This is a genomic window from Microbacterium neimengense (assembly GCF_054782995.1).
On the sequence record NZ_BAAGRK010000003.1, the window covers coordinates 166,998 to 280,966 of the forward strand.

103 protein-coding genes and 2 tRNA genes (2 of these 105 cut by a window edge) are annotated in these 113,969 nt (G+C 69.2%); 36 read left to right on the plus strand and 69 right to left on the minus strand.

The window, feature by feature from the left end:
* Both ACYVJS_RS03415 and ACYVJS_RS03420 read left to right on the plus strand, forming a co-directional pair.
* A protein-coding gene (locus tag ACYVJS_RS03415; protein WP_460737789.1) for a DUF58 domain-containing protein crosses the window boundary here: on the plus strand, window positions 1-1,087 show its 3' portion. The gene continues 146 nt to the left of window position 1, outside the view; the window shows 1,087 of its 1,233 coding nt (coding positions 147-1,233); its start codon lies beyond the left edge, outside the window; its stop codon occupies window positions 1,085-1,087.
* Window positions 1,077-3,338 carry a transglutaminase family protein gene (locus ACYVJS_RS03420; RefSeq protein ID WP_460737791.1) on the plus strand — a complete coding sequence of 754 codons (2,262 nt, stop codon included), beginning with the start codon at window positions 1,077-1,079 and terminating at the stop codon, window positions 3,336-3,338. The genes ACYVJS_RS03415 and ACYVJS_RS03420 overlap by 11 nt, the downstream gene beginning before the upstream one ends.
* A 15-nt stretch (window positions 3,339-3,353) precedes the next feature.
* Here ACYVJS_RS03420 and ACYVJS_RS03425 read toward each other — a convergent pair whose 3' ends face one another.
* Together ACYVJS_RS03425 and ACYVJS_RS03430 are read right to left on the minus strand one after the other, a co-directional pair.
* Window positions 3,354-3,758, minus strand: a complete 405-nt coding sequence (locus ACYVJS_RS03425; protein ID WP_460737793.1) for an arsenate reductase ArsC — start codon at window positions 3,756-3,758, stop codon at window positions 3,354-3,356.
* Window positions 3,759-3,776: 18 nt separating this feature from the next.
* The gene (locus ACYVJS_RS03430; protein ID WP_460737795.1) at window positions 3,777-5,099 is read right to left on the minus strand and encodes an NAD(P)-binding domain-containing protein; all 1,323 of its coding nucleotides are present in this window, start codon (window positions 5,097-5,099) and stop codon (window positions 3,777-3,779) included.
* Between the two features lie 87 nt (window positions 5,100-5,186).
* Here ACYVJS_RS03430 and ACYVJS_RS03435 point away from each other — a divergent pair, with 87 nt between their 5' ends.
* On the plus strand, window positions 5,187-5,534 hold the full coding sequence (locus tag ACYVJS_RS03435; protein ID WP_460737797.1) for an ArsR/SmtB family transcription factor: 348 nt from the start codon (window positions 5,187-5,189) through the stop codon (window positions 5,532-5,534).
* A 20-nt stretch (window positions 5,535-5,554) separates the two neighbouring features.
* Window positions 5,555-6,037 carry a GNAT family N-acetyltransferase gene (locus ACYVJS_RS03440; protein ID WP_460739854.1) on the plus strand — a complete coding sequence of 161 codons (483 nt, stop codon included), beginning with the start codon at window positions 5,555-5,557 and terminating at the stop codon, window positions 6,035-6,037.
* A 59-nt stretch (window positions 6,038-6,096) separates the two neighbouring features.
* On the opposite strand, the gene ACYVJS_RS03445 is transcribed toward ACYVJS_RS03440, so the two are convergent.
* Complete coding sequence (locus ACYVJS_RS03445; protein WP_460737799.1) at window positions 6,097-6,708, minus strand: hypothetical protein; 612 nt, start codon at window positions 6,706-6,708, stop codon at window positions 6,097-6,099.
* A 1,059-nt stretch (window positions 6,709-7,767) separates the two neighbouring features.
* Here ACYVJS_RS03445 and ACYVJS_RS03450 point away from each other — a divergent pair.
* Window positions 7,768-8,883 (plus strand): ImmA/IrrE family metallo-endopeptidase, encoded by a 1,116-nt coding sequence (locus ACYVJS_RS03450; protein WP_460737801.1) that lies wholly within the window; start codon window positions 7,768-7,770, stop codon window positions 8,881-8,883.
* On the opposite strand, the gene ACYVJS_RS03455 is transcribed toward ACYVJS_RS03450, so the two are convergent.
* Window positions 8,867-9,661, minus strand: a complete 795-nt coding sequence (locus tag ACYVJS_RS03455) for an alpha-glutamyl/putrescinyl thymine pyrophosphorylase clade 3 protein (protein ID WP_460737803.1) — start codon at window positions 9,659-9,661, stop codon at window positions 8,867-8,869. The two genes, ACYVJS_RS03450 and ACYVJS_RS03455, sit on opposite strands and share 17 nt — an antisense overlap.
* 136 nt (window positions 9,662-9,797) lie before the next feature.
* Window positions 9,798-10,760, minus strand: coding sequence for a thymidylate synthase (locus ACYVJS_RS03460; protein WP_460737805.1), 963 nt, complete (start codon window positions 10,758-10,760; stop codon window positions 9,798-9,800).
* Between the two features lie 108 nt (window positions 10,761-10,868).
* On the opposite strand from ACYVJS_RS03460, the gene ACYVJS_RS03465 reads away from it, so the two are divergent.
* Complete coding sequence (locus ACYVJS_RS03465; protein WP_460737807.1) at window positions 10,869-11,402, plus strand: DEAD/DEAH box helicase family protein; 534 nt, start codon at window positions 10,869-10,871, stop codon at window positions 11,400-11,402.
* Window positions 11,403-11,636: 234 nt separating this feature from the next.
* On the opposite strand, the gene ACYVJS_RS03470 is transcribed toward ACYVJS_RS03465, so the two are convergent.
* The 8 genes from ACYVJS_RS03470 to ACYVJS_RS03505 all read right to left on the minus strand — a co-directional run bounded on the left by ACYVJS_RS03470 (window position 11,637) and on the right by ACYVJS_RS03505 (window position 16,742).
* Window positions 11,637-11,725, minus strand: a tRNA-Ser gene (locus ACYVJS_RS03470).
* A 51-nt stretch (window positions 11,726-11,776) separates the two neighbouring features.
* Entirely contained in the window at window positions 11,777-12,097 is a 321-nt protein-coding gene (locus ACYVJS_RS03475) for a DUF7882 family protein (protein WP_460737809.1), read from the minus strand.
* Window positions 12,098-12,175: 78 nt separating this feature from the next.
* Window positions 12,176-13,123, minus strand: a complete 948-nt coding sequence (locus ACYVJS_RS03480) for a helix-turn-helix transcriptional regulator (RefSeq protein WP_460737811.1) — start codon at window positions 13,121-13,123, stop codon at window positions 12,176-12,178.
* A 262-nt stretch (window positions 13,124-13,385) separates the two neighbouring features.
* Window positions 13,386-13,661 (minus strand): hypothetical protein, encoded by a 276-nt coding sequence (locus ACYVJS_RS03485; RefSeq protein ID WP_460737813.1) that lies wholly within the window; start codon window positions 13,659-13,661, stop codon window positions 13,386-13,388.
* Between the two features lie 130 nt (window positions 13,662-13,791).
* Window positions 13,792-14,568, minus strand: a complete 777-nt coding sequence (locus tag ACYVJS_RS03490) for an SDR family NAD(P)-dependent oxidoreductase (protein WP_460737815.1) — start codon at window positions 14,566-14,568, stop codon at window positions 13,792-13,794.
* A 92-nt stretch (window positions 14,569-14,660) separates the two neighbouring features.
* Window positions 14,661-15,212 (minus strand): TetR/AcrR family transcriptional regulator, encoded by a 552-nt coding sequence (locus tag ACYVJS_RS03495; protein WP_460737817.1) that lies wholly within the window; start codon window positions 15,210-15,212, stop codon window positions 14,661-14,663.
* Between the two features lie 68 nt (window positions 15,213-15,280).
* On the minus strand, window positions 15,281-16,168 hold the full coding sequence (locus tag ACYVJS_RS03500) for an SDR family oxidoreductase (RefSeq protein ID WP_460737819.1): 888 nt from the start codon (window positions 16,166-16,168) through the stop codon (window positions 15,281-15,283).
* Window positions 16,169-16,181: 13 nt separating this feature from the next.
* Window positions 16,182-16,742 carry a Dps family protein gene (locus ACYVJS_RS03505; RefSeq protein ID WP_234074791.1) on the minus strand — a complete coding sequence of 187 codons (561 nt, stop codon included), beginning with the start codon at window positions 16,740-16,742 and terminating at the stop codon, window positions 16,182-16,184.
* Between the two features lie 208 nt (window positions 16,743-16,950).
* On the opposite strand from ACYVJS_RS03505, the gene ACYVJS_RS03510 reads away from it, so the two are divergent.
* Genes ACYVJS_RS03510 through ACYVJS_RS03520 form a run of 3 tightly spaced genes read left to right on the plus strand, consistent with a single transcriptional unit; the run spans window position 16,951 to window position 20,443 of the window.
* A complete protein-coding gene (locus tag ACYVJS_RS03510; protein ID WP_460737822.1) occupies window positions 16,951-18,747 on the plus strand; it encodes a glycoside hydrolase family 15 protein in 1,797 nt (598 codons plus the stop codon).
* Window positions 18,737-19,630, plus strand: coding sequence for an SMP-30/gluconolactonase/LRE family protein (locus tag ACYVJS_RS03515; RefSeq protein ID WP_460737824.1), 894 nt, complete (start codon window positions 18,737-18,739; stop codon window positions 19,628-19,630). The genes ACYVJS_RS03510 and ACYVJS_RS03515 overlap by 11 nt, the downstream gene beginning before the upstream one ends.
* Window positions 19,631-19,642: 12 nt before the next feature.
* A complete protein-coding gene (locus ACYVJS_RS03520) occupies window positions 19,643-20,443 on the plus strand; it encodes an SDR family NAD(P)-dependent oxidoreductase (protein ID WP_460737826.1) in 801 nt (266 codons plus the stop codon).
* 3 nt (window positions 20,444-20,446) lie between these two features.
* On the opposite strand, the gene ACYVJS_RS03525 is transcribed toward ACYVJS_RS03520, so the two are convergent.
* From ACYVJS_RS03525 to ACYVJS_RS03575, 11 genes are all read right to left on the minus strand, one after another.
* Window positions 20,447-20,944: a GNAT family N-acetyltransferase gene (locus ACYVJS_RS03525; protein WP_460737828.1), complete on the minus strand. Its 498-nt coding sequence runs from the start codon at window positions 20,942-20,944 to the stop codon at window positions 20,447-20,449.
* A gap of 99 nt (window positions 20,945-21,043) precedes the next feature.
* Window positions 21,044-24,025: an immunoglobulin-like domain-containing protein gene (locus ACYVJS_RS03530; RefSeq protein WP_460737830.1), complete on the minus strand. Its 2,982-nt coding sequence runs from the start codon at window positions 24,023-24,025 to the stop codon at window positions 21,044-21,046.
* Between the two features lie 145 nt (window positions 24,026-24,170).
* The gene (locus ACYVJS_RS03535; protein WP_344230058.1) at window positions 24,171-25,214 is read right to left on the minus strand and encodes an ABC transporter permease; all 1,044 of its coding nucleotides are present in this window, start codon (window positions 25,212-25,214) and stop codon (window positions 24,171-24,173) included.
* Complete coding sequence (locus ACYVJS_RS03540; protein WP_460737833.1) at window positions 25,211-26,251, minus strand: ABC transporter permease; 1,041 nt, start codon at window positions 26,249-26,251, stop codon at window positions 25,211-25,213. The genes ACYVJS_RS03535 and ACYVJS_RS03540 overlap by 4 nt, the downstream gene beginning before the upstream one ends.
* A complete protein-coding gene (locus ACYVJS_RS03545; RefSeq protein WP_460737835.1) occupies window positions 26,248-27,819 on the minus strand; it encodes a sugar ABC transporter ATP-binding protein in 1,572 nt (523 codons plus the stop codon). The genes ACYVJS_RS03540 and ACYVJS_RS03545 overlap by 4 nt, the downstream gene beginning before the upstream one ends.
* A gap of 117 nt (window positions 27,820-27,936) precedes the next feature.
* A complete protein-coding gene (locus ACYVJS_RS03550) occupies window positions 27,937-28,947 on the minus strand; it encodes an ABC transporter substrate-binding protein (RefSeq protein WP_460737837.1) in 1,011 nt (336 codons plus the stop codon).
* A 185-nt stretch (window positions 28,948-29,132) separates the two neighbouring features.
* Complete coding sequence (locus tag ACYVJS_RS03555; protein WP_460737839.1) at window positions 29,133-30,152, minus strand: LacI family DNA-binding transcriptional regulator; 1,020 nt, start codon at window positions 30,150-30,152, stop codon at window positions 29,133-29,135.
* Window positions 30,140-30,475: a hypothetical protein gene (locus ACYVJS_RS03560; protein WP_460737841.1), complete on the minus strand. Its 336-nt coding sequence runs from the start codon at window positions 30,473-30,475 to the stop codon at window positions 30,140-30,142. The genes ACYVJS_RS03555 and ACYVJS_RS03560 overlap by 13 nt, the downstream gene beginning before the upstream one ends.
* Window positions 30,472-31,554, minus strand: a complete 1,083-nt coding sequence (locus ACYVJS_RS03565) for a COG1470 family protein (RefSeq protein WP_460737843.1) — start codon at window positions 31,552-31,554, stop codon at window positions 30,472-30,474. The genes ACYVJS_RS03560 and ACYVJS_RS03565 overlap by 4 nt, the downstream gene beginning before the upstream one ends.
* Before the next feature lie 80 nt (window positions 31,555-31,634).
* Entirely contained in the window at window positions 31,635-32,240 is a 606-nt protein-coding gene (locus ACYVJS_RS03570) for a hypothetical protein (RefSeq protein ID WP_460737845.1), read from the minus strand.
* Window positions 32,237-32,422: a hypothetical protein gene (locus tag ACYVJS_RS03575; RefSeq protein ID WP_460737847.1), complete on the minus strand. Its 186-nt coding sequence runs from the start codon at window positions 32,420-32,422 to the stop codon at window positions 32,237-32,239. The genes ACYVJS_RS03570 and ACYVJS_RS03575 overlap by 4 nt, the downstream gene beginning before the upstream one ends.
* A gap of 347 nt (window positions 32,423-32,769) precedes the next feature.
* Here ACYVJS_RS03575 and ACYVJS_RS03580 point away from each other — a divergent pair, with 347 nt between their 5' ends.
* A complete protein-coding gene (locus ACYVJS_RS03580) occupies window positions 32,770-34,071 on the plus strand; it encodes a hemolysin family protein (protein WP_460737849.1) in 1,302 nt (433 codons plus the stop codon).
* Between the two features lie 117 nt (window positions 34,072-34,188).
* Window positions 34,189-34,596: a glucose-6-phosphate dehydrogenase gene (locus ACYVJS_RS03585; protein WP_460737851.1), complete on the plus strand. Its 408-nt coding sequence runs from the start codon at window positions 34,189-34,191 to the stop codon at window positions 34,594-34,596.
* Between the two features lie 6 nt (window positions 34,597-34,602).
* Here ACYVJS_RS03585 and ACYVJS_RS03590 read toward each other — a convergent pair whose 3' ends face one another.
* On the minus strand, window positions 34,603-35,532 hold the full coding sequence (locus tag ACYVJS_RS03590) for a diacylglycerol/lipid kinase family protein (RefSeq protein ID WP_460737853.1): 930 nt from the start codon (window positions 35,530-35,532) through the stop codon (window positions 34,603-34,605).
* Between the two features lie 192 nt (window positions 35,533-35,724).
* On the opposite strand from ACYVJS_RS03590, the gene ACYVJS_RS03595 reads away from it, so the two are divergent.
* On the plus strand, window positions 35,725-36,357 hold the full coding sequence (locus ACYVJS_RS03595; RefSeq protein ID WP_137417775.1) for a helix-turn-helix transcriptional regulator: 633 nt from the start codon (window positions 35,725-35,727) through the stop codon (window positions 36,355-36,357).
* 11 nt (window positions 36,358-36,368) lie between these two features.
* On the opposite strand, the gene moaA is transcribed toward ACYVJS_RS03595, so the two are convergent.
* Window positions 36,369-37,427 carry a GTP 3',8-cyclase MoaA gene (gene moaA, locus ACYVJS_RS03600; protein WP_460737855.1) on the minus strand — a complete coding sequence of 353 codons (1,059 nt, stop codon included), beginning with the start codon at window positions 37,425-37,427 and terminating at the stop codon, window positions 36,369-36,371.
* Between the two features lie 208 nt (window positions 37,428-37,635).
* Here moaA and ACYVJS_RS03605 point away from each other — a divergent pair, with 208 nt between their 5' ends.
* The 4 genes from ACYVJS_RS03605 to cydC all read left to right on the plus strand — a co-directional run bounded on the left by ACYVJS_RS03605 (window position 37,636) and on the right by cydC (window position 43,649).
* On the plus strand, window positions 37,636-39,081 hold the full coding sequence (locus ACYVJS_RS03605) for a cytochrome ubiquinol oxidase subunit I (protein ID WP_460737857.1): 1,446 nt from the start codon (window positions 37,636-37,638) through the stop codon (window positions 39,079-39,081).
* Window positions 39,082-39,091: 10 nt separating this feature from the next.
* On the plus strand, window positions 39,092-40,123 hold the full coding sequence (gene cydB, locus ACYVJS_RS03610) for a cytochrome d ubiquinol oxidase subunit II (protein WP_460737859.1): 1,032 nt from the start codon (window positions 39,092-39,094) through the stop codon (window positions 40,121-40,123).
* A 110-nt stretch (window positions 40,124-40,233) separates the two neighbouring features.
* Entirely contained in the window at window positions 40,234-41,937 is a 1,704-nt protein-coding gene (cydD, locus tag ACYVJS_RS03615; RefSeq protein ID WP_460737861.1) for a thiol reductant ABC exporter subunit CydD, read from the plus strand.
* A complete protein-coding gene (gene cydC / locus ACYVJS_RS03620) occupies window positions 41,934-43,649 on the plus strand; it encodes a thiol reductant ABC exporter subunit CydC (RefSeq protein WP_460737863.1) in 1,716 nt (571 codons plus the stop codon). The genes cydD and cydC overlap by 4 nt, the downstream gene beginning before the upstream one ends.
* A 1-nt stretch (window position 43,650) precedes the next feature.
* On the opposite strand, the gene ACYVJS_RS03625 is transcribed toward cydC, so the two are convergent.
* The 5 genes from ACYVJS_RS03625 to ACYVJS_RS03645 are packed head-to-tail and all read right to left on the minus strand — an operon-like array spanning window position 43,651 to window position 47,306.
* Complete coding sequence (locus ACYVJS_RS03625) at window positions 43,651-44,241, minus strand: GNAT family N-acetyltransferase (protein WP_460737865.1); 591 nt, start codon at window positions 44,239-44,241, stop codon at window positions 43,651-43,653.
* 51 nt (window positions 44,242-44,292) lie between these two features.
* The gene (locus ACYVJS_RS03630) at window positions 44,293-45,324 is read right to left on the minus strand and encodes an ABC transporter ATP-binding protein (RefSeq protein ID WP_460737867.1); all 1,032 of its coding nucleotides are present in this window, start codon (window positions 45,322-45,324) and stop codon (window positions 44,293-44,295) included.
* Window positions 45,321-46,124 (minus strand): ABC transporter permease, encoded by an 804-nt coding sequence (locus ACYVJS_RS03635; RefSeq protein ID WP_460737869.1) that lies wholly within the window; start codon window positions 46,122-46,124, stop codon window positions 45,321-45,323. The genes ACYVJS_RS03630 and ACYVJS_RS03635 overlap by 4 nt, the downstream gene beginning before the upstream one ends.
* Entirely contained in the window at window positions 46,121-46,912 is a 792-nt protein-coding gene (gene modA, locus ACYVJS_RS03640) for a molybdate ABC transporter substrate-binding protein (RefSeq protein WP_460737871.1), read from the minus strand. The genes ACYVJS_RS03635 and modA overlap by 4 nt, the downstream gene beginning before the upstream one ends.
* 1 nt (window position 46,913) lies before the next feature.
* The gene (locus ACYVJS_RS03645; RefSeq protein WP_460737873.1) at window positions 46,914-47,306 is read right to left on the minus strand and encodes a TOBE domain-containing protein; all 393 of its coding nucleotides are present in this window, start codon (window positions 47,304-47,306) and stop codon (window positions 46,914-46,916) included.
* A gap of 253 nt (window positions 47,307-47,559) precedes the next feature.
* Here ACYVJS_RS03645 and ACYVJS_RS03650 point away from each other — a divergent pair, with 253 nt between their 5' ends.
* From ACYVJS_RS03650 to ACYVJS_RS03680, 7 genes are all read left to right on the plus strand, one after another.
* Entirely contained in the window at window positions 47,560-47,997 is a 438-nt protein-coding gene (locus ACYVJS_RS03650) for a hypothetical protein (RefSeq protein ID WP_460737875.1), read from the plus strand.
* A gap of 64 nt (window positions 47,998-48,061) precedes the next feature.
* Window positions 48,062-49,153, plus strand: a complete 1,092-nt coding sequence (locus ACYVJS_RS03655; protein ID WP_460737877.1) for a ThiF family adenylyltransferase — start codon at window positions 48,062-48,064, stop codon at window positions 49,151-49,153.
* A gap of 2 nt (window positions 49,154-49,155) precedes the next feature.
* Window positions 49,156-50,385, plus strand: a complete 1,230-nt coding sequence (locus tag ACYVJS_RS03660; protein ID WP_460739855.1) for a molybdopterin molybdotransferase MoeA — start codon at window positions 49,156-49,158, stop codon at window positions 50,383-50,385.
* A complete protein-coding gene (gene moaC / locus ACYVJS_RS03665; protein WP_460737879.1) occupies window positions 50,382-50,858 on the plus strand; it encodes a cyclic pyranopterin monophosphate synthase MoaC in 477 nt (158 codons plus the stop codon). Before ACYVJS_RS03660 ends, moaC begins: the two co-directional genes overlap by 4 nt.
* The gene (gene mobA / locus ACYVJS_RS03670; RefSeq protein WP_460737881.1) at window positions 50,855-51,466 is read left to right on the plus strand and encodes a molybdenum cofactor guanylyltransferase; all 612 of its coding nucleotides are present in this window, start codon (window positions 50,855-50,857) and stop codon (window positions 51,464-51,466) included. Before moaC ends, mobA begins: the two co-directional genes overlap by 4 nt.
* Complete coding sequence (locus ACYVJS_RS03675; RefSeq protein WP_460737883.1) at window positions 51,463-51,723, plus strand: DUF6457 domain-containing protein; 261 nt, start codon at window positions 51,463-51,465, stop codon at window positions 51,721-51,723. The genes mobA and ACYVJS_RS03675 overlap by 4 nt, the downstream gene beginning before the upstream one ends.
* Window positions 51,723-51,956 (plus strand): MoaD/ThiS family protein, encoded by a 234-nt coding sequence (locus ACYVJS_RS03680; protein WP_460737885.1) that lies wholly within the window; start codon window positions 51,723-51,725, stop codon window positions 51,954-51,956. The genes ACYVJS_RS03675 and ACYVJS_RS03680 overlap by 1 nt, the downstream gene beginning before the upstream one ends.
* A 2-nt stretch (window positions 51,957-51,958) precedes the next feature.
* On the opposite strand, the gene ACYVJS_RS03685 is transcribed toward ACYVJS_RS03680, so the two are convergent.
* From ACYVJS_RS03685 to ACYVJS_RS03705, 5 genes are all read right to left on the minus strand, one after another.
* Complete coding sequence (locus ACYVJS_RS03685; RefSeq protein ID WP_460739856.1) at window positions 51,959-52,387, minus strand: molybdenum cofactor biosynthesis protein MoaE; 429 nt, start codon at window positions 52,385-52,387, stop codon at window positions 51,959-51,961.
* The gene (locus tag ACYVJS_RS03690; RefSeq protein ID WP_460737887.1) at window positions 52,384-52,857 is read right to left on the minus strand and encodes a MogA/MoaB family molybdenum cofactor biosynthesis protein; all 474 of its coding nucleotides are present in this window, start codon (window positions 52,855-52,857) and stop codon (window positions 52,384-52,386) included. Before ACYVJS_RS03690 ends, ACYVJS_RS03685 begins: the two co-directional genes overlap by 4 nt.
* A gap of 22 nt (window positions 52,858-52,879) precedes the next feature.
* On the minus strand, window positions 52,880-54,412 hold the full coding sequence (locus ACYVJS_RS03695; RefSeq protein ID WP_460737889.1) for an SDR family oxidoreductase: 1,533 nt from the start codon (window positions 54,410-54,412) through the stop codon (window positions 52,880-52,882).
* Window positions 54,413-54,479: 67 nt separating this feature from the next.
* Complete coding sequence (locus ACYVJS_RS03700; RefSeq protein WP_460737891.1) at window positions 54,480-55,106, minus strand: phosphatase PAP2 family protein; 627 nt, start codon at window positions 55,104-55,106, stop codon at window positions 54,480-54,482.
* 55 nt (window positions 55,107-55,161) lie between these two features.
* Window positions 55,162-56,511, minus strand: coding sequence for a multidrug effflux MFS transporter (locus tag ACYVJS_RS03705; RefSeq protein WP_460737893.1), 1,350 nt, complete (start codon window positions 56,509-56,511; stop codon window positions 55,162-55,164).
* A 214-nt stretch (window positions 56,512-56,725) separates the two neighbouring features.
* Here ACYVJS_RS03705 and ACYVJS_RS03710 point away from each other — a divergent pair, with 214 nt between their 5' ends.
* The 3 genes from ACYVJS_RS03710 to ACYVJS_RS03720 are packed head-to-tail and all read left to right on the plus strand — an operon-like array spanning window position 56,726 to window position 58,536.
* Window positions 56,726-57,430: a DUF3105 domain-containing protein gene (locus ACYVJS_RS03710; protein ID WP_460737895.1), complete on the plus strand. Its 705-nt coding sequence runs from the start codon at window positions 56,726-56,728 to the stop codon at window positions 57,428-57,430.
* 4 nt (window positions 57,431-57,434) lie between these two features.
* Window positions 57,435-58,088 carry a DUF305 domain-containing protein gene (locus ACYVJS_RS03715; RefSeq protein ID WP_460737897.1) on the plus strand — a complete coding sequence of 218 codons (654 nt, stop codon included), beginning with the start codon at window positions 57,435-57,437 and terminating at the stop codon, window positions 58,086-58,088.
* 25 nt (window positions 58,089-58,113) lie between these two features.
* On the plus strand, window positions 58,114-58,536 hold the full coding sequence (locus ACYVJS_RS03720) for a hypothetical protein (RefSeq protein WP_460737899.1): 423 nt from the start codon (window positions 58,114-58,116) through the stop codon (window positions 58,534-58,536).
* Here ACYVJS_RS03720 and ACYVJS_RS03725 read toward each other — a convergent pair.
* The 4 genes from ACYVJS_RS03725 to ACYVJS_RS03740 form a co-directional block, all read right to left on the minus strand.
* Complete coding sequence (locus ACYVJS_RS03725; protein WP_460737901.1) at window positions 58,491-60,956, minus strand: HAD-IC family P-type ATPase; 2,466 nt, start codon at window positions 60,954-60,956, stop codon at window positions 58,491-58,493. The two genes, ACYVJS_RS03720 and ACYVJS_RS03725, sit on opposite strands and share 46 nt — an antisense overlap.
* Before the next feature lie 87 nt (window positions 60,957-61,043).
* The gene (locus ACYVJS_RS03730; RefSeq protein WP_460737903.1) at window positions 61,044-62,018 is read right to left on the minus strand and encodes a carbohydrate ABC transporter permease; all 975 of its coding nucleotides are present in this window, start codon (window positions 62,016-62,018) and stop codon (window positions 61,044-61,046) included.
* Complete coding sequence (locus tag ACYVJS_RS03735; RefSeq protein ID WP_460737905.1) at window positions 62,015-63,349, minus strand: carbohydrate ABC transporter permease; 1,335 nt, start codon at window positions 63,347-63,349, stop codon at window positions 62,015-62,017. Before ACYVJS_RS03735 ends, ACYVJS_RS03730 begins: the two co-directional genes overlap by 4 nt.
* Before the next feature lie 99 nt (window positions 63,350-63,448).
* Window positions 63,449-64,780 (minus strand): ABC transporter substrate-binding protein, encoded by a 1,332-nt coding sequence (locus tag ACYVJS_RS03740; RefSeq protein WP_460737907.1) that lies wholly within the window; start codon window positions 64,778-64,780, stop codon window positions 63,449-63,451.
* A 280-nt stretch (window positions 64,781-65,060) separates the two neighbouring features.
* On the opposite strand from ACYVJS_RS03740, the gene ACYVJS_RS03745 reads away from it, so the two are divergent.
* Complete coding sequence (locus ACYVJS_RS03745) at window positions 65,061-66,092, plus strand: LacI family DNA-binding transcriptional regulator (RefSeq protein ID WP_460737909.1); 1,032 nt, start codon at window positions 65,061-65,063, stop codon at window positions 66,090-66,092.
* Window positions 66,093-66,143: 51 nt separating this feature from the next.
* Here the strand turns inward: ACYVJS_RS03745 and ACYVJS_RS03750 are convergent, their stop codons facing one another.
* The 4 genes from ACYVJS_RS03750 to ACYVJS_RS03765 form a co-directional block, all read right to left on the minus strand.
* The gene (locus ACYVJS_RS03750; protein WP_460737911.1) at window positions 66,144-71,003 is read right to left on the minus strand and encodes an ExeM/NucH family extracellular endonuclease; all 4,860 of its coding nucleotides are present in this window, start codon (window positions 71,001-71,003) and stop codon (window positions 66,144-66,146) included.
* A gap of 183 nt (window positions 71,004-71,186) precedes the next feature.
* Window positions 71,187-71,570 carry a 50S ribosomal protein L7/L12 gene (gene rplL / locus ACYVJS_RS03755; RefSeq protein ID WP_036290173.1) on the minus strand — a complete coding sequence of 128 codons (384 nt, stop codon included), beginning with the start codon at window positions 71,568-71,570 and terminating at the stop codon, window positions 71,187-71,189.
* Between the two features lie 51 nt (window positions 71,571-71,621).
* Window positions 71,622-72,110, minus strand: a complete 489-nt coding sequence (gene rplJ, locus ACYVJS_RS03760; protein ID WP_137417805.1) for a 50S ribosomal protein L10 — start codon at window positions 72,108-72,110, stop codon at window positions 71,622-71,624.
* 313 nt (window positions 72,111-72,423) lie between these two features.
* Window positions 72,424-76,560 (minus strand): 5'-nucleotidase C-terminal domain-containing protein, encoded by a 4,137-nt coding sequence (locus ACYVJS_RS03765; protein ID WP_460737914.1) that lies wholly within the window; start codon window positions 76,558-76,560, stop codon window positions 72,424-72,426.
* Window positions 76,561-76,730: 170 nt separating this feature from the next.
* On the opposite strand from ACYVJS_RS03765, the gene ACYVJS_RS03770 reads away from it, so the two are divergent.
* The 4 genes from ACYVJS_RS03770 (at window position 76,731) to ACYVJS_RS03785 (ending at window position 81,010) form a co-directional block, all read left to right on the plus strand.
* Window positions 76,731-77,384 carry a YqaJ viral recombinase family protein gene (locus ACYVJS_RS03770; protein ID WP_460737916.1) on the plus strand — a complete coding sequence of 218 codons (654 nt, stop codon included), beginning with the start codon at window positions 76,731-76,733 and terminating at the stop codon, window positions 77,382-77,384.
* Between the two features lie 251 nt (window positions 77,385-77,635).
* Complete coding sequence (locus ACYVJS_RS03775; RefSeq protein WP_460737918.1) at window positions 77,636-79,327, plus strand: MDR family MFS transporter; 1,692 nt, start codon at window positions 77,636-77,638, stop codon at window positions 79,325-79,327.
* A gap of 10 nt (window positions 79,328-79,337) precedes the next feature.
* Entirely contained in the window at window positions 79,338-79,808 is a 471-nt protein-coding gene (locus tag ACYVJS_RS03780) for a MarR family winged helix-turn-helix transcriptional regulator (RefSeq protein WP_460737920.1), read from the plus strand.
* Between the two features lie 173 nt (window positions 79,809-79,981).
* Window positions 79,982-81,010 carry an NADP-dependent oxidoreductase gene (locus ACYVJS_RS03785; RefSeq protein WP_460737922.1) on the plus strand — a complete coding sequence of 343 codons (1,029 nt, stop codon included), beginning with the start codon at window positions 79,982-79,984 and terminating at the stop codon, window positions 81,008-81,010.
* Here the strand turns inward: ACYVJS_RS03785 and ACYVJS_RS03790 are convergent.
* Window positions 80,997-81,890 carry a LysR family transcriptional regulator ArgP gene (locus ACYVJS_RS03790; RefSeq protein WP_460737924.1) on the minus strand — a complete coding sequence of 298 codons (894 nt, stop codon included), beginning with the start codon at window positions 81,888-81,890 and terminating at the stop codon, window positions 80,997-80,999. The two genes, ACYVJS_RS03785 and ACYVJS_RS03790, sit on opposite strands and share 14 nt — an antisense overlap.
* 68 nt (window positions 81,891-81,958) lie before the next feature.
* On the opposite strand from ACYVJS_RS03790, the gene ACYVJS_RS03795 reads away from it, so the two are divergent.
* Both ACYVJS_RS03795 and ACYVJS_RS03800 read left to right on the plus strand, forming a co-directional pair.
* Window positions 81,959-82,663 carry a LysE/ArgO family amino acid transporter gene (locus ACYVJS_RS03795; RefSeq protein ID WP_460737926.1) on the plus strand — a complete coding sequence of 235 codons (705 nt, stop codon included), beginning with the start codon at window positions 81,959-81,961 and terminating at the stop codon, window positions 82,661-82,663.
* An 89-nt stretch (window positions 82,664-82,752) separates the two neighbouring features.
* Window positions 82,753-83,028, plus strand: a complete 276-nt coding sequence (locus tag ACYVJS_RS03800) for an acylphosphatase (RefSeq protein WP_460737928.1) — start codon at window positions 82,753-82,755, stop codon at window positions 83,026-83,028.
* 52 nt (window positions 83,029-83,080) lie between these two features.
* Here ACYVJS_RS03800 and rplA read toward each other — a convergent pair whose 3' ends face one another.
* The 10 genes from rplA to ACYVJS_RS03850 form a co-directional block, all read right to left on the minus strand.
* Window positions 83,081-83,773, minus strand: coding sequence for a 50S ribosomal protein L1 (gene rplA / locus ACYVJS_RS03805; protein WP_137417827.1), 693 nt, complete (start codon window positions 83,771-83,773; stop codon window positions 83,081-83,083).
* Between the two features lie 14 nt (window positions 83,774-83,787).
* The gene (rplK, locus tag ACYVJS_RS03810; protein WP_137417828.1) at window positions 83,788-84,219 is read right to left on the minus strand and encodes a 50S ribosomal protein L11; all 432 of its coding nucleotides are present in this window, start codon (window positions 84,217-84,219) and stop codon (window positions 83,788-83,790) included.
* A 199-nt stretch (window positions 84,220-84,418) separates the two neighbouring features.
* Window positions 84,419-86,269 carry an amidase family protein gene (locus ACYVJS_RS03815; protein ID WP_460737931.1) on the minus strand — a complete coding sequence of 617 codons (1,851 nt, stop codon included), beginning with the start codon at window positions 86,267-86,269 and terminating at the stop codon, window positions 84,419-84,421.
* A 53-nt stretch (window positions 86,270-86,322) separates the two neighbouring features.
* Window positions 86,323-87,027 (minus strand): cohesin domain-containing protein, encoded by a 705-nt coding sequence (locus tag ACYVJS_RS03820; RefSeq protein WP_460737933.1) that lies wholly within the window; start codon window positions 87,025-87,027, stop codon window positions 86,323-86,325.
* Between the two features lie 237 nt (window positions 87,028-87,264).
* A complete protein-coding gene (gene nusG, locus ACYVJS_RS03825; RefSeq protein ID WP_460737935.1) occupies window positions 87,265-88,347 on the minus strand; it encodes a transcription termination/antitermination protein NusG in 1,083 nt (360 codons plus the stop codon).
* A 53-nt stretch (window positions 88,348-88,400) separates the two neighbouring features.
* Window positions 88,401-88,667 carry a preprotein translocase subunit SecE gene (gene secE / locus ACYVJS_RS03830; protein WP_137417831.1) on the minus strand — a complete coding sequence of 89 codons (267 nt, stop codon included), beginning with the start codon at window positions 88,665-88,667 and terminating at the stop codon, window positions 88,401-88,403.
* A gap of 45 nt (window positions 88,668-88,712) precedes the next feature.
* Window positions 88,713-88,785 (minus strand) — tRNA-Trp (locus ACYVJS_RS03835).
* 144 nt (window positions 88,786-88,929) lie between these two features.
* Complete coding sequence (locus ACYVJS_RS03840; RefSeq protein ID WP_460737937.1) at window positions 88,930-89,382, minus strand: hypothetical protein; 453 nt, start codon at window positions 89,380-89,382, stop codon at window positions 88,930-88,932.
* Entirely contained in the window at window positions 89,379-90,272 is an 894-nt protein-coding gene (locus tag ACYVJS_RS03845) for a hypothetical protein (protein ID WP_460737939.1), read from the minus strand. The genes ACYVJS_RS03840 and ACYVJS_RS03845 overlap by 4 nt, the downstream gene beginning before the upstream one ends.
* Entirely contained in the window at window positions 90,269-90,709 is a 441-nt protein-coding gene (locus ACYVJS_RS03850; RefSeq protein WP_460737941.1) for a pyridoxamine 5'-phosphate oxidase family protein, read from the minus strand. The genes ACYVJS_RS03845 and ACYVJS_RS03850 overlap by 4 nt, the downstream gene beginning before the upstream one ends.
* 147 nt (window positions 90,710-90,856) lie before the next feature.
* Between ACYVJS_RS03850 and ACYVJS_RS03855 the strand changes: the two genes are divergently transcribed.
* Both ACYVJS_RS03855 and ACYVJS_RS03860 read left to right on the plus strand, forming a co-directional pair.
* Window positions 90,857-92,674 carry an HSP90 family protein gene (locus tag ACYVJS_RS03855; protein WP_460737943.1) on the plus strand — a complete coding sequence of 606 codons (1,818 nt, stop codon included), beginning with the start codon at window positions 90,857-90,859 and terminating at the stop codon, window positions 92,672-92,674.
* Window positions 92,671-95,487 (plus strand): ATP-binding protein, encoded by a 2,817-nt coding sequence (locus tag ACYVJS_RS03860; protein ID WP_460737945.1) that lies wholly within the window; start codon window positions 92,671-92,673, stop codon window positions 95,485-95,487. The genes ACYVJS_RS03855 and ACYVJS_RS03860 overlap by 4 nt, the downstream gene beginning before the upstream one ends.
* 42 nt (window positions 95,488-95,529) lie before the next feature.
* On the opposite strand, the gene ACYVJS_RS03865 is transcribed toward ACYVJS_RS03860, so the two are convergent.
* The 5 genes from ACYVJS_RS03865 to gabT are packed head-to-tail and all read right to left on the minus strand — an operon-like array spanning window position 95,530 to window position 102,104.
* Window positions 95,530-96,897 carry an NAD-dependent succinate-semialdehyde dehydrogenase gene (locus ACYVJS_RS03865; RefSeq protein WP_460737947.1) on the minus strand — a complete coding sequence of 456 codons (1,368 nt, stop codon included), beginning with the start codon at window positions 96,895-96,897 and terminating at the stop codon, window positions 95,530-95,532.
* A gap of 32 nt (window positions 96,898-96,929) precedes the next feature.
* Window positions 96,930-98,477 (minus strand): APC family permease, encoded by a 1,548-nt coding sequence (locus ACYVJS_RS03870; RefSeq protein ID WP_460737949.1) that lies wholly within the window; start codon window positions 98,475-98,477, stop codon window positions 96,930-96,932.
* On the minus strand, window positions 98,474-99,355 hold the full coding sequence (locus ACYVJS_RS03875; protein WP_460737951.1) for a universal stress protein: 882 nt from the start codon (window positions 99,353-99,355) through the stop codon (window positions 98,474-98,476). The genes ACYVJS_RS03870 and ACYVJS_RS03875 overlap by 4 nt, the downstream gene beginning before the upstream one ends.
* Window positions 99,355-100,716 (minus strand): flavin monoamine oxidase family protein, encoded by a 1,362-nt coding sequence (locus ACYVJS_RS03880; protein ID WP_460737953.1) that lies wholly within the window; start codon window positions 100,714-100,716, stop codon window positions 99,355-99,357. The genes ACYVJS_RS03875 and ACYVJS_RS03880 overlap by 1 nt, the downstream gene beginning before the upstream one ends.
* Before the next feature lie 32 nt (window positions 100,717-100,748).
* Window positions 100,749-102,104 carry a 4-aminobutyrate--2-oxoglutarate transaminase gene (gabT, locus tag ACYVJS_RS03885; protein WP_460737955.1) on the minus strand — a complete coding sequence of 452 codons (1,356 nt, stop codon included), beginning with the start codon at window positions 102,102-102,104 and terminating at the stop codon, window positions 100,749-100,751.
* Window positions 102,105-102,189: 85 nt separating this feature from the next.
* Between gabT and ACYVJS_RS03890 the strand changes: the two genes are divergently transcribed.
* Window positions 102,190-103,716: a PucR family transcriptional regulator gene (locus ACYVJS_RS03890; protein WP_460737957.1), complete on the plus strand. Its 1,527-nt coding sequence runs from the start codon at window positions 102,190-102,192 to the stop codon at window positions 103,714-103,716.
* 56 nt (window positions 103,717-103,772) lie between these two features.
* Here the strand turns inward: ACYVJS_RS03890 and ACYVJS_RS03895 are convergent, their stop codons facing one another.
* From ACYVJS_RS03895 to phnE, 9 genes are all read right to left on the minus strand, one after another.
* Entirely contained in the window at window positions 103,773-104,915 is a 1,143-nt protein-coding gene (locus ACYVJS_RS03895) for a LacI family DNA-binding transcriptional regulator (protein WP_460737959.1), read from the minus strand.
* A 38-nt stretch (window positions 104,916-104,953) separates the two neighbouring features.
* Entirely contained in the window at window positions 104,954-106,786 is a 1,833-nt protein-coding gene (locus ACYVJS_RS03900) for a glycoside hydrolase family 3 protein (RefSeq protein ID WP_460737961.1), read from the minus strand.
* A 32-nt stretch (window positions 106,787-106,818) separates the two neighbouring features.
* The gene (locus tag ACYVJS_RS03905; RefSeq protein ID WP_460737963.1) at window positions 106,819-107,673 is read right to left on the minus strand and encodes a carbohydrate ABC transporter permease; all 855 of its coding nucleotides are present in this window, start codon (window positions 107,671-107,673) and stop codon (window positions 106,819-106,821) included.
* 11 nt (window positions 107,674-107,684) lie between these two features.
* Window positions 107,685-108,635 carry a carbohydrate ABC transporter permease gene (locus ACYVJS_RS03910; RefSeq protein ID WP_460737965.1) on the minus strand — a complete coding sequence of 317 codons (951 nt, stop codon included), beginning with the start codon at window positions 108,633-108,635 and terminating at the stop codon, window positions 107,685-107,687.
* A 4-nt stretch (window positions 108,636-108,639) separates the two neighbouring features.
* Window positions 108,640-109,902 (minus strand): extracellular solute-binding protein, encoded by a 1,263-nt coding sequence (locus ACYVJS_RS03915; RefSeq protein WP_460737967.1) that lies wholly within the window; start codon window positions 109,900-109,902, stop codon window positions 108,640-108,642.
* A gap of 100 nt (window positions 109,903-110,002) precedes the next feature.
* Window positions 110,003-110,644 carry a TetR/AcrR family transcriptional regulator gene (locus ACYVJS_RS03920; protein WP_460737969.1) on the minus strand — a complete coding sequence of 214 codons (642 nt, stop codon included), beginning with the start codon at window positions 110,642-110,644 and terminating at the stop codon, window positions 110,003-110,005.
* A 13-nt stretch (window positions 110,645-110,657) separates the two neighbouring features.
* A complete protein-coding gene (locus ACYVJS_RS03925; RefSeq protein WP_460739857.1) occupies window positions 110,658-112,211 on the minus strand; it encodes a glucoamylase family protein in 1,554 nt (517 codons plus the stop codon).
* A 148-nt stretch (window positions 112,212-112,359) separates the two neighbouring features.
* Window positions 112,360-113,217, minus strand: coding sequence for a MurR/RpiR family transcriptional regulator (locus ACYVJS_RS03930; RefSeq protein ID WP_460737971.1), 858 nt, complete (start codon window positions 113,215-113,217; stop codon window positions 112,360-112,362).
* On the minus strand, window positions 113,207-113,969 hold the 3' portion of the coding sequence (phnE, locus tag ACYVJS_RS03935) for a phosphonate ABC transporter, permease protein PhnE (protein ID WP_460737973.1). The gene runs 71 nt beyond the window's last position; the window shows 763 of its 834 coding nt (coding positions 72-834); the start codon falls outside the window, past its right edge; the stop codon is at window positions 113,207-113,209. Before phnE ends, ACYVJS_RS03930 begins: the two co-directional genes overlap by 11 nt.

Genomic DNA, 113,969 nt, shown 5'->3' on the forward strand with positions numbered 1-113,969 from the left:
CGCCGTCTTCGCCGTGCACGGTCGTGCCGACGTCACGCGCACCGTGGTTCCCGCCGTGCCGGATGCGGGCGACGAGGTCGAGGTGACCGTGCGAGTCCGGGCGCGTACGGCGCTTCCCACCTCCGGCGGACGCTGGCACGACTCGATGCCGGACGGCATCGAGGGCGGAGGCCCCGGCACCTTCCCCGCCGTCTCCTCCGGACTCCGTGGTGACGATCGCGAGGTCGTCGTGGGGTATCGAGCCCGAGTGCTGCGTCGCGGCATCCATTGGATCGGCCCTTTCGAGCTCAGTTCGCTCGACCCGTTCGGCATCGCCCGTCGCACGGTCGCGCAGGGCGAGCTGACGCGCCTGGTCGTGACACCCGCGGTCCAGGAACTGCTCTCGCTGGCGGGTGTGGCCGGCGCCTCCGGCGGCAGTCTGTCGCGCGCGACGAACCGTCTCGGGCAGGGCACCGACGATGTGATCGCCCGCCCGTGGGCGCCGGGGGATTCCATGCGGCGCATCCACTGGCGCGCGTCCGCCCACCGCGACGAGCTCATGGTGCGCCAGGAAGAGCAGGAGAGCTCGCCCGAGGCGACGATCGTCTTCGATCGCGCGCTGGGGCGGTTCTCCCCCGAAGCCACCGAGGCCGCCGGCTCCGATCCCGCCTTCGAGGCGGCCGTCGGTGCGGTCGCCTCCGCGCTGGCACGACTCGTCGCCGACGGCTACACCGTCGCGCTCGTCGAACCCGACGGCATCCCGCTGTGCGATCACGTGGAGCCGGCGGACGCGCCGGCGCTCGAGGCGGCGATGCTGATGCTGGCGACGGTGCAGGCGCGGCTGGACGACCGTCTCGGTGCGCTCGCGGGGCTGTTCGCGGGCGAGACGACGGGTCCGCTCGTGCTCGTCACCGGCGCGCTGTCGCAGACGGATGCGGCCATGCTCGCCGCCGTCGGCCACCACAGCGCGTTCCCCGTGCTGCTCAGCACCGCTCCCGCCACGGGGGCGTTCGACGCGGCGACCGGGTGGACGGCGGCCACGCTCGGCCGCGATGTCGCAGACGCGTGGCGCGACGCGATCTCGGAGAGGCTTCCGCATGCCGGCTGAGAAGAGCACCCGCGCGCAGGGGCAGACGGCACTCGCCGTCGGCGTGTTCGTCGCGCTCGTCGCCACGACGCTTCCGGTGATGCGCGTGATCGCCCCCGATGTCTGGGTCGCGGCGGGACTCGGGCTCGCGGCGGTCATCCTCGCCCTGGGCGCGGTGCTGCGCCGCGCCGGCGTGGCGGGGCTCGTGGTCACCGGCGTCGACGTCGTCGTGTGGGCGCTCGCCCTGACAGTCCTCTACTTGCGCGACAGCGCCTGGGGCGGACTCGTGCCCTCCCCCGCGTCGTTCGAGGCGGTCGGCGCGCTGGTCACCTCCGCGGTCCAGGAGATGGCGGTGGGTGCCGCTCCGCTGACAGCCACACCCGCGCTGTCGTTCTTCGTGGTCGCCGCGATCGGCGCGCTCGCCATCGTCCTGGACCATGTCGTCCTCACGACGCGGATGCCGTTGCTCGCCGCCATCGCCCTCGTGGCGGTCGCGGTGGTGCCCACGATCGCGGTGCCGGCTCCGATGGATGTGTTCGCCTTCGTGCTGCTGGCCGCCAGCATCCTGTTCCTGCTCGCGACCGATACGCGTACTCGCCGCGGCAAGACCGGTCCGCGCGGTGCACCCGCCGCCGCGTCCGCCGCAGTCATCGCGGTCGCATCCATCGCGGTGGCCGTGATCGTCACGCCGCTTCTGCCCGCCCCCGACGGCGACGCGGCAGTGAACGGTGCCGGAAGCAGCGGCATCAACCCCACGCTGCGCCTCGGCGACGACCTGCGCCGGCCGAACCCTGTGGAGGTGTTGCGGGTGCGTTCATCGGAGTCCCGAGCGCCGTACCTGCGGGCCGTGACGCTGTCGAGTTTCGCGGGCGAGGTCTGGCGGCCCGACGAACGTGACGCGACGCCGGTGGGCGCAGGACCCGGATTCGGCCCGGTGCGCACCGACCCCGACATCGCTCGCACCAGCGCCGACACGAAGATCGACATCGTGAAGCTGAACACCCCCTACCTGCCCATCCCCTTCCCCGCGACGGCGATCGGCGGGCTCACGGGCGACTGGGGCATCGTGGCCGACAACCGCACGGTCGTCAGTGAGGACGGCGACTCACGCGGTCAGAGCTATGAGGTCATCACCGAGACACCCGCTCCGACGCTGGAGCAGATCCGCGCCGCGACGTCGCGCGGAGCGGATGTCGATCCGGAACTGCGCGAGATCCCGGACGACACGCCTGCGAACGTCTCCGAGCTCGCACGGGCCGTCACCGCCGACACGAGCAATGACTACGACGCTGCTTTCGCCCTGCAGCGGTGGTTCCGCTCCAGCGAGTTCACCTACTCGCTCGACGCACCCGTCCAGGAGGGATTCGACGGGGCGGGCGTCGACGCGATCGGACAGTTCCTCGAGGTGCGCAGCGGATACTGCGTGCACTTCGCCTCCGCCTTCGCCGCCATGACGAGGTCGCTGGGGATGCCGACGCGCATCGTGATCGGCTACCTGCCCGGCACCGCCACGACAGATCGGATCGACGGCGACCTCGTCTACTCGGTCTCGAGCGATCTGCTGCACTCGTGGCCCGAGGTGTACTTCGAGGGCATCGGATGGGTGCCGTTCGAGCCGACCAACAGCCTGGGCGTGCCGACCGTGTTCTCCAGCGGCGTGGGTACATCGCCGGATCAGATCGACTCCGCATCCCCGGAGCCGACCGCCGCAGCGACGCCCACCGCAGCAGCGTCCGAGCGTCCGGACACCCCGGACAGCCCGCAGGCGGGCACCGTCGACGGCAGCGCTGGAACCGGCGCGATCGTTCCGGCCGTGTGGGTGACGGTGGCCGCCATCCTGTTGCTCGCCGCGCCCGCGCTCGCGCACGGGCTGCGAGGTCGTCGCCGCCTGGTCCTCGCCGGCCGGGGCGATGCGAGCGCAGCGTGGCTGTTCGTCGAAGAGGCCGCGATCGATCTCGGGCTGCCGGCCCCCGCGAGCGCGTCGCCGCGCGCTCTGGCCGAGCGTCTCATCGCGGCGGGAGCCCCGGGGGACGATCTGCGGCTGCTCGTGGCGGCCATCGAGCGCGCCAGCTACGCACCCGCATCCGCGTGGCCCAGCGATGACGGAGACGACCTCGCCACGGCGGCCTCGCGCGTGCGGCGAGGGCTGATGGATCAGGCCACGGCACCGCGCCGCATCCTCTCCATGGTCGCGCCGCGCTCTCTCGTCATCCGGCCCGGCACGACAGCGGCCGGGGCGGGCTGGCACGAGCGCGCCCGGACACCGTCGTAGACCGCGAGAACCTTCCTAACCCAGGCTGGCGATGAGTTTCTCGACGCGACCCTTGATGTCGTCGCGGACCTCACGCACGACGTGGACGGGCTGGCCGGCGGGGTCGGTGAGCTGCCAGTCTTCGTAGCGCTTGCCGGGGAAGATCGGGCAGGCGTCTCCGCATCCCATCGTGATGACGACGTCCGCCTGGCGGACCGCATCGGTCGTGAGGATCTGCGGAGTGGCCCCCGAGAGGTCGATGCCCTCTTCGGCCATGACGGCGACGGCGGCGGGATTGATCGCATTGCCGGGTTCGCTTCCGGCCGAGAAGACATCGATGCGGTCGCCGGCGAGGGCCCGGAGGTAGCCTGCGGCCATCTGCGAGCGGCCGGCGTTGTGCACACAGACGAAGAGGACAGCGGGCTTGGTGGAATCAGTCATGATGTTCCTCGGTTCGGGTCAGGAGCGGATGGACGCGGTCGGGATCAACGAGAAGAGCGTGCCAGATGGGGCGCAGCATGCGCCGTCGGCCGACGCGTCGGGCGCGTCGAACAGCCCGGCGCCTCCGCAGACTCCCGTATCGGGCAGAACGAGGTCGACCCGTCTCGCGGCTTCGTGGTCGCCGGCCAACTCCGCGACGACGCTGCGCACCTGCTCGTATCCGGTGAGCGCAAGGAACGTCGGAGCGCGACCGTAGGACTTCGCGCCGACGATGTAGAAGCCCGGCTCGGGGTGGGCGAGGTCGGCGGCGCCGGCGGCCGCCACGGACCCGCAGGAGTGGATGTTGGGGTCCACCTCGGCGGCGATACGAACGGGCGCTTGCAGTACCGGGTCCAACTGCAGGCGCAACTCCGAGAGAAACGACAGATCGGGTCGGAAGCCGGTGAGCACGACGGCCCGATCAGCGGCGAGACGACGACCGTCCTCGGACTCCAGCACGACGCCGTCATCGTCGGCCGCAAGACGTTCGATGCGGAATCCTGTCACGAGCGACACCAGACCGGCATCGACGAACTCCTTCGCGCGGATACCGAGGGCTCCGCGCGCGGGCAGTTCGTCGGCTTCGCCGCCTCCGAACGCGTTGCCGGTGCTGGCGCGGCGCAGCGCCCACGTCACCGTGGTGTCCGGGTCGCGACGAGCCATGCGAGCCAGCGCGAGGACCGCTGTGACCGCCGAGTGCCCGGAGCCGATCACGACCGTGTGTTTCCCCGCGAACTCCTTCCCGTCTCCGAAGTCGGGGATCCGATACGACAGCGAGCCTGCCGCGGCGCGCTCGCCGAGCGCAGGCAGACCGTCGGCGCCCGCGGGGTTGGGCGAGGACCAGGTGCCCGACGCATCGATGACGGCACGTACCTGCACCCGTTCCTCCTCCCCTTGCGCCGACTGGATGTGAATCGTGAACGGCTGGTCGGCACGCCCCGCATCGACGAGTCGATCGCGTCCCGAACGGGAGACTCCCACCACCCGTGCGCCGTAGCGGACCCGTTCCCCGAGTGCCGCCGCGAGCGGAGCGAGGTAGCCGCTGATCCACTGGGCTCCCGTCGGATGGCCTGTCGATGGCACCATCCATCCCGTCGCATCCAGCAGTCGCGCAGCAGCCGCATCGATGAGTTCGGGCCAATCCGAGAAGAGGCGCACGTGGCCCCACTCATGCACCGCCGTGGCGGCCGTGCTGCCCGCTTCCAGCACGACGACCGGCAGCCCGCGCTCAACGAGATGTGCGGCTGCCGCCAGCCCCTGCGGTCCCGCTCCGATGACCGCAACCGGCAGCGTCTCATCCATCCTCGACCCTTCTCACATCGAAACCTGTCGATAGGTAAGAGTCCGGCACAGATCGACAAATGTCAATACGAGGTGCACAATCGAGGGATGCCGAGCTTGTTGCCCCTGGTCACCACCGAAACCGGTGAGTGCTGTTCGCCGACGCCGGGGGATGCGTTGACCGCCGAGGAGGCAGATTCCATCGCCCGGACTTTCAAGGCCCTCGGCGACCCGACACGGGTACGCCTGCTGTCGCTGATCGCAGCATCGCGCGACGGTGAAGCGTGCATCTGCGACCTCACGGAGCCGGTGGGATTGTCCCAGCCGACCGTCTCCCACCACATGAAGCTGCTCGTGGATGCCGGGCTCGCGACACGCGAGCAGCGGGGGCGCTGGGCGTACTTCCGCGTGGTCACCGACGCGCTCGACCGCGCGGCGAGCGCACTACGCCCGTGAGCGGGATCGGCATCCGCGCGATGCAGCCCGCGGATTGGCCAGCCGTCGAAGCGATTTATCGTGAGGGGCTTGCGACGGGCAACGCGAGTTTCGACGCCGAACCACCGACGTGGGAGGCATTCGACGAGGGAAAGCTCGAGGCGGGCCGGCTCGTCGCTGTTAACGCTGGCGGCGGCATCAACGGGTGGGTCGCCGCGTCCGCCGTCTCCCACCGTGCGGTGTACCGCGGCGTCGTCGAGCACTCCGTCTATGTCGCGACGGACGTTCGCGGCGGCGGCGTCGGTCGCGCTCTCTTGAGTGCGCTCCTGGATGCGATGGACGACGCAGGCGTCTGGACGGTGCAGTCGAGCATCTTCCCGGAGAACAGCGCAAGCCTCGCGCTCCACGAGAGGGCCGGCTTCCGTCGCGTCGGATACAGGGAACGCATCGCGCTCATGACCTACGGGCCGCGGGCCGGGCAATGGCGTGACACCGTTCTCGTCGAGCGGCGCCGCGCGCGCTGATCTCAGCCTGTATGCGAGGCGGGTCACTCGATCCGCGTGAGCTACTCCACGAGCTGTCGTCAGCGACGGTCGCCTTGGAGCTGGAAAACCAGCTGGGTCTCGAAGCCGGGTTCTTCGGAGCGCGCGACAGCGAGAATGAAGTTGTCGCCACAAAAGACGGTGGCCTGGCAGTTCTGCCCGTGGGAGAGCCCGTCTCCGATCTTCCCATCCATGACGGCGACCGCGTCGGTGTAATAGATGATGCGTTCGGGGATCGCAACACCGTAGGCGAGGGTGTCGCCGCTCTTGTCGTCGGTATAGGCCACGACGCAGGCCTGGTCGTTGAAGATCGGGTCCGAGATGGGCAGATCTTTGTACGACATGGCCGTCACTGTGTTGTTGTACTGGGCTTGCACCTTCGCCGTCAGGTCGATGTGCGCCTGACACTCGGCGCTGACCATCGGCGGCGCACTGGGCGCTTTGCCCGCACAGCCGGTCAGCGCAGAGATCGCCAGGAGCGCGATGAGCGCAGCCGCAAGTCCGACCCGGCTTGACTGAATGGCCATCGCGCCTTCCACCCTCGGGCGAGAGCTAGCAGTGGCAGCCTGCGGCACAGCCAACACGCCGACATCCGCGAGCGGGGCGGCGGCAACAAAAGTAAGCGCGCGGCGAAGGCGGCGAGGTCGGGTCATGGTGCGGATTCCCCCCAGGAAGGTATGGCACGGGATGAGCTACAGAATTACCCGCCACGGTAACGACGGGTAGTAGCGATCGGCGATGGGGAGGATTCCCCAAACCGTCGCCGATGTACGCCTCGTGCCTGTCGAAGAGTGGGTAACCCGCGCTGAGCCGCGCGGAACCCTACGGCCACCCTGCCGAGCGCCCAGGCAGGTCGGCACCGCGCATATGCGAGAACCCCGCCCGAACTCTCGTTCGGACGGGGTTCTCCGTGGCGGAAGTCACGCAATGGCTTTCAAACCCCGTGTGGGAGACGAAGCGGCTGTTGGAGTGGATCTCGAAGTTTCGGACGCGCTCTTAGTCTGTTCGCGCCCCGAGTGATGAGCTCCTGCGTCTCGATGAGCGTCGTGTAGCGCACACGGGCGAGTCGCCGACGTGGCCCCCAAGCCAAACGCTCAGTCGCGGCACCGCCAGTCGCAAGCCGCGCACGTCCTGCTTTTGATGAAGGCGAAGTGGACGCGGGCTTCTCGTCGGCCTTCCGCAAAGTTGGCGGAGAAGCCAAAGCGTCGAGTTTCGGCGTGTCTCTTGCTGCACTGCGACAAATGCGCACCCAACGCAGGTCGGCCACATACCGCGGCGAAGCACACTACAGCCGGCCCGTGCGGCTAGTCTCATCGAAGTAGCGTTTGAGCGAAGATTCCCAGAGACGGATGAACTATCGCGTGGTCGCAGAGCTGAGGGTGTTGGGGAAGATCGGTGATGCAGTTGAGCTACGCAACGCCGCGGTTGCGGCAGCAGTTCCTCGACCCGCGCGACGGGGACTGGCCCTCACCCGAACACCTCCTCGACATGCGGCAACAGGTCGCTGACATGACAGCGGCAGACTCGCTCCTTGAGGTTCCGCTCGGCGTGCCCCCGCTGGCTAGCGTCAACGTAGCGGGATTTGAGATCGTTGCTGGTACTAATGTCGTTCTACGCTGCCGGGTTGATCATCACTCCTTTCGGGTCACCGCCGGGGGAAAACCCGCATGGTCACAGATCAATCGGCTCATGATCAACGGGTGGCAGGAGGCATGACTGTGACGCTTCAGGTTAGGGAAGACGCACCACGGTGGGCATCAGCCCCCGGCGACACGATTCGCCGCCTTCTTGAGACCAAGGGTCTCTCTACAGACGACCTCGCGGATGCGCTGGGCATCAGCGATCCCGAAGCACGCCGACTCATGCTTGGAGAGATGGTGCTGACGAGCGAACTGGCAGCAGGCCTCGCCCGCGTGCTCGGCTCAACACCAGAGTTCTGGTGCCGCAGAGACGCTCAGTATCGAGAGTCTCTGAACTGGCTGAGGGTCGATGACCTTGTCCGCCGGTCCCCAATTGCAGAGCTGAGACATCGCGGCTGGCTCGCAGACGACCGTGGCACCTGGCAGCACGAGGCGGCAACGCTGCTTGACTACTTTGGCGTCGAAGATGCGCAGCAATGGGCAGACGTCTGGACGTCGAGACTCGCCGATGCGCATTACAGGACCTCGGCCAGCTTTGAGTCGGACGAGCTAGCTGTCGCCGCCTGGTTGCGTCGCGCCGAGGTCGAAGCCGCGCTACGTGAAGTGGCGAACTGGTCGCCTGCGCAGCTACGCGCCAGCATTCCGCAACTTAGGTCGCTGAGCAAGATCGGGGATCCTCAGAAATTTCTGCCCCAGGTCAGCGATCTGCTAGCTCGCGTTGGTGTGGCGTTGGTAGTTGTCCAACCCACGAAAGAGTGTCGTGTCAGCGGCGCCGCCTTCCGTGTGAACGAGCACGCACGAGCGATCGCGCTCTCAGCCCGCTATCTGGCAGAGGACCACCTGTGGTTCACACTGTTTCATGAGATCGGGCATCTTCTGCTTCACGGTTCTGACGGCGAGTTTCTCGATGAGATCGACGTGACGGACGGTTCAGAGTCTGCGACAGAGGGGGAAGCAAATGAGTTTGCGCGTTCCGCGTTGCTTCCCGCTGGTGTCGACGAGCTTCGAAACCTACGCGCAAAGGGACCGACCGCCCGCGAAATCACCCGTTTCGCCGCAAGACATGGGGTTGCCCCCGGAGTAGTAGTCGGTCGTCTTCACTTCGATGGCGTACTCGATTTCAGCCAGCAGAACAAGCTGATCCGCCGTTACAGGTGGAGCGAACAGACTCTCACCCAGAAAACTTGACGTATTTGTCCGGCTGCTTTTGCCAGTTGCATATCGCGTCTTCCAGTACATCAGGGCGAATGCCAGTCAAATCGCCGAACTGAGCAAGCTCTGCTTGCAGTTCTCGACCCGTGCCCTCAGTAGGGTCTCCGCGCAGCAGAAGCGCTGCCCCCCGGCGCGGACCCGTTGCGTTCACAACATATGAGTGGGGCGGCCGCAGCTCGACAAGCCCGAGCTTGCCTAGCATCGTTAGGTAGTCGAACCGGGCCGTGCGTCCAAACCTGATCACAGCATCGAGAGAACGGTAAGCCGAGTCAAAGCTCTCCTCAGGCGTACCGCCGCTGAAGGATGCGAAACGTTCCGCATGATCCCCCCCGGCTGCCAAGACCCAAGTGACGTAACTTGCGATTGCGGCACCCGTCCCGGCATCCTTCCACGCATCTAGACTCTCGTACTTACGGTGGTTGCCGAATCCATGACGTCCTTCGTCACGATGGAAATCGTCCTGGTGCTCGGCAAGCCACAACCGAAAGGCGAATGGGTCAGCGGCAGTGCGCGCCCAAGTCCACCAGCCTGATGGCCCCTCGCCGAACGCGCCATACACGTACCGGATGTAGCGCCACCCCGCATGCCGATGCTTCCCAAAATGGACGAACAGGTAAACCAGCCAGATTGCTTCGTCAAGATCACCGGCCCGAGCGTTGAGGATTGCAGCGCGAATGGGATCAAATCCCGGATCGCGTGGATCGCCAGCCTTCGGATCCAGCGCCCTGCCGCGCAGACGGTCGGTGTACTGCACACGTTGTTCGCTGTCAATCAGCTGCTCAATGAGAGCTTCTCGATGACCCGGCTGCGCTAGTCCCGGAAGCGCTCCATGTCGTGACTCATAGTCAGCGAGGACCCTGTCTAGTCGCAGTGAGTCCTGCTCGTAGTTCCTACGCATCTGGTAACTCTCCTTCCAGGATGTGATCACGATCGCTCAAGTAGAGGTCGTACACCGTCCCCCGCAATTGATCGCGAGCCAGTGTGAGGGCCGCACTATCCTTCCGCCGGTACGCATGGTAGCCCGACAGCAACTGGCCGAGTTCCAGCCAATAGGGCGCCAGCGAATCAGGAGGTTCGAAACCCCGCTGCGCCCGCAACGCGGCCTCCCACTCAATGATGACCTCGACATTTGGCCACGGGTCACCAGGAGGCATCAGCGGCATCGGGTATGGCGTTTGCGCGCCTTCCCGCAGGAACGTCTCGCCCTTGTCTCGGTCTTCTTCATATATATGAAGACTGCCCACAAAGTGCGTGTACGTGCCGACATCTGCCCCAATCGCACGCGCAACCAGCTCCTGGATGAACGTGAAGGAGAAGAGGTCGTGCCTTAGGCCGGTAATGACGTCGTTGGACCTCATGAAGACAATCAAGTCAACACGGCCGCCACGCAGAAGAAACTGAAGAGTACAAGTGCAAGGAACATCTCGTGGATCCGCCTCGAGATCGCGGCGTTCGAAGAGTTCGACCACGGCTTGCCGCGTTGTGGAGCCAGCAGTGAGCTGCTGAACAACTCTTTGAATCTGTGCGTAGTCCCCCGTACCGAAGAGGCGCGGACCATAAACTCCGGTCCCTTCACCAATCAGACCTTTGTACCCCGAAACGTAGAACGAAATATGGTCAAGGCTGTCATCTCCCGTCAGGTACCAAATCGTCTCCGCAAGTGCGCTGAACATGTGAGGGAGGGCCGATGTACGACTTACTCTGGCTCGTGGATTAGAGAGCTGCAGCCGAGCGCCACGAGTCTCCAGCGTCTCGCCGCGTGATGTGGACACCGGCTCACCCGAACTGAGGAGATATTGAACCGATGCGAACAGTAGGTCATCGAGAGTGCTCTCTTCCACGACGAGCGACATCGATCCCCCCGGGTATTGCAGCGCCCCAACCTTCTCGCCAAGCTAGCCCCAGACGGCCTTGGGTGCGAGTCGGCGCGCGGGAATAGCCGTCGTCGGATGAGGAACCCCATGATCGTGGTACTTGAAGGGCCGGACTTCGCAGGGAAGTCCACAGTGGCCGAGGCGTTGGCTCGTCAGTTCGGTGGCAGCATCGTCGCCAACGGCCCCCCGCCGCCCGATGTGATCCTCCGGGATCACTATCTCGACCAGGTGTACGCGGCGGCCTTGGCCGACCATCTCATCATCTTTGATCGCCTGCACGTGGGAGAGCTAATCTATGGGCCGATCTATCGCGGGGCCTCACAGCTCTCAGAGGACGACGTGATGTCCATCGAACATGCGCTGAACGCAGTCGATGCCCTGAAGGTGCACGTCGATGCTTCTGATGACGTTCTACTGGAGCGACTTCACGGCCCAAGAGGCGACGACATGGTTCGTGATGACGACCAGCTTCTGAGCATCGCCCATCAGTACCGAGCGCTGCTCGCTACTGATGGGCTGTTGCCCGACTGGGAGTCCCTTTCGACCGGAGACAGCGCTTCAGTCATCGCTCGAGAAATACAACGGCGGAAGACGATTAGGGACAATCTCGATCGAGGATGATCCGTCCCGAGTCTGCAACTAGAACGCAGGGCTGAGGGACGTCGGAGGCCCGAGGCCACCCTGCTGGTCTTCCAGACCCGTCAGAGCGGTACACATAGTAGAACCCCGCCCAAACCTGCATTCGGGGCGGATCGGTGGCGCGACACGATTCTGGTCGAACGGCGCCGGCTCGACGGAGCGCCGTAACGCGAGAACCCCGCCCAGGCTTTCGCGTGGACGGGGTTCTCGGCTGAGCGGAAGTGACAGGATTTGAACCTGCGAGGCGAGTTACCCCGCCTACATGGATTCCAGCCATGCTCCTTAGGCCGCTCGGACACACTTCCAAGGAGCGATCCTAACACGGGCGGTCGGCGCCGCCTGTGCGCGGGTGTCCCTCACCGCGCGTCGTCAGCAGACTCAGCGCGCTCCGGAAGCAGCACGATCCCGCCCGAGGAGTGTGCCGAGCGGGCGAGCTCCTCGATCCAATCGCGGCTGATCTCGGCGGGCTCCGGGTCGTCGAACACGAAGCGCAACGGGATGGAGGGGGCGAACCACAGCGTGCTGCGCCCGCCCTCCTCGCTCTCCGGATGCGTGAGCGACACCGTGAAGCTCTCGCCGCGGCGGAGCTTGGTCGCGATCACGACTTTCAGGTGCGCGAGGGCGCGATCCTCGATCTCCACCGCCGTCTCATTCGCCCCGTAGAAGATCTGTCCCATGCCGATCACGGTATGCGAGCGCTCTCGCCGGCGCGAGGACTCCACTCCGAGCGCGCATGAAATGTCCCCGACGCGTGCTCAGCGCCGCAACGTGTGCGAGGGCGGCTCGCCGTAGGCCTCGGCGTACAGGTGCGCGAAGCGGCCCGTGTGGGCGAAGCCCCAGCGGGCCGCGATCTCGCGCACGGTACGAGCGCCCGCATCCGCCGCCATCAGATCGGCGTGCGCGCCCTCGAGCCGGATGCGGCGCAGGAAGGCCGATGGCGACATCTCGTACGAGCGCCGGAAGGCGAGTTGGAGACCCCGCACCGAGGTGCCCGCGGCGACGGCGACATCGCCGATCGTGATCGGGTCGGCCACGTGCTCCTCCATGAACGCGATCGCCCGCCGCACGGTGCGCGGCGACGTCTGCGCGCGCGTCCGCGAGTGCTCGCCCAGCAGCGGGAACGTGGTCGCAATGGCGGCGACAAGCTGGTGGGTGAACTGGGCGCGCAGAAGCGGCGAGGTGGCCACGGTCTCGTCGGCGAGCAGGGTCGCCTCGATGAAGCGCAGCGTCTCGGCCACGATCACGTGACGTTCCGCGGTGCCGTTGACCCGATCCGTTCGAAGCCGCGGCGGCTCCTCCCCCAGCATCCCGCGCAGCACCCGGTGGAACGTGTCGGCATCGAGGCTGACCGCCCGCAGCTGCAGCTGGGTGAAACGTGCCGAGAACGCGGTCGCCGGCGGTACGAGGAACGGGATGCGGCCGTCGCCGCTCTCCTGGCCGACCGACCACCGATGACGGCCCGCGACCGCGTGGGCGACGATGAACTGGGGGAACTCCTCCGCGTCCGTGCGGTTCGATCCGCCGAAGCGGAGCGCCGTGGCCATGAGGGTGCTGTCGCTCACGGCAGCCATCTGGTAGCGGAATCCGACCGGCGGGTCGGCCGTCAGAACCATCGAGGTGTTGAAGAGCTCGCTCACCGATTCCTGCGCGCGTTGCGGGTCATCCGTCTGCAGTCCACGGCGGGAGGGTGCTCCCTGGTTCACGCCCCGTCACCTGAAACGACGACCGTGGAATCCAACCTGCCCAACTGCCCTCCTCGCGCGCCGATCACGGCGCATCCCCACCCTGTGCGATCACCCGCCCGCGGGCTCGGTATCGATCCGATCCACGCGGGAAGTATCCGCCACACGCAGCCGCGTGACAGCAACGAGAATCGAGGTCGTTCGTGCACGAACAAAGAGGGTTGACACCGGATACGCGATCTGGCATACGCGCATCCGGTCGCCGGTGGCGAACCGGATCCGATCAGCGCGAGGGGCCCTCGAGAAGCTCCGTCACCCGGTCGAAGTCGAGCGTCTGGGCGATCTCCTCCGCACGGTCGTAGCGGGATCCGGCGAGTACGACGAACACCGCACCGACCACGTCGACGAATCCGACGCAGTCCTCGCCACGCAGGGCCCGATAGCGTTCGGGGGCGATGCGCTCCCACCGCAGCTCATACACATCCGGGGCGTCAGCGGTGACCTCGGCGGCGGTTCCGGCTGCGGGCGTGCGGTTCTCCGGCATCATCTGCAGCGTCATCGTCGCCTCCTGCTCCGTGGGGTTTCCCCTACTGTGCGCTCGGGCGGTGTCAATCGGCTGAGGCTTGACTTATCGTCTGCTGGTCGCCTACGCGTGCACGGGCGCCCGGGACGGGCGCCCGTGCAGCGCCTCAGCCGAGGAAGGGACGCAGGTCGGGATATCCGCTGGTCTGCCAGGCGCCGTCGACGACGACGTTCTCCCCGTTCACGTACGAGGCGTCATCCGACGCGAGAAACAGCGCCACACCGGCGATCTCCTCGGGCTCGGCCGGCCGACCGGCCGGGATGCGCGCCATGTACGCCTCGGGAACACCGGGCATGCTCATGAGGCCCCCGGTGAGCGGGGTCGCCACGAGACCCGGTGAGACCGCATTGACGCGGATGCCGTCGCCGGCGAGCTCGAGCGCCGCGTTCTTCGTGAGCATCACGACACCGGCCTTGGCGGCCGAATACCCCGCGCCGAAGTGCATCGGAACGAGCGAGTTCAAGGATGCGATGTTCACGATCGCGCCCGCCTGGCCCTCGGCGAGGAAGTGCTCGGCGCCGAGCTTCGTGCCGAGAAAAGCGCCGTAGAGGTTCAGTCGGATGTTGAAGTCCCACGTCGCGAGGTCCATGTCGACGATGCGGCCGGGCCGAGATCCCCCCGCGACGTTGTAGACCGCGTCGATGCGACCGAACCGCTCGCGCGCGCCGTCGAAGAGCGCCGTCATCCCACCCTCATCGGTGACATCGGTCGCCAGCCCCGCGACGCTCTCGCCGAAAGTGGCGCCGGCTGCGGCGACTGCTTCGGCGTTGATGTCCGCGACGAAGACCCGAGCGCCCTCATCCACGAGGCGGCGTGTGATCGCCGCCCCGATCCCGGAGACGCCTCCGGTGACGATCGCGACCTTCCCGTCGAAACGTGCCATGACTGCCTTCCCGCGACGACCGGGCGGCGTCGCTGCACGACAGCAGTCTACGCAGACTATCTGACATATGTCTTATAGATCTGCGCGATGATTCAGAGCTGCCACCACTGGGCGGATGCGGCGAGGATGACGGCGACCGCACGGTCGAGGTCCGCCATGTCGGTCCGCAGCCACTGCTCGATCGCCCCCACCGTGCCGGCCGCCGCATAGGCCACGGCGAGCGAGACGGCGGCGGCATCGCCGGCGATCGCCGCAGGCACGATGGCGGGGCGCCGCTGCACCCACTCCTCCAGCCCCTGGCGCAGACTCCGCTCGAGTCCTGCCCGAACCGGAGCGGCGAGCACCGGCTCCATCGCCGAGCGGTAGACCGCGGCCCGCGTGCGGACGTGCTCCAGCAGCATCCGCTCGCCGTCACCGATCGCCGCATCCGTACCCAGCGCAGCGGTCACCTCCTGCAGCTCCGCCTCGAGAGCGTCGGCCGCCAGTTCGGGCACTCCGGCGGCGTGCCGATAGAAGGTGTCGCGGGTGATTCCGGCGGCGCGGCAGAGATCGGTCACACTGATCTGCGACAACGGCATCGCGGACGCCAGCTCGAACACCGCTGCGCGCAGGCGCTCCTGCGTGCGACGCACCCGCGGATCCATCCGCCCATGCTAAGCGCACGCGCGGAAACGGCCGCCCGGCGTCCGGACGGCCGTCTCCCCCGCGAAGGTCAGTGCACCGGCATCCCGCCGGTGACGGCGATCGTCTCGCCGACCACGTAGCTGGACTCCTGGGAGGCGAGGAACACGAACGCCGGAGCGAGCTCGACGGGCTGGCCCGCCCGCCCGATCGGCGTCTGCGAGCCGAACTCCTCGATCTTCTCGTTCGGCACGTAAGCGGGCTGCAGGGGGGTCCAGATGGGGCCGGGAGCCACGCCGTTGACCCGAATCCCGCGCTCGATCAGCTGCTGGGACATCGCACGGGTCCAGTTGGCGATGCCCGCCTTCGAGACCGCGTACTCGGCCAGCGAGGGCGACGGCTGGAATCCCTGCACGCTCGAGGTCGTGATGATCGCCGCGCCGGGCTTCAGGTGAGCGGATGCCGCCTTGGTCAGCCAGAACAGCGGGTAGATGTTCGCTTTCACAACGTGATCGAGCGTGTGCGTCTCGAAGTCGTCGATGCTGTCGACCGTGGGCATCGTGCCGGCGTTGATCACCAGGATGTCGAGGCCCCCGAGCTCCCGGACGGCGCGCTCGACGACATCGACGTTGGTCTGCTCCTGCTGCAGGTCGCCGGGAAGCAGCACGGCCTTGCGGCCCTCCTTCTCGATGAGCGCCGCGACCTCTTCGGCCTGCGGCTGCTCCTCGGGCAGGTAGCTGAGCGCCACATCCGCGCCCTCACGGGCGTAGGCGATGGCGACCGCCCGACCGATGCCGGAGTCGGCGCCGGTCACGAGCGCCTTGCGCCCGGGCAGCCGCCCGAAGCCGATGTAACTGGTCTCGCCGTGATCGGGCGCGGGGTCCATCTCGTGGATGTCTCCCGGCGCGCTCTGCTGCTGGGGCGGGAAAGGCGGACGGGGGAACTGGGTGGTCGGATCCTGGGCGTCGTACATGCTCATCGTGCGAGCCCTCTCAGCGCGCCGCCGGCGCGCGGTTCTCGGCACTGACCATCCACGCGAGCTGCTCGAGGCGCTCGAGCACCGCGTGCAGGATGTCGGCGCTCGTCGGGTCCTCGTCGTCGACCTCGTCGTGCACGTCGCGGCAGGTGCCGATCGTCGCCTCCAGGCGCTCGGTGATGAGGTCGATGACCTCGCTCGTGTCGATCTCGCCCTGCGGGAACTCCGGCAGCGTGGTCGTCTCGGCGACCGTGTCGCTGCGGCCGTCGGGCAGCGCGTGCAGCGCCCGCATCCGCTCCGCGACGGTGTCGCTGAACTCGCGGGCAGCGTCGATCACCTCGTCCAGCTGCAGGTGGGTGTCACGGAAGTTGCGGCCGACGACGTTCCAGTGCGCCTGCTTGCCCTGCAGCGAGAGCTCGATCAGGTCGACGAGCACCTTCTGCAGGTTGTCGCTGAGCTCCTGGGATGCGGTGAACCCGCTCTCCGCGTTCTGCTCCTCGGTGAGCCCGGCTCCGGCTCCGCCCTTCGCGGGGCGGCGGCGGTTTCGCGTCGTGCTCGATGCGTTCGTGGCAGCCATGTCGTCCTCCTTCGTCGTCGAGGACGGGTCGTGCCCGTCGCTCGGTGTCTGACGGGTGCGACGCTAACCCCGGCTCGTGGCGCGCCGCCGGGGGTTGTCCGTCCCGCCACGGGTTGCTAGCACTCGTGCGCGGGACGGCTTTCTAACCCGACCGCGCGCGGCACGCAAGCCTGCCCCGGCCCGGGGGCGGGCCGCCTAACGTGACTGCGTGCCCCGCCCCTTCTCCGACCTTTCGTCCTACGCGGCGATCGGCGACGGTCGCACGGTCGCGCTCGTCGATCGGCGCGGCAGCATCGACTGGCTGCCGGTGCCCAACCTCGACTCCGTGCCGGTGTTCGCACGCATCCTCGATGCCGAGAACGGCGGATGTCTGGAGATCACGCCCGTGGGCGAGTTCGAGGTGCGTCGCCGATACGTCGCGCGCACGAACGTGCTGCAGACCACCTTCATCACTCCGACGGGCACCGCCCGCCTGACGGACGCGATGGTGACGGGTGTCGCCGGGCGACTCCCCTGGGCCGAGCTGGCCAGACGCGTGGAGGGCATCGACGGCGAGGTCTCCTTCACCTGGCGCGTGCAGCCGGGTACGCGCCTGAACACCGCGGCACCCTGGGCAGAGCAGCGTGACGGTGCGACGATCCTCCGCGTCGGCGAGACCTCGCTGGCGGTGGTGGGACAGGACCATGGCGCAGCGAAGACCGTCGACGACGGTGCCGGCCCGCGCGTCGAAGGGTCGTTCACGACCTCGAAGGACTCTCGCCACCTGCTCGTGGTCGTCGCGACCGACGGCGAGCCGCTGCACCTGCCGTTTCCGGAGAACGTCGACCGCAGCATCGACCGCACGATCGAGGGCTGGCGCGCCTGGTCGCGGGAGTTCGGCTACGAAGGTCCCTGGCAGGCGACCGTGCAGCGCAGCGCACTCGCGCTGAAGCTGTTGGTCTACTCCCCCACGGGGGCCATCGCCGCCGCCGCGACCACGTCGCTGCCGGAGAACCCCCGCGGTGGCAAGAACTGGGACTACCGGTTCGCGTGGGTGCGCGATCTCGCCTACACCGCGCACGCGCTCGTGCGCTTCGGCCTCCGCGAGGAGACGCACGCCGCGATCTCGTGGCTGCTGCGCACTATCCGCGACAACGGCCCCGACCTGCACGTGCTGTACACCCTTCGCGGCGCCCTCGCGCAGGACGTCACCGAGCGCGACGCACCGGGCTGGGGCGGGATCGGCCCGGTCGTGACCGGCAACCCGGCGCACGGACAGCTCCAGCTGGGCGTGTACGGCGACCTCTTCGCCATCTGCCGCACCTACGTGGATGCGGGCAACGTTCTGGATGTCGCCACCGGTCGCATGCTCGCCGCCATGGCCGACCGCGCCTGCGACGAATGGCGCAAGCCGGACTCCGGGATGTGGGAGCTTCCCGAGATCCGCCACTACACCTCCTCGAAGATGGGCTGCTGGCAGGCGCTGCGCGATGCGGTGGTGCTCGCCGAGGCGGGCGCCATTCCGGGAAGCGCGCAGCGTTGGGCCTCCGAGCGCGACCGCATCGCGGCGTGGATCGCCGAGCACGGCTGGTCGGAGGAGGTCGGGGCGTACGTCATGCATCCGGGCGCCACGGACGTCGACACCTCGGTCCTCCTGCACGCCGAGAGCGGGTTCGACCGCGGCGAGCGGATGTCGCGGACGATCGACGTGCTCACCGAACGGCTCGGCGCCGGACACCTGCTCTACCGCTACACGGGGATGGATCAAGAGGAGCACACGTTCGTCGCCTCCGCGTTCTGGCGGGCCGGTGCGCTCGCGTGCGTGGGACGACACGAGGAGGCCGTCGCGGCCATGGACGACCTCGTCGCCCGCGCCAACGACGTCGGCGTCTACGCCGAGATGATCTCGGAGCACGACGGCGCATCGTGGGGCAACCTCCCCCAGGCGCTCAGCCACCTCGCCGTCATCGGCGCAGCACTGACGATCCGCGACCTCGTCCCCGCGGAGGAGCTCGATGGGCACTGAACCCCGCCTCTTCCGGCGCCTCGACGCGATCCTCGTCGAGAGTATCTTCTGGGACGACCGCACCGACGAACTCGTCTGGGTCGACATCACGCGCGGCACGGTGCACCGCGCCCGACTGCACGATCCCGAGGACGGCTCCCGCGATACGGTCGTGCAGCTGCCGGCACCGGTGAGCGCCGTGCAGCCCGCCGCATCCGGCGGGTTCATCGCGGCTTTGAAGGATCGCGTCGTCCTGCTGGATGCGGACGGCACGATCGTGCGGACGGTCGCCGTCCTGCCCCACGCGCACCCGGGCATCCGCAGCAACGAGGCCAAGGTCGACCCGTTCGGACGTTTCGTGGTCGGAGCGATGGACCTGACGACCGGCGCACCCGACGCGAGCCTGTACCTCGTCGAACGGACGGGCACCGTTCGGGCGCTCCGCGGCGGTTTCGGCGTCGCCAACGGCTTCGAGTGGTCCGACGATGCGCAGACGATGTACGTCACCGACACGGCCACCCGCACCGTCTACCGCGGCGCGTATTCGCCGGGGGCCGAGGCGCTCGGCGAGCTCGAGCCGTTCCTGGTCGGCGAAGACTCCGACGGCCTCGCGCTGGATACCGACGGGCGATTCTGGAACGGCGTTTACGGCGCCGGCCAGATCGTGCGGTGGACTCGGGAGGGGCGTGTGGAGGCCCGCATCCGAATCCCCGCGCCGCAGGTGACCTCCGTCGCCTTCGGCGGACCGGCACGGAATCTGCTGTTCGTCGGGACCGCTCGCGAGAACCTCACCGAGCAGCAGCTCGTTGCGGCTCCCCTCAGCGGATCGATCTTCGTGATCGACACGGACGCCCAGGGGCGCCCGGCACACACGTTCGGACCGATCCCGTCCGAAAGCGAATGAAAGGAAACCGACATGGATCTCGGCATCGCAGGCAAGAAGGCTCTCATCACCGGGGGCGACTCGGGCATCGGCTTCGAGACCGCCAAGCTCCTCCTCGCTGAGGGAGTGACGGTCGTGCTCACCGACCGCGATGCGGACAAGCTGGAGGAGTCCGCCGCCAAACTCGACGCACCCGAGGGCCGACTCCACGCGTTCGCCGCCGACATCACCGACGTCGCATCCGTGGCCGAGCTGCACCGCAAGACGACGGATGCGGTGGGCGCCATCGACATCCTGGTGCAGTCCGCGGGCATCACCGGCGCGCAGGGACTGTTCCACGAGATCGACGACGAGGGCTGGACGTCGACGATCGAGACCGATCTGCTCGGACCGGTGCGCGTGATCCGAGAGTTCCTGACGGATCTGCGCTCCGGCGGATGGGGGCGCCTCGTGCTCCTGGCCTCGGAGGATGCGGTGCAGCCCTACGACGACGAGCTGCCCTACTGCGCGGCGAAGGCCGGCATCCTGGCACTCGCGAAGGGACTCTCGCGCAGCTACGCCTCGGAGGGGCTGCTCGTCAACGCCGTCTCCCCCGCCTTCATCCACACGCCCATGACCGACGCGATGATGGAGAAGCGCTCGAAGGAACGGGGCGAGTCGTTCGACGAGGCGATCGCGTCGTTCCTCGACGAGGAACGACCGTACATGGAGCTCGGTCGCCGAGGCGAGCCCGAAGAAGTGGCTTCGGTGATCGCCTTCCTCTGCTCGGCGCGTGCGTCCTTCGTCAACGGGTCGAACTACCGCGTGGACTCGGGGTCGGTCGCCACCATCTGACGATCAGTCGTCGGCGGTGACGGGGCCGGCGAGGTCCTTGCGCAGGAAGACCTCATCTTCGCCCCCGGCACCGCCGGCGGCCTCGGAGATCGCGTAGCCCTGGCGTTCGTAGAGGCGGATGTTCGCTTCGCTCAACCTGCCGGTGAACAGCTCCGCCGTGCGGGCGCCCGCGCGTCGGCCGCGCTCCTCGACAGCGTCCAGCAGCGCCGAGCCGATTCCACCGCCCTGCTGATCGGGCGCGATGGCCAGCCGACCCACGAGCAGCACATCACCGTCGATGCGCGCGCGGATCGCGCCGATCATCCTCCCGTCGCGCCGCGCGACCTGGCCCAGGTTGTCCCGCAACTCGTAGGCGACCTCCTCGAGCGTCTGGGTGAACACCGGCATGTCGATGTCGCGGTAGATCAGCGCCTCCTGCACGAAGGCGGCGCGCTGCAGGGTCAGCACCTCTCCGGCGTCCTCGGGCGAGATCGGATGGATGTCGATGTCGTCGGCGCTCATGCGTGCTCCTGTCGGTCGAGGCTCCCCACCATCCTGCGCACATGCACCGGAGCCGGGCCAGCTGTGCGCTGACCCGGCCCCGGTGGTGTAGAACCGCCTCTAACCGCAGGTCATCGCAGGTACGACGGCGCTCTGCGTCGTCGCGCGCCCGTCGGCGGCTTTCGCCGTCACGGTCACCGCCTGCGCGGGCGTCGCCGTCAGTCGCGTCGTGAAGGCTGCCGATGCCGAGGCACCGGTGGCCAGCGTCAGCGCCTTGCTGCCGTAGGCGCCGACGATCGTCGCCGTCATCGTCGACGGATCGGTGTTGACGACCGCGACGGAGTGCACGACCTTCCCGGCCAGGCACTTCGCGGCGACGGTGATCGTGAACGCGACTCCGAGCGAGACCGTCGCGGAACTCGACACGCTCACGCGGCCATCGCGGTAGCCGTCATAGGTGGCGGTGACGGCACCGACCTGGGCAGGAACCTGGATCGAGGCGACCCCGTCGGCCAGCGTCACGCTCTGGCTCCAGCCGCCGCCGGCGAAGGTCACCGTGCCGGCGACCTGACCGGCATCCGCGGCGACGACGTGCGCGGTGGCGGTGCGGCCGGAGGCGGTGAGCGTCGTCGTCGAGGCGACGGCGGCCACATCCGTCCACCCGTGCAGGGCCGTCAGGACGGCCTGCGACACGTTGACGAAGGAGCCGTGACGCGGGCTTGCGGGCAGACCGCCCACCGGGCGCACGTTCCAGTCGGCCCGGCGCGAGAGGCGGTCGTCCCGGTTGCTGCTCGCGATCTCGTCGCCTGTCGTGACGAACGCGCGGTAGCCGCCGGAACCGTAGTTGTCGACGAGGAAGACGTACCCGTCCTCGTCCGCGGTGTTGTTCGGGTCGCCGTCGTTGAGCTTGACGATCTGGGGCCCCTCGCCCGCCTGACCGGTCTCGAGGCTGGTCATCGCGGTGTCGATCAGCTGCCAGCCCGTCTCGGGGTTCGCGTTCCAGTCCGAATGAGTCGTCTTCGCGGTGAGCACCTTCGAACGCTCCAGGAAGATGTCCTTTCCGCGCTCGAGGCCGTCGGCGGCGCCGCCGTCCTCGTTCTTGGTGAACCGGTAGTAGTAGTCCCCGATCTTCTGCACCGTCGAGTCGATCCGCGCGTAACCGGTGTTCTGCCACTCGGCGGGCGGGTACGTGAAGGTACGGAAATCGCGGGTCAGGACGGTGAAGACACGGGCGTGCAGGTTGTCGCTGTTCGTCTTCGACGCGTCCGAGTACAGCCGCGACGAGAAGTGCACGACGTAGGACTGCAGCGCGTCATCCCAGTACGCCTCAGGCGCCCACGTCATACCCGCGGCGGGCTGGTTCACCGTGATGCCGGTGTTCGCGTCGTTGGTGCGCTTCCAGTGCACCATGTCCGTCGACTCCCACACCTCGATCTTCAGACTGCCCTCGGATTGGGCGGGCCCCCAACCGGTGCCGCAGCTGATGCAGAGGTCGGTGGCGACCATGTAGTACTTGTCGCCGTCCTTGGAGCGCAGCACGTACGGGTCGCGCAGGCCCTTCGTGTCGGTCGTCGAGGTGATGACCGGGTTTCCGCCGTTCACCGCGGAGAAGGTGAAGAAGTCGTTCCCGCTCGTGGCCGCCTGATAGATCTTCTCGTCGCCATCGGACGTGAAGTATGCCGCCGCGTAGCCGGCGTCCGGTGCCCACCGGCCATGCTCGGCGACGGTCACCTCGAACGTGCGCTCGGCAGAACGTCCGTTCAGCGCGGCAGTCGCGGTGAGCGTCACACTGCGATCGCCCGCGCCGTATGCCGGCCGCGAGACGATGCCGCCGCCCGCGAACGGGTCCGCCGAGCCCGCGCCCGGCGCCGTGTAGGCCGGGTCGGTGCCGGTGACCAGGGTCGGGTCGGACGAGGTCCAGGTGATGGTGGCGCCGTTGACGGCGCCCTTCGTCGCCAGGGGCAGGTTCTCGGTGGTGCGCGTCGCCAGAACGATCGCGTCGAGATCGCTCGACACGGACGGAGCGACGACGGTCACATCGAAGCTCAGCGTTCCCAACGAGCTCGTTGCCGTCAGGGTGACAGGGGTGTCCTGGGCGATGGAGCGGGAGACGACGCCGGTCGTGGACACGGTCTGGGGCGAGGAGGAGGCCCACGTGAGCGCGACGCCGTTGACCGTGGCCGCGAGAGTCAGGTTCGTCGACACCCGGTCGAGCGAGGGGTTCGCCCCCAGCATCGTTGCGAGCACATCGCCGCGCAGCAGTGCGGCAGTGGCCGCGCTCTTCTCCTGAGCCGTCGGCATGCTGGCGCGCACGTCGTCCGCGGTGAGGGCTGCGTCCCAGAACTTCACGTCCGAGACGTCGGCGCGCAGCAGCGCGTCGCCCTGGTAGAGGGAGCGTCCGAGATACCCGAGGACGTTGCCGCTCGGGATGATCGAGCTGAGAGAGCGGGTGTGGGTGAGGGTCGAGATGACGACACCGTCGCGGTACAGGGTCAGCGTGTTTCCCTGGCCCACCATCGTGAGGGTCGTGAAGCCGGGGTTCAGGCCACCGCCGGCCGGCATCCGCGTCTCGCCGTTGTCACTCCCGGACTTCACCCGGATCGCGGCGAGCGCCTGGTTGACGTAGCCGCCCTGCGATGAACGCGGACTCAGGAAGATGTGGTTGCCGAGCTGGGTCGTGTTCCACGGCCCCACGCCGTCGCCGATGACCCAGCCGAAGTGGTTGGCTGCGGTCTGCGTGGCCACGGTGTACTCGACCGTGAAGTCGTTGTCGGTGCCGGTCACGAGCCCCTTGGGCAGGGATGCGTATCCGTCGGCTCGGAAGCGCAGCACGGCGTCGCCGGCCGCATCCGCGAACGAGGCGTCGGTGAAGCCGGTGAGCGTGGCGTTGCGGCCGTTGCCCGACACATCGATCAGGGACTGGCCCTGGTGGGACATGTCGTAGTGGGCCGTGGGGGCCGGGACGTCGGCGGCCTGTGCGGCGAGGGGGACGCCGAGACCGGTGACGGTGAGCGCTGCGCCGAGCACGGATGCGGCGAACGCGCGGGCGCGCCGGCGGTGCCGTGTCGGGGTGACGGATACGGGCGGGGAGTTTCTCGTCATCGAGAGTCCTGTTCGTCTCGAGCGACCGGACCGTGTAACAGTCGACGTCGCATCGGATGCGGTGTTCAGTTGTGGATCCGCCCGCGTGCGGGCATGGCACGGCGTCGGAACGGACAACACGTCCGTCCCGACGCCGTGCCGGGGTTCATCTCCGTCGTCTGGCCGTCAGCACACGCTGCAGGAGCACGAAGACGAGCAGGATGCCGCCGGTGATGATCGTGAGGTACTCGGGGCGGATGGAGCCGTCCTTCGTGATGATCATCCAGAGCGTCGCGAGCACCAGCGATCCGACAACCGAGCCGAGCACGTAGCCCGCGCCACCGGTCAGCAACGTGCCGCCGATGACGACGGCCGCGATCGCGTCGAGCTCCCAGCCGATGGCCGTGACGTTCTGCGCCTTGCCGCCCACCTCCGCCGTGTAGACGACGGCGGCGAGCCCCGCCAGGGCTCCGCTGATGATGTAGATCGACACCCGGGTGCGGGCGACCGGCAGGCCCATCAGCTGCGCCGATGATTCGGCACCACCGATGCCGTAGATGGTGCGTCCGGAGCGGGTGCGGTGCAGGAAGAAGAACGCACCGATCACGACGAGCACCGCGATGAAGAATCCGGGCGTCAGCACGAGGTCGTTGACCTTGGGGCCGTCGATGAGCTTGAAATCGGTGGCCAGCAAGAGGATCGGCGAGTCGTCGGGCGCCTGCACCGGCACCGTCGAGAGGATCGACGCGAGCCCGCGGGCCAGGAACATCATGGCCAGCGTGGCGATGAACGGCTGGACGTTGAAGTACTGGATGAGCACTCCGGAGACGAGGCCGAACAGCGCGCCGAAGACGATCATCAGCACGATCGCGAGCCACCCGTTCACGCCGATGTTCATCAGCATGACGCCGGCGACCGAGGTGAAGGCCACGACGGCGCCCACCGAGAGGTCGATCCCGCCGGAGAGGATGACGATCGTCATCCCCACGGCGAGGATGATCGTCGGCGCGAAGCTGACGAGCAGGCTGGACATCGTGCCCATGTGGAACACGCGACCGTAGGCGAGCTCCGCGTAGACGAGCATGGCGATCAGCAGGAGCACCGCCGCGAGCGATGGGATCACCGACTGGCTGCGCCCCCAGACGCGGGCGAACCCGCGGGAGGGTGCCTTGTCGAGGTCGATGGACGAGGTCGAGACGGACGCGCTCACGCGACGGCCTCCTTTCGGGAACGGGTGCGCCCGAGTCGGAGCACGTAGCCGCGCACCCGCTCGGACTGCAGGAGAACCAGCACCACGATGACGATCGCCTTGAAGGCGGGCGTCGCGGCGGCCGAGATCCCGAGGAAGAGGACGGTCTTGTTGAGCGTCGCGATCAGCAGGGCGCCGACGGTGGAGCCGAGGATCGAGAACTTGCCGCCCGCGAGGGACGTCCCCCCGATCACGACCGCGAGGATCGCGTCGAGCTCCATCTGGTAGCCGGTGCCCGAGACGTCGACGGTCATGACTTCCGAGACGGTGAACAGGCCGCCCGTGGCCGCGAGCACACCCGAGAGGATGTACACCGCGATGAGGATGGGCCGCGGCCGGATGCCGGCGAGGCGGCTGGCGGCCGGGTTCACACCGATCGACTCGATCATGAGCCCCAGCGCCGTGCGCCGCATGATCACCGAGACGAGGAGCACGATCACGATCGCCGCGACGAAGCTCATCGGCAGTCCGAGGATCTGTCCGTTCGCGATCTGTCGGAAGGGCTCGTTGGTGGCGTTGGTGTTCTGGCCGCCGGTGATGACGCGGGCGATACCGCGGCCGGCGAGCATCATCACGAGCGTGCTGATGAAGGGCTGCAGTCCGATGACGGACACGAGCACGCCGTTGACGAGACCGAGGACGGCGCCCAGCAGGAGCGCGATGCCGATCGCCGTCAGCATGGCGCCCACCGAGGTCGGCGCACCGGCTGCGGAGAGACTCTCCATGGCCGCGGCGCCGCCGACGGCCATGATCGACCCGACCGACAGATCGATGCCCTTGGTCGCGATGACGAAGGTCATGCCGAGGGCGATCATGATGATCGGCGCCGAGACCCGGAGGATGTCGAGGAGGTTTCCCGCCAGCATCCCGGTCGTCGGGTTGATTCCGACCGACAGGTAGGTCGGGTCTTTGATGACGTTGAGCGTCAGCAGCAGAACGATGCCGACGATGCCCCAGAACCAGGGCGTGCGCACGAGCGTCTTCAGGAAGGACGTCATGACAGCTCTCCTTCGGCGAGTGCCTCAGTCTGGGCCTCTGCCTTCTCTTCCGTTTCGGCGGCGATGATCGAGACGATGCGCTCGGCCGTCACATCGGGCCCGTTGACGACCTCGCCGATCTTGTCGTGGTCCTTCAGGATGACGATGCGCTCGGACAGTCGGACGACCTCCTCCAGCTCGGAGGAGATGAAGACGACGCCCATGCCGCCCTCAGCGAGCTCGGCGACCGTCTCCTGGATGTCGGCTTTCGCGCCGACATCGATACCGCGGGTCGGCTCGTCCAGCAGCAGCAGCTCGGGCTCCGTGGCCAGCCAGCGGCCGAGGAGGACCTTCTGCTGATTGCCACCCGAGAGCAGCCGGATCGGCCGGTCGGGGTCGTTCGGTCGGACGCTGAAGCGCTCCATGTAGGTCTTGACGAGCGCGTCGACCTCGCGAGCCGGGACGCGACGCAGCCAGCCCCGCTTCGCCTGCAGCGCGAGCATGATGTTCTCGCGGACGCTCAGGTCGCCGATGATGCCGTCGTCGCGGCGGTTCTCGGTGGAGTAGGCGATCCGGTTGGCCAGGCCCGCGACGGGCGAGGCGACGTTGGCCTTCTTGCCCCGGATGCGCACGGTGCCGGAATCGGCGCGGTCGGCGCCCATGATGAGTCGGGCCAGCTCCGTACGTCCGGCGCCGAGAAGTCCCGCGAAGCCGACGACCTCACCGCGGTGGATCTCGATGTCGGTCGGGTTCAGTGCACCCTTGCGGCCCAGACCCTCCGCGCTGTAGAGGGGGGTGTCGGTGCGGTCGCGCTCGTCGACCTGGCGGTTGGAGCCGAGGGCGCGCAGCGTGTCGAGGTCCTTGCCGATCATCTTCGAGATGAGCTGCGTGCGATCGAGCTCGTGGGTGAGGTACTCCCCCACGAACGCGCCGTTGCGCAGGACCGTGATGCGATCGCTGATCGCATACACCTGGTCGAGGAAGTGGGAGACGAAGAGGATGGCGACGCCCTGGTCGCGGAGGTTGCGGATGACACCGAACAGCACCTCGACCTCGGCGGAGTCCAGGCTGGAAGTCGGCTCGTCGAGGATGAGCACCTTGGATTCGGTGACCATGGCACGACTGATGGCGACGAGCTGCTGGAGGGCGATCGAGATGGAGGCCAGCGGGGCGCGCGTGTCGAGGTGACCGAGGCCCATGCGCGCGAGCGCCTCGGCGGCACGGGCGTGGGTCTTGCGCCAGTTGATGCCGAGCGGGCCGCGTACCTCGTGGCCCAGCATGACGTTCTCGCCGATGGTCAGGTTCGTGCAGAGGTTGACCTCTTGGTAGACCGTGGAGATCCCCGCATCCTGCGCGGACTTGGTGCCAGTCAGGCGCCGCTCGACGCCGCCCACGAGGATCGATCCGGAGTCGATCTGGTACACACCGGTCAGCGCCTTGATCAGCGTGGACTTTCCCGCGCCGTTCTCACCCATCAGGGTGTGGACCTCTCCGGGGAGGAGTCGGAAGTTCACGGCGTCGAGCGCTTTGACGCCGGGGAAGGTGATCGATGCGCCGCGGACTTCGACGATCGGGGGTGATTCGGTCATCACTGACGAGCTTCCTCGCTACGGGGCTGGTGCCCTTGGGGCCGGACAGAGAGCGGGGATCGCCCGGGGCGATCCCCGCTCTGCCTGCCGGCGCGGTTTAGTGCGGGTGTGCGGCGCTCAGAACGCGAGGCCGTCGGCCAGCGCCTTGTCGGCCGCCTCGGGCGAGTCGAACGTGGCGCTCTTGACGATGATGGTCGAGTCGACCTTGTCGCCCGCGAGGGCCTTCTTGACGGCGTCGACGGCGTCGGTGCCGAAGAAGGGGTTGTACTGAGCGACGAAGCTCAGGTCGCCCTTGGACAGCGCCTCGAGCGCCCCCTTGGTGCCGTCGATCGTGGCGATCTTCACGTCGGTGCCGGGCTTGAGGCCCGCCGCCGTCACCGCCTGCGCGGCGCCGATGCCCATCTCATCGTTCTGGGCAAAGATGAACTGGATGTCGTTGTTGTTGGCCTTCAGCACGGTCTCGATGACCGACTTGCCCTCGTCCGTCTTCCAGTTGGCGGTCTGCGCGCCGACCTTGTTCCAGCCGGACTTGCCGCCGAGCGCCTCATCGAAGCCCTCGTTGCGCTCGTTCACGACCGAGAGGCCCGGAACGCCCTCGAGCACGAAGTAGTTGGCGCCCTCGGGGAACGCGGTGGTCGCCCACTCGCCGACCGACTTCGCGACCTGCACGTTGTCGGGCGCGATGCGGGTGACATAGAGGTCGTCGGGAGCGTCGACGCCACGGTCGAGCAGGATGACCGGGATCTCGGCCTCCTTGGCGAGCTTGAGCGAGTCCTCCCAGCCCGACGCCTCGGTGGCGGTGAGCAGGATGACGTCGACCTCGTCGTTGACGAACGTCGAGAAGGCGTCCAGCTGCGACTTCTGGTCGCTCGGGCTGGCGGCCGGGGCGTACTTGAGGTCGAAGCCGGCGTCCTCGGTGAAGGCGTCCTTGATGGCCTGCTCGTTGGCGTTGCGCCAGCCGCCCTCAGGACCCACCGCGACGAAGCCGACCGTGGTGAGGTCGCCGCTGCCGCCGCTCGCCTCGCCGCCGGACTCTGCGTCCCCGCTCGAGCAGCCGGCCAGACCCAGCGCGAGAGCCCCCACGCCGATGAATCCCAGCATGCCCAGAGCGCGCTTGTTGTGTGCCATGTGATCTCCTCCTTGAGACTCCCCGACGCTCATCGTCGAAGAGGTGGTCCGTGTGCCCCCCAGTGGGAACGTCGGGTAGCCACATTGTGCGCGCTAACAAAGCGACTTCGCAACTGTTTCGGGGCGATTCGTTACTTTTCCGTTACCGCGAACATTTGTTGCGCACAACAACGCGTGGCAGCGATTCAGTCGCGCGGCGCAGGAGCCGTGGACGAACGCACGACCAGCAGCGGCGCGATGCGATCGTGCCGCGTGTGATCCTCGCCGTCGATGGCGGCGATCACGAGCTGCAGAGCGAGCTCCCCCAGTGCCGAGAAGTCCTGGCGGACGGTCGTCAGCGGAGGCAGGAAGTGCCGCGCATCAGGAACGTCGTCGAAGCCGATGACACTGATGTCCTCGGGCACGCGCACGCCCTGATCGACCAGTCCGTGCACGAGGCCGAGCGCCATCTGGTCGTTCGCGGCGAACACGGCCGTCGCACTGCCGGAATCAAACGCCTTGCCCACCTCGTAGCCGTAATCCGAGGTCCAGTCGCCGATGATCGCCTCACCCGCATCGAGTCCCGCGGCGGCCAGCGATTCGCGCCAGCCCTGCTCGCGCTCCCTCGCGTCGTACCAGTCCAGCGGTCCCGCGAGGTGCGCGATGCGGCGGTGGCCGAGCTCGATCAGATGGTCGACCGCGAGCCGTGCGCCGCTGCGCTGATCCACGGCCGCGGTATGCCACACATCGTCGGACTCCGCCTTGATGACGATCGTGGGAAGCCCCGTACTCTTCTGCCGCAGCAACTCGAGCGAGGATGCGCGGGGCGCGATGACGCAGAGAGCGTCCACGCCCTGAGTCACGAGCTCCACGACCCCCGCATCCAGCTGCGCGTCGTCGTCGTCGTCGATCGAGAACGCGCTGATCGCGTACCCGACGTCGCGCGCCGCTGCTTCCAGGGCGCGCAGCGTGCTGTTCGGACCGAACTGCACCGGACCGTCGACCAGCACACCGATCCGCATCGCCCGCCGCGTCGCCAGCGCCCGCGCGATCGAGCTGCGGGTGTAGTTCATCTCCTCGATCGCCTTCAGCACACGCTGACGCGTCGAGTCACGGATGTTGGGATGGTCGTTGAGGACCCGCGAGACGGTCATATGAGACACGCCCGCATGTTTGGCGACGTCGTAGATGCTGGGCCGCTGCCAGCCCCGCGTCAGCTCTGACACGCACCGTCTCCGGAATCGGATGCAGACGTCGTCACCGCGCGGCGGGAGACGGTGGCGCGCAGGACCAGGGCGGCGCCCAGGGCGAGCACCAGGGCTGCGGCCCACAGGACCGGCTCCACGGGCGCAAGGCCGCTGGCGGCCAGAGATCCGACCCCCTCGGCCCCGACGCCGCATCCGCTCGCGCACTCGATCGGCGTGATCTGGACGCTGACGCCGATGCTCCCCGGGTCGGGGTCGATGTCGGCCGCACGGGCGGGAATTGCCGCCGTGGCAGCCGCGAGCGCGCTCACGACCGTGGCCAGCACCGCGCCCCAGCGCTTCATGATGCCCCCACCTGGTCGGTCATCTCGTTTCGTCCCTCTTCGCGCCCTCGTTGAAGCGCATCGTCGATCATGGCGGAGATCCGCCTCTGGGAGCGTGATCGTCGCCACAGGATAGCCCAGACGACGAGCCCCGCCCCCAGCAAGATCGCCAACTGCGGCCACGGTACCGCCCAGATGGCCACGTCGGCGGAAATCGGTGCGATGGTCGCATCCGTGTCGGAGATCGCGAGAACCTCCGGGGTGAGGGTCACGGTCGTGGTCAGCAGCACCCAGGGCCACACCTCGTCGACCACGACCGTGATCTCGCGACGGTCACCGGGCAGCAGTTCCTGCGCCTGTTGACCCTCCGCGGGGAAGGAGACGGTGCGACCACCCACCGACACCGTGCCCGCCGCGGCCAGGCGCGTGTTGCCGTCGTTCACCACGTCGAACGAGACCTGCGCCCCACCCGGGCGCAACGGGTTCCACGACAGGCGGTAGTCGCCGACGAGCGCGTCGAGAGAGGCCGCCGGGGTGATCTCGCCCGTCACGCGCGTCAGCACACGGAAGCCGATCCTGCTCTCGACGCCGACACTCGCCCCTCCCTCGGCGCTGCCCGCCGAGAGGATGGACGCGGTCACGCCCGCCGCGTAGTCGCCGGGCTCCGCCCGCTCGGGCACTGCCAGTGAGAACGGGACGACGACGCTCTCGCCGGCGGGGACGGTGACCGCGGCGGGTGCCGTGATCCACGCGCCGGCCGCGGTCGACGCCGCCGCGTCTGCGAGGATGTCGAAGCGGCCGGTCTGCGTGAAGAAGCCGTCGGCGGCCGTGATCCGGAAGGTGATCTCCTGCTCGCCGAGATTGCGCACCGCGAAGTGCTCGTCCACCCGCTCCCCCGGCCCGAGCTCGTGTTCGACGGCCCGCCGCCCGTCTGCCCCGTCGGAATCGGCGGGCGCGATCGACCAGCGGACAGGATCGTCGTCGGCAGCGGCAGCGGCAGCCGCGACCGGGGCGAGAGGCGCGAGTATCGCCGCGAGCGCGGCGGCGGAGAGCACCGACGCCCGGATCGCGGACGGCAGAGCACGAAGGCGTGGGAACACAGCGGTCATCCTGGGGGAAGGGGCGGACGAGCCTTCACGGGCTCCTCCGCGTCGGGTGTGCGCGAGGCGGAGGCGCGACCTTAGGAGAGCTCCTCCCAGAGAGTGAGCGTGATCGTGCCGGAGTAGCTGCCCGGCGTGACATTCTTCGGGGTCTTCAGCAGCAGATCGGCGGTGGCCTGCCAGGTGCCGGCAGCGCTCTCGGCATCGAAGGCGATCGCGAGGAACTCGGCGTCCACGAGCCCGACGTTGTTCGGCCCGCCATCGAGCACGGTGTCGACGTCCGGGCCTTCCGCGACGTCGGCGCTCTGCGTCAGCAGCTTCGGCTTCCAGCCCAAATGACCGGGGTCGATCGAGGCGTTGCCGGACGTCAACGCGCTGGCCTGGCCCGTCACGTACCAGGCGGAGCCGGCCGGGATGGTGTCGCGGTCATCGGTGACGGTCACAGTGGGAAGCGTGCCTCCGAAGACGCGCTGGTCGGGGTCGGCGGATTCTCCCTCGCTCAGCACGGCGGAGCCGGGGGCGACGCTCAACGTCAGAGCACCGGTGTCGGGCAACGCCGCGATGTCGACGGTGACATCGACCTCGTCGTTGCCGATCTCGTCCGCGACGGCCGCCCCGGCGGCGCCGATGAGAAGTGCGCCGCCGACCAGGCCGACGGCGGTCCGGGCGAGAAGGCCCTTCTTCATGGTGTGTCTCCGATCTCCGGCGAAACGACAGAGCTGCGCCGAACTCCGCGACGGCCGGACTCTCCGGCCGCCGGATTGCCCGAGAGGGCGGCGGTCGCGGCCGCATCCCTCTCGGCGAAAGGGGTGCTCTCGCCGCGTGCGGTCGCGACGTCGGGCCGAGGGCCGGCGTGCGCAGCGAGCATCGTGCACCTTTGCTGTGACCCGACGATGGGTCACTCACTCGTTCTTCGACTTGATCAGGTCGTCATCGGCGCGCCGCAACGCGCGCAAAGGGATGCGGGAGCGTCGAGCGGGATGCGGATACGCGACATCGCGTGTTAGCGGTACCAATGACTTGTGCTCGATGTTAGCGCGAACGCATCGTCTGTCAAGCGCGACTGCGGCCCGCTCTCCCGGCGAACACCGAGCATCGCGGCTGCCCGCCCCTCTACTCTGGTGCGATGACGCACTCTGCCGATTCCTCCGACAGTCATAGTCCGCGCGCCCGGGTGACCCCGGGCGTCTGCCTGCACATCGAGGAGGTCGGCCGGTGAACGGCGACCTCCTTCTCAATATCGCCCTCGTCATCGTCTTCGTCCTCATCGGCGGCGTGTTCGCCGCCACGGAGATGGCCCTCGTCACCCTCCGCGAGAGCCAGGTCAACGCGCTCGCGGCGCGGGGCAAGCGCGGTCGCAAGGTCGCCGATCTCGCTCGGAACCCCAACACCTTCCTCTCCGCCGTCCAGATCGGCGTGACAGTGGCCGGTTTCGCCTCGGCCGCGTACGGCGCCTCGTCCATCGCACCGTCGGTGACGCCGCTGTTCGTGTCGCTCGGACTCGCCGATTCCGTCGCGGCGACCGTCGCGACGATCGTGCTGACCCTCGTGATCGCCTACCTCTCCCTGGTGCTCGGCGAGCTCGTCCCCAAGCGCCTCGCGATCCAGCGCAACGCGCAGTTCGCCTACGCCGTCGCCCCGGTGCTGGGCGGATTCGCGCGGTTCATGCGCCCTGTCATCTGGCTGCTGTCCGTGTCGACGAACGCCCTCGTGCGACTGCTCGGCGGCGATCCGAACAAGACGGCCGATGAGCTCACCGACGAGGAGCTGCGCGACATCGTCTCCAGCCACGAGGGCCTGCCAGAGGACGAGCGCCGCATCCTCGACGACGTGCTGTCATTGCGCGACCGCCAGATCAGCGAGGTCATGCGGCCTCGCCCCGAAGTGATCGCGCTCGACGCCCATGAACCGATCGACGAGGCCACCACGCGGGTCAAGGACCTGCCGCACTCGCGCTACCCGGTCATCGACACGTCGATCGACGACATCGTCGGGTTCGTGCACGTGCGCGACATCTTCGACGCCGCGTCCGCATCCGGCCGTGACGAGCTGGCCTCCATCGCCCGCGAGATCTCGTACCTCCCGTCCTCCGCACGCGTGCTGCCGACTCTCACAGGGATGCGGGCGCAGGGCCACCACATCGCGGTCGTCGTGGACGAGTACGGCGGGACGGACGGCATCGTCACGCTCGAGGATCTCGTCGAGGAGGTCGTCGGCGAGATCTTCGACGAGTACGACACGGATGCGGTCGCCGAAGCGCTGAGCGCGGAGGGCGGCACGGTCGACGGCCGGTTGAACCTGCAGGACTTCGAAGAGGCGACGGGCATCGCGATCCCTCGCGGCAGCGCCGACACGGTCGCCGGCTACGTGGTCGAGAGGCTCGGGCGCCTCGCCCGCGTGGGCGATGCTGTCGACGTCGACGGCGCGACGATCCGCGTGAGCGCGATCGATCGCCGCCGGATCAGTGAACTCCACGTGACCCGCGCACCGGCATCCGTCGAAGAGATCCCGAACTGATCGCCCCCCTGGCGGGGCGGGGCGGGGCGAGGGAGGGGCGCCCCGCCCCCGCCAGGTGATCTACCGTTGTAGAGGCAGGATCGGTGCACCCGAAGCACCCCCGCCAGGAAGGAACCCGTGAGGATCGCATCGTCATCGGACTGGCGGCAGAACATCCCCTTCGAGACCCCGCTGCTGGTCGCCGACATCGCGCCCGGAGAACCGGGACGATGCGCATCCTGCCCCGCCGACGCGCCCGCGCGGGAGCGCACGGAACTGTGGGCCGTCAAGCATCGCCACCCCAACAACCACGACGGATTCGTGCGCTTCTACTGCGCCGAGCATCGCCCTGAGCCGCCTCGCGCTCCCGCGCCCGCGGCGGCTGCAGTGCGCGCGAAGCGCAGCACCGGCCGTCAGGCCGCTCCCGCCCGCACGAGCGCACCGAAGCCCGTGGTCCCCGAGCGCGCCCGCGCCGTGTGTCCCACGTGCTTCCTCGAGGCGAATGCCAACGGCGTATGCGGCATGTGCGGCGAGCAGATCGCCTGAGCCCGCTCAGCGAACGCGCAACGCTCCGGGCTCTACGCTGACCGCGAAGCCGGTGACCTCGCCGACCTCTTCGCCGTCGATCTCGAACGCGCACGGCTCGGACAACTCGACGCGCAGCCGCCGGGCCTGCGCGTGTCGCGCCGACTCCGTGCTCGTCGCCGAACGCTCGCGGTCGAACAAGCGGAGAATGCCGTTGTCCCACATCGCGGTGCGCAGCGTCTCGAGCCAGTCGCCGACACCGGCGGCGCTCATCACGAGCACATCGAGCAGTCCGTCGTCGAGCTGAGCGTCGGGGAAGAGGGTGACTCCGCCCTGGATGGCCCCGCAATTGCCCACGAGCAGTGTGTGCGCTTCGACGCTCTGCGCCGGCTCGTCGTCGAGCGAGAGCCGGACGTCGATCACACTCGATGACGACAGGGCTCGCCCCATCGCTGCCACGTAGGCGAGCCACCCCGCTTTCGACTTCAGATCGTCGTCGGTCTCGGCGAGCATCTGCGCGTCCAGGCCGAAGCCCACCATCACGACGAACGCGTGACGCTCGGTGCCGCGCTCGCGTGTGAGGTCGACCCAGCCGATGTCCATGGATCGCGGCTCCGACGTCAGGGCCCGTCGCATCGCGGCGGGCAAACTCAGCAGCGGCACGCCGAGATTGCGTGCCAGGAGATTGCCGGTGCCGCGCGGCACGATGCCGAGGGCGACATCCGTTCCGGCGAGCGCCTCCGCCACCGCGCGCACGGTGCCGTCGCCGCCCGCGGCGATGACCAGATCGCACCCGGCTTCGATGGCCGCGCGCGCCGGACCCTGTCCCGGGTCCTCGGGGGTCGTCTCGAACCACTCCGGCTCCGCCTCGGCGCTGACGCCGGTCCATGCGCGCGCGAGATCCTCGCGCTTCGTCTTGCTCGGGTTGTAGACGATGGCGGTGCGGGATGCGGGCATGCACACATGCTCTCACCCCCCACGGGACTCCCGGCTCGGCTTGCGGAGGGGGCGGGGTGAGGCGCTCTGTTCGACACGGGCCGTGGATAACCCACAAGGTTCCCCGCGCGAATACGGGACGGGAACTGTCGAACCTCGGAAATGTTGTGGTCTGACCTTTCAATTTCATCCGGAAACATGAACAATGAAGACATGACCCGCCCCGGCTATAGCGCGATCTCCAGCTACTCGCGCGTCCAGATCCTCCACGTTCTGCAGAAGCGCGGACAGCGCACGGTCGCCGAGTTGTGCGAGGCGACCGAGCTCCACCCGAACACGGTTCGCGAGCACCTGCAGCGTCTGCTCGACGGCGGTTACATCGTGGCCGAGACCGAACACCGGACCACCCGCGGCCGCCCGCGCGTGCTGTACAGCACCACCTCGGACCGTCAGGGCATCAGCGTCATCTCGCAGCGCAAGGTGCGCGAGGCGGCGCAGCGCGGCGACCTCATGCGCCGCATCATGCCGTGGACGAACGTGTCGGACACCGGGCTCACGCCGGATGCCGTGCACCAGATCGATGCCCTCGTCGAAGACCTCGGCGATGCCGGCTTCGAGCCGATCGTCGACGAAGCCGAGCTCACCGTCGACATCTCCCCCTGTCCCAACGCGGGCGCGGATCCCGACCACCGCGAGACCCTGTGCGACGTGCATCTGGGGCTCATGGACGGCGTTCTGGCCGAGGCCGGAGGACCGCTGCGAGTGGACAAGATGGCCGCCTCGTGCGACCCGCGCAACTGCGTCGTCAAGCTGATGCTCGCGCAGCGGGTGACGCTACCGGCATGAGCGAACGGCCCTCAGCCGCCGATCGCGTTCATTCCCCGCGACGGCTGCAGGAACGAGGGGTCATCGATGGCGTGTCCCGCGAGCTTGCCGGCGATGCACGAGCGCAGCATGGCGTCGACCTGGGCGTCGGACGCACCCCCGCGCAGCAGGGGAACGAGGTCGTACTCGGTCGTGGAGAACAGGCAGTTACGCAGCTGCCCGTCGGCGGTCAGCCGCATTCGGTCGCAGTCACCGCAGAACGGCGCCGTGACCGACGCGATGACACCCACCGTGTGAGGGCCTCCGTCGAGCGTCCAGCGTTCGGCGGGCGCGCCGCCGCGGCCGGGCACGGGGGTCAGCTCCCACTGGCGGCCGAGCGCCTCGAGGATCTCCTCGCGGGTGACCATCTGCGACCGGTCCCACGTGTGACCCGCATCCAACGGCATCTGCTCGATGAAGCGCATCTGCGCGTCGTGCGCGACCGCGAACTCGACCAGGTCGACCAGTTCGTCGTCGTTGACGCCGCGCATCGCGACGGCGTTGAGTTTGAGCGGGCGGAGCCCGGATGCGGCGGCCGCGGCGATCGCCTCGCGCACCTCCTCGAGGCGGTCGCGCCGCGTGAGCTCCGCGAAGCGGTCGCGCCGCAGCGTGTCGATGGAGATGTTCAACCGACTGAGTCCCGCCTCGACGAGGTCGGGCAGCAGCTCGGGCAGGCGGATCCCGTTGGTCGTCATCGCGATCGCAACCGGTCCCTCGGGGGATTCGATCCGCGACAGGCGCGCCACGACGTCCACGATGTCGCGGCGAAGCAGCGGCTCACCGCCGGTCAGGCGGAACGTGCTGATCCCGTCGGCGGCGGCGATGCGCGCAATGCGTTCGATCTCGTCGGTCGTCAGGATGCTGTTGCGCGCGAGCCACTCGTTTCCCTGCTCGGGCATGCAGTACGTGCAGCGCAACGAGCAGCGGTCGGTCAGCGAGATGCGAAGGTCCCGATGCACCCGGCCGAACGCGTCTACGAGCGGATCCCCCTGCCGCTGCTGCCCTGCATCCACCGGCGGCGTGCGGCGCAGCTGGAGCGGGATCGCCGTCATCCTCTGACCTCCGCCGCTCGATCGCCCATGACACGAGGGTACGTGCCGCGCTCGGACCCCCGGCGCGGATCGACGCGGAAATCCCTCGCCATTATTCACGGCCGCCCCCTGCGGCCATCTCATTTCGAACTGCGACACTGTGCCGCAACCTCTGATCCGGCCGGTCCCGCGGCTGGGAGTCGAGGCGAGGGCTCTGAAGGGGACGCTCATGGATTTTCTTGATCCGCTCGCGCTCGCGCGCTGGCAATTCGGCTTGACCACGCTGTACCACTACCTGTTCGTGCCGCTGACACTGGGCATGGGTCTGATCGTCGCGATCTTCCAGACCTGGTGGGTGCGCACCGGCGAGACCAAGTGGCTCCAGTTGACACGCCTGTTCGGCAAGATCTTCCTGATCAACTTCGCCATGGGCGTGGTGACCGGCATCGTGCAGGAGTTCCAGTTCGGCATGAACTGGTCGGCGTACTCGCGCTTCGTCGGCGACGTGTTCGGCGCTCCCCTCGCCTTCGAGGGTCTGCTCGCCTTCTTCTTCGAGGCGACCTTCATCGGGTTGTGGATCTTCGGCTGGGACCGCCTGTCGAAGCGCGTGCACCTCGCCACGATCTGGTGCGCCTGGATCGGCGCGACACTGTCCGCGTACTTCATCCTGGCCGCGAACTCCTTCATGCAGAACCCCGTCGGCTACACCATGTCGCCCGACGGCACCCGCGCGGAGATGACCGACTTCTTCGCGGTGCTCACCAACCGCGTCGTGCTCGCGACCTTCCCGCACACGATGTTCGCCGCGATCATGTTCGCCGCCGCCGTCGTGGTCGCCGTCGCCGCCTGGCATCTGGCCCGCGGCCAGCACTTCGAGGCGATGCGTCCCGCTCTGCGCTTCGGAATGTGGACGGTCATCATCTCCTTCGCCGGCACCGCCATCTCCGGCGACTTCCTGGGCCTTCAGATGGTCGCCACCCAGCCGATGAAGATGGCGGCCGCGGAGGCGCTGTACAACACGGCGTGCGGTGCGGACGCCTCGTTCTCGATCTTCTCGCTCGGCACCCCCGACGGGACGAGCGAGATCTGGTCGCTGCGCGTGCCGTACCTGTTGTCGTTCCTCTCGACGCACACACTCGACGGCTGCGTGGAGGGCATCAACAACCTGAACGCGGAGTACACGCAGAACTGGCCGGTGTTCGCCGACCAACTCGGCGGCGACCTGCCCTTCGCCCCCACGATCTGGATCACCTACTGGTCCTTCCGCTGGATGATCGGCTTCGGCGGCCTCGCCGCGGTGATCTCCGTCGTCGGTCTCTGGCTCACCCGCAAGAAGGCCAAGCGCGCCGTCCCGCAGTGGGCGTGGCGTGTGGCGATCTGGTCGGCACCGCTGCCCATGTTCGGCAGCCTCGTCGGGTGGCTCTTCACCGAGATGGGGCGTCAGCCCTGGATCGTGTTCGGTCTGATGCTGACCCAGGACGGCGTCTCGCCGAGCGTTCCGGGGTGGAACGTGCTGATCTCGCTGATCGCCTTCACCCTCACCTACGCGGCTCTGGCCGTCGTGGAGTTCGGCCTCATTCTGAAGGCCGCGAGAAAGGGCCCAGAGCCGATCCCCGAACCCGGGGACGGCGAGAGCGCCGACGACGATGCCCACCGCATGACCACGGTCTACTGAGGAGCTCGCCATGGATCTCGCATACATCTGGTTCTTCATCGTCGGCGTGCTGTTCGTCGGATACTTCGTGCTCGACGGCTTCGACTTCGGCGTCGGGATGTCGCTGCCGTTCCTCGGCAAGGACGACATCGGCCGCCGGCAGATCATCAACACGATCGGCCCCGTCTGGGACCTCAACGAGACGTGGGTCATCGTCGCCGGCGCCTGCCTGTTCGCGGCGTTCCCCGAGTGGTACGCCACGCTGTTCAGCGGGTTCTACCTGCCGCTGCTGCTCATCCTGCTCGCGCTGATCGCCCGCGGCGTCTCGTTCGAGTACCGCCACCAGCGTGACTCGCTGCGGTGGAAGAAGGGATTCGACACGATGATCGTCGTCGGCTCCGCCCTTCCGGCCTTGCTGTGGGGTGTGGCGGTCGCGAACATCGTGCAGGGCGTGCCGCTGGATGCTCACCACGAGTTCACCGGCTCGCTGCTGACGCTCCTGAATCCCTACGGCCTGCTCGGCGGCGTCACGACGCTGCTGCTGTTCTTCACCCACGGCGTGTACTTCGTCGCTTTGAAGACCGACGGCCAGGTGCGCACCGATGCCCGCAAGCTCGCGCGCACCTCGGGCCTGCTGACCATCGTGGTCGCCGCCGCGTTCCTCGGCTGGACGGTCGTGAACGCGATGGGCGCCCAGGCTCCCGCTCTGCCGCTCGTGATCGTCTGCGCCGTCCTCGCGGCCGTGCTGCTGATCGCGTCCGTGTTGGCCAACGCGACCGACCGCGAGGGATGGGCGTTCGCGTTCGGCGCGGGCACCGTGGCGTTCGCCGTACTGACGCTGTGGCTCGCGCTCTTCCCGAACGTCATGCCGTCCTCGACGGACCCCGCGGGCACCCTGACGATCGAGAACGCCTCGAGCACCGACTACACCCTCACGATCATGACCTGGGCCGCGGTGGTCTTCCTGCCGCTCGTGCTGCTCTACCAGGGCTGGACGTACTGGGTCTTCCGCAAGCGCGTGATGCGCTCGCGGATCGAGAAGGCCGCGGCGGTCGTCCACTGACTGCTCCCATCCGCTCCTCCCCTTCGGAGCGGATGAGGGCACACCCCGTCGGACCGGCGGATGCTCCCGGGCATCGGCCGGTCCGACGGCATATGAGGCAGGATCGAAGAGTGAGTACGGACGCCGCCACCCGCGCGTCGGGCAGCAATCGCCCGATCGATCCGCGGCTGCTGCGATACAGCTCCGCGTCGCGCCACTTCCTGTTGATCACCTCCGCGATCGTGCTCGCGCAGACCGGTGTGATCATCGGCTTCGCGTGGCTGTTGACGACGGCGCTGGTCGGCGCGATCGCCGGCGAGCCCGTCGAGACCCTCCTTCCGGCGCTCGGGGGTGCCGCGGCGCTCGCGCTCCTGCGCGGACTGCTGATCGCCGCATCCGAGCGCACCTCGGCAGTGGGCGCGGCGCGGGCGTCGCTCCAGCTGCGTGCAGCCCTGGTGAGCGCGGTCGACCGGCTGGGCCCCGCGTGGCTCTCCCGCCGCAACAGTGCGGCGCTCGCGGTCACGGCGGGCCACGGTCTGGAAGCGCTCGACGCCTACTTCGGCCGCTACCTGCCGCAGCTGGTCGCCACCGCGATCACCATGCCCGTCCTGATCGTGACGATCCTCGTCTCGGATCCGCTCTCGGGCCTCATCGTCGTGCTCACGATGCCGCTCATCCCGCTGTTCATGGTGTTGATCGGTCTCGCCACCCAGACCGTGCAGCGCCGACAGTACAGCACTCTGCAGCATCTGGCGTCCCGCTTCGCGGATACCGTCGCGGGCCTCGGAACGCTCAAGGTCTTCGGACGCCAGCACCGCGCCGCACGCAGCATCGAGACCGTCACCGGGGACTACAAGCGCGAGACGATGGCGGTGCTGCGCGTCTCGTTCCTGTCCGGTTTCGCGCTCGAGTTCCTCGCGTCCATCTCCGTCGCGATCATCGCCGTCGAGATCGGCTTCCGCCTGCTGGGCGGGCAGATGCCGCTGCTGGTGGGCCTGTTCGTGCTGCTTCTCGCGCCCGAGGCGTATCTGCCGTTGCGGCAGGTGGGCGTGCAGTTCCACGCCGCGGCCGAGGGCGTCGCCGCGACCGACGAGATCTTCCGAACTCTGGACGACGCCCGCGCCCTGACGCCGGTCTCGCCCGTTGACGATGGTGCGACACCGGTGCCGGCCGATGCGCCTCTGCTTCGCCTTGGCACGCTGCGCGTGCCACGCGGGGATCGCGAGATCGGCCCGATCGACCTGGAACTGTCGGCTGGAGAGATCGTGCTGCTCGAGGGCCCCAGCGGCGCGGGCAAGTCGAGCGTCCTCGCCGCCCTCCTCGGCTTCGCCGACTACACGGGTCGCCTCGAGGTGGCCGGGATGCCGGCGACGGATGCGGCCGCGCGCGACATCCTGGCGTGGGCAGGGCAGCGGCCGGGACTCGTGACCGGAACCGTCGCGGAGAACGTCGCCCTCGGCGACGACCGCCCCGATGAGGCTCTCGTGGCGCGGTGCCTGACGGACGCGGTGGCCGATGTCGACGGCGCCGTGGTGCTCGGCGTGTCCGGAGCGGGTCTGTCGGGCGGCCAGGCGCAGCGCGTCGCGGTGGCACGCGCCCTGTACCGGATGCGGCGCCGAGGGACGCCCGTGCTCGCACTGGACGAGCCGACGAGCGCCCTCGACGCGCACACCGAGGCGGAGCTCTGGCAGACGGTGCGCCGCGCGGCCGACACCGAAGGCGCCGCGGTGCTCCTGGTCTCGCACCGGCCGACGGCACGGACGATCGCCGACCGCGTGATCACCGTGTCGTCCGCCGCCGCTCTCGGTTCCGCGGAGCAAGGGGGCGCGGCGTGAGAACCTCCGACGTCCTCCGGTCGGCGCAGCCGCCGCTGCGCAGCTTCTGGTGGGCCCTCGCGGCCGGAACGGGAACCGCCGTCAGCGCGATCGCTCTGCTGGCGGCCAGCGCCTGGCTCATCACGCGCTCCGCCGAGCAGCCCGCCGTCATGTACATCACCGCGGTGGTGGTGGCTGTCCGCGCCTTCGCGCTCGGCCGCGGCGTCTTCCGCTACCTCGAGCGCCTCAGCGGCCACGATGCCGCGCTCGGACGCCTCGCGACCGTGCGCGCCGACCTCGTGCGCCGCATCGTGCCGCTGGCTCCCGACGGGCTGGGCACGACCCGCCGCGGGGCGTTGCTCTCCCGCCTCGTCGACGACGTCGACGAGCTGCAGAACCTGCCGCTGCGCGTCGTCATGCCACTCGCGACGGCGACCCTCGCCTCGGTCGCGAGCGTCGTGTTCACCGCCTTCCTGCAGCCGATCGCCGCCGCCGTGCTCGCGGTGTGCCTCGCCGCCGCGTTCGCCCTGGCCGCGTGGGTGGGCTGGCGGGTCGGTGCGCGGGCCGAGAACCGCATCGCACCGCTGCGCTCGAGCCTTTCCGACGCGCTCCTCGACCAGCTGACGACTCTCGACGTGCTCACCGCGTTCGATGCCACGGATGCGGCTCGCAGCCGCATCCGTCAGGCCGACGAGCGGCTGCGCCGGGCCACGGTGCGCCGTGCGGGCGCGCAGGGGCTCACCTCCGGCGCGGTGTCGCTCGTCGCCGGGATCGCCTCGCTGGCCACCCTCCTCGCGTGCGCGGCGCTGCTCGGACAGGGCGGCTTCGACGGGCCGGCTCTGGCCGTCGTCGTGCTCCTGCCGATGGCGGTGTTCGAGGTCTTCGGGACGGTTCCACTGGCCCTCGCCGCGTGGCGCCAGGTGCGCACAGCCGCCGAACGCGTGGCAGAGACCGTGCCCGACGAGGTGCCCGAAGGCCTCCCCCGTGACGAGCCGGCAGCGACAGGAGATGCCCCGCCCCTCGGCGACGGACTGCATCTGTCGGGCGTTTCGGCACGCTGGCCCGACCGCCTGGATGCGCGCACATTCCAGGACGACGCCGCGGCCGCATCCGTCGACGACGCCGGCCGGCTGGCGGACATCGATCTTCACGTGCGCCCCGGGGAACGTGTGCTCGTGACGGGCCCGAGCGGCGCGGGCAAGACGACTCTCGCGCACGTTCTCGTGCGCTTCCTCGACTACGAGGGCTCCTACCGCATCGGTGGCCTGGAGGTGCGCGAGATCTCCGGCGACGACCTGCGCCGGACGATCGGTCTCTGCGAGCAGTCGCCGTACCTCTTCGACGAGACGCTCCGCCAGAACCTGCTCTTCGCCCGCGACAGCGCGGACGATGCGGAGCTCTGGGATGTGCTGGGGCGTGTCGGGCTCGCCGAATGGGCGCGCGAGCGGGGCGGCCTCGACGCCGATCTGGGCGAGCGCGGCGCCCTCGTGTCCGGTGGGCAGGCGCAGCGGATCGCGCTCGCGCGGGCTCTGCTCGCCCGGTTCCCCGTGCTCGTGCTCGACGAGCCGACCGCAGGCGTGGATCCGGCCGCATCCGATCTGCTTCTGCGCGATCTGCTGAGCGCCGTCGATGAGGACCGCGTCGTCGTGCTCATCTCGCACGTCGCACCGCCGGAAGGGCTGGTGGACCGGGAAGTGCGTCTCGAGAACGGCCGAGTGGCGGCATCCGCCTGACTCAGAGATCGAGGGTGAACAGCTGGGCACCCTCGGGCGACGTGGCGCGCACGAACCCGAGACGGTCGTAGAACGCCAGCGCTCCGGCGTTGCGCGCGTCCGCGCCCAGGTGCAAGCCGCGCACGCCGCGCTCGCGCAGCGCCTGGACGAGCGCGGCGACCAGGCGCCTTCCGGTGCCCTGACCCTGCAGCACGGGCAGCAGGTCGACGTGCAGGTGCGCGGGGTGGGTGGTGCGCAGCGCACTGCGCTCCGTGCGCGCATCCGCTTCGGCGACGATCGCCCGCTGCCGGGGGTTCGCGTCGGGATTCGCGTAGCGCGCACGGTGGGCGGGCCACCAGTGCTCTGCGAACCAGGCGTCGAAGGCGATCGTGTCATCGGTGGCGACGATGTAGCCGGCCGGGCGGCCTTGCACGTCCTCCGCGACGAAGGCGAGATCGGGATGCCGCTCGAGGTACGGCGACAAGTACAGGTCGGCCCAGAGGCCGTCGTCGCTCAGGATCCCCGTGCCGTCGGAGCCCGCGACCGCCGTCGCGAGACAGACCGCCGCCAGAGCGGCTTCGTCACCCGGTCGGAACGGACGGATGACACCCATGCGCCGAGCGTACCTCCCGTCCCGCCGACGGCCGGAGACACCGGAGCCGGATCAGGCGGGCAGCAGCCGCACGCGCTCGGGGTCGACGGAGAGGGTGACCTCCGCCCCCGGACGCAGGCCGTGCGCTGCGAGCTCGTCGAGCGACACATCGACCGCGATCCCGCCCGTCGCGGTGTGCACGCGCGCGCCCGCGATCGTGGGTTCGACGCGTACGACGCGGGTCGACCACGATGCGGGCTCGCCGGCGGCGGCGATTCGCACGTCGGCGGGACGGAACACCGCGGCTCCGACCGGCGCCCCATGACGGACGCCGCGCCCCTCGATCAGCGCCCCGTCCACCAGGACTCCGCCGGATGCGGGGGTGCCGACCGCACGGTTGAGTCCGGCCAGCGAGGCGACGAACGCCGTCGCCGGCGCGCCGAGGACGTCGCGCACCGCGCCCTCCTGGGTGAGCCGGCCCGCCTCGACCACCGCGACGCGATCGGCGAAGGCCACCGCATCCACCGCGTCGTGCGTCACCAACACGCACGTCCGTCCCACGAGGTGCTCGGCCAGCAGCGCGCGGATGCCGTCCGCCGTCACCGGATCGAGCGAGGTCAGCGGCTCGTCGAGCAGCACGAGCCGAGGGGATGCGGCGAGCGCCCGCGCGATCGCGACGCGCTGCTGCTGTCCCCCGGACAGGTCCGCGGGTCGCCGGTCCCCCGCATCCGCCAGTCCCACCCGCGCCAGCCAGTCCGCCGCCAGCGACCGCGCGGCGCGAGCGGGTGTCCCGGCGGCGCGGGGTCCGAACGCCACGTTCTCGCGCGCGCTCAGGTGCGGGAACAGATGGGGGTCCTGCCCGAGCAGCACGGTTCCCCGCCGGGCGGGGGCGAGCTGGAACCGCGGCGTCGAGACCTCTTCCCCGTCGAGGAGGATCCGCCCGTCGCTCAGCGGCACGAGACCGGCGAGCGCGTCCAGGAGCGTGGACTTGCCGGCACCGCTCGGCCCCATGATCGCCATGGTCTCACCGGACGCCACCGAGAGGGGAACATCCAGGTCGAATCCCGCCCGCGAGACGTGGATGCGGGCGTGGACCGCGGTCATCGCACGGCCCCCGGGCGCCAGGCGCGCACGAGCAGCAGAACGAGCACCGCGGTCGCCAGCAGCAGCAGCGACAACGCGACGGCGGTGCCCTGCGACACACCGGCCCCGTTGAACGCCGTGTAGATCGCCAGCGGCATGGTCTGGGTCACGCCCGGCGCGTTGCCGGCGAACAGCGCCGTCGCCCCGAACTCGCCGATCGCCCGCGCGAAGCAGAGCACGACGCCGGCGACGAGCCCGGGAGCGGCGAGCGGAAGGGTGACGCGGCGCAGCACCGTCCACCGGCCGGCGCCGAGGGATGCGGCCGCTCGCTCGTAGCCCGTTCCGATGGCGCGCAGGGATCCTTCCACCGCCAGCACGAGGAACGGGAGCGCGACGAAGACCTGCGCCAGGACGACGGCCGTCGTCGTGAACGGAACGCGCACCCCGATCGCACCGAGGGCGTCGCCGAGCACCCCGTTGCGACCGAACAGGTACAGCAGGGCGACACCGCCGACCATCGGAGGGAGCACGAGAGGCACCGTCACGAGTGCGCGCAGCACGGCGGCGGTGCGGGGAGCCGCACGGGCGATGAGCAGCGCGAGCGGCACACCGACGACGACGCAGACGGCCGTGGCGGCGGCCCCCGTGCCCAGCGACAGCGTGAGCGCGCTCAGCGCAGCCGGCGAGGTGATGTCCGAGAGGAAGGTGGACCAGTCGACACGGGCGATCAGCGCGAGCAGAGGCAGCAGCAGGAATGCGAGCCCGACCGCAGCCGGGATGGCGAGCGAGCGAGGCAGGTGACCGCCGGGCGCTCCGCTCACGGCGCGCCGAAGCCGTGCGCGGCGAGGATCTCCTGGCCGCGCTCACCACGCACATAGGCCACGAAGGCGGCGGCGGCCGCCGCATCCGGAGCATCCGTCAGCGCGACGATCGGGTACCGGTTGACGACGGATCCCGCTCCCTCGGGCGTGAGCGAGTCCACGTCGTCGCGGCCCTTGACATCGGTCGCGTAGACCAGGCCCGCGTCGGCCTCGCCGGCGGCGACCTTCGTCAGCACCGCGGTCACGTTCTGCTCCTGGCTGACCGGGGTGACGCTGACACCCGCCGCGCTCAGCAGCTTCTGGGATGCGGCGCCGCACGGCACTTCCGGCGCGCACAGGACGACGGTGGCTCCGGGCTTCGCGAGGTCGGCGAGCGATTCGATGCCGGCCGGGTTTCCTTCGGGCACGGCGATGACGAGCGTGTTCGTGGCGAAGACCTGCGGGCCGTGAGCGAGTCCCGCATCGACCACCTTCTCCATGTTGTTCTCGTCCGCCGAGGCGAACACGTCGACGAGCGCGCCGCCGATGATCTGGGTCGCGAGGGTCGACGAGCCGTCGTACGAGATGGGCTGGATCTGCACGCCCGGGTACTCCGCCTCGAAGCTCTGGGCGATCTCGTCGAACGCGACGCTCAGAGACGCAGCGGCGGAAATTGTGAGCGTTCCGGTCAGCTCCGCCGTGGCGGACGCGCTGGGGTCGGCCGTCGGCGTTGCGGCTCCAGCGCAGCCGGCGAGCAGGAGGGCACCGGCGGCGACGACACCGATGAGCGAGAAGCGGCGAGCGGGCACGTCAGTCCTTCGGGGTCTCGACGATGACGGTGGTCGCCTTGACGACGGCGACGGCGAGAGACCCGGGCTCGAGCGCGAGGTCCCGGGCCGACTCGGCCGTCATGAGCGAGACGACGCGGTGAGGGCCGGCCTGGATGTCGACCTGGGCCATCACGCCGTCGATCTGCACCCGCGTGACGAGGCCCACGAAGCGGTTGCGGGCACTCGAGAGCAGATCGCTCGGATCGTCGGATGCGGCGGCAATCTCGCTCGCCCGCGCGGCGAGCGCGGCGCCGGGGATCTCGACCGGGCTCGTGTCGGTCGTCGGCAGGATGCCCTGGTCGATCCATCGCCGGACGGTGTCGTCGCTGACCCCGAGCAGCCGAGCGGCATGGGACACCTTGAAGGAGCGCATACACACGACAGTATCCGCATTCGCGGTCATTGGTATCGGAATATTCCTCATTCGCGACTGCACAACTCCCCGCCTCGCCGCTCGCATGATCGAGGCATGGCCGAGTCATCTGTCACACGCTCCATTGTGAGCTCGTTGACGATCGACGATCACGCGCTTCGATGCCACCGACGAGGGTGTCACGTTCCTCGCCTGGTTCCCCGTGCCCGCGGGGATCGAGCCGGAGCTCACCATCGGGACGAGGCCTGAGCGTATGTCCGACGACCTAGAGAGCCTGCCCTCCCCGTGGGGTGTCTTCACCCGCGATTCCGTGACGTCGATCGACGGCGAGGTCAGGCTCTTCGAACGGTTCTCGGTCGCCGGCGACCCTCACCTCACGCTCGAGACGGGCGACGCGACAATCGCCGCAACGCTTGTGAACCGCCTCGAGGACTTCCTGTCTCTTCGCGCGCGGTGGGACCGAGCGGCCACCGACGCGGTGGTCGTCGAGTTCCGCACGGAAGGCCCGACGCAGGACGAGCTCGACGAGGCCGCTGCCGACCTCAACGCCGAGCAGATCGTGATCTTCCCCGACGGCACCGTCACGGTTCACTTCAACGACACGTGCGGTCGACACTTCCTGGACGGATACTGGCCGGCCGTTCACTTCGGCGCCGACGACGCCGTCACGAGGGTGAGTGTCGAGTCCTGAGGATGCGGAGTCGCAGATGACCCCGCCCGATCCGATGCCCGCCGGCCGCGACTACCCTGGGGGCATGCCCCTGCCCGCGCTCGTCGAGCCGGTTGCCGCGCTGTCGGAGTCCGAGCGCGCGCGCACCGCACGCCATGCCGTCCTCGCTGGGTTCGGCGAACTCGGTCAACGTCGTCTCGCCGCCGGCCGCGTCGCCGTCATCGGAGTCGGGGGACTCGGCTCTCCGGTGGTGCTCGCGCTGGCCGCCGCCGGTGTGGGCGAGCTCATCGTCATCGACGACGACGAGGTGGAGCTCACCAACCTGCAGCGTCAGGTGCTCCACCGCGTCGAGGATGTGGGCGCCCCGAAGATCGACAGCGCCCGTCGCGCGGCGGCCGATCTCGGCTCGGCCACCGTGGTCACCGGAATCCGCGCGCGCATCGACGAGACCAACGCCGACGACCTGCTCGCCGATGCGCACCTGGTCATCGACGGCAGCGACACCTTCGCGACCCGTGCGGCCGTCGCCACCGCGTGCGAGCGGCGCGGCATCCCGCTCGTGTGGGGAACCGTGCAGGAGTTCGCGGGCCAGGTGACCGTGTTCTGGTCGGCGCCGCCGAACGGCGTCGCCCCGGTCGTGCTGGCAGACCTGTACCCGCCGGAGACGGTGGGCGAGGTGCCCTCCTGCTCTCAGGTCGGTGTCCTCGGGGCCCTGTGCGTACAGGTCGGCGGAATGCTCGCGATCGAAGCCGTCAAGCTCCTTACCGGCATCGGTGAGCCGTTGCTCGGCCGCATCCTGCTGGTCGACGCCCTCACCGCACGCGTCCGCGAAGTTCCGCTGCGCCCGAGCGGGCAGAGCCCGATACCTGCACCCGATCCGCTTCCCGAGATCGCCGAGATCGACACCGCGGAGTTCGATGCGCGCCGCGCCGCCGGTGTCACCGTGCTGGATGTGCGCGAGCCCGCAGAGACGGACCTGGGCACGGTTCCCGACGCCCGGCTCGTGCCGCTGGCGACGGTCCTCGAGGATCCCGCTGCGCTCGGTGCCGGCCCCTACGCGGTGGTCTGCAAGGCCGGGATGCGGGCACACCGCGCCGCCCGCGCCCTCGCCGCGGCGGGGGCCGACGTGGTGGTGCTCGCCGGCGGTATGGATGCGTGGAGCAGGGGCCGCGCGTGAGCATCCGCACCGTCGAGGAGCAGCTCGCCCTCGTGCTCGCCGAGGCGGTGGCCCTGCCCGCCGAGCGGATCGCTCTCACGTCCGCGGCCGGTCGCACGACCGCCGCGCCGGTGCGCGCCGGCGTCGACATCCCCGTCTTCGAGAACTCCGCGATGGACGGTTTCGCCGTGCGTTTCACCGACGTCAGAGCCGCAACGGAGGCCGAGCCGAGCAGGTTGCGCGTCGTCGCCGACCTTCCCGCCGGCACCGCCCTCGACCCCGACCTGCGGCCCGGTGAGGCCGCGCGCATCATGACGGGCTCCCCCGTGCCCGCCGCCGCCGACACCATCGTGCCGTTCGAGCACACCGCGGGTGGTCTCGACGATTCGCTGGGCGAGATCGCCGTACTCATCGCCCCGCCCGCATCCGGCGCACACGTGCGACGACGCGCCTCCGACCTCTCCGCCGGCGATGTGGTGATCGATGCCGGTGTCCTGCTCGGTCCGCTGCAGATCGCGGCCGCCGCGGCGGCGGGTGTCGGCGAGGTCGAGGTGACACGGGTCCCGCGCGTCGCGGTCGTGTCGACCGGCGACGAGCTCGTCGCTCCTGGTCTCCCCCTGAGACGCGGCCAGATCCCCGAGTCGAACAGCATCCTGCTGGCGAACCTCGCGGTGGCTGCGGGCACCGACATCGTCCTGCGCACGAGCGTCGACGACACGGACACGTCGCTGCTCGAGGTCCTTCGCGACGCGCAGGCAGCCGGCGCGGACGTCGTCATCACCTCCGGCGGCGTCAGTGCGGGGGCGTACGAGGTGGTCAAGAACGCGCTCAGCGGCGACATCGACTTCCCCAAGATCGCCATGCAGCCGGGCAAGCCGCAGGGTTTCGGACGCCTCGCCGCAGGACCCCTCCTGTTCGCGCTGCCGGGCAATCCCGTCTCGTCCGCGGTCTCGTTCGAGGTGTTCGTGCGACCGGCGCTACTGCAGATGCTCGGCCGCACCACGCTGCACCGCGACCTCATCCGCCTGCCCGCGTCCACCGGATGGCGCACGCCGCCCGGTCGGCGCCAGTACCTGCCCGCCGCGATCGACCGATCCGACCCCGCCGCCTGGCGCGTGGGCCCTGCCACCGCGGGCGGTTCCGGCTCGCACCTCGCCGGAGGCCTCGCGCGCGCCGAGGCCTACGCCGTCGTGCCCGCGGAGGTCGAGGAGGTCCGCGAGGGCGATCTCGTCGATGTCATGCTGATCTCATGAGCTTCACCCACCTGGATGCGGCCGGCCACGCCCGCATGGTCGACGTCACCGCCAAGCAGCCCACCGTCCGTTCGGCGACGGCCCGGGGTTTCGTGCGCACCTCCGCCGAGATCGTGGCGGCGTTGCGCGACGGCTCCGTCCCTAAGGGGGACGTGCTCGCCGTGGCCCGGATCGCCGGCATCCAGGCGGCCAAGCGCACCCCTGAGCTGCTCCCGCTCGCGCACGTGATCGGAGTGCACGGAGCAGTCGTCGACCTCGTGGTGGTGGCCGCCGGTGTCGAGATCGAGGCGACCGTGCGCACGGCCGATCGCACCGGCGTGGAGATGGAAGCACTCACGGCGGTGAGCGTGGCCGCGCTGACCGTCATCGACATGGTCAAGGCGATCGACAAATCCCCCTCGATCGAGAACGTGCGGATCGTCCGCAAGGAGGGCGGCAAGTCCGGCATCTGGGAGCGTCCGGGCGAGGCATGACCGACCTGCAGGCGATCATCCTGGCGGGCGGGCGAGCCGTGCGACTGGACGGCATCCCGAAACCGCTCGTGCGCCTGGAGGGCGCCACTCTGCTGGAGCGCGCGATCAACGCCGCACGCTCCGCAGGAGCTGCGCCCATCATCGTCGCCGGGCCCGAGGTGGCTCCTGCCCCCGCCGAGGTGCGATGGGTGCGGGAGGATCCGGCTTGCACCGGGCCGGCGGCGGCGCTCCACGCCGCCATGGCGGTCGCGGCCGATGCGCCCTGGACGCTCGTTCTGGCGGTGGATCTCGTCCGCCCCGCGGAGGCCGTCGCCCGTTTGATGGCGGACAGAGAGCTGCTACCGGCCGACACCGACGGCGTCTGCCTCGGCGACGCCTCCTCTCGTCCGCAGTGGCTGACGGGGCTCTACCGCACCGCGGCCCTGGCACGCGGAGCCGCATCCCTCGCCGACGAAGGCAGGGACCAACCGGTGCGTCAGATCATGGCCGAGCTCGCGATCGCTGTCGTGCGCGCGCCGGACGAGGTCGTGGCCGACATCGACACGTGGCAGGATCTGCAGGATGCGGGCGCCGTCGCGCCCGGCACCGCGAAGGAGGAGGACCGATGAGCGAGCACCTTCCACCGGAGGCTCTGGATGAGTGGGCGGCGCAGATCGCCGAACGTCTGGGACTCGCGCCCGAGGACCTGCCCATCTCGGCTGTGCTGGATCTCGCGGGCGTCGTCGCGCGCGGCGTGGCGCGCCCCGCAGCTCCGGTGAGCACTTTCGCGGCGGGGCTGGCGGCCGGACGGGCCGGCGGCTCGGCCGAAGACGTGCGGCGGGCCATCGCCGAGATCGCCGACCTCGTCGCCGAACGCGAGGCGTGATGGCACACGTCCGATACTTCGCCGCCGCCGAGGAGCTCGCCGGACGGGCCGAGGAGCACCGCGCAGAGTCGACGGTCGGAGAGCTCCGACGCGCCCTGGCCGAGGAGCGCCCGGGGCTCGGCGGCATCCTGCCGCGGTGCGCCGTGCTCGTCGCCGGAGCGCGGCGCGACGACGATGCGCCGCTGGACGCCGACACCCTGGTCGACGTGCTGCCGCCCTTCGCGGGCGGCTGATCTCAGCCGCCCAAGCCCTTCCACGCGGTCGTCCCGTCCGACTCGACCTGGCGCTTCCACACCGGCAGTTCTCTCTTGATCTGTTCGATCACCTCGCGGCACACGGTGAATGCCGCATCGCGGTGCCCGGATGCGACGGCGATGACGACCGCGGCATCGCCGACCTCCAGTCGGCCGATGCGATGACTGACGGCCACGAGCGCGCCGGTGTCGCCGATGGCCTGCTCGGCGATCCGGTGCAGAAACTGCTCCGCATCCGGGTGGGCCGAGTACTCGAGCGCCACGACCGCGGTGCGCGCGTCGGGATCGTTGTCGCGCACGCGACCCACGAACGTGGTGACCGCGCCGGATGCGGCGTCGTCCACGGCGACGAGGTGCGCGTCGAGAACGAGCGGCTCGGCGCTCACGCGGGCGATGACGACGGGCATCAGTGGTCTCCTCCGGCGAGCTGGTCGATGACGTGGTCGGCGACGGCGATGATGAGCGGCATCCCCTCCGCGACCGCTGCCGGCTTGCCCGGCAGGTTGACGATGAACGCGCCCTGCGCGGTTCCTGCCAGGCCACGGGTGAGCAGGGCCGCCGGCTTGCTCTCGCCGCCACGCCGACGCAGCTCCTCCGCGATGCCGGGCAGCTGCCGCTCGATGACGCGCGCGCTCGCTTCGGGCGTCTGATCCCGGGGTGAGACCCCCGTGCCACCCGAGGTGACGATCAGCCGTGCTCCCTCTGCGAGCGCACCGCGCAACGCGCTCTCGACACTGTCGACGCCGTCCGCGACGACACGAGCCGCCGGGCACTCCCACCCTGCGGCGCGCAGCTGTTCAACCGCGACGGGTCCGGATGCATCCTCGCGCACGCCCGCGGCGGACCGATCGGACACGGTGATGACAGCCGCCAGACGCATACCGGTCAGCCTACGACGCGTGTCAGAGCTCGGGCGCTTCGGCGGCCGCGATGATGTGCTCGGCCATGCCGCGGAAGACGAAGCCGTGGAACGGCAGCACCGCGAACCAGTACAGGCGGCCGCTGAGCCCGCGCGGGAAGAAGACCGCCCGCTGGTCGTAGCGCGATCCGCTCCCCTCGGGCGTCACGGACAACTCGAGCCAGGCGAGACCCGGCACCTTCATCTCGGCGCGCAGGCGCAGCATCCGCCCGGGCTCCACCGCCTCGACGCGCCAGAAGTCGATCGCGTCCCCCACGGCGACACGGGTGCGGCTGCGCCGGCCGCGGCGCAGGCCGACGCCGCCCACCGCGCGGTCCATCCACCCTCGCACGGCCCAGAGGATGGGCGTGGAGTACCACCCGTTCTCCCCGCCGATACCCGCCACGACGCTCCACAGGTCCTCCGGGGATGCCGTCGTCACGGCGCTGCGCGCATCGGTGTAGACCGTGCGCCCCGCCCACTCCGGGTCGCTCGGCAGCGGATCGCTGGGAACCCCGGAGACCTCGGCGTCCTGCCAACTGGTCTCGATGTCGTCGGCATCCACGCGCCCCAGCGCGAGCTGCACGGCCCGCCGGTAGGACGTGAGTCCGCCCTCGGGCGGCGGGATCACCTCGTCGATCGCGCGGTCCTTGATGACGCACTCGTTCTGCAGCGAGGCGATGAGCGGTCGCGCGATGGAGCGGGGCACCGGGGTGACGACGTTGACCCAGTGCGAGGCGAGTCCCGGCGTCAGCACGGGCAAGGGGGCGATGGGGCGCTGCGGGAGGCCCGCCTCCACGGCGTAGCCGTTCATCATCTGGCCGTAGCGGGGGGCATCCGGCCCGCCGATGTCGAACGCGCGGTCGACGTCGGGGGCGAGACGGGCCGCTCCCAGCAGGTAGTACAGGACATCTCGCACGGCGATCGGCTGGACGCGGTTGCGCACCCACTTCGGCGCCGGCATGTACGGCAGCACCTCGGTGAGGTGGCGGATCATCTCGAAGGATGCGGAACCCGAGCCGATGACGATCCCCGCCTGGAGCACTGCGGTGGGAACAGGGCTGTCGAGGAACACCTCGCCGACCTCGACCCGGCTCGCGAGGTGCGGCGACAGCGGCACTCCCTCGGGATGCAGCGCCCCCAAGTAGACGAGTCGTGAGACGGATGCGGCGGCCGCCGCATCCGCGACCGTCCGCGCGGCGGCGAGGTCGGTGTCTTCGAATCCCTTGCCCTGCCCCATCGAGTGCACGAGGTAGTACACGACATCGACCCCGTCGCAGGCCTCGGCCATGGCTTCGGGGTCGGTGACGGAGCCCTCGACGATCTCCACATCGCTCCCCCACGACAGGGCCCGCACGCGCCCGCCGTCACGGGAGAGCACGCGCACCCGATAGCCGGCGGCGAGGAGGCGCGGGGTGAGCCGCCCGCCGATGTACCCGGTCGCACCCAGCACCAAGACGAGCGGCGCCGAGCCGTCCTCGCGGTTCTGGGCGCGCAGGGCGGGCTCATGCCCGGTGGGCGAGGAGAGCGTGGTCATGCTGCGAGAGTAAGCCCGCCCACCGCGACCGAGACCGGCTCTTGACAGGCCCAGCGCGACAGCCGCCTCAACGGCGCTCGGGTTCGAGGCGGCGTCCGAGAAGCGCAGTGCACACCAGCGCGACACCCACGCCGACGGCGATGCCGCCGATCGCATCGGTGAGCCAGTGGGCGTGCAGGTAGGTCCGACTGAACGCCATGAGCAGCACCCAGGCCGCTGCGACGATGATCGTCCACACCCGCGGGAGCAGCACGACGAGCATCGTCGCCACTGTGGCGGCGTTCGCGACGTGGCCGGAGGGGTACGAGCCGAAGTCACTGAGCACGGTCATGTCCGCGGGGCGCCCGCGCGCGAACACGTTCTTCAGGATCTGCACGACGAGAGCGCTCACCGCGATCGCGATCACGAGCGTCGCGGCGGACCAGGGGCGTCGCGCCAGCATCAGGAGCGCCACGCCGACGACGGGCACGACGAGCGAGCCGACAAGCGTGCCCCCGGCGACGTTGAGGAACAACGAGAGCTGCGTGAGGAACGGCCACGTGGCCGCGGCGAGCAGATCGTTCCAGGCGGTGTCGATGGCGAACGGTGCGTCACCGCTGAGCGCGATCCACACCCCGATCGCCACCCCGATCGCGACGAGCCCTCCCCCGATCCACAGGATGCCTCGACCGGAGGGCGCACTGGGCTGGTTCATCGCCTCAGTCTGGCACCCGCGTCCGGTATCCGCCGGAGTGTGGGGCGATGGTGTATCAGGGAGCGAGTTGGGCGACGGTGCGCGGACGCACGATGAGCCAGAGCGACAGCGCCGCGATCACGCCGCAGCCGACCATGACCGACGCCATGGTCGTGGGCGAGATGGGCGCCCCGTGGGAGAGTCCGCCCACGAGAGGGGAGATGATGCCGGCGACACCGAAGTTCGTGGCCCCGATGATCGACTGCGCTGTTCCTGCAGCGTTGCCGTGCCGGTCGAGCGCGAGCACCTGCACGCACGGGAACGTGAATCCGCATGTGGTCATGAACAGGAACAGCGGCACGACGGTTCCCCACACGCCCAGGTGCAGCTGATCGCCGACGATGATGGCGGCGCTGGTCACCACGAGGGCCGCGGTCGAGAACGCCATCACCCACTGCGGGCCGAATCGGGCGGCGAGTCGGGATGCGGTCTGCACGCCGATCACGAGGCCCACCGAGTTCGCCGCGAACAGCAGACCGTACTGCTGCGCGTCGAAGCCGTAGCTCTGCTGGAAGAGGAACGAGGACGCCGACAGGTAGGAGAACAGACCGCTGAAGGTCATACCGCCGATGATGAGCACGCCCACGAAGACGCGGTCGCTGAAGACGCTGCGGTAGCGCTGCCAGATCGTCGTCGCGCCCCGCTCCTGCCGACGCGCGCGCGGCAGAGTCTCGGGGATGAACACAAGAGCCGACACCAGCATGACGACGCCGTAGATCGCGAGGACGACGAAGATCCCTCGCCACGGCATGACCTGCAGCAGCCAGGAGCCCACGAGCGGCGCCAGTACGGGTGCCACGCCGGAGACGAGTGCCAGGCGCGACAGCATGACCACGAGCCGGCGTCCGCCGAACAGGTCGCGCACGATCGCGGCCGCGACGACACCGCCGGCCGCGGCGCCCGCACCCATGAGCACGCGCGTGATGCCCAGGCTCACGAGGTCGGGGGCGAAGGCGGCGGCGGCGCTCGCCACGATGTGAAGACCCGTCACGACCAGCAGGGGGATGCGGCGCCCGAGCTTGTCGCTGAGGGGTCCGACCACCAGCTGGCCCAGCGCGAATCCGATGGTCGTCCCCGTCAGGGTCAACTGGATCATCGCCGCCGTCGTGTCGAAGTCCGCCTCCAGGATCGGGAACGCCGGCAGGTACAGATCGATCGTGAACGGGCCGAGCGCGGTGAGCGCTCCCAGCAGCACGATGTAGAGCACACGGCGCCAGGTCGGCATGGCATCGCCGGGGTGCAGCACGATGGGGGCGGTCGCCGGGTTCGAGCCGAGCGTGCGGATGGCGCCGGTCGCCGGGCGCGGCACGCGCACCGAACCGGTGGCGGTTGTCTCGTTGCGGTCGGGAGCGGGGACGTCAGACACAGGGGTACCAGTTCGCAAGAGAGGGTGGCGCCGAGAGGCGGGCCGAGCTCGAAACGATTCGAGCGGCAGGTCGATTCTATCCGAGCTCCTCCGACACCGGCCCGGAGGTCTTCCCAGCCCGCCTAAAATGCGTTCGCATACAATCCTTGCGGGCCGGCAGCATGGCCCGTGTTCCGCCCTTCCGTGCCCGCACCCACCCGAGGACGTACATCACATGACCCCGACGCCCGACAAGCGCCAGAGCGGCAATCCCGCGACGCAGGCGAAGATCGCGAGCTCCCAGAAGCAGGAGCGCGAGCAGCGCCGCCAGGAGAAGCTGGCCGAGTACCAGCGCCAGCTGGCCAAGCGTCGCCGCAGCAAGCTCGTCTGGTGGGTCGTCGGCTCCGGGGCGGCTTTCGTCGTCGTCGCCCTCGTGGTCGCCTCGATCGTCTTCACGCCGAAGCCGGTCACCTACCAGGCGCAGAACTCGACGGGTGCGGTCATCGAGGGCGTCGAGACGTTCTCGAACACCACGAACCACGTCGAGGGCCCGGTCGAGTACCCGCAGACCCCGCCGGCGGGCGGCGAGCACAACCCGTTCTGGCTCAACTGCGGCATCTACACCGAGCCCGTCCCGAACGAGAACGCGGTGCACTCGATGGAGCACGGCGCGATCTGGGTCACGTACGACCCGGCGCGGGTCGGCGACGAGGAACTCGCGACCCTCAAGAGCTTCTTCCCGCAGACGTACACGCTGCTCTCGCCGTACGAGGGCCTGGACTCCCCCATCGTGCTGAGCGCGTGGAACGCGCAGCTGAAGCTGGATGCGGCGGACGACCCCCGTATCCCCGAGTTCTTCACCGAGTACTGGCGCAGCCAGAACGCCCCCGAGCCTCTCGCCGCGTGCAGCGGCGGCGTCGACGCGCCCGGCCGTCAGTGATCCGATGACCGGATTCGCTGAGCGTCGGCCGGGCCGGTGGATCGCCGCCGGCCTGGTCGCACTGGCGGTGATCGCCGTCGGCTTCGCGATCGGGCGCTTCTCGCTCTTCGGCAACGGCCCGGCCGTGCCGAACGCGGCCGACATCGGGTTCGCGCGCGACATGCAGGTGCACCACGACCAGGCCGTCGAAATGGCGATGATCGCCTACGAGGGCAGTGGTGATGACACGGTCAAGGCGCTCTCCTACGACATCGCCACGGGCCAGGCCGCCCAGAACGGGATGATGTTCGAGTGGCTGATCGAGTGGGGCGTGCCGCAGCAGGGCACCCTGATGAGCTGGATGGGGGACACCGACGCCCACGGAGCGCACGGCGCCGGAGCCGACGCCGACCCGGCCGAGGTACGCGCCTCCATGGGGATGGCGACCGATGCCGAGCTGGCAGACCTCCGGAGCGCGACCGGCACTGCGCTGGACTGCCAGTTCCTGACGCTCATGATCCGTCACCACGAGGGCGCCATCCCCATGGCCGATGCCGTGCTCGAGCGCGGCAGCATCCCCCGGGTGCTTCAGGTTGCCGAGACGATGAAGGTCAACCAGACAGCGGAGATCGATGCGATGCGCGCCTCGCAGGCGCGGCTGGGCTGCTCGGCAGGCTGAGTCGGGCGGCCGCTATGGTGGTCGCGTGAACCAGCACCACGTCCACCGTCCCGTCGCGGTGACCCTCGCGGTCGTGCTGGTCTCCCTCACCGGGGCGTACAACGCGGTGCTCGGCATCCTCGTGCTGCTGAGCCGCTACGACGTCGCCGCCGAGGACGTGCTGGCCGTCTCGCTCATCGGCGCGGGCATCATCCTGTTCGGCCTCCTGACACTCGCGGTCGCCTCCGGAGTCGCGCGCGGGAGCCGGCTCTCCCGGCTGCTGGTGACGATCTACATCGCCATCCAGCTCACGCTGCACGTGATCACGATCGTCACGAGCGACGCCTGGGACGGGCTGCTGTTCGTGCAGATCGCCCTGCAGATCGCCCTTCTGGTCGTCCTCTGGACGCCGCTGGGTTCGCGCTACTTCCGCTCGCGGGATGCCGCGCCGGACCCCTTTGCCCCCTGAGAACGAGCGAGCGAGGCGCGCACGAACCGCACGTGGAACAGGCGCACGATCTCGATCGCGCCGATCGCGACGATCACGAACAGCGTCAGCGCGTACGCACCCTCGCGCCCGGGATCGACCAGTTGGAAGAACTCGATCGACAACGGCACCGTGAACAGCGTGATCAGCGCGAGGAACATGACCCCGATCACGATCACTTTGAAGCGGTTCAGCGGTCGCGACAGGATCGACAGGATCCAGATGCCGACGACCGCCAGGATGATGGTCGAGCCCGTGCGCAGCTGATCCTCCTCGACGCCGATCGAACGGGCGACCAGTGCGTATCCCGTGAGCGTGAGCGCGACGATGATCCCCGAGGGCAGCGCGAAGGCGAGCGAGCGCGGCAGGAACCCCGGGATGTAGCGCCGGGCGTTCGGCATGAGCGCGAGGAAGAACGCGGGGATGCCGATGGTCAGCCCGTCGGTGATGGACAGCTGACGCGGCAGGAACGGGAACGACAGGACGAGCGTGCCGAACAGCACGGCCAACGCCGTCGCATAGGCGGTCTTGGTGAGGAACAGCATCGAGACGCGCTCGATGTTCGCGATGACCTGGCGCCCCTCGGCGACGACGTCGGGCAGGTGCGAGAACCGGCCGTCCAGCAGCACGAGGCGCGCGACGGCCTTGGTCGCTGCGGCACCGGAGTTCATCGCGATCCCCATATCGGCGCTCTTGATGGCGAGCGCATCGTTGACGCCGTCCCCCGTCATCGCGACGGTGTGCCCTCGACTCTGCAGGGCCAGTACCATCGCCTTCTTCTGCTCTGGCGTGACGCGGCCGAACACCGTGTGCGTCTCGAGGACGTCGGCCAGCGCTTCTGGATCCTCCGGGAGCGTGCGCGCGTCGTATCCCTCCGCAACGTCGAGCCCCACGTCACGGGCGATGGCGGCGACCGTGCGCGGGTTGTCACCCGAGATGATGCGCACCCCGACACCCTGCGCGTGGAAGTAGGAGAGGGTCTGCGCCGCGTCCGCACGCACCCGCTCCCGGAACGTGACGACCGCGACGGGGCGGAGCGGTGCCGGAAGCCGCTCCTGGGCCACGTCGCTCTCGTCGAGTTCGACCGGCGCCTGCGCCAGCACGAGCGTGCGCAGCCCCTGCGAGGCGAGCGTGGTCACGAGTCCCCCGAGAACGGATGCGGCATCGGTCGCCTCTTCGGGGAACACCATCTCGGGAGCGCCGAGCACCCAGGTCGCCCCCGCCAGCGAGACCGCGCTCCACTTGCGGGCGGACGAGAACCCGATCCGCGCGGTGGGCGCAGTGTCGGGCGCGTTCGGGTACGGCTCCCGTAGACACCGCGCCGTCGCGTTGGCATCGGGGGCCGCGCCGTACCAGGCGAGCGCTTCCTCCCAGCCCCCCGCCGCATCCGGCAGCGGATGCGCGGCGTCGAAGGTGATCTCCCCCTCGGTGAGGGTGCCGGTCTTGTCGAGACAGATGACATCGACCCGGGCGAGTCCCTCGACCGCCGGCAGCTCGTTGACCAGCACCTGCTTGGCCGCGAGCTTCGCTGCCCCCACAGCGAACGCGATCGAGGTCATCAGGACAAGGCCCAACGGGATCATCGCCGTGAGCGACGCGATGGTGTTGACGACCGCCTGCTCCCAGCGCCCCTCTGAGAAGATCACCGTCCAGCCGCCCGCGACCATGACCTGCGCGTTGAGCACGAGCAGACCGATCGGGCCGATCCCCCAGCTCACCCACCTCAGCACGCGATCGATGCTGGTGCGAAGCTCACTGCGCACCATCGAGAAGCGCTTGGCTTCGGACTGGAAGCGATTCGCGTAGGAGTCGGCACCGACCTTGTCGACCCGCGCGTCACCCTCGCCGCCCACGACGACCGAACCCGAAAGCACCTCGTCACCGGGCCGCTTGTCGACCGCATCCGACTCACCGGTCAGCATCGACTCATCGACCTGCAGCGCGACAGAGCGCACCAGCACCGCGTCCGCCGCGATCTGATCGCCCGCGCGCAGCACGAGCACGTCGCCGAGCACGACCTCCGCCGGCGCGACCTCCGCCTCGCTGCTCTCGCGTCGCACGCGGGCGCGCGGCGCGTTCAGCAGCGCGAGACGATCGAGGGCGAGCTTGGCACGGAACTCCTGCACCGTGCCGATGATCGCGTTTGCGAAGGCGGCCAGGCCGAACAGGGCGTCCTGCCACCGGCCCACCAGCAGCAGCACCAGAAAGCACGCGCCGACGATGCCGTTGAAGAGAGTGAACACGTTGGCGCGCACGATGTTCCAGACGCTGCGCGATGTGTCGGCGTCGACCGAGTTTCCGAGGCCTGCGGCGAGACGTCTGGCCGCCTCCTCCGCGTCGAGCCCGGTGTCCGCATCGGCGATCGACAATGCCTGCTCGGATGAGCCCGCCCCCTGGTGCATGCGCTCACCCTATCCGTCCGCCGCGCGGACGCATCAGGGGCCCGCACCCACGCGGATGCGGCCCCCTGATGTGCGTCTCGGCCGGTGTCAGCCCTTCGTCGCGCCGGCCAGCAGACCGCGCACGAAGAACCGCTGCAGAGCGAAGAACACGATCAACGGAACGATGATCGAGATGAACGTTCCCGCCGACTGGAGATACCAGCGGTCGCCCCACGATCCCGACAGCGAGTTCAACGTCTGCGTCAACGGCAGGGATGAACTCGGCGCGAAGATCGTGGCGACCAGCAGGTCGTTCCATACCCACAGGAACTGGAAGATCGCGAACGAGGCGATCGCCGGCATCGCCAGGGGCAGGATCATCCGGAAGAAGATCTGCCCGTGACCGGCACCGTCGACGCGTGCCGCCTCGATGACCTCGCTCGGGATCTCCGAGATGAAGTTGTGCAGGAGGAAGATCGCCAGCGGCATGGCGAAGATCGCGTGCGCGATCCACACCGTCGCGAAGCTGTGCTCCACTCCGCGCAGCTCGAACCCGGGGAAGACCGCGACGCCGTTGATCTCGAGGCCGCGCGAGAACAGGCTGAGCAGCGGCACGAGGGCCATCTGGATCGGCACGATCTGCAGCGCGAACACGAAGATGAACAGGCCGTTCTTGCCCTTGAAGTCGATCCAGGCGAACGCGTACGCCGCGAGCGATGCCAACGCGATCGGGATGGCGGTGGCGGGGATGGCGATGGCGAGCGAGTTGAGGAACGACTCCCCCAGCGTCAACGCGGTCCCCCCGGAGGTGAGCGCGTCGAAGTAGTTGTCGAGCGTGAACGCGGGGTCGACGAAGACCGTCCACCATCCGCTCGTCTGGGAGTCGGCACCGGGACGGAACGAGGTGACGAAGAGGCTGAAGGTCGGGATGGTCCAGAAGATCGCGATGATGATCGCGATCAGCGTCGCCGTCTTCGACGTCATCCGCTTCTGCGCCGTCTTCTCGTTGCGGCGCGTGTCACGCGCCACCTTGCGGGCAGTCTTGGCGTCGAACGCCGGCGTGGTCGGGGCGGCGGCGCTCATCGGATCTCCTTCTGCTTGCGCATCTGACGCGCGTTGTAGACGATCAGCGGCAGCACGAACAGGAAGAGCACGACGGCCAGTGCCGAGGAGTGCCCGTAGCTCTGGAACCGCTGCTGCTGGTTGACCATCTCGAAGCCCAGCACCGAGGTGTTCGAGCGACCGCCGGTCATGACGGCGACGATGTCGTAGACCTTCAGTGAGGCGATCGTGATGGTCGTGAGCACGACGATCAGCGAGGAGCGGATGCCGGGAACGGTGACGTTTCTGAACCGCTGCCAGGCCGACGCGCCGTCGAGCTGCGCGGCCTCCAGCTGTTCGGTCGGAATCGCCTTGATCGCCGCCGAGAGGATGACCATCGCGAAGCCGGTCTGCGTCCACACGAACACGGCCAGCAGGGCGAAGGTGTTGACGAGCGGCTGCGCGTCGAGCCAGCCCACCGGGTCGCCGCCGAACATCGTGACGATGGCATTGAGCAGACCGATCTGCTCGCCCTGGCGGTAGTCGTACACGAACTTCCAGATGATGCCGGCGCCGACGAACGAGATCGCGACCGGCATGAAGACGAGCACCTTCAGGATCTTCTCGCCGCGCGCTCGGTCGATGAACGCGGCGTACGCGAGACCGATGATGGTCGACAGCGTCGGGGCGAACAGCGCCCAGATGACCGTGTTGATGACCGACCAGAAGCCCTCGGGGTTGGTGAAGGTCCAGATGTAGTTCTCGAGGCCGACGAAGTTGTCACCCGTCTTGTCGAAGAACGACTGGAAGAAGGTCGAGATCGCCGGGTAGATGAGCCCCAGCAGGAGCAGCAGCATCGCCGGGGCCAGGAACACGACGAGCTGGAACACGTACCCCGCGCCTTCGCGGGATCGATAGTCGGCGAAGAAGAGCAGAGCGCCCACGCCCAGGGCGATCGCGAGGACGTAGACGAGCGCGTTCTGGTACGGGCGGAGCAGCATGAAGGCGAGCAGCGGAATCGCGAAGCACGCGACGACACGCAGCCACATGTAGCCGCGCCCACGCCGGGGCGCGAACTCGATGAGCAGCAGGACGAGTCCGACCACGGCTCCGAACACGATCAGCACGATCGGGATCTGCACGATGGGGTTCAGCCCGCCGAGCCAGATGAAGAAGCTGTTGAGTGAGAAGCCGAGCGAAGTCGGCGGCGCGTCGTCGATCTTCGGGCTCAGCCACAGAAGAAGGGCCGCCACGACGGCAACGGCTGCGGCAGCAACGGCGATGATCGTGGCGATCTTGCGCGCGCGGGGCGATTTCGGAGGCTGGAGCTCGTCATGGAAGACGAGCGGCTCCGTCGTTTTCGTCTGGGACATCTGGGTCCTTGTCCTCCGGGCGGCCGCCCGCGGGCGGGGCCGCGGGGCCGCCCGGCACAAGAGCCGGACGACCCCGCGGTCGCGAGCGAGCCGACGGGATTAGTTGTCGTATCCCGCCTGGATGTCGCTGAGAACCTGGTCGAGCGGACGGCCGTCGATCCAGTTGACCATGCCCTTCCAGAACGAGCCCTGACCCACCGTGGCCGGCATCAGGTCGGAGGCGTCGAAGCGGACGACCGTGGAGGGGTCCTGCAGCGTCTTCATGGCGTCCGTCAGGAACTCGCTGGAGGCGAGCGACGGGTCGGCGCCCTTGTTGGCGGAGATGACGCCGCCGAGCTTGACGCGTGCGTCGGCGAACTCGGGAGTCGACATGTACTCCACGACCTTCTGGACGGCCTCGTCATCGCTGAACGCGGTCACGAACTCGCCACCGGCCTCGACGTACTGCTCACCGTCTGCGGTGATGCCGGGCAGCAGGAACGCGTAGACGTCACCGTCGGGGGCGACGGTCGGCGTTGCACCGGAGGCGGTCTTGGCCTCGAGGAAGTTCGCCGACAGGAACGACGCCTGGTGCGTCAGTGCGCAACGACCGTCGGCGACCGCGGCCGCGACGTCACCGAAAGCGGTGGAGTTGATGCTCTTGACGTCGCCGTAGCCCGCGTTCACGTAGTCCGGGTTCAGCAGGATCTTGCCGACGGCGTCGAAGGCGTCCTTGATCTGCGGGTCGGTGAATTTGACCTCGTTGTCGACCCACTGGTCGTACACGTCGGCACCGGACTGGCGCAGCACGAGGTCTTCGATCCAGTCCGTACCCGGCCAACCGGATGCGGCGTCGGATGCGAAGCCCGCGCACCACGGGGCGGCGCCGGTCTTGTCGCGGATCGTCTGGGTGAGCGTCAGCAGGTCGTCCCACGTCTTGGGAGCCTCGACACCCCACTCCTTGAAGCTGGCGGGCGAGTACCAGACGTAGCCCTTGACGTTGCCGAGCATCGGCGCCGCGTAGAACGTGCCATCGAGGCTGCCGTAGTTCTTCCAGTCGGCGGACCAGTACTCGTCGACGTTCTTGGAGACGGCGTCGGAGCCCTCCTTGACTTCACCGGTCTCGATGAGGGACTTGAGCAGACCCGGCTGCGGCACGATGGCGATGTCTGGGGCCGAGCCACCCGTCACCTTCGTGACGATGTTGCCCTCGAAGCTCTTGTCGCCCGTGTAGACGACCTTGATGCCGGTGTCGGCGGTGAACTGCTCGAAGGACTTGTTGAGCGCATCCGCCTCCCCACCGGTGATACCGCCGGCGATCTGGACCGTCGCGCCCTCGGCCGAGCCGCCCCCCTGGGACGAACTGGTCTCGGCACAGCCTGCGAGTGCAAGGCCGGCGACTCCCAACAGAGCCATCGGGACGAGCACCCGACGTCGCTGTGACCTGGTCATGTGATTCCTCCTCTTTGAGCACGCAGGAGCATCTTGCCCCACGTATCGGCTTCACTCAGGAACCGATTCCACGCCACCGTAATCCAATCGCGCATCCGACACAACAGCGAACGATCACAACTCGATAACCTGCTATGGGAGCGCTCCCGAAAGCTCTCAATCGTCGATGGGAGCGCTCCCGCGAATACTGCACAATGTGGAACCGGTTCCCTATCGACGGGGATTTCGCTTAGCATGTGGAGCGTCCCCACATCACCCGTCGAGGAAGAGGGTGGCTCTCATGAGCGGAATTGCCGATGTCGCGCGTCAGGCCGGTGTCTCCAAGTCCACGGCGTCACGCGCGCTCAGTGGTTCCGGCTACGTCTCCGACGAGACGAGAGACCGCGTCACTCGTGCGGCAGAGATGCTGGGCTACGTGCCGTCGACGAACGCGCAGAGCCTGTCGACGGGGCGCACTCAGAACATCGGCGTGGTCATGCCGTACGTCAACCGATGGTTCTTCGCCGAGGTGCTGGAGGGCATCCAGGCTGCGCTCCTGGAACGGGGCCTGGATCTGACGCTCTACGACGCCAAACCGGGCAGCGACACGCGCGAGCGCATCTTCGAGAGCTTCCTGACGCGCAAGCGGTTCGACGGCCTGATCGCTGTCGGGCTCGAGCCCGAGGAGAACGAGCTGGACAGCATGCTCGCGCTCGGCAAGCCCGTCGTGAGCGTCGTCGGCAACCACGAACGCACCAGCGTCGTCACCCTCGACGATGCACTGACCGCCCGGCGTGCCACCGAGCACCTCATCGAGCTCGGGCACCGCCGCATCGCCTTCCTGGGCGCGGGCTCGCGCACCCGCTGGCCGCACGTGGAGTCGTCGCGACTCGACGGCTATATGCAGTCGATGGCGGATGCGGGGTTGACTGACGAGGCGACCCACACCGAATCGGAGCTGACGCTGCCAGCGGGCTACGATGCCGCGGTCGAACTGCTCAGTGACGCGCGCACGCGTCCGACTGCGATCGTCGCCGCGTGCGACGAGGTCGCCATCGGCGCCATCATCGCGGCCAGGCGCCTCGGCCTGCACGTTCCGGCCGCGCTGAGCGTCATCGGCATCGACGACCACGAGTTCGCCGAGATGTTCGCGCTGACCACCTTCCGCCAGGTTCCGCGCGAACAGGGCGCCGCGGCCGTCGAACTGCTCATGCGCCAGATCCAGGACCCCACGCTCGCGCCCGTCATCCAGCGCCTCAAGCCGCGGCTGGTCGTGCGCAGCTCTACCGGTCCGCTGCGTTCGGATCGCGCCGCGGCCGACGCCACGGTGTGAACGAGGGCGCCGGCGCCGAAGCGCCGACGCCCTCGCGTCATCCGTTGTCGATCAGTTGCGTCGCCGCACCGGCACGGCGCGTCCGACGATGCCCAGTGCGAGCAGCAACGATGCGGCGAGCAGCGCACCCGCGATCCACTGCGTCTGGGCACCGGTGGCGGCCAGCGATCCCGGCCTGGGAGCGATGGAGACCGCCTGCCAGCCGATGACCTGACCGTTCTCGTCGAGCACGACGAGCCGGTGATCGCCGGTGAGATCGGCCGGCAGGGTGACAGTGACGTTGCCCGCCGCATCCACCTGGTGCCATCCGCCGAGCTGACGCGGGGTCGAGTACAGCCAGACCGTCACCCAGTCGCCCGCGTACTGCGTGCCGACGTGGATCGTGATCGTGGCTCCCGCGCGCAGCTCGCCCGTAATGACCTTGATGAGGTCCTGCAGGGCGGGCACGAGCTGGCTCGGGTCCGCGGGCTGCGGCGTCGTGGTCGGCGGGGTGTCGGACGTCACCTTCACCGGCAGTCGCAACTCCGTGCCCGTCTGCGGCGCCTGGACGACGATCGTGCTGTCGGCCGGAGCGTCGGCGGGCATCGTGAAGGCGACCGTTGCCGCTCCGCCCGTGACGGTGACCGGATCGATGACCGCCGTGCTGCCCTCGACGCTCACCAGCAGAGAGGTCGTCTCCGGGCTGCCGAGCGAGGTGAGGTTCAGCCCGCCCACCTGGAACGAGACCTGCGCCCCCGGGGCGACGGATGCGGGAAGCCCCGTCACCTCGGCGCTACGGCTGGCGAAGCTCGGCGAGACCGGGCTGTTCGCCGTCAGGTACGAGATCCACGCATCCCGGTCGATGAGACCCGAGTCGCGCGTGTCGGTGCCCTCCTTGAAGGTGCGGAAGTTGTCGCCGCCGGTCAGCAGGAAGTTGAACGAGCCGATCCGGTACGAGCCCTTCGGATCGATCGGCTTGCCGTCGATCCAGACGCCCGTGATGTGGGATCCCTGCGGCGCATCCGCGTCGTAGGTATAGGTCACGTTCTTCGACAGCCCGAGAGCGAGGTAGGGCCGCGACGGAATGGTGCCGTCGGGGTTGGTCTGCCACTGCTCCTCGAGCACCTGCGTGAACTGCTCCCCCGTGAGGGTCGTCGTCCAGAGGTTGTTCACGAACGGCAGGACCGCGTTGGCCTCGGCGAACGTGATCACCCCGTCGTCGCCGCGCAGCAGCTCGGCACGAAGGCCGCCGGGGTTCACCACGCCGATCTCTGCGCCGCCGCGAAGCGGGTCGGAGAGCGTCGCGACGAGCGAGTCGGCGACGAGGTTGCCGAGCGTCGACTGCGCGGCGCGGTTGTCACGCGTGCCGCCGGCGTAGACGCCGCCCGTGTAGGCACCGCCCGTGAAGGCCGTGGTGATGTCAGCGGTCACCGAACCGATCGGCTCGTCACCGACGACCTTCGCGCGGGCGAGGGCTCCGTCGACGATCTCCTTGACCTCCGCCACCCGCGGGTATGCGGCAACCAGTTGAGCGTCATCGGTCTTCGTCCGCTCGACGTTCGCGGCCTCGTAGGAGACGACCTCGCCGCTCTCCGCGTCGACGTTCAGCACGACATGACCGATGTTCTCGCCGTAGCTTCCGGTCTGGACGACGGGACGGGTCTTTCCGGGCTCACCGGGAATCGGCGCGTTCCACGCGTACTTCATGTGCGTGTGCCCCGTGAAGATCGCGTCGACGGATGCCGACGTCTTCTGCACGATGTCCGTGAACGCCTTCCCCTCTTCGAGATTCTTCGGCAGAGTCGCGACATCGGCCTGACTGAAGGCCGCGCCCTCGTGGTACTCGGCCACGATCACATCGACGTCGCCTCCGGCCTCGAGCTTGGCAGCGACGCGGTTGACCGCATCCACCGGGTCTCCGAACTCGATGTCAGCGATACCGGCCGGGGTCACCAGCGTCGGCGTCTCCTCGGTCACCGCTCCGATGACCGCGACGGTGAGTCCGTCGACCTCGAAGGTGGCGTACTCCGGCAGAGCAGGAGTGGTCGTGCCCTTCTTGTAGACGTTCGCGCCCAGGTAGGTGAAGTCGGCCGCGGGCTGCACGCGATTCTTCAGGTCGGCGAAGCCCTTGTCGAACTCGTGGTTGCCGACGGTCGACGCCTTCAGCTCGAGAGCGTTGAGCACGTCGATCGTGGGCTGGTCGTCCTCGAACGAGGAGGCGAACAGCGAGGCGCCGATGTTGTCGCCGCTCGAGAGGAACAGGGTGTTGGCGTCTCCGTGCTCAGCGCGCAACTGCTCGACGGTCCCGGCGAACTTCACCGTGTTGGCATCGATACGACCGTGGAAGTCGTTGATGTTCAGCAGGTTGATCGGCACCGTCGGGTTCCACGCGACGCCCACCACGACGGGGTCGTGGTCGCTGGAGCGATAGGGCGACACCTCGTAGAAGTTCGTCGCGTTGTAGTTGTACCGGCTGTACTCGAGCGCGATTGACTCCCCCGCGTTGATGTTCCACACATCGACGCCGGTGACCATCTTGGCCGCGGCGGGCGAGGCCAGCACGTGGTCGAGCGAACCGCTGGCACCCTCGAAGGAGTACGTGTGCTTGCCTGTACGCGAACCGAGGTCGGTGTACCCAGCCTCGTAGAGGACCTGCATCGGGTCTTCCTGCGTGTACGAGTTGAAGTCACCGAGCAGGAACACCCGGTCGGTTCCCGCGGCGGTCTTCTGCTCGGCGGCGAAGTCCACGAGTGCCTTGGCCTGGCGGACGCGGTCGCCGTTGAAGGCGCCCTGCTCGCCGTCGGCGTTGTCGCCCGTCTGCTTCGGGTCGCTGTCACCCTTCGACTTGAAGTGGTTCACGATCGCCAGGAACGCCGCATCCGTCTCGCCCTTCGGCGCGAAGGCCTGCGCAAGCGGTCGCCGCGCGTTGACGAAGGCGTCATCCAGGTCGATGACCGAATCCCCCACCGGAGAGACGACATCAGCCTTGTAGATGAACGCGGTGCGGATGACGTCCTCACCCGAAGGCACCTGGGTGGGCGAGGGGACGAAGGCCCACTCGTCCTTGCCGAGATCGGCGTTCAGCGCGTCGACGAGAGTGGAGAGGGCCGCGTCGCGGTTCTCTCCGAAAGCCGCCGAGTTCTCGATCTCCTCGAGCGAGACGACCTCGGTGCCGAGCGCGTTGATCGCATCGACGATCTTGTCCTGCTGGCGCTTCAGGCTGACCTCGGTCGCCGCGCCGCGTGGACCGTTGTTCGGGCAGCGGTTGGCCGTGATCGGGTTGCCGTCGCGGTCGGTGTAGACCGAGGTGCAGCCCACGTCCGCGGCCGTCGTCGTGAAGTAGTTCAGCACGTTGAAGCTGGCGATCGAGATGTCGCCGTCGACCGCGTTGGGGGCGGATGCGGCGCGCGCCGAGCCGATCGTGACGGGCAACGGGTCGCCCGCCTTGACCTGCGTGGTCGGCTGCACCTTCCAGGCGCCGTTGCGGTAGTCCAGGATCATCGGCTGCGTGAACGACACTTCGCCACCCACCGTGACATGGACGTCGGTGAGGTACGGCAGCGGGATGGCCTTGTTGGTGGTTCCACCCAGGAAGTTGATCGACGCGCCGTCATCGAGCACGACACCACGCGCGGCGTTGTCGGCTTCGACGGCCGCGGCCTCCGGGGTGCCCGGGCGCGCGACGTCTGTCGGCGTGATGAGGGGTTTTTCGCCCGAGGCGAGTCCGATCTCCGCATACTGGTTCGTCGCGTACGTGTTCGTGACCGTGAAACGGCCCTCGGGAGCTACGAGCATGCTCTCGAACTTCTCGCGGTCCGCAGGGGCGATGGGCCAGGCCAGCGGCACCGGGGTCACGGGCGCGACCTGCTCGTCGATCGTCGTGACGGATCCCGCCGAGACGTTGATCTGCGTGAGGTCATTGAACTCGCCGGCGACACCGGTCACCTCGACGTAGGAGCCCATGGAGGCCTTCGCGGCGATGGCCGCTCCGGCGTCTCCGCTTCCGCCGTAGACGAAGACGGCGTCGGATGCGGTGTGCGAGGCATCGACCGCGCCGCCCGTACCGGGCGTCTGGATCGTGAAGCCGTTGAAGCCGCCGGTCGCGTATGTGCCCGTGACGATGCCGCGGGTGATGACAGTCTGGCCCGACAGCGGCGTCGCGTCACCCGTGCCCTGGATGTCGGCGATCGCCGAGAGCGCGGGAGTGCCGGGGTCGGTACCGGGATCTGGGTCGGTACCGGGATCGGGATCCGTGCCCGGGTCGGGATCGGAGCCGGAGGTCGCGGATGCCTGCGGCGTGATCTGCGCCGGGTGGCTGAAGTCGGCCGCGTTGTTGTCCGTGTCGACGAAGTTCGTGCGGGCGAGCGAGTTGGGGACGCCGTTCGCGCCGGTGACCGGGGCCACGCCCGCCTCGAACGTCTTCGATGCGCCGTAGCCGAGGAGATCCACGACGTGCTCCTGGCCGACGACGGATCCGGTGGGAAGCGTCAGCGCCTGGGTCGTGTCCGCGAGGTAGATCGTGCCCGTCGTTCCGGAGGCGTTGAACCCCTTGTCGAACGACAGGTCCGGGGTGACAGGGAGCGCGGCACCCGCGGCGCCGTTGCCGTTCCACGCGATCAGGTAGTAGTCGTCGGGCTCGATGACGCCGCTCAGCGGCTCGGTGACCGACGGGCCGCCGGTTCCCTCTGCCGAGCGGTACTGGAGGGACCAGCCGTCCAAGCTCTGCGCGGTCTCGCCGGCGTTGTACAGCTCGACGAACTTCTTGTTGAACGGAGCGTTGGCGCTTCCGCCCTTGAGGTAGACCTCGTTGATGACGACATCGGCGGGCTCGGCGGCGACGGCGACGGCGGGCACGAACATGCCGGCGACGACCGCGGTTCCGACCCCGAAGGCGAGCGCCGCGAAAGGACGCCTCGGCTGGGAGGGGGACATGGATCTCCTGAGGTTCTGCTGGGGGACATTCAGGAGACTACGAAGAGAGGACCCCTCCGCGGCTTACGAGAAGATGACGGTTCGATGAGATTGCTCTCATCCGCGGGTGCGACGCGCCAAGACGCACGAAGGCCCCGGATGCGGCGAACGCATCCGGGGCCTTCGTGAAGAAGGTGCGGAACCTTACTTGAGGGTGACCGTCGCGCCGGCCTCTTCGAGAGCGGCCTTCGCCTTCTCGGCGGTCTCCTTGTTCGCGCCTTCGAGCACGGCCTTGGGGGCACCGTCGACGACGGCCTTGGCCTCGCCGAGGCCGAGCGAGGTGAGCTCGCGGACCGTCTTGATGACCTGGATCTTCTTGTCGCCAGCGGCCTCGAGGATGACGTCGAAGGAGTCCTTCTCCTCGACCTCTTCCGCGCCACCAGCAGCACCCGCAGCGCCGGCAACGGCGACGGGGGCGGCAGCGGTGACGTCGAACTTCTCCTCGAACGCCTTCACGAACTCGCTGAGCTCGACGAGGGTCAGGCCGGCAAACTGCTCGAGCAGCTCCTCAGTGGTGAGCTTCGCCATGATGTATCTCCTAGATAGGTGGGGGTGTGTGGGAAAGAGCTCGCCGGACGCTTACGCGGCCTCGGCGGTCTCCAGCTTTTCGCGAAGCGCGTCGATGGTGGCCGCAGCCTTGCCCATCGTCGCCTTCATCATGCCCGCGGCCTTCGCCAGCAGAACCTCACGGCTCTCCAGGGAGGCGTACTTGTTGACCTCGTCGGCACTCAGGGCGTTGCCCTCGAAGATGCCGCCCTTGATCACGAGAAGCGGGTTGGCCTTGGCGAAGTCACGCAGAGCCTTGGCGGTGGCGACGAAGTCACCGTGCACGAACGCCACAGCCGAGGGACCCTTGAGGTCCTCGTCCAGCGCCGTGATCCCCGCGTTGTTCGCGGCGATCTTGGTCAGCGTGTTCTTCACCACGGCGTAGCTCGCGTCCTGACGGATGCTGTTGCGCAGCTGCTTGAGCTGGGCGACCGTCAGACCGCGGTACTCGGTCAGCAGAACGGCAGTCGAGTCCTCGAAGTTCTTCGTGAGCTCGGCGACCGATGCATCCTTCTGCGCCATGGTCACTCCTTGATGTGAACGTGACACCCCGCGGTGGCGGAGCGTCGGCCTTGACCCGCCCGCACATGACAAAAGCTCCGGCGCAAGCGCACGGAGCTCGATTCCCGAAGGAGGAAGTTCAGTGTCACCTGCGCGGGCCCCTGCAGTGCAGAGCTTCGATCGTTTCGCGTTTACACGCGCAGCGATGACCAGCGGTCTTTGGCTTAGGAACCAGACTACGCCACGTTGGCCGTTGCCCCAAATCCGCGCGGAGAGTACACGACCCCCACCCGGATCACTCGGGCGGGGGTCGTGTCTCAGTGCGGACGTGCGATCAGGCTCGCCTGCGGCGGATGGTGCGCGCCGAGACGCCGACGCCGACGAGGAGCAGCGCCATCAGCGACAGCCCCAGAATCGATCCGCCGTCCTGGCCGGTGCTGGGCAGCGCACCGATCTGCACCGGCTGCCAACCGATCACGTTGCCCTCCGCATCCTGCACGATGAGTCGGTGCGCCCCGGAGACGCCCGCCGGCAGGGTCACCGTGATGTTGCCGAGCTCGTCTACGCGGTACCAGCCCAGCAGCAGCGGGTCGGAGCGCAGCCAGACGCTCACCCAGTCGCCCGCGTACTCCTCGCCGACGTGGATCGTGATCGTCTGTCCGGGCTGGAGCGTCGTCCCACCCTGGATCTGAACCGCGTTCTGCGTGGCGGGCGTGAGCGCCGACTCGGGCGCGGGCGTCTCGACCCCGCCTCCCGTTCCCGGCACGGCCGGACGCACGTTGATCGGTACGCGGATGACGGTTCCCGAGTCCGGTGCCGTGAGGGTCAGCACCGCTGGTCCCACGACGTCGTTCGGCGTCGCCACAGAGATGCGCGCGACACCGTCGATGACGGCTACGGGGGCGTACACGGTGTCGCCGATCGCGGGCTCGAGCGTCGTGTTCACCGGACTTCCCAGGGAGGTGAGGTCGAGTCCCGACACCTCGAGCGTGACGGTCTGACCGACCTCCACGGACCCTGCCAACCCGCGGACCTGCGCGCTCCGCGATGCGAAGTCGGGCTCGATGTCGGGGTGCGCCGCCAGGTAGTCGATCCAGGCGTCGCGGTCGACAAGACCCGAGTCGCGGGTCTGAGCCCCCTCCTTGAAGGTGCGGAAGTTGTCACCGCCGGTCAAGAGGAAGTTGAACGAGCCCACGCGGTACTCGCGGTTCGGGTCGATCGGCTGCCCGTCGATCCACACGCCCGTGATGTGCGAGCCCTGCGCCGCCGCGGCGTCGTAGGTGTAGAACACGTTCTCGGACAGTCCGAGCTGCAGGTAGGGCCGTGACGGGACCTGACCCTTGTCGTCGAGCTGCCACTGCTCCTCGAGCACCTCCGTGAACTGGGCTCCCGTGAGAGTCGTCGTCCAGAGGTTGTTGACGAAGGGCAGGACGGCGTTCGCCTCGGCATACGTGACGATTCCGTCGGGCGCGTACCTCAGGTCGGCCCGCAACCCGCCCGGGTTGACCACGCCGATCTCGGCGCCGCCGCGCGCCGGGTCGGCCAGCGCGTCGCGAATGGAGTCCGCGACGAGGTTGCCCAGCGTCGATTGCGCGGCGCGGTTGTCGCGCTCCCCGCCCGTGTAGACGCCGTCGACGTAGGAGCCGCCGCTGAACGCGGTCGTGATGTCGGCGGCGACCGACCCCACGGGCTTGTTCCCGACGATGGCGGCCTCTGCCAGCGTCGCGTCGACGATCTGCTTGACCTCTGCCACGCGGGGATAGGCAGCGACCAGATCCGCGTCAGCCGTCTTGGCTCGGGCGGCGAGATTCGTCGTGTACGACGCCACGGCTCCCTTCACAGGGTCGACCTGCAGAACGACCTGTCCGATGTTCTCACCATAGTTTCCGGTCTGAACGATCGGGCGCGTGCGATCCGTGCCCGGAATCTTCGCGTTCCATGGGTAGGCCATGTGGGTGTGGCCCGTGAAGATCGCGTCAACCGCAGCGGATGTGTCGTTGACGATGGAGGCGAACGCTCCGCCGTGCTCGAGCTGGTTCTCCAGAGTCGACTTGGAGGCACCCTCCGACGCGCCCTCGTGGTACTCGGCGATGATGACGTCGGCTTCCCCGTTGGCCGGGTCGCCGTCGGTCAGCTGAGCCGCTACGCGGTTCACGGCCTCAACCGGGTCGCCGAAGGAGACCCCCTTGATGCCGTCGGGCGAGACCAGGGTCGGCGTCTCCTCGGTGATCGCACCGATCACGGCGACGGTCAGTCCGCTGACGGTGAAGGTGGCGTACTCGGGGAGAAGGACGTCTCCGGATGCGGCGTCGTAGACGTTCGCGCCCAGGTATGTGAAGTCTGCGCTTCCGGCGACGCGGCCTGTGAGATCCTCGATGCCCTGGTCGAACTCGTGATTGCCCACAGCCGAGGCGCGCAGCCCGAGGGCATTGAGAACCTCGAGAGTCGGCTCGTCCTGGAAGTAGGAGGAAGCGAAGAGCGAGGCGCCGATGTTGTCGCCCGCGGAGAGGAAGAGCGTGTTCGCGTCGCCGTACTCCGCACGCAGCTGCTCGACCGTCCCGGCGAACTTCACCGTGTTCGCGTCGATCCGGCCGTGGAAGTCGTTGATGTTGAGCAGGTTCACCGGAACCATGATCGGGACGACCACCTCCGCCGCGGCGAGAGTCGAGCCGAGCTGCGGCGCGGTGATCGGCACGGAGATCGCACCACCGGCAGCGCTTGCCGCCACCTTCACCGCGATCTCCACGGATGCGGTCGCGCCGGGCGCGGTCGTGGGGATCGACCACGTGAACGTCCCACCGTCTCGTGCGACGCCCACCGGGAGGGTCGAGACCGACGCCTGAGCGAGCAGCTGGGTCGCATCCGCCACGACGGTCGCACCGACGAGATCCACCCGTCCGGTGTTCTCGACCTTCAGCGTCAGCGTCGCGGTGTCACCAGGGAGGAGGGTCTTGCCCGCAGGCACATCGCTCGTGATGGCGGCGGTCCACATCGAGGGCCACGCGGGCTTGTCCGCATCGAACAGCCAGTCCTGGAAGAACGCACCGAGGTCACGGCCGGACACCTGCTCTGCGAGGGCGATGAAGTCATCGGTGTCCGCGGCGACGCCGGCGTGCGCCTTCGTCCAGGCCGCGTAGGTGGCGTCGAAAGCGTCACGGCCGATGGCGGTCATGAGCGCGCCGAGCGTGTACTTGCCGCGGTTGTACACCTGCCAGTCGTACAGTTCCGCCGGGTCCGTGAAGCCGACGGTCGGCGTTTCCCAGCTGCCGTCGTTACGCGGGTCGCTCCAGTTGCCGAAGGAATCGTTCTCCGGGGTCGTCTGGCTGAGTCCGACGCCGTAGCGGTAGTAGGTGGTGAAGAACTCCGCCGCGCCCTCGTTGAGCCAGATGTGCGACCAGTCGGCTGGCGCGACCTCGTTGCCGAGCCACTGGTGGACGAGCTCATGGATGAGCGTGCTGGCAGGGACGCTGCCGTCGAAGAACGGGCGGTCCTGCGTCTCCAGCGCGTACCCCACGCCCACACGGTCGACGATGAGACCGATGCTGTTGCCCGGATAGGGGCCGAGCTTCGTCTCGAGCCAATCGATGATCTGCTTGACCTCACCGCGACGCGTGTTGATCGCGTTCTGAACGTTCACGCTGATCGTCGGGTCGACGAAGCTCCACTCGTGCAACGTGCGGCCGCTCGCGAGGGTGATGTCGCTCTCGAGAACGTTGAACCGGCCGACCGAGAGCACCGAGAGCTCGGTCGCCATGGGATTGCGCTGCTGCCAGTCCCACGTGGTGGTCCCCGCCTGCGCGTCGACGGTCTTGCCGATCAGCTCGCCGTTGCTCGCCACGCTCAGCGGGTTGCCGCCGGCCGTGGTGGGCGCGGTCACGCTGATGTCGTAGGTGGCCTTGTCGGCCGGCGCGTTGTTCTGCGGGAACCATGTCATGGCTCCGATCGGCTGGCCCAGGGCCGTCGCGCCATCCGATGTCGTCACCCACCCCTCCGAGGAACCATCAGCGTCGATGTGCTCGACGGGGGCACCCGAGTACGCCACCGCAACCGTGAACGGTCCGGTGACCGCTGTCGCGGGGGTGACGTCGAGCTTGAAGAGCGTGGCGTCCGCATCCTGCTCGCGGGAGAACTGAGCCGGTACACCGTTCACCGTCACGCTGTCGACCGTCATGCCCTCGAAGTCGAGCGAGAACGCCGAAAGCGGTGCCGGCGCGATGGCCTCGATCGTGGCGACCGCACTGACGTCGTCGTTCGCGCGGTACGTGAGGTCCAGGTCATAGTGGGTGACGTCGTAGCCACCGTTGCCGACGTTCGGGAAGAGCGGGTCGCCCGCCGTGCGAGCGCCGACCGTCGGCTCCGCGGCGCCGGCGGGGACGGTCGCCACCGCCGACGCCGCGACAACGGCTCCGACGATGAGGGCTGCGGTGAGGATCCGGCCACGGCGGTGCGGTCGGAGATCGGAGTCGAACATGGTCCCCCTGGGTCGACGCGGGCGCGAGAGCGCGAGGAAGGTGCAACGGCCCGACCCTAGGGTTCAGAGATTTCTTACCGGTTTCCCAGCCGTTCCAAATGTCGGCCGCGGCACGCCGATGGACGCATGTCGCTCTCGAGGGGGTCGGCGCCCGGGCGTACCCTCGAGTGGTGACCCCCGAACTCGCCGCTCGCATCGTCGCGGACTCCCGCGATCGGGTGGCCTGGATCCGGGCGCGCTCACGCGGTATCACGGCGACGGATGTGGCCTCGCTCACGAGCGAGCGCGCGATCGCGAAGGCCGCCGACCAGAAGCTGGGCGGGTCGAGGTTCTCCGGCAACGCCTACACCGATCACGGCCGGCGACGCGAGCCCGAGATCGCCGCCTGGGTCGCGGCGACCCATGGCATCCAGCCCTCATCGGCGCTGTTCCATGCGGTCGTGGAGAAGCGGCACCTCGCGACCCCCGACGGCATCGCCGTCGACGCCGAGGGCCGGGTGACGCTGGCGGAGATCAAGACGACCAACAAGTCGTGGCGGTCGATCCCTCGGGGTTACCTCCGCCAGGTGTGGTGGCAGCAGCACGTGCTCGGAGCCGAACGCACCCTCGTCGCCTGGGAGCAGCACGACGGCTTCGTTCCGGTCGATGATGAGCCGCGGTGCGCATGGGTAGAGCGCGACGAGGTCGAGATCGGCAAGCTCGTGCGCCTTGCGACCGCCCTGATCGACGAGCTGCACCTGCGCACCACACGCGGCCGAACTCCCGCGCCGGCTCCCGAGGCCCCGTCGCGCCGCGAGTACCGCGCGCTCGTCTTCAGCGACTGACACGCGGCGTCGAACCCTCCTCGCCTCCCTCGCCCCCTCGCCCGCTGCACCCACGTTCGAGGGACGCGAAACGTCGCCACGATCGCCGATTCGACGCAGGTCGGGTCCCTCGAACACGTGAGGAACCCGTTGGGACGGACGGGAATAGTTGACGCGTCTCAACGATTGACCATATAGTTGACCCAACTCAATCGTTGACATACATCAACTTACTGCGCCGATGACGCCGCACCCCACCGAAGGATGCCGCTGTGACCACCACCATCTCCCGACCGACGGACACGTCGAGCAAGAGCTCGCGCCGTCACGTCCTCGAAGCCCTGTCCGGCCTGCTGCTGGGCATGTTCGTGTCGATGCTCGCCTCGACCGTCGTCTCGACCTCGCTCCCCGTGATCATCCACGACCTCTCCGGGGACCAGAGTTCGTTCACGTGGGTCGTCACCGCGACCCTCCTGACCACCGCGATCACGACCCCCATCTGGGGCAAGCTCGCGGACCTCACGAACCGGAAGGTGCTCTACCAGCTGGCCATCGCGATCTTCGTCCTCGCCACGGCGGCCGCCGGGTTCTCGCAGAGCCCCGAGATGCTCATCGCTTTCCGCGCGGTCCAGGGCATCGGCGCCGGCGGCCTGGCCGCGCTCAGCCAGGTCATCATGTCGGACATCATCAGCCCGCGTGAGCGCGGGCGCTACATGGGCCTGTTCGGCGCCGTGATGGCGGTCGCGACCGTCGGCGGCCCGCTGCTCGGCGGCGTCATCACGGACGCCTGGGGCTGGCGCTGGAACTTCTTCGTCGCGCTGCCCTTCGCTGTCGCCGCCCTGCTCATCGTCCAGCGCACCCTCCACCTGCCCCAGCGCACGCCGCGCAAGGTGTCGATCGACTACACGGGCATCGTTCTGCTGGCCGCCGCCGTCTCTCTTCTGCTCATCTGGGTCACTCTGGCCGGCAAGTCGTTCGACTGGTGGAGCCTGAACACGCTGTTCATGGTCGGCGGCGCGGTCCTCGCGACGATCCTGTTCATCGTCGTCGAACTGCGGGTACGGGAGCCCCTCATCCCTCTGACGCTTTTCCGCAACCGCACCTTCACACTGGCCGTGATCGCCTCGATCGCCACCGGCATCGCGATGTTCGGTGCCTCCGTGTACCTGAGCCAGTACATGCAGTCGGCACGCGGGGCGACCCCGACCGAGGCCGGTGTCATGACGATCCCGATGATCGCGGGACTGCTCGTCGCATCCATGGGCGTGGGAGCCCTCATCACCCGGTTCGGTCACTGGAAGCCCTACCTCATCGCGGGCGGCGTGCTGCTGACGGCGGGTTCCGCACTGCTGTCGACGATCCACTACGACACCCCCTTCGCCCTCGTGTCGGTGTACATGTTCCTGTTGGGCGCGGGTGTCGGCATGACGATGCAGAACCTCGTGCTCGTCGTGCAGAACACCTCCCACCCGAGCGAGATCGGCGCCGCGAGTTCGGGCGTCACGTTCTTCCGCAGCCTCGGCGGCACGATCGGCGTCTCGGTGATGGGCGCGGCCCTCGCAACGCGCGTGACCGATCTGCTCGCCGATCGCGCGGACGAAGTCCGTACTGCGCTGGCCGGCCTCGGCAAGGCCGGCGCCGAGTGGGCCACGCAGCTGAGTTCGGGCACTCTGCCGCAGGTCGCGGCCATGCCCGAGCCACTGCGAGTCATCTTCGAGGATGTGTACGCGAACGGCATCTCGCACGCGTTCCTCATCGCGGTGCCCGTCGCCGTGCTGAGCGTGTTGGCGATCGTGTTCCTCCCGAACACACCGCTGACGCGGATGACCACGACCGAGCGGGCACACGCATCCGAGGCGGATCTGGCGACGGTGTCCGTGCCCGAGGCGATGGCGACGCTCACCGCGACCGGCGCCATCACGACGCAGTCGGGAACACCGGATGCGGGCGACGAGCGCAAGTAGAGTGATCACGATGTCCGAGAAGTCGAGCGACGAGGAGCGCACCGAGGCGGTGCGTGCACTCGAGGCACAGTTCAGCGACCTCATCGGACAGTTCCGACGCGTCATCAGCGAGAACGCCCATCGCGTGAGCCCTGGACTTCTCCCCGGGGCGTACAAGGTGTTCACGACCATCGCGCGCCACGAGACCGTGACGCAGGCGACGCTGGCGGACCATCTGCTGCTGGACAAGGGTCAGCTCAGCCGGACGGTACGCGAGCTCGAAGCCCTCGGTCTCATCACCCGCTCCCCCGACCCGGCCGACGGCCGCTCCAGCCTGCTCTCACCCACCGAGTACGGGATGGAGCGACTCGCCGCCGCGCGCGCTCCGCAGGAGGGCGTGCTGGTGCGCGCTCTCGAGAGCTGGGATGTTTCGGACATCGACAATCTGCGCCGCCTGCTCCAAGCGCTCATGGCCGGCATCAACCCCGACACGGTCTCCTGACCGCCAGCAAGAGCCCCCGCACCGACAACCGGTGCGGGGGCCCTCGCTTTTGCGGGTCGAGAGGTTCTCCGCACGGTGACACCGGGGTAACGCCCGCGAGACATAGCCGCGATTGACTGAGGGCAGACACCGCATCGCATGGTCGATGCCTTCCGCAGCGAAAGGAGCGGCCGATGATCCCCCGACCGCTGAGAAAAGACGCTTCCTCCCCCACACCGATGCGGGCCGAGGACGTCCCGACGCAGATGCGCGCCGCCGTCATCGAGTCCACCGGAGCACCGGAGCTCCTGCACGAGACCCGATTGCCGGTCCCCCAGCCTGTGCTCGGCGAGCTCCTCGTGCGCGTGGTCGCCGCCGGAGTGAACCCCATCGACGCGAAGACGCGGGCGGGCCAGGGAGTGAGCGGCGCTGTCGCGGGCTACCCCACCACGCTGGGTTTCGATTTCAGCGGCGTCGTCGTCACCTCCCCGTTCGAGGCGCACCCCTTCCCCGCCGGCACCGAGGTCTTCGGAATGGTGCCCTTCCCGCGCACCGGCGGAACCTACGCCGAGTACGTCGTTGTGCCGTCCCAGTCCCTCGCCCGAAAGCCCGCGTCGCTCTCGCACGTGGAGGCGGCCGGGATCCCGCTCGCCGCCCTCACCGCCTGGGGCGTGGTCGTAGAGACCGCGCACGCCCACGAGGGTCAGCGCGTGCTGATCCACGCCGGGAGCGGCGGAGTGGGACACTTCGCGGTACAGCTCGCCGCGTACTTCGGCGCGCACGTGACAGTCACCTCCTCCGCCCGCAACGCCGCGTGGCTCCGCGAGCTCGGCGCATCCGTGGTCATCGACTACGCCACGACGCGTTTCGAGGACCTCGTGGCAGACATGGACGTCGTGATCGACCTGGTGGCCAACACCGAGGACGAGACCGGAACACGCTCGCTCGGCGTGATCCGCCCCGGCGGCCTGTACGTCATGGTCCCGAGCGGCGGCTGGCCCGGCTTCGCCGAGGCGGCGGCGGAGGCGGGAGTGCGCGCTACCGGCTACAAGGTCATCCCCGACGGCGACGTTCTCGCCACCCTCGGCCGACTGCTCGACACCGGATCGATCCAGGTCTACATCGACACCGTGTACGACCTCGCGGATGCGGCCGAGGCGCACCGCGCGCTGGAGCGGGGTCGCACGCGCGGCAAGTCGGTCCTGCGTATCAGCGAGGCGTGATCCGCAGCGCCGTGCGCGCCGTCCGCGTCACCGCATCCGCGACCGCATCCAGTAGCCCGGAGGCGAGGTTCCACTGCTGCCAGTACAGGGGAACGTCGACGGGCGACCCGGATAGCAGCACGAGGGAGCCGTCGGCGAGGTCCGACTCCGTCTGAAGATCGGGCAGCATCCCCCATCCGAGACCACCACGCACCGCATCGGCGAAGGCGTGCGACCCGGGAACGAAGCTGCGCGGCGGCGACGCGGGGTCGACGCCCCGCTCTCGTAGCCACCTGGACTGCAGTTCGTCGCGGCGGTCGTAGTCGACGACCCGCACGCGCTCCGCGCCCCGACGTTCGAGCTCACGCGCGAGTCTCGGCGTCGCCACGGCGCGGTATCGCATCGCACCCAGCGGAGTCACTCGGCACCCGGCCACCGGGGCGGCCCGGGAGGTGACCGCAGCGACCACACGCCCCGATGCGAGCAGTTCGGCGGTGAAGTCCTGGTCGTCCCGGTGGAGATCGAACACCGCATCGTGCACCGCGACGACGTGCGACAACGCGGCGACGAACCAGGTCGACAACGAGTCCGCATTCACGGCGAGCGACAGACTGACCGGTGTCGTGCTCTCTCCCTCGACGGGCTCACCCAACTCCCGCAGCACGTCGTGCGAGAGCAGCGCGTACTGCCGGGCGAGACGCACGACGCGCTCGCCGTCCGCGGTCGCCCGCGCGGGTTTGGACCGCACGAGCAGCACGCGGCCCAGCCGCTCTTCGAGCGCACGGATGCGTTGGCTGACCGCCGAGGGCGTGATGTGCAGGCGGCGAGCCGCCGCATCCATCGTGCCTGTATCGACGACGGCCGCGAGGGTCGCCGCGAGTTCCGCCGGAAGGTCGATCATGAGCACAGCTTATGTGGATGAAGGAATCAGAACTGGTGCTCATGTCGCACTCGCTCTAGCGTCGGAGCGTGTTCCCCTCACTCGCCGCGGGCCTCGGGCTCGGCCTCTCGCTCATCGTCGCCATCGGCGCGCAGAACCTCTTCGTGCTGAGCCAAGGCATCCGGCGGGAGCACGTGCTCACGGTCGCGCTCGTCTGCGCCGCCTCGGATGCGGTACTCATCGCGGTCGGGGTGTCGGGGCTGGGGCTCGTCCTGGAGACCGCTCCGTGGACGGTGCAGGTGGCGCGATGGGCGGGCGCCGCATTCCTCCTCGCGTACGCCCTGCTCGCGGCGCGACGCGTCTGGCGCCCGACGGATCCGCCCGCCGTCGATGCGACATCCGCACGAGACGCGGTTCCGGTGTCGCCCACTGCGGCGGATGCGGGCAGTAACGACAGCACGGCCGTGCAGACGTCGCAGGCCGTCCGTCCCGTTCCAGTGCGAACCTCTCGCACCGCGGCTCTGGTGACCTGCCTCGCCCTCACTTGGCTCAATCCGCACGTGTACCTCGACACGGTCTTCCTGCTCGGGTCCGTGGCGAACACGCATGGCGACAACCGGTGGTGGTTCGCGTCCGGCGCGATGCTCGCGAGCCTGGCATGGTTCCTCTCGCTCGCCTACGGCGCCCGGCTGCTCGGCCGGATGTTCACGTCGCCGATCACGTGGCGCGTTCTCGACGGCATCATCGCCGTCGTCATGGCGCTGATCGCGCTCAGCCTCGTCCTCGGGGGCTGACGCGGGCGCACGCGCAGGGCATCCTGCCACCGGCTCGTCATTCGCGACAGCCCGCAGCGTCGCCGGCGCATCCGCGGCACAATGTGCGCATGCGTCATGTCCGAGTGATCGTCAGCGGCGCCGTGCAGGGCGTCGGCTTCCGCTATTCCGCCCACGATGCGGCCGCCCGCCTCGGCGTCGCCGGATGGGTGAGAAACCGCCGTGACGGCACCGTCGAAGCCGAGCTCCACGGCGAAGAAGGACGCGTGGATCGGATGATCGATTGGCTTCGCAAGGGGCCGCCCGCAGCGCACGTCGAGCGCGTGGAGGTCTCGGAGGCCACTCCTACAGGGCCGCTGAGCTTCGACATCCGCGACGACGGCTGAGCATGCAGGAAGGGCCCCGTCCGAAGACGGGGCCCTTCCTGTGAGACGTGTCTCAGACCAGTGCGTTGACGTCCAGCGGGATGCCGGGGCCGAACGTCGTCGACACCGCGCCCTTCTGGATGTAACGACCCTTGGAGCTGGACGGCTTCAGACGGACGATCTCCTCGAGAGCGGCCTTCAGGTTCTCGTCGAGCTGGTCGGCCGAGAACGAGGCCTTGCCCACGACGAAGTGCACGTTGGCGTGCTTGTCGACGCGGAACTCGATCTTGCCGCCCTTGATCTCCTCGACGGCCTTGGCCGGGTTCGGGGTGACCGTACCGGTCTTCGGGTTCGGCATGAGGCCACGGGGACCCAGGACCTTACCCAGTCGACCGACCTGACCCATGAGCTCGGGGGTCGAGACGGCGGCGTCGAACGACGTGTAGCCGCCCGCGACCTTCTCGATCAGCTCTGCGCCGCCGACCTCGTCCGCGCCCGCAGCGAGAGCGGCCTCGGCGGCCGGGCCCGTCGCGAACACGATGACGCGGGCAGTCTTGCCCGTGCCGTGCGGCAGGATGACGGTGCCGCGCACCATCTGGTCCGCCTTGCGGGGGTCAACCGACAGCTTGAGGGCGACCTCAACGGTGGAGTCGAACTTCTTCGACCCGGTCTCCTTCGCGAGGGTCACAGCCTCGGTCGGGGTGTAGAACTTGTCGGCCTCGATCTTCTCGGCGGCCGCGCGGAATGCCTTGGACTTGGTAGCCATGTTCGTTATCTCCCTCAGTCCTCGACCGTGATGCCCATGGAGCGGGCGGTGCCGGCGATGATCAGCGAGGCAGCCTCGATGTCGTTCGCGTTCAGGTCGGGCATCTTCGTCTCGGCGATCTGGCGCACCTGGTCCTTGGTGAGCTTCGCGACCTTGACGGTGTGGGGGGTCTTCGAACCCTTGGCGACGCCGGCGGCCTTCTTGATGAGCTCCGCGGCGGGCGGGGTCTTCAGGATGAACGTGAAGCTGCGGTCCTCGTAGACGGTGATCTCCACGGGGATGACGTTGCCGCGCTGCGACTCCGTCGCGGCGTTGTACGCCTTGCAGAACTCCATGATGTTGACGCCATGCTGACCGAGCGCGGGGCCGATCGGCGGCGCCGGGTTGGCTGCACCGGCGTTGATCTGAAGCTTGATCAGGCCGGTCACCTTCTTCTTCGGTGCCATTCTTCTTTCCTTTCATCGAGCGGATGCCGGATGCATCGGCTCTCCCGCATCCCGTCGAGGGAAGCGGTTGTCGCCGCGCGCCGCAGCGGCACGCAAACCACAACACTCTACCGCATCACCGGGCGTGTCGGACAACGGACGGGCGCGGAAGGACGACCGCCCCGCCGGAGGGTCCGGCGGGGCGGTCGCGGGGTCCTGCCTACTGCAGCGCGCCGAAGATGCGCGGCGTCGTACGGGCGTGGGTGACCTGCTCGTAGCTGTATGCCAGGCCGATCAGCGTGCCCTCGGAGAAGTCCCGACCGAGGAACTCGATGTTCGTCCCGACCGTCTGCCCGCCTTCACCCACGCCGGCGGCGCTCATCGGCACGGTCACCGCGGGAAGCCCGGTGTTGGGACTCAGACGCATGTAGCTGGTGGCGATCGTGCCGTAGGCGTGCGTGCTCGGGTAGACGATCGCGTCGAGATCGGCGTCGTCCATCATCTGCGTGACGAGCGCTTTGCCCGCGGCGATCTGACGCGTGTGCGATCCTTCGGCGCCGGCCCATGCCTCGTAGGTCTCGGCGGTGACGGCGTTGCGGGACACGTAGGTGCTGCGGTAGCCGGGCACGAAGTTCCCACTGTCGATGATGGCCTGCAGGCTGCGAGCGGTGACGTTCGGGTTCAGGTACGACGCGATGTACTCGTTGAGATCGTGCTTGAACTCGTTCGTGGAACCCGAGCCCTCGCTAGTGACCGCAGTGAACTCGGCGGGCGGGGTGATCGTGACGACGGTCGCCCCTTGCGCGGTCAGCAGGTCGCGAGCCGCCGCGAACCGCGTCGCGGTCTCACCCGTGCCGCTCAGCGTCCCGATCACACCGATCCGCGCACCCTTGAGAGCATCCGAGTCGAGGAAGGATGCGTACGATTCCGGCACCTTGCCGACCTGACGCTGGGTGACGGCGTCGTTCTCGTCCACGCCGACGACCGCATCGAGCGCGAGTGCCGCATCCGTCACGCTGCGCGCGATCGGGCCGCCGGTGTCCTGCGAGAGGGCGAGAGGGATGATGCCGTCGCGGCTGGCGAGCCCCACCGTGGGCCGGATGCCGACGAGCTGGTTGTACGAGGAAGGCACGCGGATGGAGCCGCCCGTGTCGGTGCCGAAGCCGATGCCGGCGAGGTTGGCAGCGATGGCCGCTCCCGTCCCGCCCGATGATCCTCCCGCCGTCTTGGTCGTGTCGTACGGGCTCGCGACGTACGACGAGGAGCCCGCCGGCTGGAATGCCGAGAACTGGGAGCTGAAGCCGTAGGCGAACTCGTCGAGGCTCGCCTTGGCGATGATGATCGCCCCGTCCGCGCGCAGCCCCTCGATCATGTGGGCGTCGTCCGTGGTCTGGTTGTCGTTCCAGCAGCCGCAACCGCCGGTGGTGACCATGTCCTTCGTGTTGTAGTTGTCCTTCACCGCGACCGGCACGCCGAGCAGCATGCTGGTCATCCCGTGCGCCGCGCGCTCGGCATCGGCGGCGGCCGCCGCGGCAAGCGCGGTGCTGCTCGTGGTGATGATCGAGTTCAGCGGGCGGGCGGTCGTCGTGGTGCCGGCCGGAGCGGCAGGATCGACGGGGTAGGTGATCACCTTGTCGTCGTACTTCTCGATGCGCTTCAGGTAGGCCTGGGTGAGTTCCACCGAGGTGATCACGCCGGCATTCATCGCCGCCTGCATGTCGACGGTAGAGGCCTCGATCAGCTCGAACGGGCCGTCGTCGTAGATCATGCGCTGCGACAGGGCGGCGAGGTCCGCGATCGTGATCTTCTCGTCGGCATCGGTGTCGATCACGGCGATCTCCGACCAGGCGGCGTCGGACTTCGTCACGCCGAGGTATCCCGCAGCGACAGCGAGGTCGTCGGCATCGACCTGACGGTCACCGGTGAGATCGAGTTCGGTGTAGTACGGCGCGAGCATCGCGGCGGATGCGGCGGCCTCCGGCTCGGCGAAGGCGGGCACCACGGCCATGACGGCGGTGACGGTGCCCAGTGCCGCAGCGGCGGCGATGGTGCGAGTGGTACGGGTGGACATGGACGCTCTCCTGGAGGACGCGAAGGTTGCGGGAACGACAGCGCGGCGACGGCTCATCGGGTGACCGCCCTGCGGCGGATGAGCAGCACGACGCCGAGCGCGACGACGGCGAGTGCGACCGCACCGACGAAGAGCCACGGCGTGGCGTCCACACCGGTGGTGGGCAGCGATTCGCTCGTGCCTGCGGCGGGCGCAGCGGCGGGCGTCGACGTGCTCGGTGACGGTGTCGTCGACGGCGGAGCCACGACGGCGGAGATGGCCGTGGTGACGGGATCGATCGCTGTCACATCGAGCGAGGCGGTGTCGCGTGCCGCGCCGACGAGGTCGGCCGATACCAGTTCGATCACCGCGTCCCCTGCCGCGAGCGCAGTGAACGTGAAGGAGACCAGCGTCTGCGCTCCGACGAGTCCGGGCGAGGTGCCCAGGCGGGTGTGTGCGAGGTAGGCGATGCCGCCGTCGGCATCCGCTGTCGCGTCACCGAACCCGCCGTCCGGGAAGGTGACGCTGCCCTCGTCGAACGAGAGCAGGTCGGGGTCGTAGCCGAGCGCAAGGTCATAGGCGTAGAGGTCGTCCACACTCGCTGCGGCGAGCGTCACGGTCACCGTGTCGCCGATCTTGGCGGCACTGGTGGCGGTGATGGCGACGTCGGTCGCGGCGGGAGCAGCATGGGCGGCGGGTGCGACGAGGAGCGTCGCACCGAGCAGCGCCGCTGCGGCGGCGGTGGCCGCCGCAAGGCGGCGCGGGATGAATCTGGGCATGCGGGAGCGGATCCTTCCTGAGAGCCCGCGACGCGCTCGGGTGCGCTGACGCGGAGGATGTCTGGTGCTCCTGCAGCGTCACAGGTCCCGATTTCCCGCTCGGGCACTGGTGTGTTTCCACCAGGTAAAAATGTACCGATCGGTTCAAACCGAAGCCGCCACGCGCGCCTGGGCCACGGCGAAACGACGAACGCCCCGCCGGCAGAGCCGGACGGGGCGTTCGAGGAGACCTGTGGGTCAGACCATCTTGGAGACCTGGTCGAACGACAGCTCGACCGGGGTCTCGCGCTCGAAGAGCGAGACGAGGACCGTGAGCTTGCCGCTCTCGGGCTTGATCTCGCTGATCGAACCGGGAAGACCCGCGAACGAGCCCTCCTTGATGGTGATCGTCTCGCCGATCTCGTAGTCGACCTCTGCCGCGATGACGCGGGCGGCCGCCGGGGCCGAGCTGCCGCCGCCGGACTTTGCCGGAGCGACATCCTTGATCTCGACGAGGCTCTTGAGCATGTTGAACGCCTCTTCGAAGCGCAACGGTGTCGGGTTGTGGGCGTTGCCGACGAAGCCGGTGACACCGGGCGTGTGGCGAACGACCGACCAGGTGTCCTCGTTGAGCTCCATGCGCACGAGCACGTAGCCCGGGATGCGCACGCGGGTGACCATCTTGCGCTGGCCGTTCTTGATCTCGACGACGTCCTCCATCGGGACCTCGACCTGATAGATGTCGTCCTCGACCTCGAGCGTCGACTTGCGCTGCTCGATGTTGGCCTTCACCTTGCGCTCGAAGCCGGCGTAGGAGTGGATGACGTACCACTTGCCCTCGAGCGAGCGCAGCTCCTGGCGGAACGCCTCGTAAGGATCGGCGTCCGCGTCGACCTCTTCCTCGACCTCGTCGACGGCGGCGGCCGCGTCATCGATCTCGGCCACGAACTCGGGGTCGAGCACGGGAGCGTCGGGCTCACCGTTGATGTCGGGTCCGTCGTAGGGCGTCACTTCGTCGGCCTCCTCGGCTGCGCGCTCTGCTTCTTCTTCGGCGAGCGATTCGGTCAGCACCTCGGCTGCCGCTTCGGCTTCGGCCGCTTCGTCGATCTCCAGAGCGTCGTTCACGATCGCGTCCGCCTCGGGGTCTTCGACGTCGGCATCCGCGTCGTAGCCGGTGTCGGAGTCCTCGTCGTCACCCTCGATGTGCAGCGCGACGTGCTCGGCGGCCTCGACGGAGCGCTCCTCTGCGGCGAGGGTGTTGCCCTCCTGCGCCTCGTCGTCCTCGCTGGACTGCTCGGCGGCGGTCGCCCAATCGGCGTCGTCGGTGTATTTCTCAGACACTTACGTACTCTCTCGTTCTGGTCTGCGGGTGGCGACACCCGCGCCTCGCGATGTCAGGCTCCGGGAACTCCGAAGACGACTGTCGTCAGCCAGACGAACACGACATCGAGTCCGTAGACGACCGCCATCATCACGATGACGAAGCCCAGGACGACGCCGGTGAATTTCACCAGCTCCTTGCGCGTCGGGGTGACGACCTTGCGAAGCTCGGCGAAGACCTGGCGGATGAAGATGACGATGCGCAGGAAGAAGTTGGGCTTCTTCTCGCGCACGGCACCGCCAGCGGCGACGACCTCGCCCTTCGGCTCGTCCTGGACCATGCACCCACCTGAATCGCTTACGTCGTGCCAGCATGCGCTGGCGCGCAGGGCGGACAGGAATCGAACCTGCAACCTGCGGTTTTGGAGACCGCTGCTCTGCCAATTGAGCTACCGCCCTAGAGACCCGGAGGTCTCGCGCCCGCACTCCTGCCGTGACCTGATCCAAAGGGATGTGTCGCCCCGATGACGGGCACGGCGAAAGAATGCAGACTTCAACTGCACGCTCAAGTGTACGGCATGGCACACGAGGGCGCGAACGCGCTCACGCGGGAAGGCACGGCGAGAAGACCGCGATCACCACCGCGGGGCCGTCCGTCGCCAGGGTCACAGTGACGCCGTCCTCCGAGATCCAGCCCTGTCTTTCGGCGCCCGGATCGGCGTCGGCGAGCGCTCGCCACACGTCGGGATCCAGGCTCTCGCCGAGGCCGTCGCGCACACCTTCCGCCTCGGAGACGTCGGCCGCGACCGCAAGCACCCCGGTGGCCGTCAGCACGACCTGCTCGGTGTCGGCGGGACGCGAACACGCCTGCGTGCGCGGCTCGGCGGTCTCGAGAGTGCGCAGCACCTGGGGATCCACCGCCGATGCCTGAGCGACGAGATCGTCGAACACCTCGTTCATCCGGCGATCCGCCCCATCCGCATCCACCGACGAGCACGCCGTCAGCGCCAGCACAGCCACCAACGACGCGACAGCCAGGCCCGAACGCGCCCTCACGGTCGCACCACCTCGAGCACCTCGTAGTCTGTCGCCACGGGTTCCGTGACCTGAACGCCGAGCGACGCGAGGTGATCCAGCAGCCAGCCGTCGTACCAGCCGTCGACGTCGCACGGTGAGGACGTGTCGACGTAGTCGGATGCCGGGATGCCGTAGACGTACACGGCACGACAGCTCGCGTCGGCCTCCAGCTCTGGGCCGTACTGGTCGTCGGTGACACCTGCCCGATCGGCTGCGAGGAAGGCCGGGTAGTAGTTCTGGTACTGGTACCAGTGCATGGCCTCGTGCACGAACACGGCCCACACGGACGATTCCATGCCCGGATCCCACGCGAGGAACAGCCAGCTCGGATATCGGGTGGAGTAGCAGCCGCCGACGACGATCTCGTACCCGGTGCGCTCGGAGAGGTGGTAGCCGCAGTTCTCGTCCCCGGCATCGAACGCGACCTGAACACGGTCCGCACCGATCGACGAGAGGAACGCGCGCCCGTCCGGATCCGGACCGGGAATCGCTCTCCCGCCGGGGTTCGGCACGGCCAGCAGCGGCGACTCGGTCCCGGTCTTCCACTCCTCGACCTGCGCGTGCTCATCGTCCCAGGCGCGATGATCGCTCTCGTAGTCGGCCGTCGCCTGCTGGGTGGCGGTCACCTTCTCCGACGCGGCGGCGAACGCGTCGGCGACCGCCGACTCCTGCTCGGGGCTCATCACCCGCGAAGCGAGCAGTCGCTCCCGCTGCTGCCAGATGAGCCACGCGCCGCCCGTGCCGGCGGCGAGCAGAAGAATGAGGACGAGGCCCAGTGAGAGGCCGATGATCCAGCCCGCGCCGCGATTGCGGCGTCGCGGCGCGGCGGGTGGCGGCCCGGCAGCCGGCAGCGCCGGATCGAGCGTCACGCCATCGCCCCTTCGGCGGGATCGGCGCTCCGCCGCTCGAAGGCGCGTCCGGTGGTGACCGAAGGCGTGATGCGCACGAGGACGTCCTTCACGGTGGGCGCCCAGGGCGCCGAGGCGAGCGACTCGAGGGCCGCGATCTCGTCGGAATGGTCGACGGCCGCCGCCGTCCCGCGCACGACGACGCTCCATGCATCGCGCTCGCTGTGGTCGTCGACCTCGAACAGCACCTCGTCGCGAGCGGTGAGCTCGAGCAGCTTCGTGCCGGGGGCGGTGCGGAACAGGATGCTGCGCCCGTCGAGCGCGTAGCCGACCGGGAACACGTCGATGCGCTCACCGATGCTGGTCACCAGGCGACCGACCTCCTGCGTAGCGAGCAGGCGCCACATCGCGTCCTCGTCCAGCACCCGTACCCCGTCCGTCTGCGTCGTGTCGCTCATGACCCCATCCTGGCCCAACCGGGCCAGGGGCGCACGGGATCGTTCTCTCCCCAGGCACTCAGGTCCGCTCCCGCTCCCGGAGTACGCTGAATCGGTCGCCGCCCACCACCCGATGGGCGGCGCTGCGACGAGGTTCGAGGAGCGACGGTGAACGAGGTGCCGGCCCCCCAGCAGTTCCAGGTCGACCTACGCGGGGTGATCGATCTTCTCAGCCGGCACATCTATTCGAGCCCGCGTGTCTTCCTCCGCGAGCTCCTACAGAACGCGGTGGACGCGATCGCCGCACGTCGCGCGCTGGACGGCGGCGGCGGCCGCATCCGCATCACCCCGGCCGGCATCGAAGCCCCCGAGTTCATCATCCGCGACGACGGCATCGGCCTCACCGAGAGCGAGGTCGCCGATCTGCTGGCCACCGTGGGACGCAGCTCCAAGCGCGACATCTTCGACCTTCCGCGCAGCGACTTCCTCGGCCAGTTCGGCATCGGGATGCTGTCGTGCTTCATGGTGTGCGACACCATCGTGATCCGCTCGCGCAGCGCCGCCGGAGGTCCTGCCGTCGAGTGGGTCGGACGCTCGGACGGGACCTTCGCCGTGCAGCCGTGCGACGACGACATCCCGGTAGGAACCAGCGTGCACCTCACCCCGCGCAGCGACAGTGCGTCGCTGCTCACGGGCGCGACGGTGCTGGAGCTCGCCGAGACGTTCGGCCGCTACCTCCCGGTGTCGGTCGTGGTGGATCTGCCCGGCGGCGGCGAGACCACCGTGACCGAGCCCGCTCCCTTCCTCGACGGCGATCTCGAGACCCGGCTCGCGTACGGGCGCGAACTCATCGGCGTCGAGCCGCTGGACGCGATCGAGCTGACGGTCGCCGCCACGCAGACCCGCGGCGTCGCCTACGTGCTGCCCTTCGCGCCGCCGCCCTCGGCGCGCCAGAGCACACGCGTATACCTGCGCCGGATGCTGTTGGCCGAGCGCGCCGACGATCTGCTCCCCGACTGGGCGTTCTTCGCGCGCGCGGTCATCGACTCGGGCGGGCTGCATCCGACTGCCAGCCGGGAGGCGCTCGTCGACGACGACGCGCTCGAGCAGACCCGTAGCGAGATCGGCGATGCGATCCGGCGCTGGATCCTCGAGCTGGCGTTGCGCGAGCCCGCGCGGCTCGCGCAGTTCGTCGCCGTCCACGAGGTCGCCCTGAAGTCCCTCGTGCGCCATGACGACGAGCTGGCGCGCTTCATCGTGCGCTGGCTCTCTGTGGAGACGACCGCGGGGCGCGTGCGGATCGAGGAGCTCGTGCGCCGCTCGCCCGAGGTGCGCTACGCCGAGACCGTCGACGAGTTCCGCCAGCTCGCGAGCATCGTGCCGCCGGGCACGCTGCTGGTCGACGGCGGTTACCTCTACGACGCCGAGCTCATCCGCCTTCTGCCCGAGATCTTCCCCGACGTCGCCGTGGAGCGCGTCGAGGTCGGCGCCGAGATGGACCGGCTCGATCTTCCTCCCCTCGACGACCGCAATGCCGCCCTCGACCTCGAGCGTCGCGCCCGCACGGTCCTCGGCGACATCGACGTCTCGGTGCGTTCGTTCGAACGCCGTGAGCTGCCCGGCCTGTTCGTCGCGGATCCGCAGGCCCTCCGGGCGCTCGACCGGGGACGCGCTCGCGGCGCCGCCGGCGCGTTGTGGTCGGGCGTGCTCGACCGCGCGGAGAAGGCCGTCACCGGCGCCGACGCGGATGCGGCACCGCCCGCCGCGAGGCTGTGCCTGAACTGGGGCAACCCGACCGTCCGCGCCCTCGCGGCGGCCGGCGACACCGCGGTCTTCGACAGCGGCATCCGACTGCTGCACGTGCAGTCGCTGCTCGCCGGCCATCACCCGCTCAGCCCGCGCGATCGTGCCGTGATGAGCACCTCGCTCGCGGAACTGCTCGAGAGAGCACTCGCCGCGACCCCCGACCCGGAAGGAGCATCATGACCGGTTACGCGACCCGCATCCGATCGCTGTTCGACGAGATCGACCGCACACCCTGGGGGCCTGCCGAGAGGGCGTTGGTCGCCGACGCGGTGGCACTGGCGCAGGAGAGCGGTGACGAGCGCCTCGAGTACGAGGCGCGGATGCGGCAGACCGCCAGCGCCAACATGGGCGGCGACACGGATCTGATGCTCACCTCGTTCGCCTGGTGCCTGGGTCATCACGACGCAGACCCCGAGCGCTTCCCCGCCGAGTTGGAGCCCGCGGGCGATCTCATGTGGCACTACAAGTGGATGGCGGGTGCTCTGCGGGGCTCGCCCGAGTTCTCGTCAGAGCAGATCACCGCCGTGCTCGATGACATGCAGACCCATTACGAGCGGGCCGGTCACGGAATGAGCGGCGTGCTGATGGCGCGCTTCGAGGACGCGTGGTCGGCGGGACGCATCGACGAGGCGGCCGAGCTGCGGCGTCGACTGGAGGCCACACCCCGCGACGAGTACAGCCACTGCGACGCCTGCACGCGCAGTCAGTTCGCCGGGTTCTTCGCGGAGATCGGTGATGAGGCGGAGGCGATCCGTCTGGTCGAGGAGCTCGTGGAGGGCGGCTACACGTGCGGCGAGGAGCCCGAGCACGCCCTCGCACGCTCGCTTCTGCCCTACCTGCACGCCGGCCGGCCGGATGAGGCGCGGGCCGCGCATCTGCGCAGCTATCGCCTCGCGAAGGACAATGCCGACAACCTCTCGATCGTCGCGAAGAACATCGTCTTCTGCGCCGTGACCGGCAACGAGGCGCGTGCGCTCGCGCTCGTCGAGCGCCACCTGCCCTGGCTCACCCACGACGGGCTGAACGCCAGCGCGCACCTGGAGGCCCTCGCGGCCTTCGCCGTCGCGCTGGATGCGGTCGCCGCCGCCGGTCACCCCGACGCCGCCGTGCGCGGCTCCGACGCCGAGGCGCTCGTCCCCCTGCTCGGCGCACACGACGGCGCCTGGCCGACCGCCGAGCTCGCCACGCGGATGTGGGCGGCCGCCGAGAGCATCGCCCAGTCCTTCGATGCTCGCAACGGCACCGACGCCCAGACCGTCTGGCTCGCCGGCCAGCGCGCCGCCGGCGCCGAGCGCTACGAGGTGCCGATCAGCTCCCACGACTTCGCGTCCCGGTCCTCCGCCCCCGCCCCCCGCAGCCCCGCGGAGCGCGTCGAGCGCGCGCTCGCCCTGGACCAGCTCGGCTCGATCGCCGCACTCGAAGCGATCATCGAGGCCCTGGACCATGCCGATACCGAGCAGCGCGTGGCGCTCACGCACGGCCAGCTCGGGATCCTCGTGGCCCTCGACCGTCTCGACGAGGCGGAAGCCGCGCTCCCTGCACGCCTGGACGCGCTGCGCCAGGCCGGACGCAGCGCACAGGCCCAGCTGGAGGAGCGACTCGGGCTGCTCCTGTTCGGCGCCGAGACCGAGGGAGCGGTCGAGACGCTGCAACGCACGCTCGACGAACTCGAGGACGCTCCCGCGGCGCTGCGCGCCGATGTCATCGCGACCCTCGCCTTCCTCCGGCTGAAGGACCAGACGGCGACCGAGCCGGATGCGCGGCGTCGGACCGCCGAGATGTTCGGCCGGGCCGCGGCCCTGTTCGCAGAGGCCGGCGAGCCCGGGCCCGCCTACTCGCAGCGCTGGCTGCAGGCCGACATGTTGGCGGGAGCGGGGGATCTCGACGCGGCGGCGCAGCTTCTGGACCAGCTCGTCGCCCAGGACGGCGTCACCGACGCACGCCGCGCACGCGCGCTGCTGCTGCGTGCCCGCACGCGCGGCGGGCGAGGCGAGTATGCGGACGGCGCCGCCGACGCCGACGAGGCGACCCGCATCCACCTTCAGCTCGGCGCGGACGACGCTCTGGTCAGCAATGTGTTCTTCCTCGCGGGTGCGCTGCACGAGGATGCGGGCGCCATGGGCGAGGCGGTGTCGCGCTACCGTGTCGCCACCGAACGCCGTGAGGCCACGGGCGCTCCGGCGACGGACCTGCGCTTCCGTCTCGGCCGCGCCCTGTTGGGCGCCGGACTCGGCGAGGAGGCCATCGAGGTGCTCGACCAGGTTCTCCAGGAGGAGACGGCGGCGGAGGAGCCGGCCGGCTCCCGCGCGATCACCGTGGGGCTGCTCACTCGCGCCTTCGAGCAGGCCGGGCAGTTCGGCAACGCTCTCGGCGGCTGGGAGTTCGCCGCCCAGCTGCACGAGGAGGCGGAAGAGCCCGCGGCGCGCGCCTACGCCCTCAAGGAGCACGGACGGCTGCTTGGCCGGTTCGGCGAGATCGACGACGCGATCGATTCGTTGACGCAGGCCGTGGAGCTCGTTCGGGGCGACGAAGAACAGGTGGGGCTGCTGGCCGACGGGCTCCACACGCTCGCGCAGGCGCACCAGCAGCGCGGCGACCTCGACCAGGTCTTCGCCCTGCTGGACGAAGCGGTCGAGCTCGGCCGCGCGAACGATGCGGCGTGGTTCGTCGCCGACGTGCTCGACACGCGTGCACGGGCTCTCGCCGCCGCTGAGCGCACGGACGAAGCCGTCGCTACCGCCCTGCAGGCGGCCGACGGCTTCGTGCAGGCGGGGGACACGACCTCCGCCGGCCGCTCCGAGTTCGTCGCCGCGCGCATCCTGATGGGCGCGGAGCGCCCCGCGGATGCGATGCCCCTCTACCGCGCGGCACTCGAGCACGCCGGCGACGACGAGGCGCTGCGCCAGACCGCCGCCCTCGAGCTCGGTGACGTGCTGGAGAGCCTCGGCCGCCCAGCCGAGGCGGCCGAGGTCCGCGCGACGCTTCCGGCGTGACGATGGCGGGGGCGAGATCCTCGCCCCCGCCATCGTCACGGTTCAGTCGGCGATGCGGATGAGCTTCTTGTTGACGAACTCGTCCGCCGCCAGCAGGCCCATCTCGCGGCCCGTGCCGGAGCGCTTGACGCCGCCGAACGGCAACTCGGGAGAATCGGCCAGCACGCAGTTGACGTAGACCATGCCGGCCTCGATCCGATCCGCCACGCGCTCGGCCTGGGCGGGATCGGTCGTGTACACGTAGGAACCGAGCCCGAAGCTCGTGTCGTTCGCCACGCGCACCGCGTCCTCCTCGCCCGAGACGCGGTAGACGACACCGGCGGGCCCGAAGAGCTCCTCGCGATACACGTCCATCTCGGGCGTGACGTCCGTCAGCACCGTGGGCGCGTAGAACGCGCCGTCACGGGTGCCGCCGGTCACCAGCCGAGCACCCTGCGCGACGGCCGTGTCGACCTGCGCCTCCAGCCGCTCGGCGGCCGCGAGAGACGAGAGGGGGCCGAGCAGGGTCTCCTCGGCGAAGGGATCGCCCACCGGAGTCTCGGCCATCGCCGCGGTGAACTTCTCGAGGAAGGCGTCGTACAGCTCGTCGACCACGATGAAGCGCTTGGGCGCATTGCAGGACTGCCCGTTGTTGTCCATACGCGCCTCGACGGCGGCGGCGACCGTGGCATCCAGGTCGGGCGTGGAGAGCACGATGAACGGATCCGATCCGCCGAGCTCCAGCGCGACCTTCTTGAGGTTGCGACCGGCGATCTCCGCGACGGCGGCACCGGCGCGCTCCGACCCGGTGACCGACACTCCCTGCACCCGCGGATCGGCGATGATCGTTGCTGCCTGCGCGTTGCTCGCGTAGAGGTTCAGGTATGCGCCCTCCGGCAGACCCGCATCCCGGTAGATCGCCTCGATCGCTGCGGACGACTCCGGACACTGCGGCGCATGCTTGAGCAGGATGGTGTTGCCCAGCACCAGGTTCGGGGCGGCGAAGCGGGCGACCTGGTAGTACGGGAAGTTCCACGGCATGATGCCCAAGAGCACCCCGAGCGACGTCGGGCGAATGACGGCGGACCCCTCGCCGAGGATGTCGATCGGGCGGTCCGAGGTGATCTGCTCGGCGTGGTCGGCGTAGAACTCCGTGATGTCTGCGGCGAAGTCGACCTCGCCCAGGGCCGCGGCCAGGGGCTTGCCCATCTCGCGCACGGCGATCGCCGCCAGCTCGTCACGGCGCTCCCGGTGCAGCTCGGCGGCGCGCCGCACGAGCGCGGCGCGTTGGGCGACCGGGATCTCGCGCCACCGTCGGTAGGCGCTCTCGGATGCGGTGATCTTCTGCTCGACGTCGGTGTCGCTGAGGGCGGGGTAGGTGGCCAGCTGCTCACCGGTGGCCGGGTTCACGACCGCGTATTCGCTGCTCATTCGTCCTCCTTGGTTGTGGTCTCAGTCTGCCGTCACCGCCGACGGCGGCGCAGGCTCTCGGGCGCGTCCAGGCTCAGCGTGCGCCCACGGAAGAAGTCGGGGCGCTTGACCGCCTGCCAGATCATGATCACGACGCCCAGCAGGATGACGGTCACACCCAGCACGAACACGAGTCCCAGTCCGAAGATCTGCGAACCGGAGCCGTAGTCGGGGTCCATGGAATCGACCAGTGTCGTCACGAACAGCACCGCGAGGATGACCCCGCCCACGAGCGGGAAGAGGAACGTGAACACGAAGGCGCGCACCGAGTCGAACCACTGCTTGCGGAAGTACCAGACGCACGCGAAGGCCGTCAGACCGTAGTAGAAGCAGATCATCATTCCGAGCGCGGTGATGGTGTCCCACAGGACGTTCTCACTGACGAAGCGCATGACGGCGTAGAACACCGACGCCACGACGGAGGCGACGATCGTCGCGAACCCGGGGGTGAAGAAGCGGGGGCTCACCTTGGCGAAGCGCTCCGGCAGCGCGCCGTAGTGCCCCATGGCCAGCAGCGTGCGCGCCGGCGACACGAAGGTCGACTGCAGCGACGATGCGGAGCTGGTGAGCACCGCGAGCGACACGAGGGCCGCGAGCGGGCCCAGTACGGGCCCTGACAGGTGGAAGAACACATTGTCCTGGATGTCGGGGTTGCCGAGCCCGAACTCTCCCGTGCCGACGCCGGCGAACATGATGAGCGAGACCGCGAGCAGCAGGTACAGCGCGACGATCACGAGCACCGTGATGGTCGCTGCGCGACCCGGCGTCTTGTCGGGGTCCTTGGTCTCCTCGTTCATGGTGAGGGTGACGTCCCAGCCCCAGAAGATGAAGATCGACAGGGAGAGGCCCGCGGCGAAGGAGCTGAACGACGAGACGGCGAACGGGTCGAACCACGACCAGTCGAATGGTGTCGCATCGAAGCCGTTGCCGTTGATCGTCTCGATGATCGCCGCGACCGCGAACACGACCAAGACGACGACCTGGAACCCGACCAGCACGTACTGCAGCTTCTGGGTCGTCTGCATATCGCGGTACGAGACGAAGGTGGCCGCCGCCATGAACGCGAGGCACACCAGGACGTTCACCCCCGGTTGCGCCGCGATGTCGGCGATCGAGGGGTTCTGGGTGATCTGAGCGATCAGCAGGAACAGGAAGTCGACGGCGATTCCGGCAAGATTCGAGAGCACGAGGATGGTGGCGGCCACCAGGCCCCACCCCGCCATCCATCCGATCCATGGACCGAAGGCGCGCGTGGCCCAGGTGAACGACGTGCCGGAGTCGGGCATGCTCCGGTTCAGCTCGCGGTAGCCGAACGCCACCAGCAGCATCGGGATGAAGCCGACCAGGATGATCGCCGGCACCTGCACACCGACCGCGGAGACGGTGGGTCCCAGCGCCGCGGTCAGCGTGTAGGCGGGCGCGATGCAGGAGATGCCGATGACGACGGCGCCGATCAGGCCCACCGTTCCCGCAGAGAGCCCCTTCTTGGAGAGTCCGCCGGTCTCGGCCGCGACGGCCTGCGATTCGGGTGCGCTCATCATCGAGCCCCTTCTGTGTTGCGGGTGCGTGGCACCACGATCATGGGAACGGGCAGCACGTGCAGCATCTTCGCCGCCGTCGAGCCCAGGAAGAGCCGCCGCGGCTGCGCGAGTCGGCTCGAGCCGACCATGGCGATCTCGCCGGGGAGCCATTCGATCTGCGAGACCGCCTCCTCGATGTCGGCGCCCTGCGCGCTGACGACTTCGGCCACGGAGCCTTCGCCCAGCGACGCACGCGCCTGGGCGAGCACCGTGTCGGCGTGCGTCGCCTCGGTGAGCCGGATGACGCCGGTGTCGACGCCGGCGGGCAGGTCCACCGTCGCGAGCGACAGCAGCCGCAGCGGCGCGCCCGATGCGGTGGCAAGGCCCGCCGCCTCGGCCAGGAGCACGTCGCCTCCCGGCCTGGTGCCGATCGCGGCGGTGACCCTCTCGACGCCGACGGATGCGGGGACCTTGCGCGCCCCCTCGGGCGCGAGCACGACCGGGACGTCGGAGGAGTGCATGAGCTCGTTGGCGACGGTACCCAGGCGGTGGCGTCCGCGGAGCCCGCCGTTCGCCGCGCCCACCACGATCATGCCGGCTCCGAACTCGGCCGCGGCGGCGATGAGCCCCTCGGCGAACGACTCGCCGTAGCGCACGTGACGGCCGTGCGCGACGGTGTCCTTGAGGGACTCGGAAGCGCGGGCCAGCCACTCCCGCGCCCGCTCACGCACGAGCCGGTCATACCCCGCGTCGGGCGGGGTGATGACCGAGCGTTCGCCCGGCAGGACCATCACGATCTCCAGCACGGACCCGGTCGCGACCGCGAGCCGTGCGCCCAGGGCGAGCGCGTCGGCGCCCGCATCCGTCGCGGTGTAGCCGACGACCACCGGCGCGGCCATCAGCGCAGCTCCTCGAGGATCTCGGATGCGGCACGGTGCCCCATCCGGATCGCTCCGTCGACGTGCTGGTAACCGGCGCCCGCCATGTCGCTGCAGGCGAGGTGGATGGGCCCGACCGCCGTGCGCAGATCGGCGCCGTAGCGGTGGAGGCCCCCCAGATCGAAGCTCGCCGCGTAGGCGCCCCGGGTCCATTCCTCGCTGCCCCAGTCGCTCTCGTAGTACACGATCGGGTTCTTGGCCTCGGGGCCGTAGTAGTGCGAGAGCGACTCGAGGATGCGTTCCTTGCGCTCGGTGGCGTCCAGGCGGAACAGATCGTCGGCGTTGCGGTCGGAGACGAATCCGACCAGCGTGCCGCGCTCGTCGCCGTGGTTCGTGTTGTCATACGCCTCGTGCGAGAGCTCGTAGGGACTGAACGCCGTACCGGACAGCCCCTGCTCCCGCCAGAACGGGCGGTCGTAGACGGCGTGCACCTTGATGACGAAGCCCATTGAGATGTGCTGGTGCATCTGCTGCTGCAGGCGCGGCAGCGGCGGCACGAACGAGATGCGGGGGTAGAGCACGGGCGCGAGGGCGAGGATGGCGCGTCGCGCGCGGACCGTGACGGATGCGGCCTCTGCCACGACGCCGTCCTGGTCCCAGGTGAGCGAGCGCACCGGCTGGTCCAGCAGGACGTCCTCCCCCAGGCGCTCCGCGAGCAGCAGGGGCACCTGCTGGAGACCGCCCACGACGCGCTTGTCGAGGATGAAGTCCGCGTCGACGAGGTGCGAGTAGCTGCCGGCGCTCGCGGCCATCAGCAGCGACTGCAGGAGGGAGAAGGCGTGGGTCGGCTTGGTGAGCATCGCCGAGCCGGTGGCGAACGCGAGGTTGCGCACCGCCTCGTCGTCGTCGGTCTGCGAACGCAGCCAGCCGTCCCACGAGATCGTGTCCCACTCGGCGGCCTTCGGGTGCGCCCACGGCCGGTCGGGGTCGATCTCGGCGACCATCGCGTCGAGATCGGCGGTGATGCGTTCGATCACCGCAGCCGTCTCCGGCGCAACCGGGAAGACGTCTCCCGTGAACCGCGTCACCGCGCCGTCGGGGCCGACGTAGACGCTGTCGCCCTCGCGGTAGCGCGAGAAGGTGGAGAGCCCGAGCTCCGCGACCGTGTCGATGAGTGCGTGCTGATCGGGCGACACCCACTGACCGCCGATCTCGAGCATCGCGCCCTCGATCGTGTCGGTCCACAGGCGGCCGCCGACGCGATCGCGCGCCTCGAGCACGGCGACCGACAGACCGGCCTTGCGGAGGTCGTTCGCGGCGGTCAGCCCGGCTGCTCCCGCGCCGATGACGACGACGTCTCTGATGATCTCGGTGGTGCTCATCTCACTCCTTCGTGGTGCTCGGGTGTTGCGTCTCAGACGGCGGCGAGGGATGCGGCGAGGACGTCGAGTCCCTCGCCGAGGAGGTCGTCGTCGATCGAGAGGGGCGGCAGGAATCGGATCACGTTGCCGTAGGTGCCGCAGGTCAGCAGGATCACGCCCTCGGCGATGGCGGCCTTCGCCACGGCGGCGGCGAGCGCCGCATCCGGAGCACCCGTCGCCGGGTCGACGAACTCGGCCGCGACCATCGCGCCCCGGCCGCGGACGTCGCCGACGCGCGGGTCCGCCTGCTGCAGCGCCTCGAGGCGGGCGGTGAGGATCGCACCGATCTCGCGGGCTCGTTCGACAAGCCCTTCGTGCTCGTACGCGTCGATCGCCGCGAGCGCCGCGGCGCAGGCGATCGGGTTGCCGCCGTAGGTGCCGCCGAGTCCCCCGGCGTGCGAGGCGTCCATGATCTCCGCGCGCCCGGTGACGGCGGCGAGCGGCAGTCCACCCGCGAGGCCCTTGGCGGTCGTGACGAGGTCGGGCACGATGCCGAACCCGTCGCTCGCGAACATCTCGCCCGTGCGGGCGAAGCCCGTCTGCACCTCGTCCGCGATGAAGACCACGTTGTTCGCGCGGCACCAGTGCACGAGAGCGGCGAGGAATCCGTCGGCCGGAACGATGAAGCCGCCCTCACCCTGGATGGGCTCGATGACGAGCGCCGCGAGATTGTCGGCGCCGATCTGCTTCTCGATCATCGAGATGGCGCGCGCGGCCGCATCCGCTCCGCTCAGGCCGTCTCGGAAGGGGTAGGACAGCGGGGCGCGGTAGATCTCGCCGGCGAAGGGTCCGAAGCCGCTCTTGTACGGCATCGCCTTCGCGGTGAGGGCCATCGTGAGGTTCGTGCGGCCGTGGTAGCCGTGGTCGAACGCGACGACCGCTGGCTTACCGGTGTACTTGCGGGCGATCTTGACGGCGTTCTCCACGGCCTCGGCGCCGGAGTTGAACAGCGCGGTGCGCTTCTCGTGATCGCCGGGGGTGAGCCGGTTCAGTGCCTCGGCGACGGCGACGTACGAGTCGTACGGCGAGATCATGAAGCAGGTGTGCGTGAACTGCGCCGCCTGCGCCTGAACGGCCGCCACGACGCCGGGATGAGCGTTTCCGACCGAGGTGACGGCGATGCCGGAGCCCAGGTCGATGAGCGAGTTGCCGTCGGCGTCCACGACCACGCCGCCGCCCGCGGCCACCGCCTGGATGGGCACGGTGTGACCGACCCCTGCCGGAACCGCCGCGGCCTTGCGTGCGAGGAGCTCCTGCGAGCGCGGTCCGGGGATGGCCGTGACGAGGCGCCGCTCCTGCGGCAGCGAGGGTCCGCCCAGGGGCGCGGTGATGACGTCGGCGATGCTCATGGCCGCGAGCGTAGGGCGAATGCGGAGCGCGCTGCACTCGCCTGCCCGTACACGTGCGCGCCCGAGATGCGCCACGATGTACAACATGAGTACGCCGCCGTCCGACAGCCCCACCCTCGGCTCCCTTCTCGCCCGCCGGGATCTGGATCTGCGTGCGGCGGGAGAGCTGGATGCCGCGACGTTGGCGACGCGGGTGCACGGCGTGCACAGCTCCGACCTCGCCGATCCGACCCCCTTCCTGGCGGAGGGGCTCGTGCTGCTCACGACCGGCACGCAGTTCCTCGGCGCCGACGACGATTCGCCCGACTTCGACGCCTACGTCGCGAGGCTCCGCGGGCGCGGTATCACCGCGCTCGGATTCGGCACCGAGGTGGTGCGCGAGGGCATCCCCCGCGGACTGGATGCGGCCTGCCGCGCCCAGGGGCTGCCGCTGTTCGAGGTGCCCTATCGCACCCCGTTCATCGCCGTCGCCCGCGCCAACGCGCAGGCCATCGCCGCCGAGGAGTACGCGCGGCGCAGTTGGGCGCTCGCCGCGGGGCGGGCTCTCTCGCTGGCGGCGCTGCGCGCGGACGGGCTCGCCGCGACCCTGGACGAACTCGCGCGGCAGCTGGGCGGCTGGGTCGGCATGTTCGACGCCGCCGGGGCGTTGACGCACCAGCATCCGGCCGCATCCCTGGACGCGGCCACGCGCGACGGCCTGAGCGACGAGGTGTCGGCGCTCCTTCGCCGCGGCGCGCGGGCGGGATCCTCGTTGCACATCGGTTCGTCGCCGTTCCACGTTCAGACCCTCGGCCGCGGCGGGCGTCTGCGCGGCGCGATCGCCGTATCGGCCGAGGTGTTCGATCGCGAGGCGCGCGGCGTCGTGACGACGGCCGTCGCGATGGCGGGGCTGGCGCTCGAGCAGCGTCAGACCCTCGCGCAGGCCACGACCGCGCTCCGGGCCGGCCTGGCGGAGGCGTTGCTCGCCGGCGACAGCGCGCTCGTGCGGCGCGTATCGAAGCCCCTGTGGGGGACGCTCGGCACGGGGCCGATCGCGATCGCGCTGACGGATGCCGAGGCCGCCCGTCGCGAGGACGTCCTCCAGTGGCTGGAGAGTGCCGTCGCCGCCCGTGGCGGTTCCCTGTTCTTCGGACGGATCGACGACGGACTCCTGCTGGCGGCGCCCGTGGGAGAGGCGGTGTTCGCCGAGCTCGCCGCGAAGCTCGGCGTGCGGGTGGGCGTCTCGGCCCCCGCGGCGCTGGACACGGCCCCCGCCGCCCTCTCGCAGGCGCGCGTGGCCAGGGAGCGGGCTTCGGCGGGATCGGTCGCGGCCTTCGCCGAGGTGCGCGGAGGCCTGCTCTCCGCCCTCGACGACGAGCGCATCGGCGCGATCGCCCGCGCGGAGCTGGACCCGCTGCTGCGCCACGACGCCCAGCACGCGACGGCGCTTGTCGCCACCCTCGACGCCTGGCTCGCCGCGGACACCGCTCACGAGGCCGCCGCTCGGGCGCTCGGGGTGCATCGGCACACAGTGCGGGCTCGCCTGGCCCTCACCGAGCGCGTGCTCGGCGTGGATCTGTCCTCCTTCGCGGTGCGCGCCCAGCTCTGGCTCGCCCTCCGCGCCCTCGACTGACCCGCCGCATCCCTGCGCGAACGAGCATCCGTTCGGCGTTGGGCCGGGCGGCCCGCTCAGCCGCAGCCGCAGCTGGCGCGCACGACGAGCGCCGGGGCGAAGACGGCATCGAAGGGAGAACCGTCCTCGGGGAGCGGACCTGCGGTGCCCGCGAGGATGCGGGCGGCCGCCCGCCCCATCGCCTCCATCGGCTGACGCACGGTGGTCAGCGCCGGCGCGCTCAGTCGCCCGGCGAGGATGCCGTCGAACCCGGTGACGATGACGTCGTCCGGAACGCGGAAGCCGAGCTCGCCCACGACGTCCATGGCCGCCAGCGCGTTCTGGTCCGTAGAGCACACGAGCGCCCGCGGCATCCGTCCCGCCGCGGCGAGCGCGTGCAGGTGCTCGGCCATCCGGTCGGGCCCGCGCACGGTGGCATCCACCGGCTCGCCCTCCGGCGCGATCCCCGCCTGAACGAGACTCTCCCGGTACTGGGCGAAGCGCTCCTCGCCGTCCGAGGAGTCCAATCGTCCGACGAACGCGAACGAGCGCACACCGTGCGTCACGAGCAGATGCGTCATCATCTCGCGCATCCCCTGCGTGTTGTCGACGCGCACGCGATGATGCCCGTCGGCGGCGGGCGCCGCGGAGAAGAGCACGATCGGTATCGACGAGGAGAACCTCGACAGCACCGCCGCCGATCCCTCCGACGGGAAGATCGCGAGCCCGTCCACGCGCCCCGCCGTGTCCGCCACCGACACATCGCTGTCGGAGCCACTGCTGAGCATCACGGGCCTGCCCATCACCCAGCACTCCAGGGCGAACCCGCGCTGGACCTCGTCGACGTACAGCGGGAACGCGCGCGGATCGGCCAGCAGCTCGTCGTCGGTCTCGGCCCACGGAATGATGCGCGGCCCCTCGAGATCGGGGCTGTGCAGATCGCGCAGCGCCCGCACCCGCGCCTCCGGCTCATGTGCCCGCTCGAGCATCAGGTCGAACGCATGCAGACCCAGGATGCCGGTGCGCCCACGCGCGAGCCCCCGCGCCGACGCGCTCGGGGCGTAGCCGAGACGCCTCGCGGCCTCCAGCACGCGCTCGCGCGTCGCTTCGCTGAGCTGCTCGGGGCGGCGGAACGCGAACGAGACGGAGGCGATGGACACACCCGCCTCCTGGGCGACGTCGTAGACGGTCGTGCGGCGCGTCCGCGGGCGTTCACTCACGCGTGCGACATCCTTCCCTCCGACGGGCCGTGGGCGCCCTAGGCGAGTCGCAGCCCGTGACGCACCGGGAACAGCGGATCCCCGGTATCCGACGGTACATCCTCCCTCGACGCGCGGACGGCGGCCATCGAGCGCGGCAGCTCCACGGGCAGCCGCCCCTCGGGCCGCACGCGACCGGTCAGGGCATCGATCACCGCGCGGGGAGAGCTGCCGTAGTCGACGACGATGGCCGCCGCATCCGCCACGAACGGGGTGAGGATCGCCGGGCGGTCGATCGTGACCACGAGCACGAGCGGGCATTGCCGCGCGATCTGCTGGAGGCGGTAGACGAGTCCCGGCGGGAAGTCCAGCGAGCCCTGGTGGAACCATGCCTCGAGGAACAGGTCGTCGCGCGCATCGAACGGCGCCTTGACCCGCACGATCGCAAGATCCGCGGATGCCGGATCGGCGACCGTCGGCCCGAGCTCGGCGACGTCCGCGTCGGCGAACCCCTCCACGTACAGCGCTCCCGCCGGCGTCAACGGAAGGGCCCCGTCGCGGTTGAGCAGGACGGTCAGCGAGCGCGCCTGCGCCCGCTCCCCGGCGGCACGGAAGTCCGCGTTGCCCACGATCCGCTCGGCCGCATCCACGTCGACGTAGGGATCGTCGAACAGGCCGAGGGCGAACTTGACCCGCAGCAGGCGCCGCGCCGATTCGTCGATGCGCTGTTCACTGACCAGGCCCGAGCGCACGAGCTCCAGCAGCAGCTCGACGCACTCCTCGCCGCCGAACTGGTCGGCGCCCGCATCCAGGATCTTCGCCATGCGCTCGACCGGGGTGAGTGTCTCGACGCCCCACGCCCGCGCGGGCAGCACCTGGTCGCCGACGTGGTTGTCGTTCACGAGCTCCCAGTCGGTTACAACCACCCCGTCGTAGCCCAGTTCGTCGCGCAGCAGGTCGGTCACGATCTGCCGGTTGTAGCCGAACCCGACCTCCTCGATCGGCTCGCCGCCGCGCTCGAGACCCACCGGCATCCCGTAGTACGGCATCATCCCCGCCGTTCCGCGGCGGATCGCCTCACGGAAGGGCTCGAGGTGGTACTCGAACATGCCGCCCGGGTAGACCTGCTCGCGGCCGTACGGGAAGTGGGCGTCCTCGCCGTCCTTCTGCGGGCCGCCGCCCGGAAAGTGCTTCGTCGTGCATGCCACACTGTCCGGACCCAGCCGGTCGCCCTGGAATCCCTGCAGGTAGGCGGCGGTGAACTCGGCGACGCGCTGCGCATCCTGGCCCAGCGTCTGCGCCTGACGCCCCCAACGCGGCTCGGTCGCGAGATCGATCTGCGGATGCAGGGCGGCGCGGATGCCGACGGCCACGTACTCCTGTCGTGCGATGTCGGCGAAGGCGCGCACCGTCTCGACATCGTCGATGGCGGCGAGGCCCAGACCCTCCGGCCATTGCGAGAAGGGACCGGCGGAGAAGGCCACCCCGGTGTTCTCCACGAACGCGTGGCGAGGGTCGGTGCTGATCGTCACGGGGATGCCGTGCGGCGTCTTCTCCGCGAGCGCCTGGAGGGCGTTGTTCCACGTGGCCGCCTGCCGCGCGGTGCGGATGGCGTGCACGTTGAAGTGGTTCATGTGCTTGTCGCGCACGACGGTCGTGGTGGGCGATTTCGAGATGCGCCCCGGGTGCTCGAGGAGCTCACCGTCCTCGCCGACCTCGATGACCGTCTGGAACATCAGTCCGCACTTCTCCTCGAGGCTCAGCCGCCCGAGCAGGTCCTCGGTGCGCTCCGCGGGCGACAGACGCGGATCCTCGTACGGGTCCATCACGCCGTTGCCGTTCAGGTCGCGATAGCGGGTGCCGTCGGGGGCGGTCGAGAAGGTCGCGGACATAGGGGCCTTTCTGGGGTGCGTGTCGACGGTGCTCACTTGAGTCCCGTCGTCGCGACGCCCTGGATGAAGTAACGCTGCAGGAACACGAACAGGAGGATGATCGGGGCGATCACCAGCACGGAGCCCGCGAGCAGGAGTCCGTAGTCGGTCGCGTTCTGCCCCGTCGCATAGAGCGAGATGGCGACGGGAAGGGTGTACATGTCCTCGCTCTGGGCGGCCACGAGCGGCCACAGGAAGTTGTTCCAGGATGCGAGGAAGGTGAGGATGCCGAGCGTCGCGAGCGGCGGCCCGCACAGCGGCATCACGACGCGGGCGAAGATACGCAGCTCTCCCGCACCGTCGATGCGCGCCGCTTCGAGCAGCTCGTCGGGGATGCCGAGCATGAACTGCCGCATGAGGAACACGCCCAAGGGTGTCGTGACGAACGGCAGGATCAGCGCGGCGTAACTGCTGGTGAGCCCGAAAGAGGACACCATCACGAACAGCGGCACGAAGGTCACGATGCCCGGCACCATGAGGGTGATGAGCACGACGGCGAACAGCACCTTCTTGCCGGGGAAGTCCATCTTCGCCAGCGCGTAGCCGACCATCGAGCAGAACACCAGGTTGCCGAGCACCGTCAGCAGCGCCACGACGACGCTGTTCGTGAAGAACCGGCCGATGTCGAGGGGCCCGAACCACTGGGCGAAGTTCTCCCACGTGATCTGCTGCGGCAGCCAGGTCGGCGGGCGCTGCAGGATCTCGCTCTGCGTCTTGACGGAGCCCAGCAGCATCCACACGAACGGGAGGACCCAGACGATCAGGCCCGCGACCAGCACGGTGTAGGTGAGGGCACGCCCGGTGAGCGCGCGGCGGGCGCGGCGGGAGGTCATCGTCGTCGAAGTCATGATCTCCTCCTTCAGTCCTTCGAGCGCAGCAGTCGGAACTGCACCAGGCTCACGAGCGCGATCGCGAGGAACAGGATGTAGCTCGCAGCGGATGCGGTGCCGTACTCGCCGAAGCCGAACTGCTTGAACGTGTAGTAGGCGACGGACAGCGTCGAGTCGAGCGGCCCGCCCTGCGTCATCACGAAGGCCTCCTCGAAGAACTGCAGGAAGCCGACCGAGATGAGAACGGCGCCCAGCAGCAGCGTCGGACGCAGCAGCGGGAGGGTGATCGCGGTGAGCCGGCGCCACGCGGAAGCCCCGTCCATGACGGCCGCCTCCTTGACGTCGGTCGGGATGGCCTGGAGCCCCGCGAGGAAGATCACCATGAGCGTTCCGACGTTGCGCCAGACCGCCATCGCGATGAGCGAGGGGAGGGCCCACGTGGTGTCGTTGAGCCAGTCGGGACCCTGGATCCCCACCACCGCGAGTGCGGCGTTGAGCAACCCCTCCGGCTGCAGGATGTAGCGCCACACGACCGAGACGGCGACGATGCTCGTGACCACCGGCGCGTAGAAACCGACCCGGAGGAAGGAGACGATCCGCCCGCCGCCGGAGTTCAGCGCCAACGCCAGCGCGAGCGCCACCGCCATCGTGACCGGGATGCCGATCACGACGAAGGTCGCCGTGACGCCCGCCGACTTGAGGAAGGTGGGGTCTCCCAGCACCGCGAGGTACTGGTCGAGACCGACGAAGTTCACCGCGAAGGGCGAGCGGATGTCCTGCGCGCGGAAGTCGGTGAACGACATCGCGAACGAGCCGACGATCGGCACCACCATGAAGGCGGCGAAGACGAGGACGAACGGGAGCGCGAAGCCCCACGCGATCAGGCCCTGGCGCCGGCGGCGGCTCGAGCGGCGGCCACCGCCGGCGCGACCGGAGCCGGCCAGCGCCGCTCCGGTCGCGGCCAGTGATGTCTGCGTCATCGGGTCAGCCCAGCCCCACGGCGTCGGCCTTGCTCTGAAGCTCCTTCATCGCGTCGGCCGGGCTCATGGTGCCCAGACGCACCTTCTCGAGCACGGCGTCTCCGGCCGCGGCCACCTTCACCCAGGTCGTCGTCGCCGGGACGGACTTCGCGGTCTCGAGCTGTGTGCCGAAGGCGGCGAGCGTGGGCTGCGAGGCGAGCGCGTCGTCCTGCCATGCCGCCTGGACAGCGGGAAGGTCACCGGTCTGGTCGTACCAGCGTGCCTGCGTCTCGGGCTCGCTCAGCCACTGGGCGAGCTTCCATGCGGAGTGCGCGTTGTCGGAGCCGTCGAACACGACGAGGTTCGAGCCGCCGCTGAACGAGGTGGAGGATTCCTTCGTCGGAAGCACCGCCGTCGTGAACTTCGAGGAGAAGTCCGCGCCGCCGAGCTTCTCGAGCGAGCCGATCATGAACGGGCCGTCGATGAGCATCGGCGTGCGGCCTGCGACGAAGTCCGCCTCCTGTGCGCCGGAGGAGCGATCCGCGGACGGGTTGGCGAGTGCGTCCGTGAAGAAGCTCTGGTAGTACTCGTACGCCTCGACCATCTCGGGGGTGTCGAGCGTCCATGCCGAGCCGTCCTCGAGGGATGCGCCGTTGGACCAGGGCATCCAGAGCGTGCCCTGGAAGGAGTCGTTGCCGGCGGGCAGGCGGATGCCGTACTCCGCTCCCGCCTTGGACTTCATGTCGGCGGCCATCTGGCTGAGCTCGTCCCAGGTGGTGGGCGCGCTCGTCCAGCCGGCCTCCTCGGCCATGTCCGTGCGGTAGTACAGCACACGCGTGTCGACGTACCACGGCACGCCCGCCGCGCGATCGCCCACCTTGGTGGAGTCGACGGCACCACCGAAGGCGCCCGACGTGTCGAGATCAGTGGGCACCGTCTGGAAGGCGTCGGCGAAGTCGGCCATCCAGGTCGAGCCCATCATCGCGATGTCGGGGGTGTTGCCGCTCGCGATCGCGGTCTGGAACTTGCTGTACGCGGAGTCCCATGGGATCGCCGTGACGTCGACCTCGACGCCGGGGTTGGCCTCTTCGAACGTCTTGACGAAGTCGGGGAGGGCCTCACCCTCGGTCCCCATCGCCCACATCGTGATCTTGCCCGTCGCGGGCTCGCTCCCGATGGTCGTCGCTTCCTGGGCCGCCGTTCCTGCGTCATCCGCTCGTCCGCATCCCGCCAGGCTGAGGGCGGCGACGGCGAGCAGCGCGACGGCGCCGAGCCGAACATGTTTCATGGTTCCTCCTTGAACGAGACACACCTGTTGGCGTCGTGACTACGGTACTTAAGCGCTTAAGAGAGCGCAACCCCATCGACGGGATGGGTGGACGGCGAGCTCAGAGCGGGCGGAGATAGCCGCGGACGAACTCGTGGAAGAGGGCGACCATGTCGACCTCCTCATCCAGCAGGAATTGCTGCTGCAGCCCGTCCATCACGGCGCTGATGAGCCTGCCGGCGCGGGCGGGGTCGACATCGGCGCGGATCTCGCCCGCGGCCTGCCCCGCGGCGATGATGCGCTCGGCGGATGCGGCCGAGTCGCGATAGCGGTCGACGAACTCCTCATGCGCGGGATGGGCGGGATCGATCGCATCCGCGGCTACCGTCGTGTAGAGCGCGGAGAGGCCGCGCGGCGCGCCCTGGTTGTAGGCGACCACATCCGCGCTCTGCTCGATGAGCCGGTGCTCGGCGGGGTCCCCGACCGCCGCCCGGATGCGCTCGTCGCGCTGGCGGAGGACCTCGACGAACAGCTCCTCCTTGCTCGAGAAATGGTGGAGCACGCCTGCGGGGGTCATCCCCACGCCGCGGGCTATAGCCCGCAGCGAACCCGCATCGAAGCCGCTGCGGGCGAACACGACGAGGGCCTCCTCGACGATCTGCTGGCGACGGGCCTGCCCCTTCGCATAGCTGCCGCGCTTGCCGCGGATCGGGGAGGCGACGGAATCCGCCGCCTCCCCGATCGCCTCATCGGGTGCGCTCACCGCATCCCTCTCGTCATCGGCCGCTCGACTCGCCCCAGCTGGAGCTGAACACCTGCGCCTGCATCGCGGGTCGGAGCGTGCGCTCCATGTCGCGATCCACGACGTAGCCCTTGAGCCTGTCACCGGTCAGCTCGTTGCCGATGGCAGCCATGATCATCGACTGGTCCAGCGAGAGGTAGCGCTCGGCGATCGTGCCGCTGTGCACCGCGACCGCGTCGTAGAAGCCGCCGGGACCGTACGCGCCGAGGTCGTTCTCGATGCGCGAGAGGTTCTCGAGGACCCCATCGCGGTCGTAGGGCAGGGCGAGGAAGCTCGCGTGCGGGGTCACGACTCCGTCTCCGAACTGCGGGTCGGGGTTGGTGCCCATCGAGCAGCCGGGCCGGTCGATGTCGACGTCCGTCTTCTCGCGGTCCGAGGTGTAGCCATCGGAGCGCATCCCCGCGAGGTCGACGCCGTACTCGGCATAGCCGCCGAATGGATCGCTGGCGGGCGAGAAGCCCCAGTAGCCGTAGCCCGCATCCTCTCCGTGCCGTTCCTGCACCGCGACGGTGATCGGATGGTTCAGCGCCCAGGAGCTCTCCCCCCACTCGGTCTCGGGGATCAGGAGATCGGGCATCAGCGCCTCGAACATGCTGCCGCCCCAGCTGGGGACGAAGCGCATGCCGTCGTAGGCGTAGACCCCCTCCCAGACGTCGACGCCGGAGTAGGTGCGCGTGGTGCCGGTGGGCAGCTGCTCCTGCCAAGCCCAGTCGCAGCCCGGCGGCATCGTGCGGTGCGTGCCGTACAGCGCGGTCGGCGGGATCTGCCCGTTCGCGATGCCCAGGTAGGTCGCGATGCGGCTCTCGCTCACGGTCGTGTCGTAGTGGTGGCACGTGTAGTACGCGGTCTCACCCGAGCCGTTGTACATGGGCGCTTCGACGCTGCAGCCCGTGGGCGGGGAGTCCCAGAATCCGCCGCGGTTCGTGCCGGCCGGCAGCCCGGCCGCACCCGCCGGATCGAAGAAGGCGCCGAAATCCATCGACCGGTACAGGGCATCCGCCTGGCGGGCCAGACTCGGCTCCGCCTCGCGCACGATGCGCAGGGATGCGGCGAGCCAGCCGTTGTCGACCGTGGACAGGAACGGCTCGACCGGGTCGCCGGAGTCGGGCCAGGTGGTGAGCTTGGCGCCGGTCGCCGGGTCGTACCAGTTGTAGAACATGCCGCTGGCGTCGTTGCGCTCCAGGCGGTCGAGCGTGTCGAGGGTCGTCCGCATCCGGTCGCGGGCCTCCCGCCGGTCGATCAGCCCGATGTCCCGGGCGGTCACCGTCGACCACAGGTAGCCGCCGATGTTCGTCGGCGAGGTGTAGGCGCCGACCGTCTGCAGCGCGCCGTCGATGTTGTCCGACGGCAGGCCCGTGTCCGGATCGGTCATCGCCACCAGCGATGCCCAGGTGTCGGCGGCGTAGCGCTCCAACGTGCGGGTCTCGCCGCGATCGGGGTGGTGTCCGTGGCCTGCGGGCGCCGCATCCGCCAGCGCGGGCGTGGCGGTCGTCACCGCCAGCACCGCAGCGGATGCGGCGGCCAGCATGAAACGGGTCGTCTTTCTCATCGTCGCTCTCCTCGTCGAAAGCGGCTCCGGGGGGAACCGTGTCCCCAAACCCTTACACGTGATCGGTTTTCATTCAAGACGCCAGGGGCACACGGGCGGCGCGGATCCGCCGAGTGAGCACCCGTGCTCACTCGGCGGGGTCGGCCAGGTTCTCGGAGAGGATCTCGAGCACCTGGGCCCGGATGCGGGGCGACCGCTCCCCCAGCTCGGCGGCGACCGCATCCACGAGCACCTCTCCGAAGACGGCGTGCACCGCGCGAGAGGTGTGCTCGAGCTCATCGCGAAACGTCGCACCCGCCGGCGCCAGGACGAGCGAGAGGTCGGCGATCTCGGTCAGTGTCGAGGCGACGAACGAGGTGATGAGGAGCACGCTCGCGCCGGCCGCGTCGGCCGCACGCGCGGCCCGCACACTCGCCTCGTTCGCCCCCGAGCCACTGATCACGAGGCAGACGTCGTCGCTCGTGAGCTGGCGTGCGGAGATCTGCTGCGCGATCGGGTCCGCGACGATCTCCGCGGGACGCCCGACCGCGGTCAGCCGCATCGCGAGGTCGCTCGCGAGCGGTGACGACAGACCGTTGGCGACGACCAGCACCCGCCGGGCGCGGGCGACGCGGGACACCGCAGCGGCGACCGCATCCTCGGTCAGAAGCCCCGCCGAACCGGCGAGTGCCTGCGCCGCACGGTCCATCGCGGTGCGCATGCGTCCGAGAACACCCACGCCGTGATCGGTCACCGCATCGGGCTGCGCGCCGAGCTCCGCGGCGAGCGCGACCCGCAGCTGGGGATACCCGCGGTATCCGAGGCGTTGACACGCCCGCACGACCGAAGACCGTGCGACACCTGCCCGATCGGCGAGCTGCTGCGCCGTGAGCTCCACGACGACCTCGGGCTCCGACACGATCAGGTCGGCGATGCGCCGTTCGGTGGGCTGCAGGACGTTGCGCAGCGCCGCGATCCGCGCGGTCGTGGGAGCGTCAGCGGACACGCGCACCCTCCATGATCCTGCGGCGGACCGCGCCGCTGATCGCATCGATGGTCATCGTCACCGCGATGACCACGATCAGCAGCATCCCCACCGTCGACCACTCACGGTACTGGGTGTAGGTGGTCAGCATGTCGCCGATTCCGCCCACACCGATGAGGCCCAGCACGGCGGAGGATCGCACGTTGATCTCGAACCGGTAGAGCCAGAACGACAGGAACGCCGGGGTCGCCTGCGGCCACACACCCCACCGCAGCACCTGCAGGGTGTTCCCGCCGGCAGCGCGCGCCGCCTCGATCGGCCCCTGCGGTACCGCCTCGATCGCCTCGTATCCCCACTTGCCGAGCGTGCCGACGCCGTTGACGGCGAGAGCGAGGGCACCCGTCAGCGGGGTGAGTCCCGTCATCGACAGAATGATGATGGCGAAGATGATCTCCGGAACCGCACGGATGACGGAGAAGACCAGGCGAAGCGCGGAGCGCAGCCACGCCGGCCCGAAACCGCGGGAAGCCATGAGGCTCAGCGGCGTCGCGACGATCACGCCGAGCACGGTGCCGACCCAGGCCATCTCGACGCTGCGCCAGGTCTGCCAGAGCGCCTCGGGCAGCTTCGACCAGTCCGGGGCCGAGAACATGAGCCAGATGTAGCGCACGATCGCCGCGGGAAGCTCCCCCAGCCGCGACCAGGTGATGTCGACCGACCAGAAGGCGGCGATGACGATCACCGTCACGCCGACGCCGACGACGAGCCCGAGG

Coding starts and splice junctions, on each gene's coding strand:
- ACYVJS_RS03420 (WP_460737791.1), top strand. CDS start 1,077: ATGCCGGCTGAGAAGAGCACCCGCGCGCAGGGGCAGACGGCACTCGCC.
- ACYVJS_RS03425 (WP_460737793.1), bottom strand. CDS start 3,758: ATGACTGATTCCACCAAGCCCGCTGTCCTCTTCGTCTGTGTGCACAAC.
- ACYVJS_RS03430 (WP_460737795.1), bottom strand. CDS start 5,099: ATGGATGAGACGCTGCCGGTTGCGGTCATCGGAGCGGGACCGCAGGGG.
- ACYVJS_RS03435 (WP_460737797.1), top strand. CDS start 5,187: ATGCCGAGCTTGTTGCCCCTGGTCACCACCGAAACCGGTGAGTGCTGT.
- ACYVJS_RS03440 (WP_460739854.1), top strand. CDS start 5,555: ATGCAGCCCGCGGATTGGCCAGCCGTCGAAGCGATTTATCGTGAGGGG.
- ACYVJS_RS03445 (WP_460737799.1), bottom strand. CDS start 6,708: ATGACCCGACCTCGCCGCCTTCGCCGCGCGCTTACTTTTGTTGCCGCC.
- ACYVJS_RS03450 (WP_460737801.1), top strand. CDS start 7,768: ATGACTGTGACGCTTCAGGTTAGGGAAGACGCACCACGGTGGGCATCA.
- ACYVJS_RS03460 (WP_460737805.1), bottom strand. CDS start 10,760: ATGTCGCTCGTCGTGGAAGAGAGCACTCTCGATGACCTACTGTTCGCA.
- ACYVJS_RS03465 (WP_460737807.1), top strand. CDS start 10,869: ATGATCGTGGTACTTGAAGGGCCGGACTTCGCAGGGAAGTCCACAGTG.
- ACYVJS_RS03475 (WP_460737809.1), bottom strand. CDS start 12,097: ATGGGACAGATCTTCTACGGGGCGAATGAGACGGCGGTGGAGATCGAG.
- ACYVJS_RS03485 (WP_460737813.1), bottom strand. CDS start 13,661: ATGACGCTGCAGATGATGCCGGAGAACCGCACGCCCGCAGCCGGAACC.
- ACYVJS_RS03490 (WP_460737815.1), bottom strand. CDS start 14,568: ATGGCACGTTTCGACGGGAAGGTCGCGATCGTCACCGGAGGCGTCTCC.
- ACYVJS_RS03495 (WP_460737817.1), bottom strand. CDS start 15,212: ATGGATCCGCGGGTGCGTCGCACGCAGGAGCGCCTGCGCGCAGCGGTG.
- ACYVJS_RS03500 (WP_460737819.1), bottom strand. CDS start 16,168: ATGAGCATGTACGACGCCCAGGATCCGACCACCCAGTTCCCCCGTCCG.
- ACYVJS_RS03505 (WP_234074791.1), bottom strand. CDS start 16,742: ATGGCTGCCACGAACGCATCGAGCACGACGCGAAACCGCCGCCGCCCC.
- ACYVJS_RS03515 (WP_460737824.1), top strand. CDS start 18,737: ATGGGCACTGAACCCCGCCTCTTCCGGCGCCTCGACGCGATCCTCGTC.
- ACYVJS_RS03520 (WP_460737826.1), top strand. CDS start 19,643: ATGGATCTCGGCATCGCAGGCAAGAAGGCTCTCATCACCGGGGGCGAC.
- ACYVJS_RS03525 (WP_460737828.1), bottom strand. CDS start 20,944: ATGAGCGCCGACGACATCGACATCCATCCGATCTCGCCCGAGGACGCC.
- ACYVJS_RS03530 (WP_460737830.1), bottom strand. CDS start 24,025: ATGACGAGAAACTCCCCGCCCGTATCCGTCACCCCGACACGGCACCGC.
- ACYVJS_RS03540 (WP_460737833.1), bottom strand. CDS start 26,251: ATGACGTCCTTCCTGAAGACGCTCGTGCGCACGCCCTGGTTCTGGGGC.
- ACYVJS_RS03545 (WP_460737835.1), bottom strand. CDS start 27,819: ATGACCGAATCACCCCCGATCGTCGAAGTCCGCGGCGCATCGATCACC.
- ACYVJS_RS03550 (WP_460737837.1), bottom strand. CDS start 28,947: ATGGCACACAACAAGCGCGCTCTGGGCATGCTGGGATTCATCGGCGTG.
- ACYVJS_RS03560 (WP_460737841.1), bottom strand. CDS start 30,475: ATGAAGCGCTGGGGCGCGGTGCTGGCCACGGTCGTGAGCGCGCTCGCG.
- ACYVJS_RS03570 (WP_460737845.1), bottom strand. CDS start 32,240: ATGAAGAAGGGCCTTCTCGCCCGGACCGCCGTCGGCCTGGTCGGCGGC.
- ACYVJS_RS03575 (WP_460737847.1), bottom strand. CDS start 32,422: ATGCTCGCTGCGCACGCCGGCCCTCGGCCCGACGTCGCGACCGCACGC.
- ACYVJS_RS03590 (WP_460737853.1), bottom strand. CDS start 35,532: ATGCCCGCATCCCGCACCGCCATCGTCTACAACCCGAGCAAGACGAAG.
- ACYVJS_RS03595 (WP_137417775.1), top strand. CDS start 35,725: ATGACCCGCCCCGGCTATAGCGCGATCTCCAGCTACTCGCGCGTCCAG.
- moaA (WP_460737855.1), bottom strand. CDS start 37,427: ATGACGGCGATCCCGCTCCAGCTGCGCCGCACGCCGCCGGTGGATGCA.
- ACYVJS_RS03605 (WP_460737857.1), top strand. CDS start 37,636: ATGGATTTTCTTGATCCGCTCGCGCTCGCGCGCTGGCAATTCGGCTTG.
- cydB (WP_460737859.1), top strand. CDS start 39,092: ATGGATCTCGCATACATCTGGTTCTTCATCGTCGGCGTGCTGTTCGTC.
- ACYVJS_RS03625 (WP_460737865.1), bottom strand. CDS start 44,241: ATGGGTGTCATCCGTCCGTTCCGACCGGGTGACGAAGCCGCTCTGGCG.
- ACYVJS_RS03630 (WP_460737867.1), bottom strand. CDS start 45,324: ATGACCGCGGTCCACGCCCGCATCCACGTCTCGCGGGCGGGATTCGAC.
- ACYVJS_RS03645 (WP_460737873.1), bottom strand. CDS start 47,306: ATGCGCTCCTTCAAGGTGTCCCATGCCGCTCGGCTGCTCGGGGTCAGC.
- ACYVJS_RS03650 (WP_460737875.1), top strand. CDS start 47,560: ATGTCCGACGACCTAGAGAGCCTGCCCTCCCCGTGGGGTGTCTTCACC.
- ACYVJS_RS03655 (WP_460737877.1), top strand. CDS start 48,062: ATGCCCCTGCCCGCGCTCGTCGAGCCGGTTGCCGCGCTGTCGGAGTCC.
- moaC (WP_460737879.1), top strand. CDS start 50,382: ATGAGCTTCACCCACCTGGATGCGGCCGGCCACGCCCGCATGGTCGAC.
- mobA (WP_460737881.1), top strand. CDS start 50,855: ATGACCGACCTGCAGGCGATCATCCTGGCGGGCGGGCGAGCCGTGCGA.
- ACYVJS_RS03675 (WP_460737883.1), top strand. CDS start 51,463: ATGAGCGAGCACCTTCCACCGGAGGCTCTGGATGAGTGGGCGGCGCAG.
- ACYVJS_RS03680 (WP_460737885.1), top strand. CDS start 51,723: ATGGCACACGTCCGATACTTCGCCGCCGCCGAGGAGCTCGCCGGACGG.
- ACYVJS_RS03690 (WP_460737887.1), bottom strand. CDS start 52,857: ATGCGTCTGGCGGCTGTCATCACCGTGTCCGATCGGTCCGCCGCGGGC.
- ACYVJS_RS03695 (WP_460737889.1), bottom strand. CDS start 54,412: ATGACCACGCTCTCCTCGCCCACCGGGCATGAGCCCGCCCTGCGCGCC.
- ACYVJS_RS03700 (WP_460737891.1), bottom strand. CDS start 55,106: ATGAACCAGCCCAGTGCGCCCTCCGGTCGAGGCATCCTGTGGATCGGG.
- ACYVJS_RS03710 (WP_460737895.1), top strand. CDS start 56,726: ATGACCCCGACGCCCGACAAGCGCCAGAGCGGCAATCCCGCGACGCAG.
- ACYVJS_RS03715 (WP_460737897.1), top strand. CDS start 57,435: ATGACCGGATTCGCTGAGCGTCGGCCGGGCCGGTGGATCGCCGCCGGC.
- ACYVJS_RS03725 (WP_460737901.1), bottom strand. CDS start 60,956: ATGCACCAGGGGGCGGGCTCATCCGAGCAGGCATTGTCGATCGCCGAT.
- ACYVJS_RS03730 (WP_460737903.1), bottom strand. CDS start 62,018: ATGAGCGCCGCCGCCCCGACCACGCCGGCGTTCGACGCCAAGACTGCC.
- ACYVJS_RS03735 (WP_460737905.1), bottom strand. CDS start 63,349: ATGTCCCAGACGAAAACGACGGAGCCGCTCGTCTTCCATGACGAGCTC.
- ACYVJS_RS03740 (WP_460737907.1), bottom strand. CDS start 64,780: ATGACCAGGTCACAGCGACGTCGGGTGCTCGTCCCGATGGCTCTGTTG.
- ACYVJS_RS03745 (WP_460737909.1), top strand. CDS start 65,061: ATGAGCGGAATTGCCGATGTCGCGCGTCAGGCCGGTGTCTCCAAGTCC.
- ACYVJS_RS03750 (WP_460737911.1), bottom strand. CDS start 71,003: ATGTCCCCCTCCCAGCCGAGGCGTCCTTTCGCGGCGCTCGCCTTCGGG.
- rplL (WP_036290173.1), bottom strand. CDS start 71,570: ATGGCGAAGCTCACCACTGAGGAGCTGCTCGAGCAGTTTGCCGGCCTG.
- rplJ (WP_137417805.1), bottom strand. CDS start 72,110: ATGGCGCAGAAGGATGCATCGGTCGCCGAGCTCACGAAGAACTTCGAG.
- ACYVJS_RS03765 (WP_460737914.1), bottom strand. CDS start 76,560: ATGTTCGACTCCGATCTCCGACCGCACCGCCGTGGCCGGATCCTCACC.
- ACYVJS_RS03780 (WP_460737920.1), top strand. CDS start 79,338: ATGTCCGAGAAGTCGAGCGACGAGGAGCGCACCGAGGCGGTGCGTGCA.
- ACYVJS_RS03785 (WP_460737922.1), top strand. CDS start 79,982: ATGATCCCCCGACCGCTGAGAAAAGACGCTTCCTCCCCCACACCGATG.
- ACYVJS_RS03790 (WP_460737924.1), bottom strand. CDS start 81,890: ATGATCGACCTTCCGGCGGAACTCGCGGCGACCCTCGCGGCCGTCGTC.
- ACYVJS_RS03800 (WP_460737928.1), top strand. CDS start 82,753: ATGCGTCATGTCCGAGTGATCGTCAGCGGCGCCGTGCAGGGCGTCGGC.
- rplA (WP_137417827.1), bottom strand. CDS start 83,773: ATGGCTACCAAGTCCAAGGCATTCCGCGCGGCCGCCGAGAAGATCGAG.
- rplK (WP_137417828.1), bottom strand. CDS start 84,219: ATGGCACCGAAGAAGAAGGTGACCGGCCTGATCAAGCTTCAGATCAAC.
- ACYVJS_RS03815 (WP_460737931.1), bottom strand. CDS start 86,269: ATGTCCACCCGTACCACTCGCACCATCGCCGCCGCTGCGGCACTGGGC.
- ACYVJS_RS03820 (WP_460737933.1), bottom strand. CDS start 87,027: ATGCCCAGATTCATCCCGCGCCGCCTTGCGGCGGCCACCGCCGCCGCA.
- secE (WP_137417831.1), bottom strand. CDS start 88,667: ATGGTCCAGGACGAGCCGAAGGGCGAGGTCGTCGCCGCTGGCGGTGCC.
- ACYVJS_RS03850 (WP_460737941.1), bottom strand. CDS start 90,709: ATGAGCGACACGACGCAGACGGACGGGGTACGGGTGCTGGACGAGGAC.
- ACYVJS_RS03860 (WP_460737945.1), top strand. CDS start 92,671: ATGACCGGTTACGCGACCCGCATCCGATCGCTGTTCGACGAGATCGAC.
- ACYVJS_RS03865 (WP_460737947.1), bottom strand. CDS start 96,897: ATGAGCAGCGAATACGCGGTCGTGAACCCGGCCACCGGTGAGCAGCTG.
- ACYVJS_RS03870 (WP_460737949.1), bottom strand. CDS start 98,477: ATGATGAGCGCACCCGAATCGCAGGCCGTCGCGGCCGAGACCGGCGGA.
- ACYVJS_RS03875 (WP_460737951.1), bottom strand. CDS start 99,355: ATGGCCGCGCCGGTGGTCGTCGGCTACACCGCGACGGATGCGGGCGCC.
- ACYVJS_RS03880 (WP_460737953.1), bottom strand. CDS start 100,716: ATGAGCACCACCGAGATCATCAGAGACGTCGTCGTCATCGGCGCGGGA.
- gabT (WP_460737955.1), bottom strand. CDS start 102,104: ATGAGCATCGCCGACGTCATCACCGCGCCCCTGGGCGGACCCTCGCTG.
- ACYVJS_RS03890 (WP_460737957.1), top strand. CDS start 102,190: ATGAGTACGCCGCCGTCCGACAGCCCCACCCTCGGCTCCCTTCTCGCC.
- ACYVJS_RS03900 (WP_460737961.1), bottom strand. CDS start 106,786: ATGTCCGCGACCTTCTCGACCGCCCCCGACGGCACCCGCTATCGCGAC.
- ACYVJS_RS03905 (WP_460737963.1), bottom strand. CDS start 107,673: ATGACTTCGACGACGATGACCTCCCGCCGCGCCCGCCGCGCGCTCACC.
- ACYVJS_RS03910 (WP_460737965.1), bottom strand. CDS start 108,635: ATGACGCAGACATCACTGGCCGCGACCGGAGCGGCGCTGGCCGGCTCC.
- ACYVJS_RS03915 (WP_460737967.1), bottom strand. CDS start 109,902: ATGAAACATGTTCGGCTCGGCGCCGTCGCGCTGCTCGCCGTCGCCGCC.
- ACYVJS_RS03925 (WP_460739857.1), bottom strand. CDS start 112,211: ATGCTGGCCGCCGCATCCGCTGCGGTGCTGGCGGTGACGACCGCCACG.